Origin of the sequence: Paucibacter sp. KBW04, assembly GCF_003852425.1 — a bacterium.
Lineage (GTDB): Bacteria > Pseudomonadota > Gammaproteobacteria > Burkholderiales > Burkholderiaceae_C > Paucibacter_A.
Genome location: NZ_QAJN01000010.1, coordinates 282,400 through 390,293 on the forward strand (window position 1 = coordinate 282,400; position 107,894 = coordinate 390,293).

A 107,894-nucleotide genomic window follows, 5' to 3' on the forward strand; every position below is an offset into this window, starting at 1 on the left:
CGCGGCTTCGGCCAAGGCCACGCTACTGGGCTCGAAGCCAGCGATCTGCTCGCGCGCCACGCGCTGGCCCTGGCGCTTTTCGATCAGGCGGAAATGCGCCTCGCCATTGCTCAGATGGCCGCTGATAAAGCTGACTGCCAGGCCCGACTCACCGGCGCGGCCGGTGCGGCCGATGCGGTGGGTGTAGTCCGTGGCCGAGCGCGGCAGATCGTAGTTCAGCACCACGGGCAGATCGGGGATATCCAGGCCGCGCGCCGCCACATCGGTGGCCACCAGCACCTGCACCTCGGAGTTCTTCAGTGCGTCCAACACTCGGGTGCGGCCGCCCTGGCTCAACTCGCCATGCAGGGCCGCGGCCTTGATGCCGGCCTTCCAGAGCTTGTCGGACACATGCTCGGTGGCGTATTTGGTTGCCACAAACACCAGCACGCGGGACCAGCCCTCCTGCTCCAGCAGATGGCGCAGCAGTGGCGTGCGGCGGCTCTCGTCCACCACCAGGGCGCGCTGGGCGATGGCGGCCGTGCGCTGCGGCTCCGGCGCGATCTCAACTCGCTCAGGATTGCGCAGCAAGCCCGCCGCCAAGCTTTCCACCGCCGCCGGGAAGGTGGCCGAGAAAAACAGGTTTTGCCGCCGCGCGGGCAGCTTGGCCAGCAAGGCTTGCAATTCCTCGCTAAAGCCCAGATCCAGCAGGCGGTCGGCCTCGTCCAGCACTAGGCAGCCAATGGCGCCCAGGCTGAGGGCGCGGTGCTCTAACAAATCAAGCAGGCGGCCGGGCGTGGCCACCACCACATCGGTGCCACCGCGCAGTGCCATCATCTGCGGGTTGATGGAGACGCCGCCAAAGGCGACGGAAATCTTCAAGGGCTGGGCCAGGGCGCGGGCCAAGTCGTTCAGGCTCGCCCCCACCTGCACCGCCAGCTCGCGCGTGGGCACCAAAATCAGGGCCAAGGCCAGCCGTTGCGGCGCTTTTTGCTCAAAGCGTTGACGCAAGACGTTTTGCAGCAGGGGCAAGGTGTAGGCCGCCGTCTTGCCCGAACCGGTTTGGGCCAGGCCCAGCACATCGCGCCCCTCAAGAATCAGCGGAATGGCGGCGCTTTGAATGGCGGTGGGGGCGTGAAAGCCCTGTTCGCGCACGGCGCGCAGCAAGGCGGGCGACAGGCCCAGGGTAGCGAATGACATGCAAGGCCTAAAAGTGAGGGGGCGATTTTACGGCCCCGGCAGCCCCTGGCGGCGTTTTCAGTCGAACAAGCCCTGCTGCTCGGCCACCGCCTGGCCGCTGGCGCGGGCCTCAATCGTCAGCAGGCGCTGCTTGGTCGCCACCCCGCCAAAGGCCGAGAAACCGCCCTGCCCTGCGTTGAAACCACCTTTGGCGGCCAGCACTCGGTGGCAAGGCACGATGGGCGCGAAGGGGTTGTGCCCCTCGGCGCGGCCAACCGCACGGGCCGCACCCGGCCGACCCAAACGGCTGGCGATCTCACCATAGCTCAGGGTCTGGCCCACGGGGATGCGGCGTGTCAGTGCCAGCACCTGAGCATCAAACTCGGCCAGGCCGCGCTCGTCCAACACCAGGCTCAGCAACTCGCCCGCATCCGCCGTCTCGCCCGCCAGCAGGCGGCGCACGCCGCGAATGGCATGTTCGATGTCCGCCGGCAACTGATCGCTTTCACGCGCCGAGGGGAAGCGCACACGCATGCGGTCGCGCGTCGCCCCTTCGTTCTCTTCAGGCAGCTGGGAGCCGCATATGCCACCCGGCCCCCAGGCAATCGCGCACATGCCCAAGGCCGTGCTGTAGCAGTGAAAGTAGATCGCTTCGGTGCTGCGCTTCATGGCGAATCAGGGCGCTTAACTCAGATGGGCTTCGGCTTGGTGCCTGGCCTCATGCGCCTCCACCTGGGCCGCAATACCGCTGCGCGACTGGCTCGCCAGCTGAGCCACCGCCCGCACGTCCATGGCCTTGTACTGGTGGTCGGACCAAATCTGCCGCCAGCGTCGCGAGCCCGCCTGGCCATTCCACAAGCCCAGGGCATGGCGCATGGCCTGGGTCCAGGGCCGGCCCGAGGCGACCTGCTGCTCCAGATACTGCAGCCAGTCGGCCTCCACCTGTTCCCGGCTTTGCGCCGGCCCGGCCTGGCCGAAAAAGCGCTGGTCCCAGCCCGCCATCTGCCAGGGCTCGTGATAGGCCTGGCGGCCCACCATCACCCCGTCCACATGCTGGAGCTGCTCGGCAATTTCGTCGTCGCTCTTGATACCACCGTTGAGCACGATGGTCAGCTGCGGGAACTCGCGCTTGAGCTGGTGCACCAGCTCATAGCGCAGCGGCGGCACCTCCCGATTCTCCTTGGGCGAGAGCCCTTGCAACCAGGCGTTACGGGCATGAACGATGAAGACCTCGCAGCCGGCATCGGCGATCTGGCCCACAAAGTCCCGCACGAATTCGTAGCTTTCAATCTTGTCGATGCCGATGCGGTGCTTGACCGTGACGGGTAAGCTCACCGCATCCCGCATGGCCTTGACGCCATCGGCCACCAGGCCAGGCTCGGCCATCAGACAGGCGCCAAACGCGCCGCGCTGCACCCGCTCACTGGGGCAGCCGCAATTGAGATTGACCTCGTCATAGCCCCATTGCTCCGCGAGCTTGGCGCAGGCCGCCAGATCGGCCGGCTCCGAGCCCCCCAGCTGCAAAGCGACCGGGTGCTCCACCTCGTTGAAATCCAGATGCCGAGGCTTGTCACCATGCAGCAAGGCCCCGGTCGTCACCATCTCGGTATAGAGCAGGGTTCTGCGAGTCAGCAGGCGATGGAAGGTCCGACAGTGCTTGTCTGTCCAATCGAGCATGGGGGCAACACTCAAACGCCAAGGTGAGAACGTTTCGCTAATTTGTTGACTGACTTCGTTCTTCATCTTCTCGTTTTTACGCAAATCTACTTTGAAAGTCTTACCGGCCGTATCTGTTCGCCCCATCTGCCACCCAAGGTGCAGGCGAAACGCCCCCCGCGCCGAAAGTTGCTGCCACCGCGTCCAAGCAAGGCGCCGCCCTCATTTTCTCAGACTTGGATTCATTCGGCTCGCGAGCCCAGTTAGGCCCATGAGGCGAATAAGAGTGGCCAAGCCAAGACCCTTCGCTTGAGGGCGAACGCCAAGGCTGACACACTGCCTGGCACCAGCCACTCACACAAGCGAGCCCCTTATGAGTAGCACACGCCGCGAAACAGACAGCTTTGGTGAGGTGGAGGTGCCCGGCGATGCGCTATGGGGTGCCCAGAACGCGCGGAGTTTGGAGTTTTTCAAGATCGGCCAAGCGAGTGGCGATGGCCATCGCATGCCCTTGGCGCTGATCCATTCGCTGGCCTGGATCAAATGGGCTGCGGCCCGAGTCAATGCCGACTTGGGTCTGCTGGACCCGGTCAAGGCCCAAGCGATCGCGGCGGCAGCGCGAGAAGTCGCCAAAGCAGGCTTTGATGCGCAGTTCCCCCTGTCCGTGTGGCAAACCGGTTCGGGCACGCAGAGCCATATGAATGTCAACGAGGTCGTGGCCAGCCTGGCCTCCCAGGCCCTGGGGGGCGGCCTGGGCTCGCAACGCTCGGTTCACCCCAATGACCATGTCAATCTGGGTCAATCCTCCAACGATGTGTTCCCCAGCGCCATGCACCTCGCCGTGGCCCTGCAATGCAAACAAGACTTGCTGCCCGCACTGCAGGAGTTGCGCGAGGCCTGCTCGCAGAAGGCTCGGGCATGGGCCGACCTGATCAAGATCGGCCGCACCCATGGCCAGGACGCCACCCCGGTCACCCTGGGGCAAGAGTTTGGCGGCTTTGCTGCGCAGCTGGATTTGTGCCGCGAGCAGATCGAGTTTTCACTCCATGCCGTGCACCGCCTGGCCCTGGGCGGGACGGCAGTCGGAACGGGTCTGAACACCCACGCCGAGTTCGGCGCAAGGGCGACGGCCCTGCTCGCCCAGGAACTCGATCTGCCGCTGAGCCAGGCCGACAATTTATTCGCCGCCATGGCGGGGCATGAGGCCTTGGTCGGCCTGCACAGCGGATTGAAGATGCTGGCCATCGCCCTGAGCAAAATTGCTTGCGACATTCGCCTGATGGGCAGCGGCCCGCGTGCCGGCCTGGGGGAGTTGCAACTGCCCGCCAATGAACCCGGCAGCTCCATCATGCCGGGCAAGGTCAACCCGACCCAGGTGGAGGCCTTGACCATGGTGTGCGCCCAGGTGATGGGCCATGACACGGCCCTGGGCTTTGCCGCCTCGCAAGGCCAGTTCGAGCTGAATGTCTACAAGCCCTTGATCATTCTGAACTGCCTGGACAGCCTGAGCCTGCTTGCCGACGCGATGCGTAGCTTCAATCGTCATTGCCTGCAAGGCATGCAAGCGAATCCCGCGCGTATCGAAGCCTTGATGCAGTCATCGCTGATGCTGGTGACCGCCCTGGTGCCCCATATTGGCTATGACCGCGCGGCAGCCATCGCCAAGCGAGCGCATGAAAGTGGCAGCACCCTGCGCGCCGCGGCCCTGGAGCTGGGCACGGTCAGCGCCGCGGACTTCGACGCCTGGGTCGACCCGAGTCAGATGCTGGGCCCTAATCGCTAGACTCTGCGGCACAGCGCCCTCAACAGCCGCTTTCCCGGACTCGGCCAGATGGCGGGTTCGGGCCGGCTCGCCTTGGGTCCGCGGCCTTGCGAGGGGCTGCTTGCAGCGGCCAAGGCGGTTCACAAGAAATAATGCATCGCCATGAAGAGCAAGCCCCCATCGACCTCCGCAAGCTCCCCCGCCCCCTTCAGAGGCAATAAGCAAAACCTGCCCAGCAAGCCCTGCCTTGCCTGTTGCAGGCCCATGAGTTGGCGCAAGCGCTGGGCACGGGATTGGGCGCAGGTGAAGTACTGCTCCGAGCGTTGCCGCAAAGCCGGCCCGGCGGCGGCGTCGGGCGTATGAGTTCGCTGCGCCGCCTCGTCATCGTCCTGGGTGACCAACTCGATCTGCAGGCCCAGGTCTTCGATGACTTCGACCCCACACAGGACGCCGTGTGGATGGCCGAAGTGCGCGAAGAAAGCACGCATGTGTGGTCTAGCAAGCAACGCAGCGCACTCTTTCTTTCGGCCATGCGCCATTTTGCGCAGACGCTGCAAGCGGCCGGTTGGCCCCTGCACTACACCCGCATCGACGAGCCTGAAAACCGAGGCAGCCTGGCGGCCGAGTTGGCGGCAGCCATCGAGGCGCTTGCCCCAACACAGGTGCTGATGACCGCGCCCGGTGACTGGCGTGTCTGGCGAGCGCTCAAGGCCGTGGTGGCCGAGGCAGGTTTGAAGCTGGAGGTCCAGGACGATCGCCACTTCTACACCACGGTGCGTGAGTTTGCGGCCCACGCCAAGGGCCGCAAGCCCTTGCGGCTGGAGTACTTTTATCGAGAACTGCGTCAGCGCCACCAAATTCTGATGCAGGACGGCAAGCCTCTCGGCGGCCGCTGGAACTTCGACGACGAGAACCGCGAGTCATTTGGCCCCGCGGGCCCCGGCCCGCTGCCACCACGCCTCAGCTTCGCGCCGGACCCCATCACCCGTGAAGTGATGGATTGGGTCAATCAACACTTCGCCCAACACCCCGGTCGGCTGGAGTCCTTCGACTGGCCGGTGACGCGCGAACAAGCTTTGCAGGCCTTGCAGTGCTTTATCGAACAGCGCCTGCCCTTGTTTGGCCGCTACGAAGACGCCATGTGGCCGGGCGAGCCCTGGCTCTACCACTCGCAACTCTCCGCCGCCCTCAACCTCAAACTGCTGAGCGCGCGCGAAGTGGTCAGCAGCGCCGAGCGCGCCTACCGCGACGGCCTTGTGCCCTTGCAAAGCGCCGAGGGTTTCATTCGGCAAATTCTGGGTTGGCGCGAGTATGTGCGCGGGATCTACTGGACGCAGATGCCTCACTACCTCGAACAAAACGCACTCGGCGCCACGCTTGATTTACCCGCCTGGTACTGGACAGGGCAGACTGAGATGGCCTGCCTGCGCGAAGCCATCCAACAGAGCTTGAACCACGGCTATGCCCACCACATCCAGCGCCTGATGGTGACGGGCTTGTTCGCCCTCTTGCTCGGCGTGCAGCCCAAGCAGGTCCATGCCTGGTACCTCGCCGTCTATGTGGACGCGGTGGAATGGGTAGAACTGCCCAACACCCTGGGCATGAGTCAGTTTGGCGACGGCGGCCTGATGGCCAGCAAGCCCTATGTGGCCAGCGGCAAATACATCCAGCGCATGGGCGGCCCCTGCGCCAGCTGCCGCTACGACCCGGCGCAGCGCCTGGGTGAGAACGCCTGCCCCTACACCACCCTGTACTGGGACTTTCTGATGCGTCACCACGCCTCCCTGGCCGCCAACCCACGCATGGTGATGCAGCTGAAGAACTTGGCACGTTTGAGCGCGTCCGATCAGCAGGCGATTCAGGCGCGCGCTCAAGCCATCCGCGCCGACGAGTTGGGCGCGCCTACCTGAGCCACGCTGTCGACCCGAGGACCCTGGCAGTCCAAACCGCTATTCGCACAAGTCAAGCTACATTCGGCGCAAGGAGATCCGCATGCAGCACAAGGAATGGGTGGACAAGGCCAAGGGCGTGGGCATTGTGTGCGTGGTGGCCGGCCATGTCTTGAGCCCAGGGCCAGCGACGCGGGCCATCTACCTCTGGCACATGCCCTTGTTCTTTGTGCTCAGCGGCTATTTGTTCAGCCCCCGGCCCCTGCTGGCCTATGCCCGGCAAAAGGCTTTGCACCTGCTCCTGCCCTACGCCTCTTTCCTGCTCCTGTTCTCACTGCCAGCCTTGCTGCAGGGGCAGTACTGGCAGCTCTGGAAAATGGCCTACGGCGGCCGAGCCTTGACGGGCAGTTGGGGCACGTTCTGGTTCGTACCGATTCTGTTCTTGACCCAGCAAACAGCCAATCTGCTGATTCAAAAATGGACGCAGGCCGGTCTTGCCGTGGCCGCCCTGGCCTGCTTGCTGGTGGCCAACTTTCTACCCCAGGGCCTTGGGCTGCCTTGGGCGCTGGATGTGCTGCTGTTTGCCTTCCCGCTTTTTTGCATGGGCTATCGCTGCAAAGGGCGCGAACCCCAGTCGCTTTGGATTTCGGCCCTGGGGCTGCTGGGTTTGCTGCTCAGCGCAGCCGGGCTCTTGCCCTCGCTGGACCTGAAACAAGGCGACTACGGCTGGCCGCTGCTGAGCCTGGTATTTTCATTGGCCGCCGTGCATCTGGTCTGCCAGTTATGCGGCCTGCGCAGCCTCACGCTGGGTCGCTTCGATGTGCTGGCCAGCCTGGGCCGGGCCTCCATGACCCTGATGTTTGTTCACCCCGCCTTGTTCAGGTACTTGCGGGATGACTTGCATCTGATCAGCAACCAGGGCCTGCTCATGCTCTGTGCCCTGCTCGGCCCTTGGCTGCTGCACCAGCTGCTGTCCCGCTGGGCGTTCACGCGACGGCTGTTTCTGGGCGACTGGCATGGCAAGTCGCGGCCGGCCTAGCGTGGAACAGCACTGGCTCAAAAGAACTCAGGGGCAGGCTTTGCCCTGATGCACACCGCGCAGAAACGCCCTGCGCGATTGCCCGGCCACCAAGGCGGCCGTCACCTCGCCCGAATGCCGCTCGGCGCCGGTCAGCTTGCGCACCCAGCCGCGAAAGGGCAGCAGGTTTTCGCTGGCACTGCGCAGAGCACCAAAGGCTGCATCACCGGCGGCCGCACCGCCCTTGGCCAGCAGGTCCAGCTGCTCCTTGCGTGCGGGCGAATCGATGTCGGGGCCCAAGGCCTGCTCCAGCGCGGCCAGCTCGGTGTTCAGCGCGGCACAAGCGCCGTCACCGGGCAGCCGATAAGGCGCCTCGTGGGCATGTTGGAGTATCTCGGGGATCTTGGTCTTGACCAGATTCAAGTCTTGCAAGGGCGCGGTAACGGCGTCGGTCACACGGGCCTCGGTGCCAGGTTTGGCCCCGCCCGCTTCCGGTGTGGCGCAGCCCGCGATCAGCACGAGCGAGCAGGTGGACAAGAGCAAGACTGAAGGGGAAAGACGCATGGTTCCGGATCTCCTTTGAAGCAAACAATGGCCGAATATGGCGGCGACAAACTCCTCCCAGGAGCCGGTGCGCGGCTTCAGTTTGCCAGAGAAAACGGGGCGCTCAGCGCTGGGCCGCGTCGGTGAAGAGATGCGGGTGTTGATGCCCGTACCAACCTCGCACCTGTTCATGATCTTGCGCAAACATTTCGCGCAGCCCCGGAACCCAGAAGAAACCCAGGCTGCTGAGTGCCGCCGCCAAACCAACACCCATATAGACCTGGCTGACCGAGTACTGGCTCAGGGCCAGGCCGGTTGCGGCCGGGCCCAAGCTGGCGGCGATCTGCAAGCTCATCATGCTGACCGCATTGAGCCGGGAGCGAAACGCCGCCGGAATCGCCAGCATGCGGTGCGACTGCCCCACCAGCACCCCGCAGGAGTTGGCCATGCCCACCAGGGCCAGGGCCGCCACCAGCACGAGGCCCTGCTCCGTCCAGCCCGCCAACATCAGGCCCAGGCCTTGGGCGACCGTGGCCGCCACCCGTATGGCGTAGCGACCGATGTGTTTGCTGACCCATGCCGCCACCCCAAAAGCGCCGAGCAGCATGCCCAGGGCCAGACCGGCCTCCGCCGCCCCCAGCCAGGCACCGGACAAGCCCATGGCCTTGATCTTCAACGGCACCAGCATCGTGATGCCGGGCAAGAGGCAGCAGGTGCTGACCAAGCTCACCAGGGTCCAGCCTCTTTCGGTCGGGATGTGCCAGGCGGCGCGCAAACCCTGGCTCAAATCACCCAGCCATGTCTTGCGCGAAGCGCCATGGCTGCCCACAGGCGCGGCCGGAATGGCCGACACCGCCCAGATGGCCCCGGCGATCAGCCCACATTGCAGCCACATGGCCCAGCCCGTCCCCAGGCTCAGCGCTGCGCCGGCCAGGGCCGGGCCCAGGATGCGGCCCACGCTCTGCGCGCTGCGCTGCAAACTCAGCGCCTGAGGCAGCTCGGCTGCAGGCACCAGCTCGGCGGCAATGCTCATGGAGGCCGGCGCCATCAAGGCCCCGCCCAAGGCCCCCAGCACGCTCACCAACAAGATCCAGTGCAAGTGATAGACCTCGATGCTCACCAACAAGGCCAGGCATAGCGCCAGAACGAGCTGCAGCCCCAGGCCCAGCCGAATCAGCTCGCGCTTGGGCAATCGATCGCCCAGGGGCGAGAGCAAGGGCGTGAAGCACAGCGCCGAGAGCGCGGCAACGACCCCGTACAAGGCCAGATGCGGCGCCCCCCCATGGCTGACGATCCACCAGGGCATGGCCACATGACCCACCATCATGGCCAGGATGGTCATGGCCTCGCTGAGCAGCAGGCCCCGAAAGGCATCGCCCAGGCTGCGGGTCTTGGCATCCAGGCGCTTGATCATTGGGAGGGCTTAGAACAGACCGGTGATGCGGCCTTGCGCGTCCACCGCGATGCGCTCGGCGGCGGGCTGCTTGGGCAGGCCCGGCATGGTCATGATCTCGCCGCAGATGGCCACCACAAACTCGGCGCCCGCCGCCAGGCGAAGCTCGCGCACCTTGAGCACATGGCCGCTGGCCGCGCCGCGCAGGCTGGGATCGCTGCTGAAGGAGTAAGGCGTCTTGGCGATGCAAACCGGCAGATGACCCCAGCCCGCGGCCTGCCAGTCTTGCAGCTGGGTCTGGGCCTTGGCCTCGAACTGCACATCGACGGCGCGATAGATCTTGCTGGCCACGGCGCGAATCTTGTCGGCCAGGGACGCCTCGTCCGGATAGAGCTGGGCGGCCGGCTTGGCTGCGCTGGCCTCGCACAGCGCCGCCACCTGACGCGCCAATTCAGCGGCGCCCGCCCCGCCCTCGGCCCAATGCGTGGCCAGCACGCAGGCCACGCCCAGGGCCTCGCAGGCCTGGCGGATGACGGCGATCTCTTCCGCCGTGTCGCTGTCAAAGCGGTTGATGGAGACCACCACCGGCAGCGCGTAATGTTGCTGGATGTTCTCCACATGGCGGCGCAGATTGGCCAGGCCTTCGTGCAGGCTCTGGATGCCATCGGAGCCGGGCTTCTTGGCATCGGCGCCGCCGTGGAATTTGAGCGCGCGCACGGTGGCGACGAGCACGGCACAAGCCGGCTTGAGCCCGGCCTTGCGGCATTTGATGTCGATGAATTTCTCGGCGCCCAGGTCAGCGCCAAAGCCGGCCTCGGTGACCACATAGTCGGCCAGCTTCAAGGCCGTCTGCGTGGCGATGACCGAGTTGCAACCGTGGGCGATATTGGCGAAGGGGCCGCCGTGAACGAAGGCCAGATTGCCCTCCAGGGTCTGCACCAGATTGGGCGCCAGCGCGTCCTTCAGCAAGGCCGTCATCGCGCCATCGGCCTTGAGCTCGCGGGCCGTGACCGGCTGCTTGGTGGCGGTGAAGCCCACCACGATATTGCCCAGGCGGCGCTGCAGATCGGCCATGCTGGTGGCCAGGCACAGAATCGCCATCACCTCGGAAGCGACCACGATGTCAAAGCCGTCTTGACGCGGATAGCCATTGGCGGGCCCGCCCAAGCCCACGGTGATGTCGCGCAAGGCGCGGTCATTCATGTCCACCACCCGGCGCCAGGTGATGCGGCGAACATCCAGACCCAAGGCGTTGCCGTGATGGATATGGTTGTCGATCAAGGCGGCCAGCAGATTGTTGGCCAGGGCGATGGCGTGGAAGTCACCGGTGAAGTGAAGGTTGATGTCCTCCATGGGCACGACCTGGGCATGGCCGCCGCCGGCCGCCCCGCCCTTCATGCCAAAGCAAGGGCCTAGCGAGGGCTCGCGCAGGCAGATGATGGCTTTTTTGCCGATGTGATTGAGGGCGTCACCCAGGCCCACCGTGGTGGTGGTCTTGCCCTCGCCGGGTGGCGTGGGCGAGATGGCGGTGACCAGCACCAGATGCCCGTTCTTCTCGCCTTGCAAGGCCTCGACCTGGGCCAGGCTGAGCTTGGCCTTGTAGTGCCCGATGGGACTGAGCGCATCCTCGGGCAAGCCCAGTTTTTGATGCGCAAGAGGCAGGATTTTTTGCAGGGTGGCGGCTTGGGCAATCTCGATGTCGGTGGGCATCTTGGCGGGTCCTTGAGGGTATGAACCAGAAAACAAAAAAGGCGAAACCCTGGTGGGGCTTCGCCTGGATTATCTATGCCTGAAGGCCTTACTTCAGATCACGCAAGGGATGCTGATCGGGGCTCCAGGGCGACTCAAAAAAGGCCAGCACGGCGTCGCGACTCAGGTCCTCGACACGCGCAGGATTCCAGCGCGGGGCATGGTCCTTGTCCACCGCCAGTGCACGAATGCCCTCCACCGTCTCGCTCTGTGCGCCGGGGCGCAGATGGAAGCAGCGATACACCATATCGCGCTCCATGCGCAGGTCCTCGGCCAGGCTCAGGCCCTGGGCACGCTGCAACTGCTCCAAGGTCACGGCCATCATCAAGGGCGAGCGTTTGAGCAAGGCCGCGTGGGTTTGCTGGGCCCAGGCCTCATCGCTGGCAGCCAGCGAGGCCATGATGGCCCCCACATCGGGTTTCGAGAAATGCTGATCCACACGCGCGCGCAGGGCCGGCAAATCGGCGGCAGGCGCCAGATCCACCCGCTCCATCACGGTCGCCACCACATGCTCGGCGCTGCTTTGGGCGCCAAATTTGAAGGCCTCGACAATGGCGGGCATGGCGGCGCTTTGCACAAACACATCGCCCAGGCCGAGTTCGATCGCGTCGCCCGCGCCCAAGGCCTGGCCGGTCAAGGCCAGCCACTTGCCCAGCTGGCCCGGGCATTGGTTGAGGAAGTAGCCGCCGCCCACATCGGGGAAGAGGCCGATATTGGTCTCGGGCATGGCCAGACGGCTGTGCTCGGTCAGCACACGCAGCTTGCAACCCTGGCTGATGCCCATGCCGCCGCCCATGACGATGCCGTCCATCAAGGCGATGGAGGGCTTGGGGAATTGGTGGATCAGATGGTTGAGGGCGTACTCTTCGGTGAAGAAGTCTTCCAGGCTGGCATCAGCCTCCAGCGCCGCACGGTGGAAGAAGCGGATATCGCCACCGGCACAAAAGGCCGCGGGCTTGCCCGGGCGGCCGGCGGCCATCATGACCACGGCTTCGATCTCGGGCGCTTGAGCCCAGGCACGGAACAAGGTCGTCAGATCCCGAATCATGGCCAGGGACAAGGCATTCAAAGCCTCGGGACGATTCAAGGTGATCAGCCCCAGGCAGCCATTCACCTCGGCCAAGATCTGGCCCTGGGATTGCAGCGTAGGAATCAAAGCGACGGTCATGCCTCTCTCCGGTTTTCTAGGTTCTCAGGTTTAGGGCTGGTGAGCACGGGGGTCTTGGGCCCCGCGCGCCAGGCCAATAATTCATTGCCGACCAGGGCCAGCAGCACCAAGGCGCCACCAGTCAGGGTGGCCGACGAGGGCGTCTCACCCGCCCAAGCCCAGGCCCATAGCACGCCCAAAATCACTTCCAGCTGGCCCAGCAAGGCGATCTCGGGCCCGACCAGATAGCGGCTCAGATGCACGACCAGCATGCAGGGCACGGCCAGTTGGAACACCCCAAGGCCCGCCAGCAAACCGAGGTCATGTGCCGAAGCCTGCAAAGGCCAGGCCAGGGGCAAGACGGCCAAGGCCGAAAGGCCGGCGCCTATCAGCAGGGACAGCAGCATATCGGGCCGCTCGGAGGCTTTGTGCGCGGAGTGGCTCACATGTTGCAGCACACACCAATTGACCGCTGCGGCGACCGGCACGCCCAAGGCCACCAAGCTGCCCAACAAGGCCTGGCCGCCCGCTCCGCCCTGCTCTGCCCCGCCTGCCCCCAACAGCTCATGGCCGAACATCCAGGCAATGCCCAGGCTGGCCAGCACAATGGCGAACCAGGTTCGGGTAGGCAGTTTTTGTTGCAGGAAAATGCGGGCGAACAAGCCCGTCAGCAAGGGGCCCAAGGCCATGATGACCAGCACATGGGCGACGCGGGTCAGGCTGATGGCCAGCATGAAGGCAGTGAACATCACCGCCCAGCAAACCCCCGACAGCCAGACCAGGCGCGGCGCCTGAGTCAGCTGTGCCCACAGGGCCGGGCCACGCAACCAGCGCAGGCCCACGATCAAGGCCAGGCCATTGAAAGCACTGCGCCAAAACGTCAGCTCAAAGCTACGCGCTGCTTCCAGCTGCCGCGTGACCACCCCCGCCGTGCTCCACAGCAGGGTGACCAGCAACATCAGGACAACAGCGCGTCGATGAGTCATCAGTAACGAAGAGCGCCGCCAAAGGCGGCGCGGGCAATTAACTAGCTAGAGCCTCCCTCATGGAGGGAGGCTGAGCCCGGACTGAAACAGTCCTGAGGACTGTTTCTGCCTGGCGAAGGCCAGGGCCTCTGGCCCTGGCTGGGGGAGCCCAACGCGCCGCGTCAGCGCAGCGCGCAAGGCTTCAGCCGCGCGCGTTGCGCTTACGCTCGTTCTCGGTCAAGAAACGCTTGCGCAGGCGCACGCTCTTGGGCGTGATCTCGACCAGCTCGTCGTCATCGATGAAGTCCACGCCGTACTCCAGCGTCAGGTCGATGGGAGGCGTGATCTTGATCGCGTCTTCCTTGCCGCTGACGCGGAAGTTGGTCAGCTGCTTGGTACGGGTGGCGTTCACGACCAGATCGTTGTCGCGGCTGTGGATGCCGACGATCATGCCTTCGTACACCGGATCGTTGGGCTTGACGAACATGCGACCACGGTCGTCCAGCTTGCCCAGCGCGTAGGTGAAGATTTCGCCTTCGTCCATGGAGATCAGCACGCCGTTCTTGCGGCCGCCGATTTCACCCTTGTGGGCTTCGTAACCGTCGAAGATGGAGGAGATCAGGCCCGAACCACGGGTCAAGTTCATGAACTCGTTGGAGAAACCGATCAGGCCGCGAGCCGGGATGCGGTATTCCAGGCGCACGCGGCCATGGCCGTCCGGCTCCATATTCAGCATCTCGCCCTTGCGCAGACCCAGGGCCTGCATGACGCCGCCTTGGTGGGTTTCTTCCACGTCAGCGGTCACCAATTCCATGGGCTCGGACTTGACGCCGTCGATGTCCTTGAACATCACGCGGGGCTTGGACACGGCCAGCTCATAGCCTTCACGGCGCATGTTTTCCAGCAGGATGGTCAGGTGCAGTTCGCCGCGGCCGCAAACTTCAAAGATACCGTCTTCGTCGGTTTCCTTCACGCGCAGAGCGACGTTGTGCTGCAGTTCCTTTTGCAGGCGGTCCCAGATCTGACGGCTGGTGACGAACTTGCCTTCGCGACCTGCCAGGGGCGAGGTGTTGACGCAGAAGTTCATGGTCAGCGTGGGCTCGTCCACCTTCAGCATGGGCAGCGGGCTGGGGTTGGCTTGGTCGGTCACGGTCACGCCGATGCCGATGTCTTCAATGCCGTTGATCAGCACGATATTGCCGGGGCCGGCTTCGGTCACTTGCACGCGGTCCAGACCTTGGAAGGTCAGCACCTGGTTGATACGGCCGTTGACGGACTTGCCGCCAGGGCCTTCCATCACAGCGACTTGCATGCCGGGCTTGATCGTGCCTTGGCTGATGCGACCAACGCCGATGCGGCCAACAAAGGTCGAGAAGTCCAGAGCCGAGATCTGAAGCTGCAGCGGCGCGGATGCGTCACCGCTTTGCGCCGGCACATGCTTGAGCACGGTGTTGAACAGGGCGGACATGTCCGGGCCCCACTGCTCGCCGGGCTTGCCTTCTTCCAGCGAGGTCCAGCCATTGATGCCCGAGGCGTAGACCACGGGGAAGTCCAGCTGCTCGTCGGTCGCGCCCAGCTTGTCGAACAGGTCGAAAGCGGCGTTGATGACGGCGTCGGGCTTGGCACCGGGCTTGTCCACCTTGTTGACCACGACGATGGGCTTGAGGCCCAGGGCCAAGGCCTTCTTGGTCACGAAACGGGTCTGGGGCATCGGGCCTTCTTGGGCGTCGATCAGCAGCACCACACCGTCCACCATGGACAGCGCGCGCTCCACTTCACCGCCGAAGTCCGCGTGTCCGGGGGTGTCCACGATATTGATGTGGGTGCCTTCCCAGGACACGGCGCAGTTCTTGGCCAAGATCGTGATGCCACGCTCACGTTCGATGGCGTTGTTGTCCATCACGGTGTCGACGACTTTTTCGTGGTCGGCGAAGGTGCCGCTTTGACGCAGCAATTGGTCCACCATGGTGGTTTTGCCATGGTCAACGTGGGCGATGATGGCGATGTTGCGAATCTGCTTACTCATACGACGCTTTCAAAAAATTCTGATTTCTGCTCAGTGCTCTGAGAGGCTTGCGACCTCTTGAGGACTCAATAACCGGTCTGGGATCAATTCGCCGCCCTGGATATGGGCGCCTCCGAGAAAGGCTTGCGGCTCCGGCCCATAGACCCGCACATGCGGCTGGTCCGGGGCATTCACGCGGCGACGTAGACCGGTGAGGAAGCGGGTGGCCTCGTCTTGGCTAAGCCGGACTTCGGGCCAATCCGCCAACAAGGAGTCGGGGGGTCGCAGCAGCGCTTCGCGCTCTGCTTCGGTCAAGGCCGCCAAGGCGTCCAGGCTGATGGCGTTCTCCACCGACACCGGGCCCGAGGCCGTGCGGCGCAGGGCCGTCAGATGCGCGCCGCAGCCCAGCGCCCGGCCGAGGTCTTCGGCCAGAGTACGGACATAAGTGCCCTTGCTGCAGCGCACCGACAGGGTGAGCTTGTCATCCTGCCAGTCCATGATTTCAAGCGCGTGAATCGTGACCCGGCGCGAGGGGCGCTCGATGGCAATGCCCGCGCGGGCATATTCGTACAGGGGACGGCCCTCAAACTTCAGCGCCGAATACATCGGTGGCACCTGGCTGATCTCGCCGCGCAGAGCGGCCACGGCGGTGTCCAGCTGTTCGCGGCTGAAGTTCACCGGCAGACGCTCCAGCACCTCGCCTTCCAGATCGCCGGTGGTCGTCGTCACGCCCATTTGCAGGGTGGCGGTATAGGCCTTGTCGGCGTCCAGGCTGATCTGGCTGAACTTGGTACCCGCACCAAAGCACAGGGGCAGCAAGCCGGTAGCCAAGGGGTCGAGCGTGCCGGTATGGCCGGCTTTTTCGGCGCGCAGCAGCCACTTCGCCTTTTGCAAGGCGTCGTTGCTGGACCAGCCCAAGGGCTTGTCCAAGAGCAGCACGCCGTGGATGGCACGGCGCACAGTCTTGATGCGTTGAGGACGTTCGCTCATGCGTGTTCTATTCCAGGGGGCTCAGTCGCCCGCCTTTTCGTTCGGCGCTTCGCTCGGGGCTGCCGGAGGCTCATCATCCAGCGCACGGCTGGCATTGGCCTTGCTGATCAGTGCGCTCATCTCGGCCGCACGTTCAATGGTGCGGTCGAAGTGGAAGTGCAGGCTGGGCACGGTATGGATCTGCAGACGCTTGAACAGGCCGTTACGCAAAAAGCCGGCGGCCTCGTTCAGGGCTTCGCCGGTCTCGGTCGGATCACCGACCAGCACCGAAAAGAAAATCTTGGCGTGGGCGTAGTCGGGCGTGACCTCGACGGCATTGACCGTGGCCATGCCGATGCGCGGATCCTTCAGCTCACGGATCAGCTCGGCCAGATCGCGTTGGATCTGGTCGGCCACACGGAAGCTGCGGTTAGGGATGACTCGTTTATGTCGCATATCTTCTTGCCTCAATATTCGGATGAGTGACCCTCAAGAACAAACCCCGCCACTCGTTGAGGGCGGGGTTTGCTGTTGCTCGGGGCAGCTCCGCCAAAGGCTTTAGAGGGTCCGAGCCACTTCCTTGACCTCGAAGAATTCGAGCTGATCGCCCTCGGCGATGTCGCTGTAGTTCTTCAGCTTGATACCGCACTCGAAGCCTTCGCGGACTTCGCGCACATCGTCCTTCATGCGCTTCAGAGTGTCGATCTCGCCGGTGTAGATCACCACGTTCTCGCGCAGCAGGCGGAAGCGAGCCGAGCGGTTGACCACACCCGAGGTAACCATACAGCCTGCAATGGTGCCGATCTTGGTCGCCACGAACACGGTGCGGATCTCGGCCATACCGATGACTTCTTCGCGCTGCTCGGGAGCCAGCATGCCGGTCATCGCTGCCTTCACCTCATCCACGGCGTCGTAAATGATGTTGTAGTAGCGCAGATCAACCGCATTGCCTTCGGCCAGCTTGCGAGCGCCAGCGTCAGCACGGACATTGAAGCCGATGATGACCGCCTTGGAGGCGATCGCCAAATTGACGTCCGACTCGCTGATGCCACCGACGGCAGCGTGCACGATCTGCACCTTGACTTCGGCCGTCGACAACTTGAGCAGGGACGAAGCCAGGGCTTCTTGCGAACCTTGCACATCGCTCTTGATGATGATGCCCAGGGTCTGCACATCGCCGGCGCCCATGTTCTCGAACATGTTCTCCAGCTTGGCGGCCTGTTGACGCGAGAGCTTGACGTCACGGTACTTGCCCGAACGGAAGGTGGCGATTTCACGAGCGCGGCGTTCATCGCCCAGCACCATGAATTCATCACCGGCTTGCGGCACTTCGGTCAGGCCCTGGATTTCCACCGGGATGGAAGGACCGGCCTCGGTACAAGCCTTGCCGTCTTCGTCCAACATGGCACGCACGCGGCCATAGGTGGAACCCGCCAGCACGACGTCGCCGCGCTTCAGGGTGCCCGACTGCACCAGCACCGTGGCCACAGGGCCGCGGCCCTTGTCCAGCTTGGCTTCGATCACCAGGCCCTTGGCCATGGAGGCGGCAGGTGCCTTCAGCTCCAGCACTTCGGCTTGCAGCAACACTTGCTCCAGCAGGCTGTCCATGCCCTCGCCCGTCTTGGCCGAGACCGGCACAAACGGGGTGTCGCCGCCGAAGTCTTCCGGCACGACGCCTTCAGCCACCAGCTCGCCCTTCAGGCGTTCGATATTGGCGCCCTGCTTGTCGATCTTGTTCATCGCCACAACGATGGGCACGCCGGCCGCCTTCGCGTGGTGGATGGCTTCCTTGGTCTGGGGCATCACGCCGTCGTCCGCCGCCACCACCAGGATGACGATGTCGGTGGCCGTGGCGCCACGAGCACGCATGGCCGTGAAGGCTGCGTGACCCGGGGTGTCCAGGAAGGTGATCATGCCGCGCGGCGTTTCGACGTGATAAGCGCCGATATGCTGCGTAATGCCACCGGCTTCGCCAGCGGCCACACGGGCACGGCGAACATAGTCCAGCAGCGAGGTCTTGCCGTGGTCGACGTGACCCATGACGGTGACCACGGGCGCACGGGGCAAGGCCTCGTGCTGCTCGGCACCGGCGCCCTCTTCCTCGAGGAAGGCGTCGGGATCATCCAGTTTGGCGGCAAAGGCCTTGTGGCCCATTTCTTCCACCAAAATCATGGCGGTTTCTTGGTCCAGCTGCTGGTTGATGGTGACCATCTGACCCAGCTTCATCAAATGCTTGATGACTTCGGAAGCCTTGACCGACATCTTGTGGGCCAGATCCGCCACCGAGATGGTCTCAGGGACGTGCACTTCCTGCACCACCTGCTCCACCGGAGCGACGAAGTTGGACTGGCTATTGCCACGGTCGTTGCGGTCATTGCCACGACGGCCACCCGCGCCACCGCGGCTAGGCGCACGCCAGCCACCGGCAGCAGGACGTGCACCACCAGGCGCAGCCGTCGCGCCCGGCTTGACGCCGCGCTTCTTGTCATCGGCCCAGCTCGACGACAGCTTCTCGGACTTGACCGATTTCTTGTCGCCGGGCTTGGCGGCCGTAGTCGTGCCCGGTGCTGCGGGAGCACCCGGTGTACCCGGCTTCTTGTGAATCGTGCCCTTAATGCCTTCCTTGGCGGCTTCGACCGGCTTGGGCTCTTCCTTCTTGGCGATCATGACCTTTTTAGGGGCATTCATCATCGCGCGGATGGCCGCAGCTTCGGCCTCGGCGGCCTTGCGGCGGCGCTCCAGGTCCACTTGTTTTTGCTTCTCTTCGGCGCCCACGTCCACGGCCTTGACCACGCGCAATGCGGGCTTGGCGGCTTCTGCAGGAGCGGCAGGTGCAGCTGCGGCGGCGGCCACAGGGGCAGCGGCTTCCACGGGAGCGGCGACCACAGCAGGCGCGGCAACCACAGGTGCGGGCGCAGCCACGGGAGCCGGTGCCGGAGCACGGGCAGCGGCGGCGGCCTTGTTGATGGCGGCAGCTTCGCGGGCGGCGGCTTCAGCGGTTTGACGCGGAGGCTTCTTGGCGGCCTTGGCCGCAGCGGCTTCTTCAGCAGCGCGGGCAGCAGCCTCATGCGCAGCCTTGGCTTCCGCAGCCAGCTTTTCTTGGCGGCGCAGCTCTTCTGCGGCGCGGGCAGCCTTCTCGGCTTCCTCACGCTCACGCACACGCTCGGCCAACTCGGCTTCCTGGCGACGCAGGGCTTCGGCCTGGGCATGGGCCTCGACCTCGCGGCGCTGCAAGTCGGCTTCTTCGGCCGCGGCGGCAGCTGCCACCGTGGCTTCGTCGGCACCGCTGTTTTCGTCCATCTTGACGAAGGTGCGCTTCTTACGCACTTCGACCTGGATGGTGCGAGCCTTGCCGCTGGCATCGGCTTGCTTGATTTCGCTGGTCGACTTGCGGGTCAGCGTGATCTTCTTGCGATCGGCGCCGCCGGTACCGTGCGCGGTGCGCAGGTAGTCGAGCAGACGTTCTTTGTCGGCTTCGTTGAGAGCGTCTTCGGGAGACGCCGTTTTGACGCCCGCAGCTTGAAGCTGCTCAAGCAGCGTGCTCGCAGGCCTTTGTAGCTCTGCGGCAAACTGGGCGACGGTGGTCACAGCCATTGTTGGATCCTTAACTTATGCGTACTTTGCTGGGCGATTCTTGGTACTTGACTGACGGCGGCGCGGCTGCGCTGCCTCAAGCCGTGAACCAATGTTCGCGAGCCTTCATGATCATGGTGCGGGCCGCGGCCTCGTCCATGCCAGACAGTTCAACGAGTTCGTCGACGGCCAGATCGGCCAGGTCGTCGCGGGTATGGATATCGCCATCGGAAAGCTTGGCCACCAGGTCGGGCGTCATGCCCTCCAGGTCGCGCAGGTCTTGGGACACTTCCTCAACCTTTTCTTCCCGTGCGATTTCCATGGTCAACAGCGCATCCTTGGCTCGGGTACGCAATTCATTGACCGTGTCTTCGTCGAAGGCCTCAACTTCCAGCATTTCCTGCATAGGCACGTAGGCCACTTCTTCCAAGCTGGTGAACCCTTCAGCGATCAGGATGTCGGCGACTTCGGCATCCACATCGAGTTTCTCGATGAAGAGCTTGCGCACCGTTTCCGATTCCTGCTCATGTTTAACCGCCGATTCCTCGGCCGACATGATATTGATACGCCAGCCGGTCAGCTCGGAAGCGAGCCTCACGTTCTGGCCGCCGCGACCGATGGCGATGGCGAGGTTTTCCTCATCCACCACAACATCCATCGCATGACGCTCTTCGTCCACAACAATGGACTGGACATTGGCCGGAGCCAATGCGCCGATAACGAATTGAGCCGGGTCTTCCGACCACAGCACGATGTCCACGCGCTCACCGGCCAACTCATTGGTCACGCCGTTGACACGCGAGCCACGCACGCCGACGCAGGTGCCGATCGGGTCGACACGCTTGTCGTGCGAGAGCACGGCCAGCTTGGCACGCGAGCCGGCGTCACGCGCGCAGCTCTTGATCTCCAACAGGCCTTGCTCGATCTCGGGCACTTCCTGAGCGAACAGCTCGGTCATGAACTGAGGCGCGCTGCGCGACAGCATGATTTGCGGGCCACGCTGGGTCGGGTCGACACCCAGGATCACGGCACGCACGCGGTCGCCGGTGCGCAGATTTTCCTTGGGGATCATTTCCGAGCGCTTCAGGCGGCCTTCGATGCGACCCGACTCGGCGATGATGTCGCCCTTGTCCAGACGCTTGACGGTGCCGACGAAGATCTGCTCGCCGCGAGCCAGGAAGTCGTTGAGCAGCTGCTCACGCTCGGCATCGCGGATCTTCTGCAGAATGACCTGCTTGGCCGCTTGCGCACCGATGCGGCCGATGGGCACCGACTCGATGGGCTCTTCGATATGGTCTTCCACCTCGATGTCAGGAATTTGCTCCTGGGCTTCGAAGAGCAGAATTTCCGCATCCGGGTTTTGCAGACCGGCCTCGTTGGGCACGACGTGCCAACGACGGAATGTCTCATAGGCTCCGGAGTCGCGATCCACGGACACGCGAATATCAGCCTCGCCACCACACAACTTCTTGGTGGCCGAAGCCAACGCTGCCTCGACAGCGCCAAACACCACATCGAGCTCCACGCTCTTTTCGCGCGAAATCGCGTCCACCAGCATCAACAGTTCGCGGTTCATTGATCAGGACCTCCGTCAACCTTGTCATCTGTTTTCGCAGCCTTAGCCCCGCCCGGCTTCTTGCCGGTCGCAGGCTTCACGCCACGGCCCTTGAAGTTGACCACGGGGACCAAACGGGCCTCGCGAACCTCTTCAAGAGAAAAATCTAGGGCCTGGTCGGCCTTGCCATCGTTGAACACCACACGCCAGGCGGGCGCAGGAGTCGCGTCAGCGGGCAGAGCAGCCGCCACAGCAGGAGCCACAGGCTCAACCGCCACCGACGAGTCCGCCGCCACTTCTAGCGCCGACAAAATACCTTTGTACTTCTTGCGCCCCTGGAAGGGCATACGCAAGGTGATCTCAATTTCTTCGCCAACAAAACGCTGGTAGTCGGACGTCTTCTTCAGCGGCCGATCCAGGCCAGGCGAGGAAACTTCCAGACGCTCGTAAGCGCAGTTCTCGACTTCCAGCAGATATTGCAACTGCCGCGTCACGCGCTCGCAGTCTTCCACATTGATCAGCGCGCCGGCCAGGGCTTCTTCGGGCAGTTTATCGATGTACACGCGCAGCAAGCCAGCCGGACTGCGCTCGCAGTCCACCAAGTCGTAACCCAGTCCGGTCACAGTTTTTTCAACAGCTTCTTGCCAATTCATGCGTGGTGCAATTCAACTTTTCTAAATTTCGATAAGCAGCCCGGGCTTTTCAGTCCAGCGCAAACCAAGGGTGGCCAAATTTTATGCAAAGAGCGATCGAGCAAAAAAAATGGGCTGGATGAATCCGCCCAAATCCAAACCCAAGATCACCCTCAGGCTTCAAACAAACTGCGCAACTCGAAAGCTTCTCTGCCTTCAGGCATCGCGCAACCTGCCAAATGTGCATTCATGCTGATGAACCCGGCGACGAGCCCAAAAACTAGGCCTGACCGCGTTGATGCGGGCCATTTCGAAAGCTTTTCGAAATTACACCCGCCTCATCTCTTCAGCGAAGCCGGGATTGTACTATGCAAGCACCGCACCGGCAAGCCAGGAGCTCGTCATTCCACTCAAGCCATGCGAAAATCTCGGGTTGATTCAATACAAAGGAGCCACCATGGGATTTCTCGCAGGCAAGCGATTGCTGATCACGGGCGTTTTGTCCAATCGATCCATCGCGTATGGCATTGCAAAAGCCTGCCACCGGGAAGGTGCGGAACTGGCCTTCAGCTATCAAGGCGAACGATTCAAGGAGCGCATCACCGAGTTTGCGGCCGAGTTCGATTCCAAGCTGGTGTTTGACTGCGATGTCTCGGACGACGCACAGATGGAAGCCCTGTTCAAGGACCTGGGCGATGCCTGGCCCGAGTTCGACGGCTTTGTGCATTCCATTGGTTTCGCCCCGCGTGAAGCCATTGCCGGCGACTTCCTCGACGGCCTGACGCGCGAGAACTTCCGCATCGCTCACGACATCTCGGCCTACAGCTTCCCGGCCATGGCCAAGCTGGCCGCGCCCCGCCTGCGCCCCGGCGCCGCGCTGCTGACCCTGTCCTATCTGGGTGCCGCGCGCTATGTGCCTAACTACAACACCATGGGCTTGGCCAAGGCCTCGCTGGAAGCCAGCGTGCGTTACCTGGCTCAATCCATGGGCGCCAAGGGTGTGCGGGTGAACGGTATTTCAGCCGGCCCGATCAAGACTCTGGCTGCCTCGGGCATCAAGGACTTCGGCAAGCTGCTGAGCCAGTTCGCCGCCTCGACCCCGATTCGCCGCAATGTGACGATCGAGGACGTGGGCAATGTGGCGGCCTTCTTGTTGTCTGATCTGGCCGGTGGCGTCAGCGCCGAAATCACCTATGTGGACGGCGGCTTCAGCCATGTGGCACTGAGCGAAGGCTAAGCAAGACGATTTGCCTTCCAGCAAACAAAAGGGGTTCGCATCATGCGAACCCCTTTTTTATCGACTCAACTTAGCGACCGAGACTTACGCCGCCACGCAATCCACAAAGTAGCGCGAACGGCCGTCCTCACCCTTCTCTTCCACCAGGCCATGCACATCGGTGGCGAAGCCGGGGTACAGGGCATTGAAATCGCGGGTGAACTTGAGGTAATCCACGATCTTCTTGTTGAAGCGCTCACCCGGGATCAGCAAAGGAATGCCCGGAGGATAAGGCGTCAGCAGCACGGTGGTGACACGACCTTCCAGATCGTCGATAGGCACCCGCTGGGTACGGCGCTGGGCGATATGTGCGTAGGCGTCGCTGGGCTTCATGGCGGGATGCAGATCCGACAGATAAACATCCGTGGTCAAGCGCGCAATATCACCCTTGGCATACATGCCGTGGATGCTTTGGCACAAGTCCTTCAGCCCCATGCGCTCATAACGGGGATGTGCAGCGCAGAACTCCGGCAGGATGCGCCACAGCGGCGCATTCTTGTCGTAGTCGTCCTTGAACTGCTGCAAGGCGGTCAGCAGCGTGTTCCAGCGACCCTTGGTGATGCCGATGGTGAACAGGATGAAGAAGGAGTAGAGCCCGGTCTTCTCCACCACCACACCGTGCTCAGCCAGGAACTTGGTGACGATGGAGGCGGGAATGCCGGTCTCGGCAAACTTGCCGCTCATGTCCAGACCTGGGGTGATGACGGTGCACTTGATCGGGTCCAGCATATTGAAGCCGGGGGCGATCTTGCCAAAGCCATGCCATTGCTCGTCCGCGCCCAGCATCCAATCGGCCGGTTTGCCATAACCCTCTTGGGTCAACTCATCCGGGCCCCAGACCTTGAACCACCAGTCTTCGTCGTACTCGGCGTCCACCTTGCGCATGGCGCGTCGGAAGTCCATGGCTTCGGAGATGCTCTCCTCCACCAGGGCCGTGCCACCGGGAGGCTCCATCATGGCCGCGGCCACATCACAGCTGGCGATGATGGAGTATTGCGGGCTGGTGGAGGTGTGCATCAGATAGGCCTCATTGAACAAATGCTTGTCCAATTTGACGTCTTGCGAGTCCTGCACCAAGACCTGCGAAGCCTGGCTCAGGCCCGCCAGCAGCTTGTGGGTGGACTGGGTGGCGTAGACCACGGCCGTCTTGGGGCGCGGGCGATTCTTGCCCATGGCGTGGTAGGAGCCATAGAAGGGATGGAAGGCCGCATGCGGCAACCAGGCCTCGTCGAAATGCAAGGTGTCGATCCAGCCATCCAGCTTGGCCTTGATGGTCTCGGTGTTATAGAGCACGCCGTCGTAAGTGCTCTGGGTCAGCGTCATGATGCGCGGCTTGACGGTGTCCACATCCACGCCTTGCAGCAGCGGATTGGCGGCAATCTTTTTGCGAATCGCCTCGGGCGAGAACTCGCTCTCGGGGATGGGGCCGATGATGCCGTAGTGATTGCGCGTTGGCGTCATGAAGACCGGCACAGCGCCGGTCATGATGATGCTGTGCAGAATGCTCTTGTGGCAGTTGCGATCCACCACCACCACATCACCAGGCGCCACCGTGTGGTGCCAGACCATCTTGTTCGAGGTCGAGGTGCCATTGGTGACGAAGAAGCAGTGGTCGGCGTTGAAGATGCGGGCAGCATTCTTCTCGGACGCGGCCACCGGGCCGGTGTGGTCCAGCAGTTGACCCAACTCCTCCACCGCATTGCAGACGTCGGCGCGCAGCATGTTCTCGCCAAAGAACTGGTGGAACATCTGACCAACCGGGCTCTTTAGAAATGCGACACCTCCCGAGTGGCCGGGGCAGTGCCAGCTGTAGGAACCGTCCTGCGCATAGTCCATCAGCGCCTTGAAGAAAGGCGGCGCCAGGCCGTCGAGATAACTCTTGGCCTCGCGAATGATGTGACGAGCGACGAACTCCGGCGTGTCCTCGAACATATGAATGAAGCCGTGCAGCTCACGCAAGATGTCATTGGGCAGATGCTGGGAGGTGCGCGTCTCGCCGTAGATATAGATGGGAATGTCGGCGTTCTTGAAGCGGATCTCTTCAATGAATTTGCGCAGATTCACCACCGCCGGATCCAACTCCGGGCCGGAGGTGAACTCCTCATCGTCGATGGACAGAATGAAGGCGCTGGCACGGCTTTGCTGCTGAGCGAACTGACTCAGATCGCCGTAGCTGGTGGCGCCGAGCACCTCGAAGCCCTCTTTCTGAATCGCGTCAGCCAAGGCACGGATACCCAAACCCGAGGTGTTCTCGGAGCGATAGTCCTCGTCGATGATGACGATGGGAAAACGAAAGCGAAGCATCTTTGGGCCTCCAGCGGGCGGGTCAGAAAAACAAGAGGCGCGAAGTGTAGGGCCAAGCATCGGTTTTAACCCGAAGCCATGGGGCCTTTTTACAAAAACGACACAGCAAAGGCACAGATAGGCCCGCCTTACACTCGGCCCCATGAAGATGCGATGGGAGCATGCGAGATGGAGATGAATCACGCCACCACTTGGTGGATTGTCTGCGGCCTGCTGGTCGCTGTCGAATTGGGCACCGGCACCTTTTATTTGCTGATGCTGGCCCTGGGCTGCGCAGCCGGGGCGCTGGCCGCCCACCTAGGCCTGAGCGGCAACGCCCAAGTCGTGACGGCTGCCCTGCTGAGTGGCGCCGCGGTCACCGCCTGGCACTTCAAACGCGAACGCAGCGGCTCCGCCAAACCAGCCCAAGCCAATCCCGACGTCAATTTGGACATCGGCCAAACCGTGCAGGTCGAGCATTGGCAAGCCGATGGCAGCACCCAAGTGCGCTACCGCGGCGCCGAATGGCAGGCTCGCTTCCAGGGCAGCGACACGCCCGCTCCCGGGCCCCATGTGATTCGCGCCATCGAAGGCAGCCGCCTGCTGCTGGAGCGCTGACTCGTCAGGGCCCAGCGGCCGCAGCACCGACAACAAGCAACAAACACCACTCAAGAGGGATAGGAAATCGTCATGGAAATCGCACTGGTCTTGCTGGTCATCGCCATCGTCTTCATCGTTCAATCGATCAAGGTCGTGCCGCAACAAAACGCCTGGGTGGTGGAACGCCTGGGCAAATACCACGCCACCCTCACCCCGGGCCTCAACATCCTGGTGCCTTTTGTGGACCGCCTGGCCTACAAGCATTCGCTGAAAGAAATCCCGCTCGACGTGCCCAGCCAGGTCTGCATCACCAAGGACAACACCCAGCTGACGGTGGACGGCATTCTGTACTTTCAGGTGACCGATGCCATGCGCGCCAGCTATGGCTCCAGCAACTACATCGTCGCCATCACCCAGCTGGCCCAGACCACGCTGCGCAGCGTGATCGGCCGCATGGAGCTGGACCGCACTTTTGAGGAGCGCGCCGTCATCAACACCTCGGTGGTCGAGGCTCTGGACGAGGCGGCGCTGAACTGGGGCGTCAAGGTGCTGCGTTATGAAATCAAAGATCTGACGCCGCCGCCGGCCATCCTGCACTCCATGCAAGCTCAGATCACTGCAGAACGCGAGAAACGCGCCCTGATCGCCGCCTCGGAAGGCCGCCGTCAGGAGCAGATCAATATCGCCACCGGCGAGCGCGAAGCCGCCATTGCCCGCTCCGAAGGCGAGAAGCAAGCCGAAATCAACAAGGCTGCCGGTGAAGCCGCCGCCATCACCGCCGTGGCCGACGCCACCGCCGATGCCATCGGCAAAATTGCCGCCGCCATCCAACTCCCCGGTGGCGACCAGGCGGTGCAGCTGAAGGTAGCCGAGAAAGCCGTGGACGCCTACGCCCAACTCGCCCAGAAGAACAACACCATGATCGTGCCAGGCAATATGAGCGAGGTCTCGGGCCTGATCGGCACGGCCATGGCCATGATGCGAGCCGGCGGCAAGACCAGCTGAGCGTAGCGCAGCCAAAGGAATCGGCCGAGCCTGCTCGGCCGCGCCGATTCAAACTCTGGACTCAAGCCCCGAAATAGAAAAAGCCCCAGAACCTTTCGACTCTGGGGCTTTGCTAGTTTTGGCGGAGAGGGCGGGATTCGAACCCGCGGTGGGGATTAGCCCACACACGCTTTCCAGGCGTGCGACTTAAACCGCTCATCCACCTCTCCGAAGCCCGCTATGATAGCGTACTTTTTCAGGGCGTCAGAGAAGTTCGGCAAGATTTCTTCAAATCTTTTGTTTTTCTCATGCGAGCCCGGCCCTAGCAAGCTGCAGACCCGGCCTGCCCTGGCCTTGCCCCGCCCAAACAAGGCCTGGCTGCAAGCCTTCAAGCGCAAGCCTCGCTTGCATAAGGCGCGCGAGAATGCCGCATCTCGTTCATCGGCCGTCGGCCAACGCCTCTGTCATGCCCCACGCCTCGTCCCCTGCTAACCCCGTTTTGCTGCGGGCTGACGATTTGCATCTGAGCTATGGCGGTCAAGCCTTGTTTGCGGGCCTGAGTTTTACGATCCACCCGGGTCTGAACTTGCTCCAGGGCGGTGAGGGTCGCGGCAAAACCAGTTTGCTGCGCATGCTCAGCGGCAGCCTGCAGCCCCAGCGGGGTCGGCTGGACTTTGGCGCCAGGGCCGCCCCGATTCAGGTCTACTACGAATGCCCGGAGGCCGCGGCGCATGACGCTTGCCCTGCCCAGGACTGGCTGGCCGAGCGCCGCCCACGCTTCCCTGCCTGGCAGGCCGCTCTGGAGGCCGAGCTGATCCTGAGCTTGGGGCTGGAAGAACACCTGGGCAAGCCGATGTTCATGCTCTCCACCGGCAGCCGCCGCAAAATCGGCTTGGTGGCTGCAGCCGCCTGCGGTGCTGAGCTGACCCTGCTGGACCAGCCCTACTCGGCCCTGGACGCCCGCTCCAGCCGGGTGCTGAGCGACTTGCTACTGGCGGCGTCCCAACAGCAAGCGCGGGCCTGGTTGCTGGCCGACTATGGCATGCCTCCGGCCTTGACCACGGTTCGACTGCAAAGCCTGATCGATTTGGGCGATTGAGTTTCGCCAAGAGCCAAGCCCGCAAGGGCACCGCGGCATCCCGCCCACACCCAGGTATACCCGCAGGGGGATTTGGCGCAAACTGCGTCGAAACAAGGGGTTAACACGGAGGCGACAGGGCGGCTCAAGCAAAGACACCAGAAACCCGAACCCCCGGGGTGGTGCGCGCCCCATTTCACGCCAGCGCAAGCCTGGGCAAAGTGCAAATCAGACGGTGGCTTTAGAAACACCGCAGCGGAAGTTCCCCCAGCTTGCCCCAAGGTTCCCAAACCAGGCCGCAAGCGGCTCGCTTACAAGCCAATCACGGAAGAGACAATGAAACACTTCAAGCCCTCCCCTCTTGCCCTGGTCCTTTCTCTGGCAATTCTTGGTCTGGCCAAGCCAGCCCTGGCCGCAGAAGGCTTCAAGGTCCGCTATCCCACGGTGGGCCTGCTAGGCCCCGAGTTGGCAGCCTTTCAGGTCAAGCCTGGCTGGGTCAACAGCTTGGCCTTGAACAACACCAATATCACCGGCCTCAATGGTGACGATGGCAAGCAGGCCTGGACAGCTGCTGTTGTCACCGCCAAAGGCGTGACCCAGCGCGCCCTGGTGGATTATCAGCAGCACCAGACCGTGGCCCAGATGTTTCTAGGCCATGTCAGCCAAGAGACTTTTGGCGGCGGGCATCTGGCTTTTGGTATCAACGTTCCCTACACCTTCCGAGCCAGCCGTTCGCTAGCCTTCCCCACCGTCACCGCCACTGCCGCCAACGGCAGCGCGGTGACGCCGGGCGCCGCCTATCTGGCCAGCCTGGACGCCCAGTCCAAGGCCAATAATGTGGCAACCTCCGGCCTGGGCGATACCGATGTGGCGGCGCTCTGGATTCTTGCCAAGGATCGCTACAAGTTTGCCGCCGGTGTCTCCCTAGTGCTGCCGACCGGCGATTTCCACAGCCAGCCCTCGGGTGCCGCTGGCACACCCGCCATCAATATTGGCGCGGGCCGCTTCTTCACCCTCAGACCCAATGCCAGCCTGGGCTACCAGCTCAGCGACAGCGTCACCTTGGGCGCACGCCTGGCCCTTGGCATCAACACGACCAACTCGGTCGACCAATGGCATAGCGGCAACTTCGTCGCCTATGACTTGGCGGCCAATTACAAAACCTCGATCGGGGTTTTCGGGGCGCAACTCATCGGCGTGAATCAGTTCGAGGACGATACCGGCGGCATGTCCGGCAACCAGGCCGGTGGCTATGGCGCCAACCGCTTCAAGACCCTCAACGCCGGCTTGTTCTATGCCACCAAGATCGACGTCGTCGGCGTCACCCTGGCCTACACCAGCACGGTCAAGGCCAGCAATGCCTTGGTCAGCAATGTGCTGCAGCTGCGCCTGAGCCGCGCGCTCTAAGGCTCGCCCCTCACAGGGGCGCAAGCCCCTTCTTGAACACACGACGCAGGATGAACCATGCGGAGTTGGCTGACGCACGCCTATATCGCCCTGGCCATCGATGACGGGGCCATTCTGTTCAACCCCGTCGAAGCCGATCGCAGCGAACTGCAGCCTCTGCTGAAAGGAGCTTGGCAATGATGCCCGACCACGCAAGTCTCAGCCAAGCCAAGCTACAGGCCTGCCTCGGCGCCCAGCGCCACGCCTATCTGCAAGCGCCTGTCCCCACGCTGGAGGAACGTCGCACCGACCTGCGCACCCTGCAACGCTTCATCCGCGATCACAAAGACGCCCTGTGCGAGGCCATCAGCGCCGACTACGGCCATCGCTCCAAGCATGAAACCTTGCTGGCCGAGATCTTCCCCGCCATCGACGGCATCGACCAAGTCCTCAAACACCTCAAGCGCTGGATGCGCCCGCAGCGTCGCTCGGTCGACATCCGCAACTTCCTGGGCGCCAGCAACCGCGTCATCCCCCAGCCCCTGGGCGTGGTGGGCGTCATCGTGCCCTGGAACTTCCCCGTCAATCTGAGCCTGATCCCGCTGACCTTTATCTTCGCCGCCGGCAACCGCGCCATGGTCAAGATGAGCGAGAACTCGCGCCATCTGGCCAGGTTGTTGATCGAGCGCATGCCCGCCTACTTCCCGCCCGAGAAGCTGCAGTTCTTTGACGAGACCGGCGGCGTGGGCGTGGAGTTCTCCAAGCTGCCTTTTGACCACCTGCTCTTCACCGGCTCGGGCCAGACCGGCCGCGCCGTGATGGCGGCCGCCGCGCAAAACCTCTGCCCGGTGACCCTGGAGTTAGGCGGCAAGGCCCCGGCCGTGCTCTGCGCCGACTTCCCCCTGCGCCTGGCCACCGAGCGCATCATGTTTGTGAAGTGCCTGAACGCCGGCCAGATCTGCACCACGGTCGATCATCTGTGGATGCCTGCCGATCGCGTCGAAGGCTTTGTCAGCGCCGCGCGCGAGATCGTCTCGGCCCGCTACCCCACACTGGCCTCGCCCGACTACACCGCCATCATCGACGAGCGCAGCTTTGATCGCCTCTTGAACGCGCTGGACGAAGCCCAGGCCGGCGGCGCCCAGCTGATCCCGCTCTTGCCCGGCCCCGTCTTCGACCGCGCCACGCGCAAGATCAACCCCACCATCGTCTTGAACGCGCCCGCAAACAGCCAGCTGGCCCAGCGCGAGATCTTCGGGCCCATCTTGCCCATCCGCCCGTTCAACCAATTGGAAGAAGTGGTCACGGCCATCAACGCCGGCCCGCGCCCCTTGGCGCTCTACCCCTTCAGCTACGACAAGCCGACGGTGCAGATGCTGCTGGACCGGGTGATGTCGGGCGGGGTCTCGGTCAACGACGCGCTCTTCCATGTGGGCCAGCATGATCTGCCTTTTGGCGGCGTGGGTGAATCCGGCATGGGCCATTACCACGGCCGGGAGGGCTTTGACACCTTCTCCAAGCTGCGGCCGGTGTTCTACCAGGCGCGTTTTTCCAGCCTCAAATTCCTGATGCCGCCTTACGGCAAGTTCGCCGATCGGGTGCTGGCGTTTTTGACCAAATAAGTCTTGCCTTCCGACACAACATCGATCCACAAGGAGACATCCATGAAATTCGCATTGAGCCCCGCGGCCCTGGCCTGCAGCGTCACCCTGGCCTTGGGTGGCCAGGTCTTGGCGGCCGATCATCTGCCCATGTCCGGTCCCAAATATGATCAAAGCCTCAACAAACCCGGCGTCCCCGGCGAGCGCACCTGCTTTTGGGCCAAGGGCCCCTACAGCGGCGACCCCTACCTCAATGTCGCCTGGCCCGATACCAACACCTATTACTGGGGTGCCCGCTTCACCATGCCCGAGGGCTCCAAGCTGCGCATCGAAGGCCAGTTCGCCCATTCGCGCTACACCTCCTACACCAGTTATGACGACCGCGGCCAGCCGGTGGAAAGCCTGGCCGACTATCTGATCGAACCCCTACCCGGCCATAGCAACCCGGCCCTGCATGGCGCCGACCGCAGCGCAAGCAAGCGCTCCTACGCCATCGAGGTGCTCAATGGCGGCCAGCGCGACACGAACCGGGTGGAAGGCTTTTACAACGAAGGCGCGAAGTCCAAGACCATTGCCGCACCCAAGAACGGCGGCAGCCAACAGGTGCTGATTCTGCGCATCTACACCCCCGACAAAGGCCGCGGCATCACCGGCGGTGTGCCCCTGCCCGCCCCCGTCTTGACCCTGGCCGATGGCAAGGAATTGCGCGGCGCGGCCGCCTGCGCAGCCCTGGACGCCAACCAGCTGCTGCGCACCCAGCCCGACGCCTTCGGCATGCCCATCCCGCGCTACCGCGAGTTGCTAAGCCTTCCGGGCAAGCCCGACACCCATCCCGCAACCCGCCCCTCCACCTGGTACGCACAGTTCGACCGCAAGCAGTTCGAGGGCATCTTCACCGGCGAGGTGGGCAATTTCGAGCGCAAGAGCGAGGGCTTCTATCCGACGGTAGACAACCAGTACATCCGCACTTTCATCAACCGCAAGTTCGGCCCGGTTTATGTGCTGCGCGGCAAGCTGCCGGTGACGCCCAAGACCATGAATGGCGAGCCCCGTATGGACGTCAAGGACGCCGATATGCGCTATTGGTCGCTGTGCTCGCAACGCGGGGCCTCCAACACCACGGTGCTGAAGTGTTTGAACGATGAAGAGATGGTCATCAACAAGAACCGCGACTACATCGTCGCCTTCAGCCGCTCCGCCGATCGCCCCCGCACCGCCTACCCCGAATGCGGCATCAACTGGCTGCCCATCCCCGATGACGGCGACGGCATGTTCGACCCCGACCAGGGAAACATGATGATCCGCAATATGCTGGCCCGCCCCGACTTTGCCCATTCCATCCAGAAGATCAAAAAAACCGGCGAGGAGCGTGAGGTGATGGGCCCCTATCTGCCCAGCGGCACCTATATGACCAAGGATATGTTCGAGTCCGGCTTCTCCTGCAATTCCGCGGCTGAGAACGCCAGCTTGGCCAAGCAGGCCGATGAGGTGGACGCCGCGCAACAGGCCGCCGCCAAGGCCCGCTAAGCACCCTCGGACAGCCGCCGCCCTGGCCAAATGCTAGCGCCAGGGCGCGTTGCGCGAACACGCATGACGTCCCTGCAGATTTCTCGCCGTTATCCGGGTGTAGGCCCGGATTGCCAGCCCAAGATCCCGGAGTAGACTGACCCGCAAGCGGACCGCGATGGCAGTCGCCGACGGGCGAGAACGGGAACTTGAGGCTTCAGGACAGCGATGGGAAACGGGGAGAACTCAGAGCTTGGCGCGGTCGCCACGGGCCAGGCCCAGAGGGCCGAGACCCGCGTGGCCAGGCCCAAAGCCCTGAGGGTGCTGATCGCCGACGACAGCTTTCTGATCCGCGAGGGCTTGCAGCAGGTGCTGGCCCTGGCACCCGAGTTGCAGGTGATGGGCCTGTGCGCCGACGAACCCAGCTTGCTGGCGGCGGTGGACGCCGACCCGCCCGATGTGGTGATCACCGACATCCGCATGCCGCCCACCCAGACCGACGAGGGCATGCGCATCGCCGAGCGCCTGCGCCGCAGCCACCCCAAGGTCGGCGTGGTGGTGCTGAGCCAGCATGAGAGTGCCCAGTACGCCGCCGAGTTGCTGGCCACCGGGGCGGCGGGCCGGGGCTATCTGGCCAAGGACCGCATCCATGATTTGGATCACATCGTCTCCACCATCACGGCGGTAGCGGCGGGCGAATGCCGCATCGACCCGCGCATCATCGACGAGATGGTGGTGCGCCGAAATCAAAGAGTGCAGTCCCCGCTCAAAAGCCTGACGCCGCGCCAGCGCGAGATCCTGGCCGATGTGGCCGAAGGCAAGAGCAATCAAGCCATCGCCCAGGACCGCAGCCTGACGCAAAGAGCGGTTGAGAAGCATGTGAGCGAAATCTTTGGACGCCTAGGCCTGGCCACCGATGAAAACATCAGCCGGCGGGTGCATGCCACCTTGCTCTACCTCGCCGCCCGCGGGGCATGAAGCACAGCCGTCTGCGCACCGAGATTTTGCTGGGCACACCGGGCCTGGTGCTAGGCTGTGTGCTGGCGCTTGCCCTCGCCGCCAGCCAGGAGCTGAGTCACTCCATCATCAGCCTGCAAGCCGGTCTGGGCCTGATCCTGGTCTGGAGCGTGGCCGTGGCCGTGCAGCAGCGCTATCCGCAAAGACCGATGGGCCTGCTCTTGTTCGGCGTGGCCCTGCTCTACATCCCCTTGGCCCTGCAGTCCTCCAGCCACCCCCTGCTGTTCAGCCTGGCGCGGATGAGTCGGCCCATGATGGAGGTGATGTTGGTTTGGCTGATGCTGGCCTTCCCGAGCGGCCGGCTACAGACCCGGGTGGAGCGCGGGCTCTTGCTGAGCGCCTGGCTGGCCCTGGCCCTGCTGTGGCTGCCCAGCGTGCTGCTCAGCTCCGAGATCCCCATGCCTGGCCCCATGGTTCTGTGCCAACCCGACTGCCCACGCAATGTGCTGGCCTTGGTGGAAAAGCCCGACCTGGCCCAGGGCCTGAATCTGGCCTTCCGCTTCGTCGGCTGCCTGGTGATGGTGGGTGCGGCGGGCGTGCTGTTCAACCGCTTGCGCGTCGCCACGCCGCTAATGCGGCGCGCACTGGCGCCGGTCTTGATCGTGTCCATCCTGCGTGCCGGGGTCGATCTAATGTTTCTCATCGGCACGGGCAGCGGCAATCGCATCGCCTTCACCCTGACTTTTTTCGCCGTGCCCCTGGCGATTGCGCTGGGCTTGCTGCGCGGCCGCATCTACACCGCGCGGGCCTTGCAGATGCTGGTGAGCGGCCTGCGCAGCCGGCCCGATATGCAAGGCCTGCGCCAGCTGCTGGCCAAGGCCTTGGGCGACCCCTCGCTCAGCCTGGCCTTCTGGATCCATGAAAAAGACTGCTGGGTGGACGAGCAAGGCCGGCATGTGGCCCTGCCCTACCCCTCGTCCGAACGCGGCCGCGCCGCCACCCTGGTCAACGATGACCAGGGTCGCCCCGTCGCCGCCCTGGTGCATGACAGCGCCTTGCAGGAGGAGCCCCATCTGGTCGAATCCCTGGCCAGCAGCGTCCAGGTCGCGCTAGAAAGCCATCGCCTGGAGGCCGAGCTGGCCAGCTCCAGCGCCCGCGCCGCCTCGGCCGTGGAGGAAGAGCGTCAGCGCATTGAGCGCGATCTGCACGACGGCGCCCAGCAACGCCTGATCGCCCTGCGCATGAAGCTCAGCGTGACGGCCCGCTTGCTGGAGCAGGACCTGGGCCGCGCCCGCAGCCTGGTGGGCGAGATGGGCAGCGATGTGGAGGCCGCCATCGCCGAGCTGCGCAGCTATGCCCACGGCGTCGTGCCCCCGCTATTGCTGGAGCGCGGCCTGAGCTTTGCCCTGGCCGAGGCGGCCCAGCGCAGCCCGATCAGAACCCAGCTGGCGCTGGAGGATATTGGCCGCTGCGAGCCCGGCATCGAGCGCGCCGTCTATTTTTGCTGCCTGGAGGCGCTACAAAACGCGGCCAAGCATGGTGGGCCGGAGGCTAGCGCCCGCCTGAGCCTGCACCGGGCCGGCGAGGTCCTGGGCTTTGGCGTCGAGGACGACGGCCAGGCCAGCACGGTCGGCAGCGGCCGGCCCTCGGGCGGCCAAGGCCTGGTCAATATGCGGGAGCGCATCGCTGCCGTGGGCGGGCATTTGACGATTGAGCGTCGCCCCGAGGGCGGCTACCGCGTGGCCGGCTCGGTGCTGGCCCCGGCGCTCAAACCCAGATCGCTCGCCTAAACCAACACTTCCACGCAGTTGGGATGGCTCAGAAAGCCGGCCGGGCTGGCCGAAGCGCCGTAGGCGCCCGACTGGAAAATCACCACCAAATCGTTCTCGGCTCCCACCGGCAGCTCCATGCGGTCGGCCAGCAGATCCAGCGGCGTGCACAAAGGCCCCACCACCGTGGCCTGCTCGGTCGCCCCGCCCTGCGGGCCACTAGCCTTGACCAGGGCGACCGGATAGTTCTTGCGCAAGACCTGGCCGAAATTGCCGGAGGCCGAGAGGTGGTGATTGAGGCCGCCATCCGTCACCAGATAGACCTGACCGCGCGAGACCTTGCGGTCCACCACCCGCGTCACATAGACCCCGGCTTCACCAACCAGATAACGCCCCAGTTCGATCACCAAGGAGGCCTGCGGCAGCTCGCGCGCTGCGCGGTCGGCCAGCTGCAAAAGATTGGTCGCGATAGGGCCCAGATCCAGCAAGCCCTCGCCAGGGAAATAGGGGATGCCAAAACCGCCGCCCAGATTCAGGAACTTGACCGGCGACGGTGCATGAGCGGCCAAGCTCAGGGCCAGCTCATAAGACTTTTGCTGGGCTTCGCAAATGGACTCGGCACGCAGATTTTGCGAACCGGCAAAGAGATGAAAGCCCTCAAAGGCCAGGCCCAAGCGGCCGATTTCGCCCAGCAGCGCCGGCACGGCCTCGGCATCTACCCCGAACTGCTTGGGGCCGCCGCCCATGCGCATGCCCGAACCTTTCAGCTCGAAGTCCGGATTGACCCGCACGGCCACCCGCGCGGGCAGACCCAGCCGGGCACTGGCCGCCGCCAGCGGCGCCAACTCACGCGCCGACTCCACATTGATCAGCACCCCCGCCGCCACCGCCTGCGCCAGCTCGATATCGCGCTTGCCCGGGCCGGCAAAGCTGATTTCCGCCGGGTCGGCACCGGCGTCCAAGGCCACCTTGAGCTCGCCCGCCGAGGCCACGTCGATGCCGTCCACCAGGCCCGCCATCCAGGCCACCACCGCGGGCATGGGGTTGGCCTTCATCGCGTAATGCAGCTTGACGCTGGTCGGCAAGGCGGCGCGCAGCTGCGCCACGCGGGCTTTCAGGAGCTGGCGGTCATAGGCATAGAACGGCGTCCGGCCCACGCGCGCGGCCAGGCGCGTCAAGGGCTGGCCGCCGATCAGCAGTTCGCCGTCTTGGCTGGCGAACTGACTCATGGGCACATGCTGGGGGGCGCGCTTGGGCAATGCGGCGGCGGGCTGCGAAGGCGAATCGGACATGGCTGGTGTTCTCAGAAAAAGGCTCAAAGCTGGGACTGGCGTTCCAGCCAGGCGGTGGACAGCAGCTTGCGATCGATCTTGCCGTTCGGGTTGCGCGGCAGCGGCCCGGCCTGGATCTCAAAACCGGCCGGCACCATATAGGCCGGCATGCGCTGGCGGCACTGAGCTTGCAAGGCCGCCAGATCGACGTCCTGCGCCCCTGCCGGCGGCGTGGCGATGATTTGGATGGCCTGGCCCAGCGTGGCATGTTCGACCCCAAAGGCCACGCATTCGCCGACCAGCTGGGTGGCGTAAAGAATCTCTTCGACCTCGGTCGGGCTGACGCGGTAGCCCGAGGTTTTCATCATCTCGTCGCGCCGCCCGATGAAGTACAAAAAACCCTCGGCATCGCGGCGCACATTGTCCCCAGAGAACACCGCGTACTCGGGCAGTTGCAAGCCCCCCTCGCGGCCGGGCGCGCCGGCGGGCAGCAGCTTGTAGCGCTCGGCCGTTTTCTCGGCATCATTCCAATAGCCCAGGCCCACCAGGGCACCGCGATGCACCAGCTCACCCGGCTCGTCGGGCTCACAGGGGCTGCCGTCTTCGCGCAACACCAGGATCTCGGCGTTAGGAATGGCCTTGCCGATGGAGTCGGGCCGACGGTCCACCTCCTCGGGCGGCAAATAGGTGGAGCGGAAGGCCTCGGTCAGGCCGTACATCAGAAAAGGCCGGGCCGCAGGCACTTTTTGGCGCAAAAGCCCCAAGGTTTCGCGCGGCATCCGCCCCCCGGTATTGGCGAAGTAGCGCAGGGTCTGCCCGATGGCGGCGGGCCATTCCAGCTGGCTGAGCTGGATGTAAAGCGGCGGCACAGCGGTCAGACCGGTGACGCCCTCCTTCTCCATCGCACGCAAGACGTCGCGCGGCAAAAGATAGTTCAGGAGCACCACCCGCGCGCCGACATGGAAGGCCGTGGTCAGCTGGCTGAAGCCCGCATCAAAAGACAGGGGCAAGGCCGCCAGCAAGGTGTCTTGCGCCGTGTTTTCCAGATAGGAGGCCACGCTCTTGGCGCCTGCCACCATATTGCGGTGCGACAGCACCACCCCCTTGGGCCGGCCGGTGCTGCCCGAGGTGTAGAGGATGGCCACCATATCGCTGTCGATGACCCTGTGCCCCACCTGCGGCGGCGCGGCCAGAAAGCGATCCCATAGCTGCAAGCTCAGGGACGCGGGCGGCACTATGGGCGCTTTGTCGCCCGTGATCAGCAGATGGCGCAAGGCCGGGCTTTGCGCCAGGCTGTTTTGCAGCGCGGCGAGGCGATCGGGCGAGGTCAGCAAGAGCTGCACATCGCAGTCGCGCAAGATGAAGCCGACCTGCTCCGGCTTGAGCAAGGGGTTGATGGGCACAAAGACACAGCCCGCCGCCGGCGCGCCAAAGCTGGCGATCACCGTCTCGAAGCGCTTCTCCAGATAGATGGCGACGCGCGCGCCACGCGGCAGGCCCAAGGCCATCAGGCCGGCGGCAAACCCTTGGATCGCGGCACCCAGCTGACCATAGCTCAGGCCCTGGGCGCCATAAGTCAGGGCCAGGGCTTCGGGCCGCAGCCGCGCCTGGCGCAGGGGCAGCTCGTGGAGAAGGGCTGAGTCGCTGAGGGCTTGCGTCGAGTTGGCTGTCATGCGGCGGGTTTCTATCGGCTGGCTTCTTAGGTTTGAGGGCGCGGAGGCGCTCGCGGCGAGCCCCATGGAAAAGCGCCAAAAAGTATCGCATAGGGCGCCCGCGCCCCAGGCGCTTTGTAGCCAGGAGGGAAGGCCTGCGCACCGGGGGCCATTTGAGCGTTAAAAAATCACCGCCGCAGGCCCCGGATCGGGGGGCTTGCCAGAGGAGAAATGAAAAATGTCGCATGTAAGATGCGGCGTCGTTCAACAAGCCCTTCCACCCGATATTTAGCCCATGTCCCCGGGCCTCTTTGCATCCATGACTACCGAAAAGCACGTTCTGCGCATTCTTGAAGAAGTTCTCAGCCTGGGCGGACGCAGCGCATCTTTCGACCGTGACACCCAATTGCTGGGCGCCCTGCCCGAGTTGGATTCGATGGCCGTGGTCAGCCTGCTGACCGCCTTGGAGGAGCAGCTGGGCATTGTGGTGGCCGACGATGAGATCGAGGGCGCGACCTTCGCCACCGTGGGCTCGCTGAGCGACTTTGTCGCGGCCAAACTGGCCTGACCCAAGGCCTACCCGCCCAGCGCGCCCGGCATGAGCGAACCCCAGGTCTTCTTTCTCGACTCCAGCCAGGGCCCGGGCCAGCGTTTTTGCATTTTTCACCCGGCCGATCCGCGCTCCGGGCCTGAGCGCGGCCGGGTCTTGCACATCCATCCCTTCGCCGAAGAGATGAACAAGTCCCGCCGCATGGCCGCCTTGCAAGCACGCCAGATGGCGGCAGCGGGTTTTGCCGTGTTGCAGATCGACCTGTTTGGCTGTGGCGACAGCGCCGGCGATTTTGGCGAGGCGGGCTGGCAGGATTGGCTGGCCGATCTGCGGCAAGCCAAGTCCTGTTTGGACAGCAAATGCGGCGGCGCCTCCCCGCTCTGGCTCTGGGGCCAAAGGGTCGGCTGCCTGCTCGCCAGCGAGTTGGCGCAGCAGATGGGTGACGAAGCCTGCAACTTTCTGTTCTGGCAGCCCCCCGCCAATGGGCGCCTGCTTTTGCAGCAATTCCTGCGCCTCAAGCTCGCCGGCAGCCTGCTGGAAGGCAATGCCGCCGCCGCCATGGAGGCCTTGAAGGCCCAGATGGCGGCCGGCGAGGTGGTGGAAATTGCCGGTTATGGCCTCTCACCCGCCTTGGCCGCTGGCCTTGAAAAAGCCACGCTGACGCCGCCCGCTGGTGGCAGTGGCCGAGCCTTGTTCTTCGAGTTGGCCAGCCAAGCGGGCGATGAAGTCTCGCCCGCTTTGGCAAGCAGCGCCCAGCGCTGGCAGGCCGCCGGCCTGCGGGTGCAGACCCAAAGAATTCAGGGCCCCTCGTTTTGGCAGACCAGCGAGATCGAGGATGCGCCCGCCCTGCTGAGCGCCAGCTTGCAAGCCCTGCTCATGGAAGGCGCGCCCGCATGAGCCAGCCCTGCGCCTACCGCGACCGCGCCTTGCTGATCCCTTGCCAGGGCGAGCGCATGCTGGCCGTACTCAGTGAACCGGCAGAGCTAACTGCCGGAAACATCGGGATTCTGGTTATCGTGGGTGGGCCGCAGTACCGTGCAGGCAGCCACCGCCAGTTCACGCTGCTGGGCCGGGCCCTGGCCAGCCAAGGCGTGCCCAGCTTGCGGCTGGACTATCGCGGCATGGGCGACGCCGAGGGTGACAAACGCGATTTCGAGGCAGTGAGCGAGGATGTGGGCGCGGCCATCGACGCCTTCGTCCAGGCCGCGGGTGTCGAGGGCGTGGTGCTGTGGGGCCTGTGCGATGGCGCCTCGGCCGCCCTGCTCTACTGCGAGGCGCGCCAAGACCCGCGGGTGCGCGGTCTATGCCTGCTCAACCCCTGGGCGCGCTCCGACAACAGCCTTGCCAAAACCCAGCTTAAGCACTATTACTGGCAACGCCTGAGCCAGCCCGAGTTCTGGAAAAAGCTGCTGGGCGGCGGTGTCGGCCGCAAGGCCATCCAGGACTTGCTGGCCAATGCCCGGGCGGCCTTGGGCGTGGGCCGGCCCGCGCCAGAGCAAGCCCAAGCCGCCCCCCAAAGGGACAAGCGCCCCTACCAGCAGCACATGGCCAAGGCCTGGCGCGAATTCGCCGGACCCATCCAGCTGATCATCAGCGGCAATGATTTGACGGCCAAAGAATTCCTGGATCACGCGGGCTCAGACCCGCATTGGCGTGGCCTGTTGGGCCAGAGCAAGGTACAAAGAGTGGACCTGCCGACGGCCGACCACACTTTTTCCCATCGAGCGGCCAGCGTGGCGGTGCAAGAGCACACCCTGGCCTTTGTTCGTCGCACCCATTCCTTTGAGCGAGGCAAGTGAATTGAAAAGCATGCGAACTTTGTCCTCGGCCCTGCCACTGCTGCTGGGTCTGTGCGCCGCCCTGCCTGCGGCCGCACAGTCCCGTGAAAACAATGCCTGTGGGCCGCTCAAAGGCAGCCACTACGGTCCCTACGACTATCGCTCCGACCACCAGAAGCAGTCCTCCTCCGACCCCATGCCGCATGCGGAGAAGCGTGAACTGGTGGAGCATGCCCACTTCACCGCGCGGGTCGAAAACCTGATCGGCGCGCAATCGGGCGGCATGATAGGCCCGCCGGGGCCGGATCTGTCCTACACCTTGCGCGCCTTCCCCAACAACCATCGTGCCCTGGTGTCGGTGATCCGTTACGGCGAGAAGTTCAAGACCGAAACCCCGCCCGGCCTGCAGTACCCGGTGGAATGCTATTTCGAGCGCGCCATCCGCTTTGCGTCCGACGACGTAATCGTGCGCATCATCTACTCGACCTATTTGACGAAGAAGGGCCGCAACGCCGATGCCGTCAAGCAGTTGCAGGTGTCCAGCGATCTGGCGGGGGACAACCCCTTCACCCATTTCAATATTGGCCTGGCCTACTTTGATCTGAAAGAGTATGCGGCCGCCTTGCAAAGCGCCCACCGCGCCCTGGCCCTGGGCTTTGAGCGCGCCGATCTGAAGGAGAAACTCAAAAGCGCGGGTCAGTGGCAAGAGCCGCAGCCGGTGGATCCTGCGGCATCTGCAGCATCTGCTGCTTCAGTGGACCCCGCGGCTTCAGCGGCATCCGCAAATTCGGCCAGCCCTGCAGCCTCAGCAACAAGCCAGGACAAGCCTTGAGTCGTCCCGCCACCGCCGCCATCCCACGCCTGCCGGTTCTGGACTGGCGCACTTTCACGGGCGCCAAGCATTCCAGCACGCCCTGCCTGCTGGACCTGCCCCGGGCTCAGCTGACGCATAGCGGCCGTGCCAGCATCTTGCTGGCGCTGGAAATGCTGGGCGTCGGCCAGGGCGACCGGGTGCTGGTGCCCACCTATCACTGCCCCACCATGATCGCGCCGGTGACGCAGCGCGGGGCACAAGCCCTGTTCTACCCCTTGCGCGCCGACGGCTCGCCGGATCTGGACTGGATCGCCAGCCAGAACCTCGATGGTGTGCGCGCCATCTTGGCCGCGCATTTCTTCGGCATCCCCCAGCATCTGGCGCCGCTGCGCGCCTGGTGCGATCAGCGCGGCATCCGCTTGATCGAAGATTGCGCTCACGCCTTGTTCGGCGTCTCGGACGGCAAGCCCGTGGGCAGCTGGGGTGATCTGGCCATCGCCAGCCTGACCAAATTTTTGCCCGTGCCCGAGGGCGGCTGCCTGATCAATAACCGCCTGCCCGGCCAGGCCTTCCCCAGCCTCAGCAGCCCCGGCATCAAGAGCCAGCTCAAAGCGGCGTTTGACATCATCCACGTCGGTGTCAACCACGGCCGGCTCAAGGGTCTGAACCGCCCTTTCAGCGGCCTGCTCAGCCTTTTGCAGCGCTTCAAGCGTCGCGGTGAGGCGGTGGCTCTGCAGCCATCTCAGGCCCAAATCGCCGCGAACGAAGCAGACGTACCGGACGACTACGCCGAGAGCTTTGACATCGATCTGGGCCAATCCCACCGCGCCCTTACCGCGGCCAGCCGCTGCATGGCGCAATACGCGCCGCGCGAACGCATCGTCGAAGGGCGGCGCCAGCAATACCGATTCTTCGCCCAGGCCTTTGCGAGCAGCCCAGGCTTCAAGCCGCTGATGCCGCAACTGCCCGAGCATTGCGCGCCCTATGTTTTCCCGCTTTGGGTGGACCATCCCGACCCAGGCTATTTTGAGTTGCGCCGCTTGGGCCTGCCCGTCTCCCGCTGGGACAGGCTGTGGCCTGAGGTCAGCGAGATTGCCGGCGACCACGGCCAGGCATGGTCACACCACATCTTGCAGCTGGCCTGCCACCAGGACCTGAGCCCAACCGAGTTGCAGCGCATGGTCGCCCTGGTCCAGGACGTTTATTCCCCCACCACAAAAACGACAAACAAGGGCGCAGCATGACTTGGTCTGTTCATCCCATCCAGGCTTTTGCGGAACACAGCAAGGCCTGGGACACCCTGGCCCAGGGCCGTGTCGGTGCACCTTTTTTGCAGTCGGCTTTTCTTCAGCCAGCCCTCACCGCCTTTGGCCGCGGCGACGAGTTGCTCTGCCTCTACCAGAGCCAAGGTCAGCTGCGAATGGCCATGATTGTGGGCAAGCAAGCCAAGGGCATGTGGCAGACCTTTCAGCCCTCGCAGCTGCCCCTGGGCGCCTTCATCAGCGATGGCACGGTCGATATCGCCGCCGCCAGCGCAAGCCTTTGGGCCAAGCTGCCCGGCCTGACGCTGGGCCTGGGCCTGACTCAGCTAGACCCCAATTTCGACGGCCGCCCGGCCGACTCGGGCCTGCTGCAAAGCAAGGACTACATCCAGACCGCCTGGGTCGATATCGCCGGCCCCTTCGATGCCTACTGGGAAGCGCGCGGCAAGAACCTCAAGCAAAACACCCGCAAGCAACGCAACAAGCTGCAGAGCGAGGGCATTGAGCCGCGCCTGGAATGCCTGCAGGCCATGGCCGAGATGGGGCCAGCGATCGAGCAATACGGCCGGCTGGAGAGCGCCGGCTGGAAAACCGCCGACGGCACGGCCATCCACCCCGACAACGAGCAAGGGCGCTTCTACCGCCAGATGCTGGAGAACTTCGCGGCCCAGGGTCGGGCGAGGGTGTACCAATACTGGTTCGGCGACAAGGTCGTGGCCATGGACCTGTGCATCGAAGACGAGAGCGTCATCGTCATCCTCAAGACCACCTACGATGAGTCCTACAAAGCGGTGTCCCCCTCGACCCTGATGCGGCAAACCGAGTTTCAGCAATTGTTCGAGGAGCAAAAACTCAGCCGCATCGAGTTCTACGGCAAGGTGATGGAGTGGCACACACGCTGGACCGACACCCAGCGCGGGCTCTACCACGCCAATCTGTTCCGCTTTGGCCTGATCCCAAAGCTCTTGGCGCTCAAGGCCCAACTCAACAAGAAAAGTTGATCTCAGTCCATGAACACAAGTCCCAAGATCGCCGTCATCATCCCCTTCTTCCAAAGGGAGGCTGGCATTCTCGATCGCTCGCTGAGCTCCATCCTGGCGCAGGGCTATCCGGCTGATTCGATCTATGTGCTGGTGGTGGATGACGGCTCACCCATACCGGCCGAGCAGGAGCTGGCCAACAACCCCATCAGCCAAAAGCTGCGGGTTCGGGTGATCAAGCAGGCCAATGCCGGCCCGAATGAGGCGCGCAACACCGGCCTGGCCCATCTGGAGCCCGGCACCGATCTGGTGGCTTACCTTGACTCCGACGACGAGTGGATAGGCTCGCATCTGCAGCGCGCCGTGCTGGCCCTGGGCTCGGGCGGCGGCAATGCCTATTTCGCCAATCTCTACCATCTGGGCGATACCACCAACGAGTTCGACAAGGCCAAACGCGTCAAGCACGCGGATCACAGCCCCTTGAACGGCGACCCCAGCCTGCGCGTCTACCAAGGCGATATGGTGCATCAGATCGCCACGGCCAACATCATCTTCATGCCCTCGCTGGTGATCTCGGTGGCGCAGCTGGGCAAGGCGCGCTTTCCGCAGGCGCACCGGCATGGTGGCGGCGACTATCTCTACTGGATGGACCTGATCAGCCACGGCGCCAGCTTTGTCTACTCCACCGAGGCCGAGGTCCGCTGCGGCCGCGGCATCAATATGTGGTACGGCAGCGGCTGGGGCACGGACGGCTTGGCCATGCGCATCGTGGACGAGGCGCGGTTTCGCCGCAAGGTGCTGCAGAACTACGCCCGTGCCGAGCGCACCAAAGAAAGTCTGCGCGCCCGGCTTGCGGAGTTGCAAGCCAGCATGGTCCAGGACGTGCTGCACCGCTTGCGCGCCCGCAAGCCAGTGAACTGGCAGACGGTCAAGATGTTCTTCCGTGAGAACCCGCCCAATGGCGCCATGCTGAGTCATTTGTTCAGCGCCCTCAAGGCCAAGTTCGGCGGAGCTCGATGAGCGTCCGCAAGGCTCTGCTCTGGTCTTTTGCCGAGCGCTATTTCAGCCTCGGCATCACGGTGGTCAGCACCATGGTGCTGGCCCGCTTGCTCACGCCGGCCCAGGTAGGCGTGTTCTCGGTGTGCGCGGCCTTCACCGCGATTGCCGGCATCTTGCGCGACTTCGGCGTCAGCGAATTCCTGATCCAGGAGAAGGAGCTGACGCAGGACAAAATCAAGGCCGCCTTTGGCATCGCCATCGTCGTGGCCTGGTCGATTGGCCTGATTGTTTTTTGCTCCCGCTCCTTTGTTGCCAGCTACTTCGCCGAGCCCGGCGTGGCCAAGGTCTTGGCGGTGATGAGCCTGAACTTCTTCATCCTGCCCTTTGCTTCGCCGGCCTTCGCCCTGCTCAATCGCGAGATGGCGTTTCGCAAAATCTTCATCGTCCAGACCGTGGCCAACACGGTGCAGACGGTATCGGCCATCACCCTGGCGCTGAACGGCTTCAGCTATATGAGCCTGGCCTGGGCACCGGTGATCAGCATCGCTTGCCAGACCCTGCTGCTGAGCTATTTGCGGCCGCGCGATTCCTTTTTATGGCCCAGCTTGAAGAACGCCCGCAGCGTGCTAGGCTTTGGCTCCATGTTCGTCAGCTCGCGCGTCATCGAGACCCTGACCAACAACACCCACGAATTCTTCATCGCCAAGCAATTCGGTTTTGCCTCGGTCGGCATCTTCAGCAAGGCCGCCGGCCTGATGGATTTGTTTCACCACAATGTGGCCTCGGCCATCATGCGGGTGGCCACGCCCGCTTTCGCCAAGGACCACCGCGCCGGCAACTCCCTGGTCGAGTCCTATTCGCGCGGCACGGCCATCCTGACCTCCCTGTCCTGGCCCTTCTTCGGTTTTGTGGCGATTGCCTCCGGCCCCATCATTCGCGTTTTGTTCGGACCCAAATGGGATGCGGCGGCCGGCGTGGCCACCATACTGGCCGTCACCATCATGCCCAATGCGATGATGAATCTGGCGCCCAATCTGCTGGCCGCCACCGGCAATATCAAACGCCGGCTCAAGGTCACCTTGGTCTACGCGCCCATCCACATCGTCTTGATCGCCCTGGCTTCGACCATCAGCCTCAAGGCCATGGCGGCGGTGTTTGGCCTCAGCAATGCCATCATGGTGTTCTTGTATCTGCGCCAAGTCAGCACGATTTTGCAGACCCGCATCCGCGACATCCTGCGCCCCTGCCTGGCCAGCTTGTGGGTGGCCCTGGCCTCGATAGGCATGCAGGCCCTGGCCTTTGAGGCTTGCTTGCTGCTGGACCTGCCCAGCCTGATCAGCCTGATCGCGACCGGCGTTGCCGCCGTGCTGGGCTGGGTGGCTTGCGCCCGGCTGATCAATCATCCGGCTTATGCCGAAGTCAGCCGCTTGGTGGTGGATGCCTGGAACAAGAGACAAGCTCGCAAAAAAGCAATGCCATGAAGATTGGAATCGTCACCACCTGGTTTGAGCGCGGCGCCGCCTACGTCTCGCGCCAGTACCGCGATGTGCTGGTCAAGGAACACGAGGTCTTCATCTACGCCCGCGGTGGCGAGTCCTATGCCCAGGGCGACCCGAACTGGGACACGCCCGAAGTCACCTGGGGCCGCCAGCTGCCGTCCAAGGTTCCGACCGAGATGTGCTTGAGGGACTTCGAGCAATGGATCCGCACCAACGCGATCGAATTACTGATCTTCAACGAACAATGGTGGTGGCCGGCCGTGGCCCATGCCAATGCGCTGGGCGTGATCACCTGCGCCTATATCGACTATTACACCGAGACCACGGTGCCCTTCTTCGGCCTCTACGACCGGCTGATCTGCAATACCCAGCGCCACCTGAGCGCCTTTGACTGGCACCCCGGCGCCGTCTTCGTGCCCTGGGGCACGGACATCTCGGTCTTCAAGCCGCAAGCCCGGCCCGCTTCAGCGAACAGCCAAGAGATCGTCTTCTTCCACTCGGCCGGCATCAGCCCCGGCCGCAAGGGCACGGACCTGCTCTTGAGCGCTTTTGCCCAGGTCAGCGGCCCGGCCAAGCTGCTGGTCCACATCCAGCGCGAGCTCAAGAAAGCCCTGCCCGAGCAGGCCGCCTTGATTGATCGGTTGCGCGCCGAGGGCCGCTTGCTGACCGAGGAGCGCACCGTCACTGCGCCCGGCCTCTTCCATCTGGGCGATGTCTACGTCTACCCCACCCGGCTGGAAGGCATAGGCCTGACCATCATGGAAGCGGCGGCCTGCGGCCTGCCCGTCATCGTCACCGATGCGCCGCCCATGAATGAGTTCATCCGGCATGAGCAGAACGGCCGCCTGGTCAAGGTGGCCAAGCAGATCGCGCGGGCCGATGGCTATCTCTGGCCCCAGGCCATTGTGGACGTCGCCAGTCTGCGGGACGCCTTGCAATGGTATGTCGACCACCCCGAGCAGCTCAGCGCGTGCAAGGCCCAGGCCCGCAGCCACGCCAAACAGCATTTCGATTGGCAGCGCGCCGGCGAGAGCCTGCTGCAAGCCCTGACCACAGCCAAAAAGCAGCCGGCCGCCGATGCCAGCGCACTGCAAGCCCGCATCGCCGAGTACACCGAACAACAGCGCCTGCAGAACCGCATCAGCCGCGATCTATGGCTGCGCATGTGGCTGAGCTATCGCATGCCTGGCCTGCTGGCCTTGCTGAAAAGCGTTCGGAATCTATTGACGGGCAAGCCCTCCAAGAAAGCAGCTGCAGCATGAGCAAACTCAAAGTCCTGGCCATCTTCGGCACCCGCCCCGAGGCCATCAAGATGGCGCCGGTGGTGCTGGAGTTGCAGCGCCACCCGGCGCAGTTTGAGGTGCAGACCTGCGTCACGGCCCAACACCGCCAGATGCTGGATCAGGCCTTGTTGCATTTCAACCTGCGGCCCGACTTCGATCTGGACATCATGCAGGCCGGCCAAGACCTCTTCGACGTCACCTCGCGCTGCCTGCTGGGCTTGCGCGCCGTGCTGCGCCAAGCCAAACCCGATATCTGCCTGGTGCATGGCGATACGACAACCAGTTTTGCTGCGGCCCTGGCGGCCTTTTACGAGCAGATTCAGGTCGGCCATGTGGAGGCGGGCCTGCGCACGTATGAGCGCTACTCGCCCTTCCCGGAGGAGCTGAACCGCAGCCTCACCGGCCGTCTGGCCAGCCTGCACTTCGCCCCCACGGCCAGCAGCCGGGACAATCTGCTGCGTGAAGGCATTCCCGCCGCCAACATCTTTGTGACCGGCAACACCGTTATCGACGCCTTGCTGTGGACCGTGGCGCGTTTCCAGAACCAGCCCGAAGTGCGCGAACACCTGCATCAGCAGGTGGTTCAAAATGGCTACACGGTGGGCAAGCGGCCTTTTGTGCTGATCACCGGCCACCGCCGTGAGAACTTTGGCGAGGGCTTCAAGAACGTCTGCCAGGCCTTGCTGCAAATTGCCCGCGAGCGCCCCGACATCGATCTGGTCTACCCCCTGCATCTCAACCCCAATGTGAAATTGGTGGTGGAGGAAATGACGGCGGGCCAGGCCAATATCCACCTGATCCCGCCGCTGGAGTACGAGAGTTTTGCCTATCTGATGCTGCAGTCCACCCTGATCCTGACCGACAGCGGCGGCATCCAGGAAGAAGGCCCCAGCCTGGGCAAGCCGGTGCTGGTGATGCGGGATGTGACCGAAAGGCCCGAGGCCGTGGTCGCAGGCTCGGTGCGCCTGGTGGGCACCTCCGCCGAGAAAATCGTCGCCCATGTGCTGGAGTTGCTCAACGAGCCCCGGGCCTACCAAGCCATGAGCCAGGCCAAGAATCCCTATGGCGACGGCACGGCCGCGCGTCAAATCGTCGAGATCTTGGGCCGACTCAAGCCCTGAAGCCGGTGCTGTCCCGGGTGCCCTGCCGCTACACTTGAGCCCATTCCGAGCAGGCCCAGCCCAGGGCGGGCCTGCCGCCAAGAACTCAAGGACGCCGCGCTCATGCAGATCACCATCAATCCCCAAATCACCGTCGCCAATGACAAGCCCTTCGTCTTGTTTGGCGGCATCAATGTGCTGGAGTCCAAGGAGCTGGCCCTGCGCGCCGCCGCCGAGTATGTGCGTGTGACTCAGAAGTTAGGCATTCCCTATGTCTTCAAGGCCAGCTTCGACAAGGCCAATCGCTCCTCCATCCATTCCTACCGTGGCCCCGGCCTGGAGGAAGGGCTGAAGATCTTCGAAGCCGTCAAGGCCGAGTTCGGCGTGCCCCTGCTCACCGATGTGCATGAGCCCTGGCAAGCCAAGCCTGTGGCCGAGGTGGTGGACGTCTTGCAGCTACCCGCATTTTTGGCGCGCCAGACCGATTTGGTCGTGGCCCTGGCCCAGACCGGCCGCGTCATCAATATCAAGAAGCCGCAGTTTCTGAGCCCATCGCAGATGCTCAATATCGTCGAGAAGTTCCGCGAGGCCGGCAATGAACAGCTCCTGCTGTGCGAGCGTGGTGCCTGCCTGGGCTATGACAATCTGGTGGTGGACATGCTGGGCTTCGGCGTGATGAAGAAGACCTGCCAGGACCTGCCGCTGATCTTCGACGTCACCCACGCCTTGCAGCAGCGCGACCCGGGCGGCGCCGCCTCCGGTGGCCGCCGCCAGCAGGTGGCCGATCTGGCCCGTGCTGGCCTGGCCGTGGGCCTGGCCGGTCTGTTCCTGGAAGCCCATCCGGATCCGGATCAGGCCAAGTGCGACGGCCCCAGCGCCCTGCCCTTGGACCAATTGGAGCCCTTCCTGAGCCAACTCAAGGCCCTGGACGATCTGGTCAAGAGCTTGCCAGCGCTGGACATTCGCTGAGCCGCTCAAACAGCGCCGCCAGCGCCGCCGTGCGCTGGCTTCTTGAGGCGGCGGCCACGACGCCAGCATCCGCCAACGCAAGCCCGCCCGCAGCCAGTTTGCGCAAGTACGTCGGCAAGGCCGCTGCGATCGCCTCGGCAGAGTCCAGCGGCAAGATGTCTTGCAAACCAGCGGCTCGCAAGGTGGTGGCCGTATCGCCTGCCGAGTCCGTGAGCGCCAGAATGGGCCGACCGGCGCGCAGGTATTCGTAGAGCTTGGCGGGCACCTGGGTATTGCAATTGGCCGCCTGCAGGAGCAGCAAGGCATCGGCCGACAGCATCTCGGCCAATGCCTCCTCATAAGGCAGGGCTGGGCAGAGTTCGACAAAGCCGCTCACGCCCGCAGCCTGCGCCATCTGAGCCAATTCTTGATCGTGTGCCGAACCTCGAAAGCGCAGGCGCAACTGGCTAGGGCTCAGCGTTCCTTCGACGGCCAGGCGGCCTAGCGCCTCGAACAAGGGCCGGGGATCACGCTCCCATGGGTAAACGATGCCGCTGTGCAGCAAGACCAAGGGCCCCTGCGCCCGTGTTGCCGGGCTGGCTGCAACGAGTTTCTTCTCTGCCGCCAGAAAACTCGCCTCGTCATAGCCATTTTCCAGCAAAGAAATATCGGCCGCGCGCCGGGGATACCGCTGGCGGTAATAAGCCAGGGCGCCGGGCGTGGTGAATGTGCAATGGCGGGCACGATCAAAAACTATTTGCTCGACACGCCGGTATGAAGCCCAGATTTTCGGATCGCGGGGATATTCATCATGCGCCATCGGGTCACGAAAATCCGCCACCCAGGGCAGGCCTGACAGACGCTGCAAATCCGCCCCAATCAAATGCGCGCTCGCAATCGGGAAGGTGGACCAGATCAGTGCCGGCCGGTAACGCTTGATCATCTGCAGCCCCCGGCGCAGCGCATCCAAGCGCCATGTCAGCCAGCGATCGGGCCGTGCCAACCAGCCGGGATAGCGGCCAAAGATAGAGAGATCGCGCGCCGTATCCAGGGCGTAAGCACGCTGCACCACCAAATCAGGAGGGATCTCGCCCAGCAAATCGCTGCTGGTACTGGGATAGGCTCTGGGATGGGCGCTCAAGACCAGAGGCCGCCAGCCAAGCGCTGGCAGGTTTTGAGCAAAACGCAGAGTTCTCTGGATGCCGCTGCTTCCCGCCAGTGGGGGGAAATGGTAGGCAATCATGAGAACTCGACGATTCAATGGGGCTCCACGCAAATTTGCAGCCATGATACTTGACTGAAACCCTGGGCTTAGCCCCCGTAAACAGAGGGCGGCGCGGGTTCCATGGGCCCATATCCTGGCCACGCCCATCGGGTATATTCGCTCGGCATTTCCGATACTGCCTTGCCTGTGTAAACACTCCCCAGTTTTAGATAAAGACCGCAAATGACCGCCCTCTCCCGCACCTTGTTGACCGGCAGCCCTCGTTTCAGCGCAGCGCAACTGGCACAGATGCAGGACGCCTTGGGCACGGAGGCTGCTTGGCGGCAGGCGTTTGCGAAGGGCGAACCCGCCCAGGCCTTGGCGGGCATACAGGGCAGCTTCGCCCTTGGCCTGGATTTGGAAGATGGGCAGACCGTGCTGGCGGTGGACCGTTTTTCCATCGAAACCCTGTGCTACCGAGTGGTGGGCAATGAGCTGCGCTTTGCCAGCCGGGCCGATGAGTTGGCGGACGGTACGACCATAGACCCGCAGGCGATTTACGACTACCTCTACTTCCACGTCATCCCGGCACCGCGCACCATCTTTAAGGATGTGTTCCGTCTGCCGGCTGGCCATTTCGCTGTCTTCTCTGCAGGCAAGCTGAGCGTTCAGCCCTATTGGACCGCGGACTTCCAGCCCCTCAGCAAGCCGGACTTTACGACGCTCAAGACCGAATTCCTGCAGACCCTGGCGGACTCGGTGCAGTCTCAACTCGACGGCAGCAAGGCGGCCTGCTTTTTGAGTGGCGGTACCGACAGCTCCACCATCGCCGGCATGCTCAGCCGCGTTAGCGGTCAAAAACCTGCCAGCTATTCCATCGGCTTTGAAGCCGAGGGCTATGACGAGATGGAATACGCCCGCCTGGCAGCCAAGCATTTCAATACCGAGCATCACGAATACTATGTGACGCCTCAAGACCTGGTGCAGAGCATCCCCCTGGTGGCCGGTTTCTACGATCAGCCCTTTGGCAACTCCTCCGCCCTGCCCGCCTACTACTGCGCCAAGATGGCCAAGCAGGATGGGGTCACGAAAATTTTGGCGGGTGACGGTGGCGACGAGCTCTTCGGTGGCAATACCCGTTATGCCAAGCAAAAAGTCTTTGGCGTCTACGAAGACATCCCTGGCGGCCTGCGCTCGGCCCTGGTCGATCCCCTGCTGCTGAACGGTGTGGCCGAAGCCACACCGCTGCTGCGCAAGGCCAGCAGCTATGTGCGCCAGGCCAAGGTGCCCATGCCCGAGCGCCTGCAGACCTACAACCTGCTGGAGCGCCTGGGCGTCGCCGAGGTGCTGTCGCCCGCCCTTCTGGCCCAGGTCAACCAAGCCGGGCCGCAGGCCCAGCAAGCGCAAGTCTGGGCCGCGCCCAAGGCCACCCATTTGGTGGACCGCATGCTGGCATTTGACTGGCGCTACACCTTGGCCGAGGCCGATCTGCCCAAGGTGCGTGGCACCACGCAGTTAGCGGGCTTGAACGTGGGTTTCCCCATGCTGGATGAGCGCATGCTGGCCATTGCACTGAAGCTGCCAGGCGACTACAAGCTCAAGGGCCTGAAGCTGCGCTGGTTCTTCAAAGAGGCGCTGCGCGGCTTCTTGCCAGACGAGATCATCACCAAAAAGAAGCAGGGCTTTGGCCTGCCCTTCGGCGTCTGGGCCACCCGCCATGCGGACCTCAAGGCCTTGGCCGCCGCCTCGCTGGAAAGCCTGGTCTCACGCGGCCTGGTTAACCAGCGCTTTGTGCGCCAGCTGCTGGATCAGCGCCTGGCCGAACACCCCGGCTACTACGGCGAGATGTTGTGGATCTTGATGATGCTGGAGCAGTGGCTGCAAAAGCACGCGCCCGGCTACAAGATCTAAGCGATCAAATTGCGCATCAGGCGCAGGCCAAAAGCGCTCTTGGATGCGTCCCAGGGCGTGAAGCGCTGCAGCTGCAGCGGGTCGGCGCCGGGGCCGGATGCCCCCCAGGCGGTGGACACGGCGGTCTTGAAGCCCAGCTCGCGCACCATGGCCACATGCTCGGGCGCGTAGTCCCGGCCGGGCTTGCCGTTAGGGTAAGCAAACAGCGTGCATTCCTGGCCCAGCAAATCCTCCAGATAGCGCTTGCTGCTGAGAATTTCCTCGCGGGCCGAGTCGGGCGCCGTCTTGGCCAGGATGGGGTGTGAGACGGTGTGAGCGCCGATCTGCATGCCGGCCTCGAACAAGTGGCGCACGCCGTCCGGGCCCATCATCAATTGTTCGTTCAAGACCGCGCCGCTGCGGGCCAACAAGTCTTGGGTCGCAGCCAAGCGTTGGTCTAGTGGCAAGTACTTGATCTTGCCGATGATGGCCTCGATGGCCGCGCGACGGGAGGCGGCGTCACTCAAATGAAAGCAGCCGTGCTCGCCAAAATCCAGCTCGGCCTGGCGGCAATGGCGCACCGACTCGATCACCGTGTCATTCCACATGCGCCCGCCCTGCAAGAAACCGGTGGCGATGAAGAAGGTGGCGGGCAGGCCGTGCTTTTGCAGAATCGGCAAGGCAATCTGGGCGTTGTCGGCATAGCCATCATCGAAGGTGATGCAGCAGGCGCGCGTGGGCAGGCGGCCTTCGGCCAATAATTGCCCAGCCTGATCCAGGGGCAAGACCTGGAACCAGGCTTTCAGCCAAGTGCAGATCTCATCAAAGCGCCGAGCATGGACCTCGTCGGGAAATATCTCGTCCGGCTGCGGCAGCACCCGGTGAAAGATCAGAATCGACAAACGACCACGAGCGGCGGTGGCCGAAAGCAGCTTGAACCCCAGACGCATGAAATCCATTGGCGAGCGAGAAAAGTTTTTTGTGGAGAGGAATCGCTCAGGCCGGCTTTCGCAGGCGGCTGAGATCCAGGCCTGGCTTGGGCGCGGTGGGCGGTGGCTCCTTGACCTTGCCGTCCATCAAACGGCAGGCCAGCACCACCAGAATCATGATGTTGTAGGGCAAGTCGTAATAGGACAGGCTCAGGAATGCACCGCCGACCAGATAGCCCACCAGACTCACCTGGCACATGGCGCCCAGGTCCGAGAACCACTGGGTCTCGGGCTTTTTGCGCCCCTCCCGGTACAGCCGCCCGGCCGAGCGCCAGACGAAGAACCAGAGCAATAAAAAGATGAACAAGCCCACAAAGCCATGTTCACCCAAGACCATGAAATAGATGCTGTGGGCCGCATGCACATCCAGCGGGTCGGGGGCATAGAGCGCAAACAGCGTCCCTGCGCTGACCATAAAGCCACCACCAAAGAAGTTGTGCGAGGCCAGATTGAAAGCCATCCACCAGGCATTGATGCGGCCACCGGCCGAGGTGTCCTGTTCATAGGTTTTGATGGTGGACATGCGTTCGGTCCAGCTGTCCGGCATGAAGGCGATCAGGGCGATGCCCAAGACCAAGAGCACCAGGCCCATCTGCGCCTTGTTCTTGCCCCGCCACCACAGCAACAAGGTCATCGCCGCAATCGCCAGCAAAGCAACGCGCGACTGGCTGCCCAGGGCCGAGGCCGCGCACAAAAGCATGGAGATACCCAGGCCGCGGCGTATCCATTTATTGTCTGAATTGAGCTGCAGAAAACGCATCAAAGGGATGGTCATCACCAAGGCCAGGGCGACCTCGTTATTGCCCTCGATATAGCTGCCCTCGGGGCCCCAGACGCGGTAACTGCCGCCGGTGGCAAAGGTGAACAAGCCGCCCTTGACGCCGTAAAAACCCAGCGAGCCCACCAGCACCCAGGCCAGGGTGAAGATGTGCTGGCGGGTGTAGAGCACGGCCAAGGCCACCAGAATCATGAAGTCGATCTTCATCACCCGCACCCAAAGATCAAAGCTGCGGTCAAAGAAGAAGGAAAAGGGCAAGGTGATGCACATCCACAGCATGAACACCATCAGAACCCCGGTCTCACGCGAGACGAAGTAATGGATCTTGTCCTTGGTAGCGAAGATGCCAATCAGGGTCGAGCCGGCCATGGCTGCAGCCACCGGCAGCGAATTGAGCACCCAGCTATAGGTGTGCGGGTTCATGATGCTGACCCAGGTCCAGCCCATGATGCCTATCCAGGGCTGGCGCAAGGCCTTGATCATCAGCCACAGCAGCACCCCGCCCAGAATCAGGTCACGCATCAGGCCCCCTACCCTGCGTCTTGGCCCCGCTCAGCCGATTGAACAAGTCCAGCTGCGCCTGGGTGGTGGCGGCCCAGCTGAAGCCTTCGGCGAAACGGCGCACCGCAGCGCGATCGGGCATGGCGGCCAAGAGTTGCGCCAGCTCATGCGCGAAAGCCAGGCCAGTGCGTTCTTTAACCAAGCGACCGGCCACCGGGTCCGACACCACCTCGGGCGTGCCCCAGATATCGGTGGCGACCACGGGCGTGCCGCAGGCCATGGACTCTAGCAAGACATTCGCCCAGCCTTCGCGACTGGAGGCCAGGATGAAGATTTCGGCCGCGCTATACCAGCGATACAGCTCGGCATTGGGCTGGGCACCCGGCATGCTCAAGTGCTGGGCCACGCCCAGCCTCTCGGCCAGTTCCTGCAGATTCTTGCGCTCCGGCCCCTCGCCCACGATCACCAGCCTTGCATTGGGAAATCGCGGCAGCAGATGGGCCAGGGCCTCGATGGCCAGATGGTGGCCTTTGCGTTCAATCAGATAGCCGACCGACATCAGCAGAGGCGAGCCCTGCAAGCCCAGCTCCTCACGGACCTGAGCCGGCGGCGCGGGCCGGAAGCGCTGCAGATCCACGCCGTTGCGCATCACATGCAGGCGCTCCTCCGGGATGTTCCAGCCGCGCAGCACATCGACCAGGGCCGAACACACGCCGATAGAGCCCTGCGCCCTGCGCGCCGCCCACTGCATCATCTTGCGCGGCAAGCTGTACTGGGGGATCAGGTTCAGATCGGTACCGCGAGCGGTGATGGTGAGCGGCTTCTTGAAATGCCGGGCCAGCATGGCGGCGGCAACGCCATCGGGGTAGTAGTAATGGGCGTCAATGACGTCGAAGTCGAAGCCCTCGTCCAGCAATTGCTGCACCGCCGCCTTGGCGCCCAGGAAGAGCCCCAGGGGTGCCAGATTCATGCCTATCTTGGGCAGCAGGCCGTAGCGAGGATGTAAGACCTCGATGCCGTTGCGATGCTCGCGCGCGGGGGTCTTGGCCATCAGGGCGTACTCGCCCCAGCGGCCGTCGGTGGAGGGGAACCAGGGCACGGGCGCCACCACGCGGGATTCGATTTGCCCGCTGGCGATCAACTCGCGCAAACGGGTTTCGACAAAGATGCCATGGCCCGGACGCACGCTGCTGGGATAGAGCGTGGAAAAGGTCAGGACACGCAGTTTTCGGGGCTCGGTCACGGCAGCAGGCTCACTTCTTCTTGCTTTGCAAAGTTTGGAACAAGCCCAAGACCCGGCCCGCATGCTGCACCCAGGTCAGCTGCTTGGCGGCGATCACGCCAGCCGCGGCCGCCGCCACCCGCTCACGCAGGGCCGCGTCTTCACACAGCCGATCTAGGGCCTTCTCGATGCCTTGGGCATCCAGCGGGTCGTAGAGCACAGCGTCCACACCGGCCGTCAAGATCTCGTGGTGATTGGGTTGATCGGGTGCCACGATGGCCTTGCCCAGGGCCAGGTACTCGAACAGGCACAGGGGCGAGGCATAGGGCACCAGGGCGGTTTGCAGGGCGATATCAAAAGCCATGGACAGGGCCGGCACCTGCTCGCGCGGCACGGCGCCGGTAAAGCTCAGGCGATCGGCCACACCCAGCTGTCGGGCACAGGCCTCGATCTCGGCGCGCGCCGGGCCGTCACCGATCACCATCAGATGCACGGGATAGCGCGGCGCCTGCTTGGCCACCCAGGCCATGATGCGATCCAGCCGGTCCCACTCGCGCACAAAACCGGTGAAGCCCACGACCAACTTGCCTTGCAGGCCTTGGCCGGCCTTGGCCTGCTCCACACTGGGTAGATGCTGGTAATGCGCCAGATTGATGGCATTGGGAATGACGTGGATGCGGGCCGGATCCAAGCCTTTGCCGACCATATAGTCGGCCAGCACCTGGGTCACAGGCAAGAGCAGATCGGCCTGTTTCCAAACATAGAGCTCGGCCCAGTCGGCCAAGCGTGGCCAGGACAGACCGCCGTACTCACGCCGCTCCACCGCCATCGGTGCGTTATCTTCCAAAATCAGCGGCAGCTTGAAGCGCTTTTTGGCCCAGATGCCGGCCAGCAGATAGAGGTTGTAGCGCTCGTAAATGCCTGCCGGCCGGTGCTGGCGGATGGCCGCACTCAAACGGCGGTAGGCAACCCAGGAATAAGCCAGCTCGGCCAATTCGTAGAGCTGACGCGGCAGCAAGGCCTTGAGTCGCCCCACCCATCCGGGGCTGCCGCCACCGGCCTCAGAAGGGCTGTCAGACCCAACCGAGGGCGCGCATTCGATCACCTCGGTGCCCAGGGCACGCAGACCCAGAATCATCTCGGTGATATGGGTGGACTGACCGTCTTTGGAGGCCGTGCGGTGATGGTAAAGAATCTTCATCCTGCGTTCAGACCCCGGCCATCTCATTCACCGGCGCGGCCTTGGGCAGGCCGCTGGCGGCGCTGCCGTCCATCACATTGCGCAGGAAGGCGTCATACATCAGCAAGCTCCACAAAGGCGTGCTGTGGTCGCGCGAGCCGCCCTCATGCTGCTCGACCATCTGCGCAATCGCGGCTTGATCGAACATGCCGGACTCGGCCAAGGGCCCAGCCAACAAGGCCTCGCGCACCCGCTGACGCAAGGGCCCACGGAACCAGCGCGCCAGCGGCACAGCAAAACCCATCTTGGGCCGGTACATGATGTCGTTCGGCAGATAAGGCTCCATCGCCTTCTTCAACAGGAATTTGCTTTCGCCATTGCGGATCTTCAGTGAGGAAGGCAAGGTGCCCAGCCATTCGACGATCTCGTGATCCATCAGGGGTTCACGCACCTCCAGGGAATGGGCCATGCTGGCGCGGTCCACCTTGGTGTTGATATCGCCGACCAGATAGGTCTGGGTGTCGATGTACTGGATCAGGGCCAGCGGATCCTCCGTGCCGGCATTGGCGGCGTGGCGGGTGAAGACCTCGCGGGCGGTGTAGCCGCCCAGCTCGGCCTTGAAGGACTTGCTGTAGAGCTTTGATCGGTCCGCATCGCGCAGCAAACTCATGCTGTGGAAATAGGCCTGAACCGAGTCGCGGGCCAGGGCCTCAAACGTGGTCTTGGCGCGGAACACGCGCGGCGCCCAATCGGCCTTGGGATAAAGCTGGCCCAAGGTTCCGAACAAAGGCCGCCGCAAGCCTAATGGCAGGGCCGAGCGCATGCGCTCTTCCATCAGATGCAGCTTGTAACGGCGATAGCCGCCAAAGGTTTCGTCGCCGCCGTCACCCGACAAGGCCACGGTCACATGTTTGCGTGCCAGCTGGCAGACCCGGTAGGTGGGGATGGCCGAGCTGTCGGCATAAGGCTCGTCGTAAAGCCGCGCCAGGGTGTCGATCAGATCGAAGTCATCGCTCTGCACCGTCTCGACGCGGTGGTTGGTGTGATATCGATCAGCCACCGTCTGCGCGAAGGCGGCTTCGTTAAAGGCCGGGTCTTCAAAGGCGATGGAGCAGGTGTTGACCGGGCCCTTGGACTGCTGGGCCATCATGGCCACGACGGCGCTGGAGTCCACCCCGCCGGAGAGAAAAGCTCCCAGCGGCACCTCGGCAATCATGCGCAGGCGGATGGACTCTTGCAGGCGGCGGGTCAGCTCTTCGCAGGCCTCGGCGTCACCGATTTTGGCGTCCAGCGAGAAGCGCACATCCCAGAAGCGGCGCGGCTCGCCGACCGGCTCACCGCGTCGAATGAGCAAGGTATGGGCCGGCGGCAGCTTTTTGGCCTGTTTGAAAATGGTGCGCGGCTCGGCCACATAGCCCAGGGCGAAATACTCTTCCACCGCCAGCGGGTCGATGTCGCGGCGCAGGCCGCCGTGGGCCACCAGGGACTTCAGCTCGGAGCCGAAGAGCAGCGTGCCGTCGTCCAGCAAGGCGTAGTAAAAGGGCTTGACGCCCAGGCGGTCGCGCGCCATGAAGAGCGTCTGCTTGTTGCGGTCCCACAGGGCGAAGGCGAACATGCCGCGAAAGCGCTGCACGCAATCCACACCCCAGGATTCCCAGGCGTGCACGATGACCTCGGTATCGCTCTTGGTCTTGAAGACATGGCCCAAGGCTTGCAGCTCGGGGATCAGGGACTGGTAGTTGTAGATCTCGCCGTTGAAGACCACCACCACCGACTCGTCCTCATTGAACAAGGGTTGCTGGCCGGTGGCGATGTCGATGATGGACAGGCGACGGTGGCCAAAGCCCAGACCGGGCTCCAGATGCAAGCTGCCTTCGTCGGGGCCACGGTGATGCTGCGAATCGTTCATGCGCTGCAAAACCGCCGCGCTCATATCACGCTTGCCGCGGGTGTCAAAAAAGCCGGTGATGCCGCACATAGTCTGCTTCGCTTGCGAAATGAATTTCAAACATCAAAGGTCTTTGCACCGGCCACGCCCTGCTGCTGACACAGCTGGTCGTACACCGAGGCATAGGTCTTCATCATGGCCTTCATGCTGAAGTGCTCCAGCACCCGCGCCCGGCCCGCCTGCCCCAGGGTCTGGGCCCGGGCCGGGTCCAAGGCCAGGGCTTGCAAGGCGGCCGCCATGCCTTGCTCTTGCGCGGGCGGCACCAGCAGGCCGGTCTGGCCTTCCAGCACCAGGTCTGCGCTGCCTCCCACCCGCGTCGCCACCACAGGCAGGCCGCAGGCCATGGCCTCAAGAATCGTATTCGATATGCCCTCGGCCAGGGAGGGCAAGGCAAAGCAATGCAGGCCGCGCATCACGGCGGGCACATCGCTGCGTTCGCCCGGTAACCAGGCTAGGTCGTCCACGCCTGCCTCATCAAGCAGGGCCTGAGCCTGGGCGCGCAAAGGCCCCTCACCCACCATGACCAGGCGCAGGCGCTCGCGCTGCTCAGGTCTTTGCTGCAAGACCTGCACAAAGGCGCGGGCCAACATCAGCTGATCCTTCACCGGCGCCATGCGGCCCACGGTGCCCACCAGCCAATGCCGGCCGGGCTCAAACGGGCAGCCAGGAATAGGCTGGGGGCCAGCCGCTGCCGGGGCAAAGCGCTCGGTATCCACGCCGTTATAGGCCTGGGTGATGCGAGCCGGCTCCACATGGATGGCGCGCTGCAGATAGTCCGCCAGATCGCGAGACAAGGCGATATAGCGCTGCACCAGCGGGCGGTAAAAGCGCCGCACCCTTTGATGGCTGATATTGCTGCCGTCCAGATCGCTCACATCACGCCCATGCTCGCCATGCACGCGCACCGGCACCCCGGCGGCCCAGGCCGGCAGCTGTACCTCGAGCGCGGCCAGATTGCGGCTGTGCACGATGGTAGGCCGCAGGCGGCGGAACAGGCGGAAGAGCTGGGGGAAAAGCCAGAAACCATGACCCGGCTTTTTGTGCAGGGAGATGAACTCCACATCCGAGCGATGGATGCGTCGCTTGAAGTCGGTCACCTCGGTCAGGGCCAGCACGGCATGGCGGTAGGCATGGGCCGGCATATGGTTGATCAGATTGACCACGCCGTTCTCCAGGCCGCCGGTGTCAAAGCGATACATCACATGCAGCACCAAGGGGCGCGTGTCCTTTGCAGGCGGGCTCATCGCGCCCCCTGGGCCAGGCCCGCATCGCGCTCGGCCCGCAAGCTGGCCTCGATCTGCGCCCAGTTGTCCTGCACAAAACGCTGCAGCAAGGCGTCGTCCTTGCCGGCCTGCGCCTTGTTGGCATACAGAATGATCACGGCCGCATCATCGCCCTGGCCCAGCAAGCGGTAGACGGCCCCGTACAGCTTGGCCTGCCAGTCCTGGCTCAGCACCCGGCCGTTGACCCAGTAAAGCTGCCAGACCCGCAAACGGGACTGCAGATCGGCCTCGCTCGATCCATGGCCCAGAGCGCTGCCGCGCAGCTCGGCCGTGCGCAGAGGCAGCACGGCTGCGTTGACCGGCAACTCCTGGCGGCCACTGGCGACCTGGGCCCAGTCATGATCCTTTGAGCGCACCAGCACATTGTTGGAGCTGATCAGCTTGCTCTCAAAACCCTGATGGCGGTAGTAGCCCAGATAGAGCCCGACCTCGGCGCCATCGCCACGGGCATAGCTGGCCTGCAAATCGGCAGCCGGCTGCTCAAAGGCCGGTTTGAATTGAGGCAACGCCTCAGCGCGCAACTGCCAGTCTGGGCCGACCAGCTTCGCTGCGCTGAGTTGTGGCGGCAGCGTCGTGGCACTGTGCTCCAAACGGGCCACCATCAGCTGCGGCAAGGCCAAAAGGCCAAGTAAAAGCAAGGCACTGACCCAGGGCAGCCAGGCAGGCAGGGGCTTGGCTTGCTGGGGCGAGGCACCGTCTTTCAGTACCGCTGCAGCCGGTTGAGGATCGGGCTCGGACCAACGCGAGCCAATCATGAACATGGCGAACATCACGATGCCGAAAAAAGCCCAGCCATAGATCAGATGATCGGCCCCCGCGGCCAGCTTATTGCCCGAGAGATGGCCCAGCATCACGATCAGATAGGCCCGCATCCAATTGGCGGCCAGAGGCAGGACGGCGGCCACGACGACGAAGATCCAGCGCCGTTTGAGCGAGCGGTAGTTCAGGTAGGCAAACAAGGTGCCCACCATCACCGAGGCCATCAGATAGCGGATGCCGCTGCAGGCCTCCACCACCGACCAACTGCCCGAGGGGATGACAAACTGCAAACCCTCGCGGAACACCGGCACGCCCGTTAGGCGCAGGGCGGCAACGGTGAAGTCCGCCGTCCACTCCATCAGCTGGGGCATGATGAATTCGCCGAAGGGCACGGCGAAGAACAGAAAGCCCAGCGGAAAAGCCAGGCTACGCGCCACCGCCCAGCCCAAGGTCACCGGCACGACCAAGATCAGCATGGCGGTGAAGGCAAACTGGGTGGCGGCATTGACGGCGGCCAACTCACCCAACAACCAGAGCAAGCCCACCAAGGCCAGGGGGAGCAAGGCGCTCAAAGCAGGCCGTGGCTCAAGCCCGGCCAAGACCGCACGCTGCCGCCAGATCAGCCATAGCGAGAGCGGCGGCACGACAAAGGCATGGGCAAAGGTTTCGGAGCGATTCCAGATCTCCACCATGGCCAGGCCCGTGCCGCGGAACAGCAGGAGCACGCCCATCAAGGCCAGGACAAAGCCCGGCAAGGCCTGGCGCCAAGCAGCTGACAAGCTCGGGGGCGCGGGTTGCAGCGCTGCGCTCATGCCGCCACCTGTTCTTGCTGCGGGATCAAACGGGCCAGATGTCTATCAATGCCGGAGAGGTGGGCCTCCCAGCTATAGCTGGCCAGCACACGGGCGCGGCCTGCAGCGCCGATGCGAGCCGCCTTGGCTGAGTCCTGCAACAAGTCGTCAAGCTGACGCACATAGTCCTCAACTTCGACGGCCGCCAACAGCTCCTGCCCCTCGGTCGCCGCAATGGCTTGCACGCAGCTGCCTGCGGCGACCACCGGCCGGCCCATGGCCATGGCTTCCAGAATCTTGTTTTGAATGCCACGCGCCAAACGCAGGGGCGCCACCACGGCGCCCGCATGCTGCAGATAGGGCCGCACATCGGGCACGGTGCCGGTGACGCTGACCGCCGCACCCGCCAAGGCTTGCACGGCGGGCGTGGGGCTACGGCCGACGATGTGGAAGTGCAGCGTCGGCCAGCGCTCGCGCAGGCGGGGCAAGACCTCGGCCACAAACCAGATCACCGCGTCGGCATTGGGCCAATAGTCCATGGCGCCGGTGAAGACCAGGGGGATCTGGCCTTCGGCGAAAGGGCTAAGGCAGTCTGCGCGCGGGCTGAAGAACTCGGCATCGACGCCATTGCACAGGGGCTCGACGGTCGCCTGCATGCCGGGTGTGAGATCGCGGAAGAGCTGCACTTCCTTGTCGGTGACGAAGAAGGAACAGGCCGCGCGCTCGGCGCTGCGGCGCTCAAAAGCCAGCAACTCCCGCCCTTCCCGGCCATAGAGCCAGGACATGGGCCAGGCATGGGCGCGGCCGTAGTCGGTCCATTTGGCGGAGTCCACATCGACGAAATCGACCAGCATGGGCAGATGACGCAAGCTTTCGGCGTACTGGGCCATGGGCGAGGAAAACACGATCACCGCATCGATCTTCTGCGTGGCCACCAATTGGGCAATCCAGGCGCTGAGGCCCGCGTCGCGGTAAAAAGGCAGGCTCAAAGCCTCGCCGCTGATCAAACCGCGCAAAGACTTGAGCTTGGCCAGACGCGGGTTCAGCGCGCTGGCATGGACCTCGGCGCACAGGCCGCGCAACTTGTCCAGGTATTGCCAATCCTGCTCGTCGTCGACAAAAGTGCCGAGGAAGACGCGATGCTGGGCCGCCAGATGCTTGAGCAGATGAAAGGAGCGCACCTTATCGCCCTTGTTGGGCGGGTAAGGCAGGCGGTGCACCAGGTAAAGGATATTGGCCATGAAAGGTGCGCGCTCCGTTCAGGCGAGATTGCGCACGATGTGCGGCCCCAGCCAATTCACAAAACCCAGGGGCAGACGGCGCCAGGTCTTGATCAGCAGCTGGTATTTGGCGTTAGACGGGTTGTTTTGCGGCACGGCGTCGCGCTTGTACAAGCAATACTCGTAGTGCAGCGGCGTGGGCTCGAAACCCCAGTTCTTCTTGAAGGCATAGGAGCCCGTGCCCTGTTTGGAGCGGCCGTAGTCAAACACCTTCAGCCCCCGCGCGCAGGCACGGCGCATCAGCTCCCAGTACTTGAAGTCGTTGGCGGCGAGATCGCGGGCCGACTCGTCGTCCCCGGCGTAATAGGGCAGCACCTCGTCGCGGAAGTAAAAGCTCAGCACCGAACTCAGCGCCCTGCCCTGGGCATCGCTGACGGTCAGCACCTCGGCATCGGCGCCGAACTCATCCAGCAGGGCCGCGAAATAGCGCTTGGGCATGGCGGGCGTGCCGTGGCGATGGACGTTGTCGGCGTAGAGCGCGAAGAAACGGTCGACATTGCCGTCCAACTGACTGCTCAGACCGTTCTTGATGCCTTTGCGCACCATGGCTCTTTGCTTACGCGGTATGGCCAGCATATTGGCCTCCTCTTCCGCCAGGATTTCCTTGCGGAAGGTGACGTAGAGATCCTGCTTGGGCCAGTCGGCGTGGCGGGGAGCCAGATTGCGAAACTCGAGATGTTCAACATCCTGGCGGTGGGCAATGGCCTGCGCCTCCTGCTCCAAGGCCAGGGCGGCATCCTCATCGCTGGCCGCCACGCCGCCGTAAACCGCAAAGGGCAAGGCGACCAGGGAATGGCCGAACAAGCGGCTCTTCACCTCGCCCAGGGGCAGCACCCCGACGATCTCACCCGCGCGTTCGGCATAAAGAAAAAAGGCTTGGTGACGGAACACCTCTTCGACCATGCGCAACCAACCCGCGCGATGGAAGAAAGTGGCTTGGGGACAGGCCAACACGAAGGCATCCCAGCGCTGCGCGGTGGCACGGTCGCCGGCCTTCAGGCGGTGGATCTGAAGCGCATGACTCATGCGGCGCGGGCCTTTTGCTCGGCGGCAAGCTGGGGCAGGAAAATCTCGTCCATGCGGCCCCAGGAGAAGTCGCTCAACAACTGCGCGATGCGGTCGTGGGTGCGTGGAATATTGACGTAATGGCGGAAGCGGGTCTTGGCATCAATGCCTGCGATGCGCGGCTGCTCGGCATCGATCTCCCAGGGGTGGAAGTAGAAGACGGCGGACTGCTGATCCTGGGCGTTGACCTGGCGAATCATCCAGCGCGACAAGGCATAGGGCAGCAGGCGGAAATAGCCGCCGCCGCTGGAAGGAAAGTTCTTGTTCATCACCCGCAGCGTGGTGACGGGCACTTCCAGCAGGCCCTCACGCACCGGGTAAGCAAAGCGCGGCGAGTCGGGCATGCCGTAGTGGTCGTGCTGAATGGGGTAGACGCTGGAGCTGTAGCGATAGCCCTGCTCCAGCAACACATCAAAAGCCCAGAGATTGTTCTCGCCGATGGAAAAGCTCGGCGCGCGATAGCCCAAGACGGCTTGGCCGCCCAGGTCTTCCAGCAGCTTCTTGGCCCGGCCGATGTCCTCGGCAAAAGCGCCGGGTGTCAGATCGCTGACCCGCTCATGGCCCCAACCATGGCTGGCCAACTCATGGCCTTGCTCGACGATGGCCCGCAGCATCTGCGGGTAACGCTGGGCGATCCAGCCCAAGGTGAAGAAGGTGGCTTTGCATTGCTTGGCGGCCAGCAAGGCCAGAATGCGCTCAATATTGCGCTCAACCCGACACTCGCGGCCGTCCCAATCACTGCGGGCGATATAGGGCGCAAAGGCCGAGACCTGGAAGTAGTCTTCCACATCGATGGTCATGGCATTGCGTATCACCAGGGGGCGGGTCGCCATCAGCATAGAGCCCTCGTCTTCATAGCGCAGTGAATTCCTATTCTTGCGGCCCCAGGATTGGCGCCTGCGGCCTTGTGAGGGGTGGATCGGGTACGCAGCCTGGGCCGGTCGCGCCACCCTGCCCACTCTCAAACGACCTTGACCGACTCCAGCAACTTTTGCAGGAGGCTGAGAGTTTGCAAATTGATGCGCTCCAGCCGGGCCAGGCTGTTCTCGAAACGCTGCAGCCTCTCCTCCTGTGCCTGCGCACCCAGGCTGGCAAACTGAGCTGTCAGGCCCGCCACCTCACCCGCATCCAAGCGCAAACGCGAGGCATCAACGGCAGCCCCCAGCAGCGCATCCAGATCCGTGGGCTTGATCGCCGAGCCTTCACCGGCCGCCGGCTTGTTAACCTCCTGCTCCTGCGAGATATCGCGCAGCGCCTCTTCCACATCGGCCAATGCCAGATGGGTTTTACCGGCCATAAAGCCCAGCAGCAGCAATCGGTCACACAAGGAGTTGATTCGGCGCGGAATGCCGCCGCTGGCCTTGAAGATGGCCGGGAAGGCATCGGCCTCGAAACTGGGTTTGCCGGTGCTGCCAGCGCATTTCAGGCGGTGCTCGATATAGCGCTGGGTCTCATCCTCGTCCAGCGGGCCGATATGGCAGGTGGCCGCCACGCGCTGGCGAAACTGCTCCATCTCCGGCCTTTGCAGGATGCCGCGAAACTCGGGCTGACCCACCAAAAAAGTCTGCAACAAAGACTGGTTGCCGAATTGAAAGTTCGACAGCATGCGCAACTCTTCCACTGCCTTGGCAGTCAAGTTCTGTGCCTCGTCGACGATCAGCAGGCAGCGCTTGCCTTGGCTGGCCTGGTTGACGAAAAAGGCCTCCAAACTCATCAAAAGCTCGGACTTGGGCAGATCCTTGACCCGCACGCCAAAGGCCGCGCCGACCAGGCGCAAAGTATCCTCGGCATCCAGCTGGGTGGTGACCAGATTGCCGATCACCACATTGCTGCGATTGAGGCTGTCCAGCAGGCCGCGCAAAAGCGTGGTCTTGCCCGCACCGATCTCGCCGGTGATGACGATAAAGCCGTCGTTGCGCAGCACGCCGTAGTCCAGATAGGCCTTGGCGCGCCGGTGCTGCTTGCTACCGAAATAGAAGTTCGGGTCCGGGCTCAGCTGGAAAGGCTTGCTGCTCAGCCCATAAAAAGACTCATACATGGGCTAGAACTGCTGAAGAATGTTGGCGAATACGGCGGACTCGCGGTAGGGGAAGCTAACGCTGCTGAATCGCGAATGCCTGGCCCCCAACTGCCCCGAGAGGCGTGGACCCAAACGCCAGGTCCAGTTGGCCGTGGCGGAGCGAAGCGTGCTGGCCAAGCCGGCTTGATCGCTCATGCCATCGGACTGGGTCAGGGTCAGGCTGAGGCCGGAGATGGGGGTGAGTTGGTGAGTCGTGGTCAGGGAGTAGCTGCGCTGCACGACATTGCTGGTCAGACTCAGATCACCGCTGCTGGGCGTGCTATTGCCCAAACGCTTGGTGGAGGTCTGCGAGATGGATCCCGTCAAGCTGCTGCGCACGCCCTGGGTGGTGAAGGAAATAATCTGGCTGCGGCTTAGCGTCGGGCCACCGGTCAGGAAGCTCGCCGTGGCGATGGCGTCCGGGCTCAGGCCGCGGCTGCGCAAGATCTCGCGCACCAGGGCGTCGCGCTTGATCGGGTCGGGCTCGATGGAGCTGTACTGGGCCGAGAGCAGATCGTAGTTGGTGTTCTGGCCAGCGGGATTCGTGCCGCCACCGGTGGAGGCCGTTTGGCTGTCGGAAATCCGCAGGCTGGAACGTGGCCAGCGATGATCAAAGCTGATCAGATGGGAATCGCCGTAGGCATGGTGCTGCCAGTCCAGGGCCAGATTGGTAATCGGCGATGGCGTCCAGGTCGCATTCAAGCCGTAGTTCTTGCTGTTCTGCAACTGACCCGTCAGATAGTCACTGCGCTCCAGGCCGCCATTGATGCCCAAGAGCAGGTCCACATCGGGCCGGTACTTGAGGCCAAAACTGGCTGAGGACAATTTGCTATCGGCCCCTGCACGGTAATGCGATTTGAGGCTGGAGGCGCTGGCCCACCACCCCAGCTTGGCCATGCCTTCGCTGTCCAGGCGCAGGCTGGCGCTGAGGCTGCTGCTGTCGCCCACGATGGAGTCCTTGGTATTGCTCTCGGCTGCATTGCCGCGCAACTCGAAATTGGCAAAGCTGCCCAGGCGCCCTCGCACATAGGGCGACAGATTTGCCGTGGCGACCTCGGTCCGGTTGGGGTTGCTCAGATTGCTAGCGGAGGTCTGCTGCGCAAAGGCCGAGGCCACCTGCTGGGAAATCGAGGCATTGCCGTCGACGTAGAACAGGTTCTCGATCAACTCGGCCACGCCACGCGCCGTCAGGGCCTGCTGGGTCCGGTTCTTCTCTTCACTCTTGGTGTAAAGCACGCCGCTGAGCGAGTAGTCCAGCGAGCCCTTGAGCCGGCCGGTATTGCTGACGATATTGATGCCCGGCGTCACCATGGTGATCAGGGCGGCGTCAGCTGCGGTCGAGCTCAGGGTGTTGTTGTCCGTCCAGGTCTGGCTGATATTGAGGCTGGGCGTGAATCGGAAACCCTGGCGGCCGGATGGGTCGGCCTGATCCAGGCTTTGCGCTTGCAAGGAGGCCGAGGCCAGGGTCATCAACACGAGGCATAGCAGATGGGGGCGCAAGCCCTGAGCCGAGCTCGGGTCGAGGGCGGGCAGCAGATCAGCACAGCGATGACGCATGGACTCAGCTCTTCGGCGCTTCATTCGCATACCCATAGCCATAGCCATAGCCGTAGCCATATCCACCCATGGCGTTATTGCTGGACTGATTCAGCAGCATCATCTTCAGCGGGCAGGCCTCGATGGCGGACAAGGCTTGCAGCACCGCGCTTTGCGGCGTGCGCTCCGCCTGCACCACGACGACGATCTGACCCATATGCGAAGCCAGCACGCGCGACTCGGTGGTCAGCAACAAGGGCGGCGAATCAAAAATGATGATGCGATCGGGATAACGATTGGCCATATCGTCCAGCAGATGGCTCATCGCATCGCTGGCCAAGAGTTCGGTGGCGCGGGGATGCGGTGTGCCGCTGGGAAGGAGCGTTAGCTTGTCGATATTGGTGCGCAGCATCACACTGGCCATGTCCACCGAATCTTCCAGCACGTCCAGCAAACCCGGGCCTTGCGGCAGGCCCAGCATGCGCAGCACCGAGGGGCGCGCCACGTCGGCATCCACCAACATCACGGTGTTGTCCATCTCGGCCGCAATACTCAGGGCCAGATTCAGGGAGGTGAAACTCTTGCCCTCACCGGGCAAGGCACTGGTCACCATGATCAGATTGGCATGGTTGAGCGTGGCCGCGCCCTTGCCCATGGCGTTCTTGATCAGCGGGCGCTTGATCACCCGGTACTGGTCGGCAATATGGGAGCGTCCGGCATTGGGTGTCAAAAAGCCCTGCGCAGCCAGCGCGCTGAAGTCCAACTCCACCCGCTTGCTGGCCGGATGATGACCGGGGCTTTGCAAGGAGGGCAGCGGCGTGTCCGCCACGCGCTGGGGCGCGTTGCCGAAATGAGTAGGCGCAGGCGCCGGGTTTGTGCCCGCACTCGGGTTTGACGCAGGCGCATCCGAAGGGCTGGCCCCCTCGACCTCGGGCATGCTGGCTCCGGCCTGGCGCAACTGCTCCAGGCGCTGGGTGGCTTGTTCGATCAGGCTACTCATATCAACCCACCTGCCTGTTTATCAAAATTGCCATGACGGCCAGACCGATCGCAAACAAGGCCACGAAACTCGCCGACGCTGCGGCGAAACGCAAGAGGTCCACACGCTGACGGCGTCGATCGCCATCGCTCACCAAACGGGTGACCACTCCCAGAATGGGCAGGTCGACCTTGGCACGCAACTCGTTGACATCGTGAAACACCGGGCGCAACTGACTGGCCGCAAACGCTGCGAACAAGCCCAGCAGAATCGAAGCCGCCATCACACCGGCCAGCAAAAGCAGGCGATTGGGTGCCACTGGCTTGGGCGAGACGCGCGGGGGATCAATCAAGCGGAAGTCCGCCACGCCCGAAGCCACATCCAGCTCGCCGGAGATATTGGCCGACTCACGGCGCGACACCAGATCTTCGTAATTCTTCTTGTGGATGGCGTAGTCGCGGTTGAGCTGAGCACCTTCGGCTTCCAGCTGAGGCGCCGTCTTGACCGCAGCCATGGCCTGGGCATAACGGCTGGAATACTCGTCAACCCGGGCCCTCAGGCTGGCCACCTGAACCTCGGCATTGGCCAGCAAACGCGCCATTTCCTGCGCGGCCATGCTGCCATTGCCACCCACACCCCCAACGGTGGGCGCGTTCATGGCCTGCTTGCGCAGCTCCTGCACTTCCTTGCGCTTTTGCGCCTCCAGATCCTTGATCAGCTTGCGGGTACTGATGATGTCGGGGTGCTGTTCGGTATAGCGCTGGAGCAGCGCATCGAGATTGCGATTCTGGGCATCCAGGCGCGCATCGATCTCGGGCGTCGAGACCGCCGTGGCCGATTCCTGCAAGACGCTCTGCACCGTGCCATTGCTGCCGCTGCGCGAGCGCTCGCCTTCCAACTGCTGCCGGGCCGCGTCACGGGCGTTCACAGCCTCGCGGTATTCCAGGCGCGCACGATCCAGCTGGGTGCTCATCTCGCTCAGGCGCGCAGCCGAGTCCTTGCCATCGCCCGACATGGTTTGGATATTGCGCAGGCGGAACTCCTTCAGCCTGGACTCGGCCTCTTCCAGCTTGGCCTCGTAGGTCTTGATCTGCTCATTGATGAAGGTGGTCGCCGTCGCCGTGTCTTTGCGGCTGGAGCCCACGCTGGAATCCAAAAAGATAGACACAAAGGCCTGAACCGCGCGCTTGGCGCTGTCTTGGTCGGTATCCCGGTAGGTCAAGGTGTAGAGGTTGTCGCGCGCCGTGCTCTGGATCGACAGATTCTTGGTGACGGTATCTATCGTCGCCTCTTGCTGCGCCTTGGACTGATTCTTCAGGTCCAGATCCGCCATGCGAACCAGCTTCTCCACATTGGGCCGGCTGATCAAGGTCCGGCTGAGCATCATCACCTGCTGCTCGACATTGGGCGTGACGGCCACGCCCGACATCAGCGGCTTGAGGATGGACTGCGTATCCACATAGATACGCGCACTGGCTTCGTAGCGGTCGGGCAGGATCAACACGACCACCGCACCGATAGCGCCAGCCACCCAGGCCACCGCAACGCCGGTCCAGCGATGCTTCCACATCGACTTGGCGATGGAAAGCAATTGAGCGATCAACAAATCCATTGAGACAGGTTCTCGAGTTCAGTGCGAGTGAGCTCGCACCGTCTGGAAAATCGGAGCCCTGGCACGGCACAAGACCGCAGCCTGAGCAAATGCAATCCGCGGGATCAGAAGAAGCTCTGCGGGATGATCAGAATGTCACCCGGCCGCATTTCAACATTGGCCGACACGTCGCCGCGTTTGATCAGATCCTTGAGACGGACGGAGTACTGCTTGTTGCCGTCTGAGGAACGAACAATGGTGGCCTCATTACCGGCCGCAAAGTCGGTCAAGCCACCCACAGCGATCATCACATCCAACACAGTCATCTTCTGCTTGTAAGGCAAGGCCTGGGGCTTGGAGGCCTCTCCAACCACGCGAATCTGTTCGCTATAGGGGCCAACAAAGCTAGTCACGATCACGGTCACCACCGGATCGCGCACATACTTGCTCAGCTGCTTCTCAATATCTCTTGCAATTTCGACGGAATTTTTGCCCTGCGCCACCAGCTCGTCAATCAAGGGCGTCGATATCTTGCCGTCTGGCCGCACGGGCACAGCCATGGAAAGCTCTGGATTACGCCAGGCAATGACATTCAAGGTGTCGCCCGGCCCCACGATATAGCTATAAGCATCATTGGAGGCAATTGCCGGGGCTGGCTGCAAACGCCCGGAACTCGTCGAGCACGCAGCCAAACCCAGGGCCAACAACGCAAACAGGCAGGAGAAAACTCCGCGCAGTTGAAAGTTTGATTTAGTTTCCAAGACAGTTCCTCTCGTCAATAGGCGGGCCTGGGCTGCGATGCCGCCACCCGATGCTGCGCCATTGAACCACAGGCGCAGGCGCTAAAAACGTCTCCGAGACGGCTGGACAACAAGTCTTCCGTGATCCAATGCCTAGATCGCTTCCAGCCCCCCTAAACCCGGGGGCTAAGGGGAAAAGTTACGCCACCTATTTTGCCTATTTTTTAAGCAAATCCGAAGCAACAAAGACTGTGCCGGTTCCGTCGGCAGCAGGCCGGAAAGTCAGACGGTCTGCTCAAGCAATGTTGTAATGCCCCGGCGAAATAATATGGTCAGGGTCGAGGGCAGCTTTAAGCCCGTGAACCGTTTTCCAATACTCACTGTCGGGCGACACAATCTTGTCCATCATGTCGACACGGGCCCTATAGACTTCCAACTTGAGACTTTTGATCAGTTCATGCAAGGCATTCGCGCAGGCTTTTGCATTCGCACTTGCTACCGAATCTGAACGATCAAACAAGAGATTGGTAACGGCTACCATCGAGTTCTCCGTTTCGATATTGATCGTCACAAAGAGTTGATGACCAAAATCCTTGGCTCGGGCGCTCATTTTCTCGACAGTCCGCGCGACAAAGTTGCCATTCATAGGCAAGGCCGGGCTGATAAACAAGATCCCACATTTTGTTTTATCTAACTCTTTCGCGGATAGGTCTGGTCGACCAAACTTCCAGAGCAAATTGTCAATCGCGACGTCGGTGGGCGTACCGGACGCCAAGCCATGCAGAGGCCGAATGGCGGAGATCGCAGCAGCATTCGCTCTCGCCCAAGGAATGACCCGGAACGCATCGAGAAGTTTGTACCCAAGATCAAGCTTGGCGTCATCGATGTCCATAACCCGGGCAATGCCGCGTAGGCGCGAACGTACTTCGGCAAAAGCCGCCCTCACCTGAGCATGCGTCCCAGAAATTCCGCCCAAGCTTGTCCATTGATCTGGTGCAACGATTTCGAGTACGCCTTCAGCCTCGCGCGCCACATCTTCAGGCCTTACCGAGCATCGCGTTTCCAAGTAATTGACGATACCGTGCATCAAGCTGGCTCGCGTTCGGGCTCGATTGCCAATATGGGTCACGGTACCCATGATGCGTTCCCTTTTCAACGCCGCCAAAGTCTCGATGAATTGTGGCAGGTCTCGCTCATTCCGCAGCGCAAGAGATACCGCAATTTGCCGCGGCGGCCTTGGAAGCAACTTGAAACAGGCGCTGGTCACAATGCCAAAGTTGGCCTGAAAGAACAGACCATCCAGCATTGGCCCAAGACCAAAGGGATGGCAGTGGGCGAGAGGCGATTCCTCACCCAAACGTCGGAAACCGGTCTTCACGACAGTGCCAGCACCCGTGACCACCTCAAGACCAAACAAATCATCTCGACGCGGACCGAGATACCCAACTCCTCGATCAAGCGCATTGCCGATCAAGCTGGTATTACGAGCTGAGCCCGTTACATTGAACATCAAATCCGGGTGATGAAGCCGAAGAAATTCAGCCAACTGCCCCTGGGTCACCCCCGGCTCCACCACAGCCACAGGATTGCTTCGGGAAATCTCCTCCGCATTGAGGATTCGACTCATAGTACTGAGATCGACAAGCTCCACATTCCCAGGGAGGTCTAAGGCTGTTCCATAACCCCAATTCATCCCGGTCGAAAGTGGGTGAAGTGGCGTCTTCTTGGCTCTCGCCTCCTGAACCAGCGCCTGAACCTCCAATGTAGAGCTTGGCCTATGGATCACGCGCGATCGCAATTCCCGAACAGTCGAAGCTTCTGAATGACTGACTAATGATGCCATTTACCACCTCTGAATTTGAGCCGACTCCACCCGAAAGACCTTCGTTCCGTGGCTAGGGATTACACCATCAATTGATGGCTCAGACCCTGTCGAAATTCTTTACAACCCATCGCCCATCGAATGCCGACGCGACTTCAACCATTTGATTTACAACGACTTTTTTGACATGGCATCTTTCCTGCTTAGTCCAAGCTGCCTCTTTATCTCAACCGGGGATTGCACATGAAACTCAAACTGTCATCTATCGCCGCCGTGGCTGCACTCGCTGCAGCTTCGTTTGGCGCTCAAGCCAGCGTCATCGCCATGGCGGATCTGTCCATCGGCACCTTGGCTGTTCGGAATGTAACTGACCCGAACAATATCGTCTTCTTGACAAACTCAGACATCACCGTGGTTTCCGGCTCCCGCGTCAGCAATGCCAAGGCAGTGCTGAATGGCGTGCAAGCTGACTCGAGCGCGAACGCTACGGCAACTGGCACGGCCGATGCCGCCATGCAATGCCTTGGCGCCTGCGGCGATGTGAATTTGTTGGCAGCTTACGGCGGTGTCCTCTCTGAAAATCACACCACGCACATTTCTAGCCCCATCGCCCCGGCAATCAACTACTCCCTCGGAGACAGTTCGATTTCAGGTAGTGCGCTTTCAGGTGGCTCCGCTGGCTTCACGCGCGCCAATAGCCAAATTGCTGGCGCCACGAACTCGGCTAACGCCAACGGAAACTTGCAGAACGAAGTCTCTGCATTGACGACCTTCTCCGTCAACACGACGATGACGGCGGACTTCTTTGGCGTTTACGACGCCTTCGTACGGACTTTCATTGATGCGGCGCACTACGGCGGCAATGGAAGCGCCTCTGCTACAGCGACCAATCAATTCAATTTGTCGGTTTTCGATGAAACTGCCGGTGTCTTTTTGGACTTCGGTGGTTCTGACATTTGGCGTCCATCGCAGTGGAATCGCAATATTTCCACGAGCACTGCCAATAATGGCTCCGCGAAACTGTTCCATGACACTGGTGCTTTGGACTCTCCCGACGTTATCTTGATTGGCGGCCACAGCTACCAGCTCACCATCTCTCAAAACAGCACGACCAACGTGAACGCAATTCCTGAGCCCGCCAGTTTGGCCCTGGTTGGCTTGGCATTGACGGCTTTGGGCTTCGCCCGTCGTCAGAAATCGGCACGTTAATAGTCTCCCTCCAGACTTAAAAGGCCTCGCAATTGCGAGGCCTTTTTTCTTTGCCGATTCGACTAGTCTGGACTTACTCGTGTGCTTGATATTTTGAGCCAGATCATTCTGCCGGCAACAAGCGACGCACGGATTCAATTGGAATGGCATAGCTAATACCGCTAGGATTGGTCAACGCGGACTCTCTTGAACCCTTGATCAACACCATATTGATGACACCCACCACCTTCCCGGTGGCGATGTCGAACACAGGTCCACCACTATTGCCTGGATAGGCAGTAGCATCCAGCTGCAGAATATTGAAGCTTCCCTCTCGAATCTTTCGGATCGATTTTTCGCTAAGAACTTGAGCGCCCGCCTGTGGCAGAGCAATTGGTGCTATCGAAGAAACAATACCCCGATGGGTCACTAATGAAAACCCGAGAGCCCCGCCAATCGGGAAACCCAAGAATGCAATAGATGCACCTTCTTGTACCTCGCCGTCACGAGCCAAAGCCAATGGGGGCAAAGCCTCCCCTTCAACTCTGAGTAGAGCCAAATCTCTTGCCCTATCAAGTTGTACAAGGGACGCATCTCTCAATGACCAGGTTCCGTCCTGCGATCGCACCTGCATAGCCAAGCGTCGTGTGGACCCAATGTCAGCAACATCTGGCAGCACGTGCGCATTGGTCACGACCAGGTTATTCGAGGCTACAACAAATCCTGTCCCTCTGAACAAGAACCGAGGACTGTCTGTCTCTCCATAGGTTCCCACCAGCAAGACAGATCGTTTTACTCGGCGAATAAGCTTGGGCAAATCAGCCGGCGCCGATTCCGCCTGTACTTCCAAATTCAAATCCGCAGCCACAGCATGGAAATGGCAGCCAAGCCCAACTGCTGCAGAGATCGCTGCAAAAAGGGCGGCATTCTTCACGCGACCGCCAAATCCGAGTGGGTTTGCCCCATCTCTAGCGCAGTCACACAAGATCGCCAAATCACATCTGGCTCATCAATTTTGAAACCGTAAAAATGCCCCTCTTTTGTATCTTTTCGGCGCAACGCTGAGGCGCGTACGACTGAGGTTTCTGTTTTGCCCAAAACAATACTTGCCTGGCCCCACGCCTCCAGTGGCAACTCCAAACTGCACTCCGCTTGAAAGCCCGACAAAGACATCTCAATGATGTTCAAGACAAAGTCACGGACCCCACCATCGACTGGCAGGCTTATCTGCGCAGGGCAGCGAATCGAATAGCGTTGATGCTTGCGCAATGGATGTTGTGCCAAGGCCGTCCCTCCTAGCATTGGCAAAATCGGCCGGTATTCGACCAAATCATAGATAGACCAAAGCAAAGATTTTTTTCTATCATCCAGGCGCGCAAACACATTGCTTTTCACATTGAAGAAATGATCAAGCAAGGTCGGCGTCATGACCGGATCATTGGTAGTGAAATAGCGGCGCTGCGGCAGTTGAATATTTGCCAGCTGCATGCAAAAGAAATAATGATGCAAACTCTTTCGAATCGGACGCCCTTTGTAGCCGGCCTTAAAGATTTCAGCCGCGAACTTCAAATCAAGAGTCGCGCCCACCGCAGGTGCACCATTCGCAAAATCATACTTGTCTACGGCATTTTGCTGTAGCCGCTCGAAGAATAACAATGCCTCGTACAATTCAATCTTTTCCGGATTGACCGCAATCACCAAGTGCCGAGTATCAAAGTACTCGGTGCAATACTGGTGCATAAACTTCATCAACGGAAAAAGTATGGCGCCGCCTGTCTTTCTAAAGTCCGGATGCACGGCCAAGGCGGAGATTTCAGCGATGTTCCCGCCCTTTGCGCGCACCGCCTCTAAATTAAAGACCGATTGCAAGGGAAAGCCAAAAACGCCCTCGCGAATCATCGAAATTGTCCCAACCACCTTTCCGTCGTACTTGGCGCACAAGGTAGTTGTAGTCGGCAGAGCGTGATAGATCGTGACCCGCAAGCCCGCGGGGTCCGGCTGCATGAAGCCACTCGACACGTAGGCGTCGTGTAGCAACTTAAAGCACGCCGTCAATTCCTCTTCTGTATCGGCAATTTTAAGCTGCAGGCGTTGATCGGGCGCTGGATCGCACTCAACCATCCGTCTGTAGACCGAAAATTTCAGCCTCGAAGGCATGATTGCAAACAGGCTTCGCAAAGCTTGATGGAATCTCTTCTTTAGACTAGATCCGCGAATTTTTGACATGCTTTACTGCCCAATCTTTAAACAACAAGCTCACATTCCAGCGCAGGCAACCCAAGCCAAAGGGTTCACCACGCCGATGCCGCGCTCTATTTCGCCATGAGTGCCCGAACTTCATCCTGCGCAGGGAAAGCATTTCCAAGATCGGCCAATTTTTGCAACTCCGTCTTTGCTTCTTGCTTCCGACCTGCCGCCAGATAAAACTTCGCTAAGTGCAAGCGATGCAAATGGGCAGAAGGTTCCAACTCAAGTGCCTTTCGTTGCACATCAATAGCCTGATCGAATTTACCCTGAGTCGCGTAAATTTCAGCAAGGGTATCCTGCAGCGCAGCTTGTTTCGGCTGCAACTGCACTGCCTTTTGGGAATACTCCAGTGCCTCTGGTTTCTTTGCCCGATTGAGTAACCAAGCAACATTGTTCAAGGCAGCAGCATTGCTCGGCTGAATTTTCAAAACAGCCCGATAAAGTTCCTCCGCCGCTTCATAGTTCTTTTGCGACAGCGCTACATCACCCAAGTAGTAGGTGAACGCCATATCATTCGGAAATTTTTTGAGCAAGCCAGTCGCCAGGGACTGGGCTTCCGAGCTCTTCTGACTGAGTAACAAGGCATGATGCAGTTTAATTGCCAGGTCGGTCGTGGGGCTCAGGGCATAGGCCGCGCGGTAGGCTGCAGTGGCTGCGGCCCAATTTTTTTGACTTTCTTCCAATTCACCTTCAAGGACCAATCCCACAGAATCCTTTGAATGCTGTTTCTGGATGACTCGGACGGTCTGCCGCGCTGAATCAATCCGCCCAGCGGCCAAGTCCAATGAGATCGACAGGCGCTGCGCGGGCAAATACTGTTCATTGATAGTCAATGCCCGTTTAACACTTTGCATTGCGGCGGCATTGTCTTTGTCTGCGATATAGAGCTCGGCCAGTTTCGTGTATGGCACAGGGGAATTGGGCTGCAAAACCGCCCATTTATTCAAGGTTGCAGCAGCCTGCGTTGACAAGCCGTTGAGTTGTTCGACTTGGGCCAACTGCGCCAACATTTCGGCTTGGTCTGGCAATGCGGTCGAACCATCGCGGGCTGCCGAGAGGGCAAGTTTCAACTCCCCGCGATCCAACTGCTTCCTGATCAAACCCAGGCGCGGCGTTAATTCACTTGGATTTTCTTTTATCAATTGGTTCAGAGCTTCGATCGTATCTAGGTCGCTACTTCCCAGCCTCGCCTTCAACTCTATGACGCTCAATTGCGCAGGAATATTTTTCGGATCGTTCTGCAGAAACGACTGGAATCGCTTAAGCGCAAATTCGGCTTTCTTGTCGGCCAAGTCCAGGGCTGCCAGGCTAGAAACTGCGGGATAGAACTTCGGATCCTTCTTGAGCGCCCGTTCAAACGCCTCAACCGCAGCTTGACGATTACCGCGACCCAACTCCACTCGCGCTCTTAAATTATCAGCCGTAGGCAAGTTTGGCTTTTTCTTTTCAATCACATCGATTGCAGACAAAGACTCATCCCATTGCCTACGCCCAGCAAAGGCACTGACCAAGGCCAAATCAGCAGTGATTTCATTTTCAGAGCTTGAAATTGCCCGCAACTCGTCAAATCCTCGATTGTCGCCCTTCGCAACTTGGGCCAAAGCCAATGCAGTGCGGCTTCGCGAATCTTTTGGATTTAGCTTGATCGCTTTCCCAAAGTAGGATTCTGCGGCTTTGCCTTCGCCACGCTGAAGTTCAGCCTCTGCTGCCAATGCGAATGCAGCCGGAGTTTGAGATTTTTCTTCCAGGAGCGGCTGCAACGCCGCCAGTGCTTTGACCGGATCGCCTCCCCGCAAATAGATCTGCGCCAGCATCATGCGACTTTGAGCCTGCATGGCAGGCGGCGCACCCTTCACAAACTTCGTCAAATAGTTCTCTGCCTGAGGCAAGGAGTCCCTACGAAACTCTACCGCGCCAGCCAATTGCAGCGTTCGCAAATTATCCGGGGCAACCTTGAGCAAATATTGAGCTTGTTCTTGCGCCGTCTTCAAGTCGCCGCTCTCAAGCGCCATCAATCCGATGAAGAACTTGGTTTGCGGATGTGCAGGCAGGGCCTTCTTCATCTCCTCTAATTGTTGCTTCGCTCCTGCTTCATCTTTCTTGCTCAGCAAGGTCCAAATTATCGCAACATAAGAAAGAACGCTTGTGTTGTCGCGCTTGATTGACTCTCGATAGGCCGCCAGCGCTTCGTTTGTGGCACTGCTGCTTTCCAACAAATAGTCGCCTTTAAGCTGCCAGGCCTCTGCATTTCCGGGAGCTTGTACCAACAGCTTGTCAATTGAAGACTTTACATTTTCAAAATCTCGCTGACGCATCAGCATCTTTATTTTGAGAATTTGCGCAGTGACACTGTTTGGATCCGATTCAAATGCCTTGGCAAGTGCAACACTGGCGTCCTCAGGCTTACCCAACTGAGCATACGCATAAGCAAGATTGGCACGAAGCTCTGCATTGGCCGCCGGGCTGCTCAACTTAATTTCGGCAAACTTTGCGATCAAAGGGTCCAGCTTGTTCTGTGCCAACATGGCTTGTGCCAGCAATGGCACGACTTCGTCGTTCGGGCGGCCCTGTTCCAAGGCTTTGCTCAACTCCACCTCGGCGCCAACGAAATCACCTGTATCCAGCAGCAATTTACCGAGCAAGAAACGCGCCTCGGCGTTGGATGGCGCTTTTTGGAGAACGTTTTTCAGCTGGATGACAGCCGCCTTTGAATCCTTTTGTGCAATATGCTGCTTGGCCGAACTCAAAAGCTTTTCGGGCGAATCCCCTGAGCACGCTGCCAACAGCAAGGGCAATGCCAGCAGCAAAGGTGTCAAAGCGCGGTTTTTTGTTTTCATGCCCGTCATCCCTGTCTCTCAAACGTTAAATCAAGCGATTTGCAATTTATTCATCAAGTCGTAGAGCGTCGGACGGCTCACGCCCAACAAGCCCGCAGCCTTGCCAATATTTCCATTCGTTCTCGCCAAAGCGGTCACCAAGGCTTCGCGTTCGGCACGCTCTCGCACCGCACGCAAACTCAAACTGTCCGAGGGTTCACCTTCGGCGCTGAGTTCCACGGGCAAGTCCAGATCATCGAGACTGACTCGGTCGCCGTCCGCCATGATGGAGGCACGCTTGATGACGTTCTGCAGTTCCCGCACATTACCCGGCCAGTTATGAGCTTCAATCGCTCGCACCGCATCCTCGGAGAAACTCATGCTGGGACGCCGGCGCTCCGCGGCAAAGCGTCGCAAAAAAACATTGGCCAGGAGGACCGCGTCTCCAACCCGGTCTCGCAGCGGAGGAATGTCCACCACGATTTCAGCCAACCGGTAGTACAGGTCCTCACGAAAGCGCCCTTCTGCGATCTGAGCCTTCAGGTTTTGATGGGTGGCGCCCAGGACCCGCACATCGATGGCGATTTCCTGGCGCCCGCCCACGCGCTCAATCGTGCGCTCTTGCAAGAACCTCAGCAGCTTGGCTTGCAAGGACATGGGCAAATCGCCAACCTCGTCCAGCATCAAGGTCCCCCCGTTGGCGGTTTCAATCTTGCCAACAGTGGTCTTGGACGCGCCGGTAAAAGCACCCTTTTCATACCCGAACAACTCGCTCTCCAGCAAATTCTCCGGAATCGCCGCGCAGTTGATGGCGACAAATCGGCCCTTGCGCTTGGAAGCGTCATGCAAGCCTTGCGCCAGTAGTTCCTTGCCCGTGCCGCTTTCACCCAGCAACAAAACCGTGGCGTCGCTGCTGGCGACCTTTTCAATCGTTCGGCTGACTCGCAGCATGCCCGCATCGCGTGTGACCAGGCCGCTCAGCACGTCCGCGTGCTGCAGGCTTTGCAAACGCCGGTTTTCCTGCTGCAACTCATACAGGCGATAGGCGCGCTCGACGCTCAAGCTCAAAACTTCCGGCTCGACCGGCTTGGCCAGGAAGTCATACGCGCCCATGCGAATGGCACGCAAGGCGTTCTCTTGATCGTTCTGCCCGGTCAAGACAATGACCTTGACCATGGGGTCTAGCTCCAGCAACTTCTCCAGGCATTTGAATCCCTCCGAAACCGAATCCCGGTCTGGCGGCAGGCCCAAATCCATGGTGACAACCGCGGGATTGCTGCGGCGGAACTGCAAGACGGCAGAGGCCACGTCGTCGGCCAACACCGAGTCAAAGCGATCCAAGGACCATTTGAGTTGTTTTTGCAGCGCCAAATCATCTTCGACGATCAGTAGCGGCTGCTGGGGGCGTTCTGAGCTCATTGGGCGAGGGTTTCGGTCATGCTGGAGGAGGAAGAGGTATGGAAAAGCGGCAACAAAATCGTCACCAAAGTGCCTTGCCCCAATTTGCTTTCGACTTCGATTTTCCCACCCAGTTCCTGTAAGTATTGATAGCTCTCATACGCCCCGATACCCATGCCGGTTTCCTTGGTCGTCTGAAAAGGTTTGAAAAGCTTGTTCTGAACAAACTCATCGCTCATGCCACAACCATCGTCCCGCACCCGTACCCGGGCTTGGCTGCCGGTCTTGTCCAGTGCGATCCTGACTTCACCGCTGACTGGTGTGGCATCCAGGGCGTTCTGCACCACGTGACCCAGCACCCGCTCGATTCGTTCATCATGCCCGCGCGTACTGACCCCAGAGCTCAGCTGCAAATCTAGCTTACGCCCTTTGGCCGCTGCCGACTGAGCCAGGCGATTGAGAATTTGCTCCAAGTCCACGCCACTGACCACGCCATGGGGCTTGTCACCCTCACGCAGCTGAAGCATGAGTTGGCGCATTTTCTCCAGCGAGTTTTCCACGGTATCCAACATATCCTGTTGAAATTCTGGGTTGTCACGCAAGCGCTTGGCGTTCTTCATCATCAAGGACAGCTGGGTCACGATGTTTTTCAAATCGTGAACCACAAAGGCCGACATGCGGTTGAAGGCGTCGAACTTCTTGGATTCAAGCAAGGCTTCGGCCGCCTGCATCTGGGCCAGATAGCTGGATGCTTGGCGACTGGCCGTTTTCAGCAGATCGCGCACCTCCCAGTTCACCTCGACATTGGCGCGAGCCCGCCCCAGCAGCACGAAACCAATCAAGTCCTGGCCGACCAGCAAGGGGATCACTAGCCAGTACTTGGCATCGGCCAGCAGCCAGCTTGGCGTGGCCAGTGTTTCGTACTCGGGTAGGCTCTTGCGCGCCTGATCGAGATCCACAATCCAGGCCCGCTCGCGCAAAAAGCCACAGAACGGTGAATGCGCGGATTCACTCAGGGTCTGAGGGGGAAGATTCCAGCGAGCCGTTTGGACAATCGTGTCGCCGGGGCCACGCTGCAACCACAAGGCGCCCGAGGGGCTTTCAACCAGGTTGGCGAGGGCTTTCACCACCGTCTCGCCAACTTCCTGGGGTGCGCCGCTGGAAGAAAGCGTCGCGGTAAAGCGCAACCACTCCTCCCGGTAGTCGTAGCGGTAGTTGAAGAAGTTTTTGGAGATATAGACCTTGAGCTGTGAACGCAAGGAGCCTGACAGCACCAGCAATGCCAAGCCGAGCAAGGCGCAAGAAACCAGCGCCAGCTGCAGCGCACGCCCCCATTCGCCGCCTGTGTAGCGCACGTAATAGCCCACGGCCGAAACTAGCAGCAGATAGGCCCCCACCAGCAACAGACTGGCGGAATGGAACACCGCAGCCCGTGAGACATGTAGCTTGTCCAACCAATCCACATGCCGGCGCGAGGCGACGAAGAGCAGGGGCACAGCCGAGGCATGCACCGCCGCTCGCACGCTCAAGGCATCACCGTCAAACTCACGGAACAAGGCCGCCTGAGAAAAGACAAATAGATCAAACACAAAAATAGTCGCCAGACCCAGGCACGCCGGTTTGGCGTTCCAACGCGCGTCTTCGGTGGCATTGCGAAGCAACTGCTCCACCAGCAACAAACCGACGACCGCCAGCGCCAGCGCCGCGAAAGCGGCAGGCCGGGCCAAATCACTCGACCACGAGCGATCCAAGCCACGCCCGATGATGAGCAGCATGACCAGGCCGAGGCAGAGCAAAAGCAAGGGCAAGAATTGGGAGGATTTGGCGCGCTCGGGCCGTGTGCCCGCTGGTTGCAGCAGCAAAAGCAGGAACAAAAACCACAGGGCGTAGCGAGCCCAGTCCGCCAGAGGAATTGCCCATTGATCGAGCCACCAGGGCGCCCGAGACAATTGCCCTGCCAGGCTCAAGCCAGCCCAAACAGCGCTGCAACTCAGCGCGGCAATGAAGACGAAGGAGACGGGGTTGGCGGCGGCACTCTTCTTCCACCAGATGCGGGAGCCAAAGCTCAGCGCGAAACTTGCGTAGGCGAGCACCGCCAGCAAATCACCGATCAGTCCGAGGTCAACCAATCCATTGAGCATGCGAGATTGAATCATGCAATCCGGGTCCCGGAATTGGCGCAAACGCCAACTCGGGTCCGGGATTAGCGAGCGCCTTTGCCCGTCAGAACAACAGCGACCGTCTCAAGCATGATCAGGAGGTCAAGAAACAAGGTGTGGTTCTTGACGTAGTAAAGGTCGTACTGAAGCTTTTCCACCGAGTCCTCAACCGTGGAGCCGTACTCGTAACGAACCTGGGCCCAGCCTGTGACGCCGGGCTTGACGCTTTGACGCACGGCAAAGTAGGGAATCTTGCTGACCAACTCGTCCACAAAATACTGGCGCTCGGGGCGGGGGCCCACCATGCTCATATCACCTTGCAGCACATTGATCAACTGGGGCAGCTCATCGATGCGCACCTTGCGGATGAAACGACCGACACGGGTCACACGGTCGTCGTTGACGGTCGCCCAGCGCGGCTTGCCGTCTTTCTCGGCGTCGGTACGCATGCTGCGGAACTTGATGACGTTGAAGGGCTTGCCATTCAGGCCCACACGCTCCTGTCGGTAAAACACCGGGCCCGCGGATTCCAGCTTGATCAAAACCGCCGTCACCAGCATCACGGGCAAGGCCGCGACGAAGATTGCGGCTGCGCAAATCACATCAAACACGCGCTTGATGGCGGTGCGAACCACCCCTTGATTGAATCCATCGCCAAAAATCAGCCAACCCGCATTCACATGGCTGATCTTGATTTGAGCCAGGGTCTTCTCGAAGTGAGTGGCGATGTCCACCACGCGGATCCCGTAAATCTTGCAATCTAGCAATTGACGCAGAGGCATGCTGCCACCGCGGCGCTCAGACAATGCCACCACGATCTCGTTGACCTGCAATTGCCTAGCAGTTTCGGTGAGGCTGCCACGCATTTCCAGAATCTCGCTGCTGGGAATGCAGGAGCTTTCTTCATTGGGGCCAGGCAGATAACCGACGATTTGCGCATGCGGATCAGAAGCCTTGAGGGTTTGGCCCACAGAGCGGGCGGCTTGCCCGGACCCAAAAATCAAGATCCGAGTGCGCAGACGCGATTGCGCGCCGGAGTGCGCTGCGTAAACCCGGTGCACCATCACGGCCGCCACAGCCGCCATGGCCACCAGCGTCACCAAATCACGATGGCTGGAATTAGCCGGCAGAAAACTGAAAATGGCGTATGCCAGGGGCAGGCCGAACATCAGGCCCAGCAAGGCGCGGGCGCAGGACTCGGTAACCGAGCGGTTATGCACATGCTGGTAGAGACCGCTAGCGGAATTGATGACGAACATGCAACCGGCCAGGGACAGGCCATGCGAAGCCACAAAAGGAATGGCGGAGGACGCGGCATCCCCCTGGCTCAGCACAACAGCGACCACCGCGAACAGAATCAAGCCCAAGTCGAAGAAGACTTGTAGCAGGGTCTGCCTATGCAGGTAATGACTGAATATCCGGACCATGACTTTCCCCTGTACATCAAGATCAATTGCGTTCAATCGCGTGATCAACTGAACCCCAAAGCAGCAGTGTTCTGCGGCATGGTTGTCACGCTTGCGTGGCTGACGACTCCAAGCGGATCGAACTAGAACCTAGCTAAAGTCTTTCGCTGAGACTTGCTTGACTCGCGGGGCGATGATGCCTGTACAAGCCCCCGTTGAAAGCCCCCCGTTTGAAGGGGGCCCCACGGTATAAATTCTCAGTTTTTTGACAATCTATGAACATCGGCGCGGCGAAGCACTTCCGACGCCCAAAGTAGAGCGCAGGAATGTTGCGGTTTCCCTCTGACACCCTCTTGTGAGCGTGCGTTTTGCACAGGGTTTTGCGTCTTGCTAAACAGTGTCGGATTCAGGCCCAAACAAACCCAATGCCAGGCATGAAAAAGGCCGAGCCAAAACGAGTTTCGGCCCGGCCTATCAAATGAGGAATTAGTGCCAGAAATCAGGTATCGCCTTGAAGCAAGGCCAATAAGCCGGCTTCGTCGATCACCACAAGACCCAATTCCTCGGCCTTCACGAGTTTGCTACCCGCTTCTTCACCGGCCACCACAAAATGAGTCTTCTTCGACACCGAGCCACTGACCTTGCCGCCGGCCGCTTCGATCATGTCCTTGGCCTGGTCGCGCGATAGATTTGGCAGGCTACCGGTCAACACCAAGGTCTTGCCAAGCAAGACCTGAGGCCCTCGTGCAGCGGCAGCGCCCTCCCCTTCTTCCCAACTCAGCCCCGCCGCGCGGAGTTGCTCGACCACCTCGCGGTTGTGAGGCTGGGCGAAGAAGGTGTGGATGCTGCGCGCCACGATGGGGCCCACATCCTTGACCTCCAGCAATTGCTCGCTGCTGGCATCCATCAATTTATCGAGGCTGCCGAAATGGCGAGCCAGGTCCTTGGCCGTGGTCTCGCCCACCTGGCGTATGCCCAAACCGAACAGAAAGCGCGCCAGAGTCGTGTGCTTGCTCTTCTCCAGCGCATCCACAATGTTTTGAGCGCTTTTGTCCGCCATGCGCTCCAAGGCCGCCAGCTTGGCCACACCCAGCTTGTAGAGCCCGGGCAGGCTGGCGACGATGCCAGCGTCCACCAGTTGATCGACCAATTTGTCACCCAGGCCCTCGATGTCCAGGGCCCGCCGACCGGCGAAATGCAAAATCGCCTGTTTGCGCTGGGCCGGGCAGAACAAGCCGCCGGTGCAGCGCCAATCCACCGAAACACGGGCTTCGTTTTCTTCTTTGGCGATCTCGCTCTGGCAGACCGGGCATTGCCCACCCAGGCGCTTGTACAGATCGAAGGGCTCGCCCACATCGGCCGGGCGGCGCTCCAAGACCACCCCCACCACCTCGGGAATCACGTCCCCGGCCCGGCGCACGATCACGGTGTCGCCGATGCGTACATCCTTGCGTCGGGCTTCTTCCTCGTTGTGCAGGGTCGCGTTGCTGACGGTCGTGCCACCGACGAAGACCGGATCCAACTTGGCCACGGGTGTCAGCTTGCCGGTGCGACCGACCTGGATATCGATGTCCAGCAAGGTGGTCAGCTGCTCTTGCGCCGGGTATTTATGCGCCACGGCCCAGCGCGGCTCGCGGCTGACAAAACCCAGGCGCTGTTGCAGCGCCCGCTCGTTGACCTTGTAGACCACACCATCGATATCAAAGGGCAGACTGTCCCGCTTGGCGCCCATGCGCTGATGGAACTCGACCAAACCGGCCGAGCCCTGCACCACGGCACGGTCCGCGCAAACCGGCACGCCCATGCCCGCCAGGGCATCCAGCAGGGCGCTGTGCGTCGCCGGAACCTCCCAGCCCTGCACCTCGCCCAGGCCGTAGGCGAAAAAGCTCAGGGGCCGCTTGGCGGCGATACCAGGGTCAAGCTGGCGCACCGCGCCAGCCGCCGCATTGCGCGGATTGACAAAGGTCTTCTCGCCCGCCTCTCGTTGGCGTTCGTTAAGTCGCTCAAAGTCATCGCGACGCATATACACCTCGCCGCGCACCTCAATCACCGGCGCACTGACGCCCAGCAAACGCAAGGGGATCTGTCCTATGGTGCGAATGTTCTGGGTCACATCCTCACCGGACTCACCATCCCCACGCGTGGCGGCCTGCACCAGCTGACCGGCTTCATAGCGCAGATTGATGGCCAGGCCATCGAACTTCAGCTCGGCCGCATATTCCAAAGCGGCAGCCTCGGGCGGCAACTCCAGTTCACGACGCACACGCGCGTCGAAGTTCTCGGCCCCGCTGGCCTCGGTATCGGTCTCGGTGCGGATGCTCAGCATGGGCACGGCGTGGCGCACCGAGGCGAAGCCATCCAGCACCTTGCCGATCACCCGCTGGGTCGGCGAGTCCGGCGTCAGCAGCTCAGGATGGGCGGCCTCCAAGGCCTGCAACTCCTGGAACAGGCGGTCGTACTCGGCATCGGGCAGCGTGGGCGCATCCAGCACGTAGTAGAGATGGGCATGGTGATTCAAGCTCGCGCGCAAGGCGGCGGCACGATCGGAAGGGGCGATGGAACTCTGACTCATGGCCCGAATTGTGGCCGACTCCGCCGGGGCGATTGGCGGTTCAAAGGCTGCCCTGTAAAAAAGGCCTTGGCCCGCCCACCGACAATGCAGGGATGACCACAAAATTCTTCAAGATGGCCCTGCTGCTGGGCCTGATTTCCGCCATTGGCCCCTTCGCCATCGATATGTACCTGCCGGCCCTGCCCGCCATTGGGCAAAGCTTGGGGGCCAGCACGGCTGAGGTGCAGATGAGCTTGACTGCCTTCTTCATCGCCCTCGCCCTGGGCCAGCCGATTTATGGGCCGCTGGCCGATATGTGGGGACGCAAGCCGCCGCTGTACTTCGGCCTGGGTCTGTTCACGCTGGCTAGCGTGGGCTGCGCCCTGACGCAGGATGTGACGACCCTCAACCTGCTGCGCTTCGCACAAGGCCTGGGTGCCGCGGCCGGCATGGCCATTCCCCGCGCCGTGGTGCGTGACCTCCATACCGGCACCGACGCTGCCCGCCTGATGTCCTTGCTGATGCTGGTGTTCAGCGTCTCGCCAATTCTGGCGCCCTTGGCCGGCAGCGCACTGATCGCGCTGACCGGCTGGCGTGGCGTGTTTTGGATGGTCACGGCAGCAGCCATTCTGGGTCTGGCGATGACAGCCTTGTTTCTGCAGGAAACCCGCCCCGCCCACCAACGGCAAGCCAGCGGCCTGGGCAGCGCCCTGCGGGCCTACGCCATGTTGATGCGGGACCGGCATTTCATGGGCCTGGTCTTGATCGGCAGCTTCGCCATGGGCGGCTTTTTCATCTATCTGGCCAACTCACCGTTTGTGTTGATCAATCACTACGGCCTCACGCCCGGCCAGTACAGCCTGGCTTTTTCGCTCAATGCCGTGTCCTTCATCGCCGCTTCGCAGTTCACCGGCCGGCTGGGCGAGCGCTTCGGCCTCGTGGCCTTGGTAAAGAGGGCCGGCTACGCCGCCACCAGCGTGATGCTGCTGATGTTGGCCTACTACCTGCTGGGTGGGGACAATTTATGGGTGCTGATAGTCCTGTACTTTGTGGCCAGCGCCTTCATGGGTCTGGTCATTCCCACCAGCTCGGTGCTGGCACTTGAAGAGCATGGTGCCAACGCAGGCACGGCCTCGGCCTTGCTGGGCACGCTGCAAATGCTGGTCGGCGCATTGATGATGGGCGTCACCGGCACATTGACCGACGGCACGCCTCTGCCGATGGTGATTGGCATGACGGCCGGCCCGGTCGTGGCCCTGCTGCTGATCTGGGGCACCTTGGGGCAGCGGGCCATGGCGGGCCGGCAGGCACTGAGCTAGTCTTTCGGCGGCGGCAGCCGGGTGATGATGACCTGGTCCACCCGGTGGCTGTCCACGTCCACCACCTCGAAGCGCCAGCCCTCCCACACCACCTGATCGGTGCGCTTGGGGATGCGGCGCAGCATCACCATCAGAAAACCGGCCAGGGTGTCGTACTGGCCCGCATGGGGCCAGGCTTCCAGCTCCAGCGCACGCTGCACATCGGGGATGGGGGTAATGCCATCGGCCAGGAAGGAGCCGTCCTCGCGGCGCACGATCTGCTCCTCGTCGTGTGAAGCCACCAGGCTACCCATCACCGTGCTCATCACATCGTTGAGGGTGATGATGCCCACCACCAGGCTGTACTCGTTGACGATGACGGCAAAGTCTTCATGCGCTTGGCGGAACTGGCCCAGCACTTCGGACAGGGTCAGACGATCCGGCACGATCAAGACTTTTTTGAGCAGGCCGGCCGACTGGCTGCTGCGCAGATTGATGGCCTCCTCACGCAAGACGCGCTGGAACAGGTCCGTCGAGTCCACATAACCCATCACCTGATCGATCTCGCCATCGCAGACCAGATAGGTGGAATGGGGGTCCTCGGCGATGCGGTTGCGAATCAAGGTGTCGTCGTCGTCCAGCGAGAAAAAGACGATGCGCTCCCGCGTCGTCATCGCGCTCTCCACCCGGCGAGTGTCCAGCTCGAACACGTTTTCAATCATCTGCTGCTCGGCATCGGCCACCACACCGGCCAGATTGCCGGCTTCGGCCAGGGCCAGGATGTCGGCGTGGGTGATGCTGTTGTCGCGTGTGGAGGGCAGGCCCATCAGGCGGATCAAGGCCTCGCTGATCTTGCTGAACATCCAAGACAAGGGCTTGAGCAAGGTGCATAGCAAGAGCATGGGGCCGATCAAGGCCAAGGCGACCCGCTCGGGCTCGTTCATCGACAAGCGCTTGGGCACCAAATCAGCCAGCACGATGAAGAGCGCCGTGATGCTGATGAAGGACAGGGCAAAGCCCAGACTTTGCGATTGCTCGGGGCCCAAAAAGTAGGACAGGGCCGCCGAGTAATGCGGCGTCAAAGCCCCCTCACCCACGATACCGCCCAAGATGGCCACCGTGTTGACGCCGATCTGCACCACGGTGAAGTAGTGTCCGGGTTGCTCCTGAACCTCCAGCACACGCTCGGCACGGCCATCGCCCTCATCGGCCATCTGCCTGAGCTTGAGGCGGCGCGAGGCTGCGACCGAGAGCTCGGCCATCGAAAAGAAGGCGCTGCCCGCAATCAGGAGCGCAATCAACAAGAAACTGGTGCTCAATTCAGCTCCGATGGATGGTGCATTCATAGAGCAGTGTAAGCGGCGAAGACCGCAGCCCCCTCGTGTCCAGCCGCCCGCAACTTGTCAGCTGAACAGGCGCCGCGCCGCCAGCGAGCCGGCCGCCAAGTCCCGCGAGGCCAGCGCCCGGTACAAGGTGCCGAGTTCCTGGCCGATGGAGGCAAAGGCCTGCAGGGGCAAGATCTGACCCCGGTCATCGCAAACATCGGCGTCGATATCACGCGCCAGACCGCGCGCCGCCTCTTGCCAGGAGGCAAAAGGCTCCAGCGACTCGGGGGTTTGCGGCACATCCAACGACAAGGCCAGCTCGCGCAGAGACGACTGCTGCGGGTTCTCGGCCAAGGCGGCCTGGGCCTCAAAGCTGAGCGTCAAAATAGGCGGCGCGCCCTCGTCGGCCGAGGCCATCACCAGGCGGCCCGGCATGGCGCCAGGCACAAAGCCATGGCGCACGGCCATCTGCTGCACATAGCCCAGGGTCCAGGCAGCATTGCGCGCCCGCAGCACCACAGCCAGTTGCGCGTCGTGGTCACCCGCGAAGTGGTCCAGCTCGCGGGCCCGGGCCACCACGTCCAGCATGTCCGGGAACTGCACAAAAGCGCCGATGCCTTCGGCAAAGGCCTGCAGTTTTTGCACAAATTCCGAGTACTCGATCTCGTTCATCGCACCGCTGCGATTGGCCATCTGCACACCGGACTGAAATTCACCGTAGCGCTGACCCGCCATGGGCAGCTCCCACTCGCCGGTCTCGGCATTGAGGCCTTCGATATGGAAGGGCTTGGTGCCGGCGCGGCGGCTGCCGGGCAGATGGGAGAGTGCCATCTCGCCGCTGATCGGCGCGTCCAGCGTGAGCGTCGCAATGGCGTCGATCAGAGCGTCGATACGGGCCGAGGGCTTGCGCATGGGCCGCGCGATCACAGGCACGGTTTCGTCGTGGCCTGCAGCGGAGTCCCCCAGGCCTCCCGCGGCGTCCAGGCCCGCGCCCTCGGCGGCCGGATTGAGGCCGGGTTCTTGCCTTTGCTGCCCATCCATCAGGGGTTCCAGCTGCTCGGCGCGGCGCGGGCCGGCCTTGCGCGCGGTCCAGGCGCCATGGGCCACCACGGCCACCAGCACCAGGCCACCCAGAATGGCCAGCAAGGTGGTCAGATTCATCGTCATACCGCCTCCGCCATGGCCAAGGCCTTTTCCATGTCCACCGCCACGATGCGCGACACGCCCTGCTCCTGCATGGTCACCCCAATCAGTTGTTCAGCCATTTCCATTGCGATCTTGTTGTGCGAGATGAAGAGGAATTGCGTGCCACTGCTCATCTCGGCCACCAGCTTGGCATAACGCTCGGTATTGGCGTCATCCAAGGGCGCGTCCACCTCGTCCAGCAGGCAGAAGGGCGCGGGGTTGAGCTGGAAGATGGCGAACACCAGGGCAATCGCCGTCAGCGCTTTTTCGCCGCCCGAGAGCAGGTGGATGGTGCTGTTCTTCTTGCCCGGCGGCTGGGCCATCACCTGCACGCCGGCGTCCAGAATTTCATCACCGGTCATCACCAGCTTGGCTTGGCCGCCGCCGAACAGGGTCGGGAACATGCGGCCGAAATGGTGGTTGACCTGGTCAAAGGTGGCACTGAGCAGATCGCGGGTTTCCAGATCGATCTTGTGGATCGCATCTTCCAGCGTCTTCATCGCACTCATCAAGTCGGCACACTGCGAATCCAGAAAGGTCTTGCGCTCGCGCGCCGCCGTCAGCTCATCCAGAGCGGCCAGATTGACGGCCCCAAGAGCGGCGATCTCGCGGTTGATGCGGTCGATCTCGCCTTGCAGGCCGTAGAGCTTGACCTGACCCTCTTCCACCGACTTGGCCAAAGCCTCCAGATCGACGGCGGCCGCCACCAGCTGCTCCATGTACTGAGCACCGCCCAGCTGGGCCGCCTGCTCCTCCAGCTGCAGCTTGGTGATGCGCTCGCGCAGCGGGTCCAGGCTGCGCTCAAAGCTCAGGCGCTGCTCATCGGCCTGGCGCAGGCGCAGGCTCAGATCGTCGTAGCCGCTGCGCACGGCGGCCAAGGCCTGCTCGCGTTCCATCTTCAGAGCCAGGGCGTCTTGCAGACCGGCTTGGGCCGCCGCATCGTTGAGCGTGCCCAGCTCGCGCTGCAAGCTCTCGGCCGAGGCCGCATTGGTTTTTTGCTGTTCCACCGCGGTTTCAATCGAGCGCTGCAGCTCGCCACGCCGTGAGGCCAGGGAGCGGGCGCTGAACTGCGCCTCCTGGGCCCGGCGCTCCAGCGCCCGCAGCTGCTCGCGAGCCTCGCCCAGCTTGCGTTCGGCGGCGATGACGCCATCGTCCAGCTCGGCATGGCGCTCCTGCGTCGTGGCCAGCTGCATGTCCAGCTCTTCAAAGCGGGCCTCGCCGGTGATGCGGCGCTCCTGCAGCTCCTCCATCTGGGCATCGATCTCGAACAGCTCGTCTTCCAGCTGCGTGCGACGCGAGCTGGCGGCCTCGGCTTGTTGCGAGAGGCGCAGCAGCTCCACATGCAACTGGTGGGCACGGTTCTGTGCCTCGCCGGCCTCGCGGCGCAAGATGAGCAAGCGTTGCGAACCTTCGGTGTAAGCGGCTTCGGCCCGCACCAGGGCGCTCTTGGCCTCTTCGGCGATCAGCACCTGGGCACGCAACTCCAGCACCAGATGCTCGATCTCCTGCGCACGCGCCAGCATGCCGGCCTGCTCGGAGTCCGGCGCATAAAAACTCACCGCGAACTGGCTGACCGCATGGCCGGCCGCGGTCATGATCAGCTCGCCATGGGCCAGCTTGTCGCGCTGGGCCAGGGCTTCTTCCAGATTGGCGGCGGTGTAAATGCCTTCCAGCCAGTCGTTCAGCAAGGCCTTCAGTCCGGCATCGTCCAGGCGCAGCAAATCACTGAGCCTGGGCAAGGTTTGATGGGTGTTGGCGATAGCCGCTGTGGGCGGCGAGTAAAAGGCCAGGCGGGCGGGCGGCGCGTCTTGCGCGAAGGCGCGCACCGTCTCCAGCCGCCCCACTTCCAGCGCGCCCATGCGTTCGCGCAGGGCCGCTTCCAGGGCGTTTTCCCAACCCGCTTGAATATGCAGTTTGGTCCACAGGCCGGCCAAGCCGTCCAGGCCATGCTTGGCCAACCAGGGCTTGAGCTTGCCCTCGGTCTGCACTTTTTCCTGCAAGGCGCGCAAGGCGTCCAGGCGGGCAGACAAATCGCCCTGCCGGCCTTGCTGCTGATTGGCGTCTTGCTGGGCCGTGCGGCGCGCCTCGTCCAGGGCCGGGACCAGATCCTGCAGCTCCTGCAGGCGGGCATCAGCCATATCCCGGGTTTCGTCGGCAGCTTCGCTTTGGCGCTTGAGCTCGGCCAGGCGATCGGCATCCGGCGCGGCCAGGCCCTGCCTCTCGGTCGCCAAACGCTCGCGGCGGGTGCGCAGCTGGCGCGACTGTTCCTCGATATTGCGGCTTTCGGCCGCCAAGACCTGGATCTGCTGCTGCACCTGCACCACGGCCGTGCGCTGTTCATTCGCCTTGGCCTGGGCTGCGCGCACCGCATCCTCGCTATTGGGCAGATTGGCCTGCTGCTCCTCGGCCTGGGCGGCTAGGATCTCGCTTTGCTCCTCGGCCGTCGCGATCTGCTCGGCAATCGTCTCCAATTCCTCCTGGGCCTGTTGCGAGCGTTCCAGCCACTGATTCGTCTGCAGCTGCAACTCGATCAGACGCGCTTCCACCCGCTGGCGGCCTTCGACCACGTATCGGATGCGCTCTTCCAGCCGGCTCACCTCCAGCTGGGCCTCGGCAAAACGGCCTTGGCTGGCATGCAATTCATCACCGGCCGCGTAATGGGCCTGGCGCACGGTTTCCAGCTCGGCTTCGACATGGCGCAACTCGGCCACCCGGGCTTCCAAGGCGTTGACGGCTTCGAGATGCTCTGACTTGACCCGGCCCTGCTCCGAGGTGGCGTCGCGATGTTTGAGGAACCAGAGCTGATGCAGCTTGAGCGTGCCGCTGTCTTGCAGGCCACGGTAGGTGGCGGCCACCTCGGCCTGCTTTTCCAGCTTCTCGAGGTTGTTGTTCAGCTCGCGCAGAATGTCGTCCACCCGGGTCAGGTTCTCGCGCGTGTCCTTGAGCCGGTTCTCGGTCTCACGGCGGCGTTCCTTGTACTTGGAAACCCCCGCCGCTTCCTCCAGGAACATGCGCATCTCTTCCGGCTTGGATTCGATGATGCGGCTGATGGTGCCCTGGCCGATGATGGCGTAGGCGCGCGGCCCCAGACCCGTGCCCAGGAACACGTCCTGCACATCGCGACGGCGCACCGGCTGGTTGTTGATGAAATAGCTGGAGGTGCCGTCACGGGTCAGCACCCGCTTGACCGCAATCTCGGCGAATTGGTTCCACTGGCCGCCGGCGCGCCCGTCCTCATTGGCGAACACCAGCTCCACGCTGGAGCGGCTGGCCGGCTTGCGATTGCCCGAGCCATTGAAGATCACGTCCTGCATGGACTCGCCGCGCAGCTCCGAGGCCTTGCTCTCCCCCAGCACCCAGCGCACCGCGTCCATGATGTTGGACTTGCCGCAGCCATTGGGGCCAACCACACCCACCAGCTGACCTGGGAGCTGAAACACCGTCGGATCGGCAAAGGACTTGAAGCCCGAGAGCTTGATCGAATTCAGACGCATGGGCGCGGGTTTTGGGTGATCCTGCTAACGACAAAAAAGGGTCGGCCAGAGCGTGCTAAGCCGTTGATTTACCGAAAAAAAAGCGCCTTCTACTGACGCTTTCGCGGGCGCTTTGTCGGGGCCGAATGATACCATCGGGGCCTACCTCTTCTTTTTTTGCAGCGGCTCTTGCGGGCCGCTGCGCGACGCAGCGACTCATGGCCACGAAAAACAGCAGCCCCGCCAAGCCGGCAAACCCCTTTGCAGCCCCTCAAACCGGCAAGACCGGCAAGACCGCAACCACAGCCGTGGCAAGCAAGACGGCCAAGCCCGCCGCCAAGCCCAGCAAAAAGACCGCCGCTGAGCCCAAGATGCGCGAGATGCCGCCCAACCCGCCTTCGCGCCCCAGCAAAGAGCTGCACGTCTTCCCTAACCCTGCCCCCGAGCGTGACTACGTCATCCAGTTCCAGGTGCCCGAGTTCACCTGCCACTGCCCGCTGACCGGCCAGCCCGATTTCGCCCACTTCACCATCGACATGATTGCCGACAAGCATTGCGTCGAGCTGAAGAGCCTGAAGATGTATTTCTGGAGCTACCGCGACGAAGGTGCTTTCCACGAGAAGGTCACCAACACGATTCTGGAAGACATCGTCAAGGTCACCAACCCCCGCTTCATCCGCATCACCGCCAAGTGGTATGTGCGCGGCGGCATCTACACCAATGTGGTCGTCGAGCACCAGAAAAAGGGCTGGAAGCCGGCGCCCCGCGTGGACCTGCCCACGCACGGCTTCGAGTCCGGCCTGCTGCGCTGAACCGAGCTGATTCGCTCCAGCCCCACAGCCTGCTGCGGCCCAAGACCCTGGGCCGCAGCCGCCTACTTTTTTCTGCCCTGCACCTGCCCTGCTCTTGCCCATGCCTACGGTGTCCACCCCCAGCAATCCCCTGCTTGCCCGGCTCAAGCCCTATCCCTTTGAGCGCCTGCGCGCGCTGAACAAAGCGATCACGCCCAACCCGGCCCTACGCCCCATCAGCCTGGGGATTGGTGAGCCCAAGCACCCGGCGCCGCAGCTGGTTGAAGACGCGATCATGGCCAGCCTGAAGGGCTTGTCGGTTTACCCGGCCACCGCCGGTGAGCCCGCCCTGCGCGAAGCCATCAGCGCCTGGATTGCCCGCCGCTACGGCCTGCAGCTGGATGCGGCCACCCAGGTGCTGCCGGTCAATGGCTCGCGCGAGGCCTTGTTTGCTCTTGCGCAAACAGTCATCGACCCCACAAGGCCCGGCGCCACCGTGGTCTGCCCCAACCCCTTCTATCAAATCTACGAAGGCGCCGCGCTCTTGGCTGGCGCCGACACCGCCTTCGCCAATAGCGACCCGGCCCGCAACTTTGCCGCCGACTGGTCCCAGATCGATGAGGCCACCTGGGCCCGCACCCAACTGCTCTACGTCTGCTCGCCCGGCAACCCCACTGGCGCGGTGATGCCGCTGGACGAGTGGAAAACCTTGTTCACCCTGAGCGATAAGTACGGCTTTGTGATTGCTTCGGACGAGTGCTACTCGGAGATCTATTTCCGCGACGAGGCGCCGCTGAGCGGCCTGGAAGCCGCAGTCAAGCTGGGCCGCAGCGACTTCCGCAATCTGATTGCCTTCACTAGCCTGTCCAAGCGCAGCAATGTGCCGGGTCTGCGCTCGGGCTTTGTGGCGGGCGATGCGGCCATCCTGAAGAACTTCCTGCTCTACCGCACCTATCACGGCAGCGCCATGAACCCGGTGGTGCAGGCGGCCAGCATCGCGGCCTGGAACGACGAAGCCCATGTGATCGCCAACCGCGAGCAGTACCGCGCCAAGTTCGCCCAAGTCACACCCTTGCTGCAGCAGGAGTTCCGGGTCGAGCTGCCGGACGCTGGCTTCTATCTCTGGATGGAGGTGCCCAAGCACTTCCAGAACGGCGACGACATCGCCTTCGCCCAGGCCTTGCTGGCTCAATACAATGTGGCCGTGCTGCCCGGCAGCCTGCTGGCGCGCGAGGCGCATGGGATCAACCCCGGCGCCGGGCGCATCCGCCTGGCCTTGGTGGCCGAGACCACAGAATGCCTGGAGGCCGCCGAACGCATGGTGGCGTTTGCCCGCTCCCTGCGCTGATTCACCCCGCTTCTTCTTCGGGCCGATGCCTCGCCGCCGACCCGGTGTTTGACACGTTTTCTCCTATTCGAACGAACCCTGTCCGAGACCTCCTCATGACCCAACAACTGCAATCCATCATCGACCTGGCTTGGGAAAACCGCGCCTCCATCAATGCCGGCAACTCGCCCGAGGTGCGCGAGGCCGTGGAACATGTGATCGCCGAGCTGGACGCGGGCCGCCTGCGCGTGGCCGAGCGCCAAGCCGTGGGCCAATGGACCGTGCACCAGTGGATCAAGAAGGCCGTGCTGCTGTCCTTCCGCCTGAATGACAACAAGCTGATGGGCGAAGGCGATATGAGCTTCTTCGACAAGGTGCCGACCAAGTACGGCAATCTGAGCGAAGAGGCCATCCGTGCCATGGGCGTGCGCGTGGTGCCGCCCGCTGTCGCACGCCGCGGCAGCTACCAGGCCAAGAACGTGATCCTGATGCCTTCCTACGTGAACATCGGCGCCTATGTGGACGAAGGCACGATGGTGGACACCTGGGCCACCGTCGGCTCCTGCGCCCAGATCGGCAAGAACGTGCATCTGAGCGGCGGCGTGGGCATCGGCGGCGTGCTGGAGCCGCTGCAGGCCAACCCCACCATCATCGAAGACAACTGCTTCATCGGCGCTCGCTCGGAAGTGGTGGAAGGTGTGATCGTGGAGGAAAACTCGGTCATCTCCATGGGCGTCTACATCGGCCAAAGCACCAAGATCTATGACCGCGCCACCGGTGAGGTGACGTATGGCCGCATCCCCTCGGGCTCGGTGGTGGTGAGCGGCAATCTGCCCTCGGCCGACGGCAAGTACAGCCTGTATTGCGCCGTCATCGTCAAGCGCGTGGACGCCCAGACCCGCGCCAAGACCAGCATCAACGACCTGCTGCGCGCCTGATCGTTTTTCAGCAGAATCAGCGGGCAATTTAAAAAAGTGCGCGAGGAGAGAGCATGAGCGGAAACATGGAGCGCATCCTGCGCCTGATGGCGGACAAGGGGGCGTCCGACGTTTATCTGTCGGCCAATATGCCGGTACTGATTCGCCTGAACGGGCAGATCGTGCAGCTGTCCGACCAGCTCTTGCAGCCCTCGCAACCTCGCCAGCTGATCGCCGAGGTGCTGTCTCCCGAGCATCTGGCCGAGCTAGACCAGTCCGGCGAGCTGAATATGGCGGTGTCCATCAACAAGGTGGGCAGCTTTCGGCTCTCGGGCTTTCGCCAGCGCGGCACGATTGCCGGCGTGTTCCGCCACATCCCCCATGTGATCCCCTCGCTGGAGCAGCTCAATCTGCCCCCGGTGCTGGGCAAGCTGGTGCAGGAAAAGCGCGGCCTGATCCTGATGGTAGGCGCCACCGGCACCGGCAAGAGCACCACCCTGGCCTCCATGCTGGAGGAGCGCAATCTGAATATGGCCGGGCACATCCTGACCATCGAAGACCCGCTGGAGTATCTGTTCTCCAACAAGCGCTCGGTGGTCAACCAGCGCGAAGTCGGCCGCGACACCGCCTCGCTGCAGGTGGCGCTGAAGAACGCGCTGCGCCAGTCGCCGGACTGCATTCTGATCGGCGAGATTCGCGACCGCGAAACCATGACGGCGGCGATTTCTTACGCGCTTTCCGGCCATCTGGTGCTGGCGACCTTGCACGGCAATAACAGCTATCACGCGCTGAACCGCATCCTGTCCTTCTACACGCCGGAGTCTCGCCCAGCCCTGCTGAATGACCTGGCCGCAGGCCTGAAGTCCATCATCTCCCAACGTCTGGTGCGGGCCACCGCGGGCGGCCGCATTCCCGTCATCGAGATCTTGCTCAACACCAAGCTGATCGCCGAGTTCATCGAACAGGGCGACTTCGCCTCGGTGAAGGAAGCGATGGAGAAGTCGATTGCCGAGGGCTCGCAAACCTATGAAGAGCATTTTGCCCGGCTGATCAAGGACGGCACCATCACCCGTGAGGAAGGCCTGGCCTTCGCCGATTCGCCCACCAATCTCTTGTGGCGCTTGCAAAACGATGGCCCCTCGCAGGGCCGCGCTGCCGGCGGCAACGCCAGCAGCAAAAAAGAAGAAGCGGCCAGCGACGAGGCCAGCTTCACCGAGATCACGCTGGACGTGCGCAACGACTGAATCCGCTCTAGCCGCGCAAGCCCCACACAAGCCCATGAGCCCAACAATTTCCCTGCTGGAAGCGCTGATCGCGCGCCCCTCCGTCACGCCGCTGGATGCCGGCTGCCAAGAGCTGATCGGCCAGCGCCTCGCCGCCCTGGGCTTTAGCCTGCGCGCCATGGACAGCGGCCCCGAAACCTTTCGGGTACAAAACCTCTGGGCCATCAAACCCGGCAGCAAAGGCGCCGACAGCCCAGTGCTGATGTTTGCCGGCCACACCGATGTGGTGCCGCCCGGCCGCCTGGACGCCTGGGCCTCCGACCCCTTTGTGCCCAGCTATCGCGAGGGCCGCATCTACGGCCGCGGTGCCGCCGATATGAAGGGTTCGCTGGCCGCCATGGTCGTGGCGGTGGAAGAGTTTGTGCAAGCCCACCCGAAGCACGCCGGCAGCATCGCCTTCTTGCTGACCAGTGATGAGGAAGGCCCCTCGGTCGATGGCAGCAAGGTCTGCTGCGAAATCCTCAAGGCCGAGGGCCAGCGCCTGGACTTCTGCATCGTCGGCGAGCCCACCTCGGTCGAAAAAGTGGGCGATATGGTCAAGAACGGCCGCCGCGGCACGCTCAGCGGCAAGCTGCGCGTCAAGGGCGTGCAAGGCCATGTGGCCTACCCGCAGCTGGCCCGCAATCCGGTGCACCAGGCGGCTGCGGCCATTGCCGAACTCGTGTCCACCCATTGGGACGATGGCAATAGCTACTTCCCCGCCACCACCTTCCAGATCTCCAATATCCATGCGGGTACCGGCGCCACCAACGTCATCCCCGGCGAGATGGTGGTGGATTTCAATTTCCGTTTCTGCACCGAATCCACCCCCGAAGGCCTGAAGACCAAGGTGCAAGCCCTGCTGGCCCGCCACGGCCTGGAGTACGCGCTGGATTGGACCCTGGGCGGCGAGCCCTTTCTGACCCCGATCGGCACCCTGAGCGAGGCCGTCAGCGCCGCCATCCTGGCCGAGACCGGCCTGCAAACCCAGCTCTCAACGACGGGTGGCACCTCAGACGGCCGCTTCATCGCCAAGATCTGCCCCCAGGTGCTGGAACTGGGCCCCATCAACGCCAGCATCCACAAGGTCGACGAGTACCTGCCGGTAGACAGCCTCGAACCCTTGAAGAATATTTATCGACGCACACTGGAGAACCTGCTGCTGTGAAACTGATCTCCTGCATCGAGATGCACGCCGCCCGCCTGACCGAAGCGGGCGTTTCTTTTGGGCACGGCACCACCAATGCCTTCGACGAAGCCGCCTGGCTGGTCCTGTGGCGCTGCGGCCTGCCGCTGGACAGCCTGGACGAGAACGCCGAGGAAGAGCTGGACGCCGAAGACTTGGCCAATGTCGCCAGCCTGATCGAAGAACGCATCAGCAGCCGCAAGCCCGCGGCCTATCTGACCCAAGAAGCCTGGCTGCAAGGCGTGCCCTTTTACGTCGACGAGCGCAGCATCGTGCCGCGCAGCTTTATTGCCGAGCTGATTGCCGATGCCAGCATCGACGCATGGTTGAGCGATGAAACGCAAGACGTGCTGGACCTCTGCACCGGCAACGGCAGCCTGGCCGTACTGGCCGCCCTGGCCTGGCCCGAGGTGCGGGTGGACGCCATCGACCTCAGCGCCGACGCCTTGGCCGTGGCCCGCATCAATGTGGACACCCATGGCCTGCCCGACCGCATCACCTTGCTGCAAGGCGATGGCTTGGCCCCCGCCGTGGGCCGGGTCTACGACCTGATTTTGTGCAACCCGCCCTACGTCAACAGCCAGTCCATGGCCAATCTGCCGGCCGAGTACCGGGCGGAGCCCGAGCTGGCCCTGGCCGGCGGCCATGACGGCATGGACTTTGTGCGCGGCCTGCTGGCCAGCGCGCCCGAGCACTTGAGCGAGCATGGTGTGCTGGTGCTGGAAATCGGCAACGAGCGCGAATTTTTTGAAGCGGCATTCCCGCAATTGGAAGTGGCCTGGATGGAGACATCGGCCGGCGAGGATGTCGTGTTACTGGTCACCCGTGAAGCTCTTTTGAAAGACTCTTTGAAGAACTCCCTGAAAGCGCAGGCTCAATGATTACCCTGCGCAATATCACCCTGCGTCGTGGCTCCAAGATTGTTTTGGACGACGCCTCCGTAGTCCTGCAACCGGGCGAAAAAATCGGCCTGGTGGGCCGCAACGGCGCCGGCAAATCCAGCCTCTTCGCCCTGCTGACCGACCGCCTGCAAAGCGATAAGGGCGAGGTCGACATCCCCCGCCAATGGGCCGTGGGCGAAGTCGCGCAGAACATGCCCGAAACCGAGATGCCCGCCACCGAGTACGTGCTTGAGGGCGATGTGCGCCTGATGGCTGCTCGCAAGGCGCTGGAAGAGGCGGAGGCCGCCGAAGACGGCCACGCCATGGCCGACGCCCACGCGCTGCTGATGGACGCAGGTGCCTTCGACGCCAGGCCGCGTGCCCAAGCCCTGCTGATGGGCCTGGGCTTCAAGGGCGAGCAGGTGGATGCGCCGGTGAACAGCTTTTCCGGTGGCTGGCGTATGCGCTTGCAACTGGCCCGCGCCCTGATGTGCCCGGCCGAGCTGATGCTGCTGGACGAGCCCACCAACCACTTGGACTTGGACGCCCTGGTTTGGCTGGAAGCCTGGCTGCAGCGCTACGACGGCACCTTGATCGTCATCAGCCATGACCGCGAGTTCCTCGACGCCATCACCAAGGTCACGCTGCATCTGGACGAAACCAAGCTGCACCGTTACGGCGGCAACTACACCGCCTTTGAAGCCATGCGTGCCGAGCGCATGGAGCAGCAACAAGCCGCGTTTGGCAAGCAGCAAGATCGCATTGCCCATTTGCAGAAGTTCATCGACCGCTTCAAGGCCAAGGCCAGCAAGGCCAAGCAGGCGCAAAGCCGGGTCAAGGCTCTGGAGCGGATGGAGCGCTTGGCGCCGGTGTTGGCTTCCGCCGACTTCAACTTCGAATTCCGCGAGCCGCTCAATCTGCCCAACCCCATGCTGATGTTTGACGAAGTGGCCTGCGGCTACGAAGTCGACGGCGTGGAGAACATCATCGTGCGCGGCATCAATCGCTCGGTGCTAGCGGGCCAACGCATCGGCATTCTGGGCGCCAACGGCCAGGGCAAATCCACCGTGGTCAAGACGGTGGCCCGCATGCACCGCGCCTTGGGCGGCAAGATCACCGAGGGCAAGGGCCTGACCATTGGCTACTTCGCCCAGCAGGAAATGGACGTGCTGCGGCCGGACGAAGGCCCGCTCTCGCATATGGTGCGCCTGGCCAAGGAAGTCAGCCCGAATGCCCGCGAGCAAGAGTTGCGCGACTTCCTGGGTCAGTTCCGCTTTGTCGGCGAGATGGTCAATCAGCAGGTCGGCAGCCTTTCGGGCGGCGAGAAAGCTCGCCTGGTGCTGGCCATGCTGGTTTGGCAGCGACCCAACCTCCTGCTCTTGGACGAGCCCACCAACCACCTGGACCTGAACACCCGCGAAGCGCTTTCGATGGCGCTGAACGAGTTCGAAGGCACGGTCATGTTGGTCAGCCACGATCGCGCCCTGCTGCGTGAGACCTGCGATGAATTCTGGCTGGTCACCAAGGGCGAAGTCACGCCCTTCGACGGCGACCTGGACGACTATCAACGCTGGTTGCTGGAGCAGTCCAAGGAAGCGGCCAAGGCCGCCAAGGAAGCCGCCAAACAGGCAGCCAAAAACGGTGGCAAGGCCGGCGCGGCCGTGGTCGCAGCAGCAGCGCCCGTTGTTGCCGCAGCGACGCCGGCCCCAAAGCCTGCCCAACGCGAGGATCGCAAACTCAGCGGCCAAGCACGCCAGAAACTGGCGGAGCAGACCAAGCCCCTGCGCCGCGAGATGGAAGGCATTGACGCCAAGCTGAACAAGCTGGCGGACGAGCGCACAAGCATCGAGGCCGAGCTGGCCTCGGGCAAGGCCACACCCGCACAGATCGCGGAGTTGGGCAAACGGCTGAAGAGCATTCACGACGAGCTGGAAGCCGCCGAGCTGCGCTGGCTGGAAGTGAGCGCCGAGGTGGACGCCATCTACGCGGCCAACTGAAGCCACTCCCTCTGGCGGCCAAGCTTGGCCGCCACGACGAACAAGGGCCTGCTACATGCAGGCCCTTTTTCTTTGCCGGCACGGGCCGCCGCGCCCGCTTCAGCAATAACCACTTCAATTGTGCGCAATTGAATTGCGTTCTACATTTACCGCCATGGCAAGCCGAAGCACTCAATCCAAAGCCCAGACCGAGCAGAGCCCCGACTGGCTCTTGCTGGATCAGCAGCTGTGTTTTGCACTCTATGCCAGCTCCCTGGCCATGACCAAACTCTACAAACCGCTGCTCGCCCCCTTGGGTCTGACCTATCCCCAGTACCTGGTGATGCTGGCGCTGTGGGAGACCGATGGCCCCAGCGTTTCCGCCCTGGGTCAACGCTTGCAACTGGACTCCGGCACCTTAACGCCCTTGCTCAAGCGCCTGGAGATCAGCGGCCTGATCCAGCGCCGCCGCTCAAGCGAAGACGAACGCCGCGTCGAAGTTTTTCTCAGCTCCGAGGGCCGCAGCCTGAAGCGACGCGCCAAACCCATCCCCGCTCAGCTGGCCTGTGCCAGCGCCTGTTCGCTCCAGGAGCTGAGCGAGCTAACGCAGCGCCTGCACCGCTTACGCAGCGACTTGAAAGCCAATGAAGGCAGTTGCTAACAAGCTCTCCATCCCCGCAATCACTGATTGCATCCACGCAAGCCGAAAGGACGATTCATCATGGCACTCGATAAAGTTCTCTACACCGCCACCGCCACCGCCAACGGCGGCCGTCAAGGTACGGCCTCTTCCAGCGACGGCGCACTCAAGATCGATCTGAGCACCCCGCGCGAATTGGGCGGCGCTGGCGGCCCGGGCACCAACCCCGAGCAGTTGTTTGCAGCCGGCTACTCCGCCTGCTTCATCGGTGCGATGAAGGCCGTTGCCGCCGGACAAAAGCTGAGCGTGCCGGCCGGTGTCTCCATCACCTCGGACGTGGGCATCGGCCCCATCACCGGTGGCTTTGGCATTCAGGTGGCCATGCGCATCAGCCTGCCGGGCATGGACCGCGCCGTCGCCGAGGCCTTGATCGCCGCCGCTCATCAGGTCTGCCCCTACTCGAATGCCACCCGCGGCAATATCGATGTGAGCCTGACGCTGGTCTAACAAGAAGCTGCTCACCCCTTGAACATGGGGTGGGCCCCGCCTTGTCACGGCGCGGTCATGCAGCGAGCAGAAGCTCCAGCTTTTGCCACGACTTCGTCCCGAAGCGCGGCCGAACCTGGAGCCTTTTTCTATGCTGCGTCCCCGCCTTTTGCCCACCCTGATCGCCACCGCTTTCGCCTGCGCAGCCCCACAGGCTTTTGCCGCCTTGGAGTTGATTGCCACGGGCTCTTTGTCCGGCGCAGCCCTCGACAAGTCCGGCCTCGGCTATCAGCTTGAAAACGGCACGGCCGCCAATCTGCTCGGCGGCATGGGCTCGGGCTTGGCCTGGGCGGGCGGCAATACATTCCTGGCCCTGCCCGATCGCGGCCCCAACGCCCTCGCCTTCAATCCCCTGATCGACGACACCACCTCCTACATTCCCCGCTTTCACACGGTGGCGATGGAGTTGAAAGCCAATAGCAGCGGCTCCGGACTGCCTTTTGTGCTGACGCCCAGCCTGCAGTCCACCACCTTGCTTTACAGCAATACGGCGCTCAACTACGGCAGCGGCGCCCTGGGCACGGGCAGCGTGGCAGGCAACAGCTACACCCTGGGCAGCGGCGCACCCGTCGTCAACAGCGCCAACAAGTTCTACTTCAGCGGTCGATCAGACAATTTTGGCAGCGGCAGCTCCAGCAATGCGCTCAACGCGCGCCTGGACCCAGAGGCCATCCGTGTCTCCAACGACGGCAAGAGCGTCTTCATCAGCGATGAATACGGCCCTTACGTCTATCAATTTGATCGCGCTAGCGGCCAGCGCACACGTGTTTTCGAGTTGCCAGCCAGCTTTGCCATCAACAATCTGAGCGCTCAAGGTGCCGTTGAGATAGCCAGTAATGCGAGCAGCGGCCGCATCACCAACAAGGGCATGGAAGGCCTGGCCATCACGCCCGACGGCAAGACCTTGGTGGGCTTTATGCAAAGCCCCTTGGCCCAGGACGGTGGGGACGGCGGCCGCTACAACCGCATCGTCAAGATCGACATCGCCAGCGGAGCCACCAGCCAATACGCTTACGACAACCAGATTGGCGGCAAGAACTTCAATAGCAGCGAGATCCTGGCCTTGAACGAGCACCAATTCCTGGTCTTGGAGCGCGACGGCAAGGGGTTGGGTGCAGACAATAATGCCGCAACCAAGCAGCTGCGCTTGGTCGACCTGAACGGGGCCACCGAGGTTTCCGGCATTGCCGATCTGCGCAAGCAAAGCGGTGTGGCCCTGAAGACCAGCCAGTTTTTAGACATCCGCGCCATGCTCAACGCGGCCGGCATCAGCGATGCCAACATCCCGTCCAAGCTCGAAGGCATCAGCTTTGGCGCCGATGTGATGGTGAACGGCGTGCTCAAGCACACCTTGTATCTGGCTAACGACAATGACTTCCTGGGTGCCGTCACACCTGCTGGTGGCAGCACAGCCAGCCAGTACAACAATCAGTTCTATGTCTTCAGCTACGACGGCAATGATTTTGTGCCCCAGGCCATCACCGCCAGCGTGCCGGAACCGACAAGCTATGCCTTGATGCTGGCGGGCCTCGCTTTTTTCGCGGGTTTGGGCGCGCGGGCGCGCAAACAGCCCGGTCGCTAAAGCGGCAAAGCCGGGGCACTGGCCCCGGTTTTTTTAGCTCTTGGACTCGTTCAAGAGCTGCAAGATCAGCTCAACACGCGCCTTCACCGGGCTTAGCGCGCCAGCGCTGGGCAGGGCGTCCGCCGAGGCCGTGACTGGCCCCGCATCGCAACGGGTGCTGCGCAAGACACGCACGCCCTGGGCTTGCGCCTCACGCAAGGCCGCCTCCAAGTCTTGCGACAGGCTGCCATTGCCGGTCCCCGCCACGACCAAGCCGCCTGGCTTGTCATCGGTCGATTGAGCCAACAAAGCGCGAACCAAACGACCATCAGAGGCCACATGGTTCAGCAAGATCTCGACGCGGGGCCAATCCTTGGCTGCCGTGGGCAAGACTTCCAAACCGACGCCGGGCCGAGCTTGGCCCAATCCCTGCACCCATCGCACCTGGCCTTCTTCCACCAGCCCTAGGCGAGCGCCATCGCTAGAAACAAAGGCATCCACCCGGTAGCTATGCGCCTTGCGCACCTGCTCCGCCGCATGGATCACGCCAGCGAAGACCACCAACACGCCAGAAGCTTGTGGATCCTGCGCCACCGCCACCGCGTCCAACAGGTTCTGGGGCCCGTCGGTCTGCAGGGCTGTCGCGGGTCGCATCGCCGCGGTCAAGATCACCGGCTTCTTCGGCGCCAGAACGCGCTGCAAAAAGTAGGCCGTTTCCTCCAAGGTGTCGGTGCCATGCGTGATCACCACGCCGGCCACGTCCTCGCGGGCCAAATGAGCGGCCACCCGAATCGCCAACTGCCGCCAAGTGGCGAAATCCATGTCCTTGCTATCCAACTGGGCAACTTGCTCACAGGCCAAGGAAACAGCCGCCAGTGCCGGCACGGCCGACACCAGTTGCGCCACCCCAAGCTGGGCGGCCTGGTAACCCACGTTGTCGCCCGGATCGGCGGCCGTGCCCGCAATCGTCCCGCCGGTGCCCAGAACCACCACCTGATTTGCTTCGGCCTCATGCGTTTCCACTGAACTTCCTTCTTTCTAATTTCATAAGAGTTTTGCAATTTCTCTTCAACTGGATGAAAATACAGCTACTGGATATATATTCAGGCAACCCTGCAGAGGAAGCCCGTGGACGACAGCCCCAAACTCACCCCCCGCCAGCAACAAATTCTCGACTTGGTCCGTCTCGCCATTGAGCGCACCGGCGCACCACCCACCCGGGCAGAAATCGCCGCTGAGCTTGGTTTTCGCTCCGCCAATGCGGCAGAAGAACACCTTCAGGCCCTGGCCCGCAAGGGCGCCATCGAATTGGTGGGCGGTACCTCGCGAGGCATACGGCTGAAGTCTGGCACATTGCGCGCTCTGCACGTGGCTAGAGAGGCACGCGAAGCGCAAGAGACTCAAAATTCTCTGCGCGGAAGGAAGTCTTCCAGCGGCGGCGAGCAGTTTTCGCTACCGCTCGCCAGCCTGGCCCAACTCACCTTGCCCCTGATCGGCCGGGTTGCGGCAGGTCACCCTATCCTGGCACAAGAGCATATCGAGCAAAGCTACTCGGTGGACCCCAGCTTTTTCGCCCGCAAGCCCGACTTTCTCTTGAAGGTCAGCGGCATGAGCATGAAGGACGTGGGCATCATGGACGGCGACCTTTTGGCCGTGCAGAAAACCAACGAAGCCAAGAACGGACAGATCGTCGTGGCCCGCCTAGGCGATGAAGTGACCGTCAAGCGATTCAAGCGCGGCCGCCAAGGCATTGAACTCTTGCCTGAGAACACTGATTTCGAGCCCATTCAAGTCAGCAATGGCGACGAGAGCTTCTCGATTGAAGGCTTGGCCGTTGGCTTGATCCGCAAGCAGATGTTCAGCTGAACGTCTGTTTGTTCAAAAAGATCCCCCGCTCGCTTGGCCGACCGGGGGATTTTTTTGGCTGCATCATGTCCTTGAACGCCTTGCCAGCAAAGGCAATACAGGGCGAATTCCGAACAACCATGAATACCCCTTAAAATTACTCGGGAAATACTTTGTTCTTACCTGAGATAAACAAGGAACTGCAGTTGAAGGAGCATTGGCTGAGCATTTGCTCGGAGCTTTATTAAATCTCTTGCTGCTCGGACGGAGCAAGAGTTTGAGAGTATCAAAAGGCAGAACATCAATCACCGCGGCGATTAACTTCGTCGTCACTGCATCAGTATGATGCTGAACTTGAGATACTCAAATCTTTGAGGCAAAGAAAAAGCCCCGACAGCTTTCGCTATCAGGGCTTTTGAAATGTTGGCGGAGTGGACGGGACTCGAACCCGCGACCCCCGGCGTGACAGGCCGGTATTCTAACCAACTGAACTACCACTCCAGATGTGCAAACTTTCGCTCGCAACACCGACAAGTTTTGTAGCTACTAGCGCAGCTACCAAGCCTCATCAAACTTGGCGTCCCCTAGGGGATTCGAACCCCTGTAGTCACCGTGAAAGGGTGGTGTCCTAGGCCTCTAGACGAAGGGGACTAAACCTTCTTATTCTTGAACCGCGCGCCACGCTGAATTTCAATCAGTCCAGCGACTG

At 62.3% G+C, this 107,894-nt stretch carries 84 protein-coding genes and 3 tRNA genes (1 of these 87 running past the window's edge); 39 read left to right on the forward strand and 48 right to left on the reverse strand.

The window, feature by feature from the left end; translation table 11 throughout:
* The 3 genes in view from DBR47_RS13275 to dusA are tightly spaced (at most 57 nt apart) and all read right to left on the reverse strand, a layout consistent with a single transcriptional unit that may run on beyond the window.
* A protein-coding gene (locus DBR47_RS13275) for a DEAD/DEAH box helicase (RefSeq protein ID WP_124450758.1) crosses the window boundary here: on the reverse strand, nucleotides 1-1,179 show its 5' portion. It extends 102 nt beyond the left edge of the window; the window shows 1,179 of its 1,281 coding nt (coding positions 1-1,179); its start codon is at nucleotides 1,177-1,179; its stop codon lies beyond the left edge, outside the window.
* 57 nt (nucleotides 1,180-1,236) lie between these two features.
* Complete coding sequence (locus tag DBR47_RS13280) at nucleotides 1,237-1,827, reverse strand: methylated-DNA--[protein]-cysteine S-methyltransferase (protein WP_124450760.1); 591 nt, start codon at nucleotides 1,825-1,827, stop codon at nucleotides 1,237-1,239.
* 15 nt (nucleotides 1,828-1,842) lie between these two features.
* Complete coding sequence (dusA, locus tag DBR47_RS13285) at nucleotides 1,843-2,835, reverse strand: tRNA dihydrouridine(20/20a) synthase DusA (RefSeq protein WP_370454916.1); 993 nt, start codon at nucleotides 2,833-2,835, stop codon at nucleotides 1,843-1,845.
* Nucleotides 2,836-3,187: 352 nt separating this feature from the next.
* Here dusA and fumC point away from each other — a divergent pair, with 352 nt between their 5' ends.
* The 4 genes from fumC to DBR47_RS13305 all read left to right on the forward strand — a co-directional run bounded on the left by fumC (nucleotide 3,188) and on the right by DBR47_RS13305 (nucleotide 7,504).
* Nucleotides 3,188-4,597, forward strand: coding sequence for a class II fumarate hydratase (fumC, locus tag DBR47_RS13290; RefSeq protein ID WP_124450764.1), 1,410 nt, complete (start codon nucleotides 3,188-3,190; stop codon nucleotides 4,595-4,597).
* Nucleotides 4,598-4,738: 141 nt separating this feature from the next.
* Nucleotides 4,739-4,939, forward strand: coding sequence for a DUF2256 domain-containing protein (locus DBR47_RS13295; RefSeq protein WP_124450766.1), 201 nt, complete (start codon nucleotides 4,739-4,741; stop codon nucleotides 4,937-4,939).
* Nucleotides 4,936-6,486: a cryptochrome/photolyase family protein gene (locus tag DBR47_RS13300; protein ID WP_124450768.1), complete on the forward strand. Its 1,551-nt coding sequence runs from the start codon at nucleotides 4,936-4,938 to the stop codon at nucleotides 6,484-6,486. The genes DBR47_RS13295 and DBR47_RS13300 overlap by 4 nt, the downstream gene beginning before the upstream one ends.
* 82 nt (nucleotides 6,487-6,568) lie before the next feature.
* Nucleotides 6,569-7,504, forward strand: a complete 936-nt coding sequence (locus tag DBR47_RS13305; RefSeq protein WP_124450770.1) for an acyltransferase family protein — start codon at nucleotides 6,569-6,571, stop codon at nucleotides 7,502-7,504.
* A gap of 27 nt (nucleotides 7,505-7,531) precedes the next feature.
* Here DBR47_RS13305 and DBR47_RS13310 read toward each other — a convergent pair whose 3' ends face one another.
* From DBR47_RS13310 to rimP, 11 genes are all read right to left on the reverse strand, one after another.
* A complete protein-coding gene (locus tag DBR47_RS13310) occupies nucleotides 7,532-8,047 on the reverse strand; it encodes a hypothetical protein (RefSeq protein WP_231512293.1) in 516 nt (171 codons plus the stop codon).
* Nucleotides 8,048-8,150: 103 nt separating this feature from the next.
* Nucleotides 8,151-9,440, reverse strand: a complete 1,290-nt coding sequence (locus DBR47_RS13315; protein ID WP_124450772.1) for an MFS transporter — start codon at nucleotides 9,438-9,440, stop codon at nucleotides 8,151-8,153.
* Nucleotides 9,441-9,449: 9 nt separating this feature from the next.
* A complete protein-coding gene (locus DBR47_RS13320) occupies nucleotides 9,450-11,129 on the reverse strand; it encodes a formate--tetrahydrofolate ligase (RefSeq protein WP_124450774.1) in 1,680 nt (559 codons plus the stop codon).
* Nucleotides 11,130-11,217: 88 nt separating this feature from the next.
* The gene (locus DBR47_RS13325) at nucleotides 11,218-12,336 is read right to left on the reverse strand and encodes an enoyl-CoA hydratase/isomerase family protein (protein WP_124450776.1); all 1,119 of its coding nucleotides are present in this window, start codon (nucleotides 12,334-12,336) and stop codon (nucleotides 11,218-11,220) included.
* Nucleotides 12,333-13,301, reverse strand: a complete 969-nt coding sequence (locus DBR47_RS13330) for a DMT family transporter (RefSeq protein ID WP_124450778.1) — start codon at nucleotides 13,299-13,301, stop codon at nucleotides 12,333-12,335. Before DBR47_RS13330 ends, DBR47_RS13325 begins: the two co-directional genes overlap by 4 nt.
* A 181-nt stretch (nucleotides 13,302-13,482) precedes the next feature.
* Nucleotides 13,483-15,306: a translational GTPase TypA gene (gene typA / locus DBR47_RS13335; RefSeq protein ID WP_124450780.1), complete on the reverse strand. Its 1,824-nt coding sequence runs from the start codon at nucleotides 15,304-15,306 to the stop codon at nucleotides 13,483-13,485.
* A gap of 30 nt (nucleotides 15,307-15,336) precedes the next feature.
* Nucleotides 15,337-16,275 (reverse strand): tRNA pseudouridine(55) synthase TruB, encoded by a 939-nt coding sequence (gene truB / locus DBR47_RS13340; RefSeq protein ID WP_124450782.1) that lies wholly within the window; start codon nucleotides 16,273-16,275, stop codon nucleotides 15,337-15,339.
* A 21-nt stretch (nucleotides 16,276-16,296) separates the two neighbouring features.
* Complete coding sequence (gene rbfA / locus DBR47_RS13345) at nucleotides 16,297-16,710, reverse strand: 30S ribosome-binding factor RbfA (protein WP_124450784.1); 414 nt, start codon at nucleotides 16,708-16,710, stop codon at nucleotides 16,297-16,299.
* A 102-nt stretch (nucleotides 16,711-16,812) separates the two neighbouring features.
* Nucleotides 16,813-19,848, reverse strand: a complete 3,036-nt coding sequence (gene infB / locus DBR47_RS13350) for a translation initiation factor IF-2 (RefSeq protein WP_124450786.1) — start codon at nucleotides 19,846-19,848, stop codon at nucleotides 16,813-16,815.
* A 76-nt stretch (nucleotides 19,849-19,924) separates the two neighbouring features.
* A complete protein-coding gene (nusA, locus tag DBR47_RS13355; protein ID WP_124450788.1) occupies nucleotides 19,925-21,403 on the reverse strand; it encodes a transcription termination factor NusA in 1,479 nt (492 codons plus the stop codon).
* A complete protein-coding gene (gene rimP, locus DBR47_RS13360; RefSeq protein WP_124450790.1) occupies nucleotides 21,400-22,035 on the reverse strand; it encodes a ribosome maturation factor RimP in 636 nt (211 codons plus the stop codon). The genes nusA and rimP overlap by 4 nt, the downstream gene beginning before the upstream one ends.
* 436 nt (nucleotides 22,036-22,471) lie before the next feature.
* On the opposite strand from rimP, the gene fabI reads away from it, so the two are divergent.
* A complete protein-coding gene (fabI, locus tag DBR47_RS13365; RefSeq protein ID WP_124450791.1) occupies nucleotides 22,472-23,251 on the forward strand; it encodes an enoyl-ACP reductase FabI in 780 nt (259 codons plus the stop codon).
* Between the two features lie 84 nt (nucleotides 23,252-23,335).
* Here fabI and DBR47_RS13370 read toward each other — a convergent pair whose 3' ends face one another.
* Nucleotides 23,336-25,594, reverse strand: a complete 2,259-nt coding sequence (locus DBR47_RS13370) for an arginine/lysine/ornithine decarboxylase (RefSeq protein WP_124450793.1) — start codon at nucleotides 25,592-25,594, stop codon at nucleotides 23,336-23,338.
* Nucleotides 25,595-25,762: 168 nt separating this feature from the next.
* On the opposite strand from DBR47_RS13370, the gene DBR47_RS13375 reads away from it, so the two are divergent.
* Together DBR47_RS13375 and DBR47_RS13380 are read left to right on the forward strand one after the other, a co-directional pair.
* Nucleotides 25,763-26,191: an NfeD family protein gene (locus DBR47_RS13375; protein WP_370454917.1), complete on the forward strand. Its 429-nt coding sequence runs from the start codon at nucleotides 25,763-25,765 to the stop codon at nucleotides 26,189-26,191.
* 72 nt (nucleotides 26,192-26,263) lie between these two features.
* On the forward strand, nucleotides 26,264-27,178 hold the full coding sequence (locus DBR47_RS13380) for an SPFH domain-containing protein (RefSeq protein WP_124450795.1): 915 nt from the start codon (nucleotides 26,264-26,266) through the stop codon (nucleotides 27,176-27,178).
* Nucleotides 27,179-27,297: 119 nt separating this feature from the next.
* Here DBR47_RS13380 and DBR47_RS13385 read toward each other — a convergent pair.
* Nucleotides 27,298-27,387 (reverse strand) — tRNA-Ser (locus DBR47_RS13385).
* Between the two features lie 236 nt (nucleotides 27,388-27,623).
* Between DBR47_RS13385 and DBR47_RS13390 the strand changes: the two genes are divergently transcribed.
* From DBR47_RS13390 to DBR47_RS13415, 7 genes are all read left to right on the forward strand, one after another.
* Nucleotides 27,624-28,256, forward strand: coding sequence for an ATP-binding cassette domain-containing protein (locus DBR47_RS13390; RefSeq protein ID WP_197047054.1), 633 nt, complete (start codon nucleotides 27,624-27,626; stop codon nucleotides 28,254-28,256).
* A gap of 315 nt (nucleotides 28,257-28,571) precedes the next feature.
* Nucleotides 28,572-29,642, forward strand: coding sequence for a transporter (locus DBR47_RS13395; protein ID WP_124450799.1), 1,071 nt, complete (start codon nucleotides 28,572-28,574; stop codon nucleotides 29,640-29,642).
* Nucleotides 29,643-29,699: 57 nt separating this feature from the next.
* Complete coding sequence (locus DBR47_RS25265; RefSeq protein WP_148090424.1) at nucleotides 29,700-29,822, forward strand: iron-containing alcohol dehydrogenase; 123 nt, start codon at nucleotides 29,700-29,702, stop codon at nucleotides 29,820-29,822.
* Nucleotides 29,822-31,243 (forward strand): coniferyl aldehyde dehydrogenase, encoded by a 1,422-nt coding sequence (locus DBR47_RS13400; protein WP_231512295.1) that lies wholly within the window; start codon nucleotides 29,822-29,824, stop codon nucleotides 31,241-31,243. Before DBR47_RS25265 ends, DBR47_RS13400 begins: the two co-directional genes overlap by 1 nt.
* Nucleotides 31,244-31,285: 42 nt before the next feature.
* Complete coding sequence (locus DBR47_RS13405) at nucleotides 31,286-32,749, forward strand: hypothetical protein (RefSeq protein ID WP_124450803.1); 1,464 nt, start codon at nucleotides 31,286-31,288, stop codon at nucleotides 32,747-32,749.
* 276 nt (nucleotides 32,750-33,025) lie between these two features.
* On the forward strand, nucleotides 33,026-33,706 hold the full coding sequence (locus DBR47_RS13410; RefSeq protein ID WP_197047055.1) for a response regulator transcription factor: 681 nt from the start codon (nucleotides 33,026-33,028) through the stop codon (nucleotides 33,704-33,706).
* Nucleotides 33,703-35,475, forward strand: a complete 1,773-nt coding sequence (locus tag DBR47_RS13415; protein ID WP_124450807.1) for a sensor histidine kinase — start codon at nucleotides 33,703-33,705, stop codon at nucleotides 35,473-35,475. Before DBR47_RS13410 ends, DBR47_RS13415 begins: the two co-directional genes overlap by 4 nt.
* Here the strand turns inward: DBR47_RS13415 and DBR47_RS13420 are convergent.
* Entirely contained in the window at nucleotides 35,472-36,683 is a 1,212-nt protein-coding gene (locus tag DBR47_RS13420) for a pyridoxal-dependent decarboxylase, exosortase A system-associated (protein ID WP_197047071.1), read from the reverse strand. The genes DBR47_RS13415 and DBR47_RS13420 overlap by 4 nt on opposite strands.
* Nucleotides 36,684-36,769: 86 nt before the next feature.
* Nucleotides 36,770-38,398 carry an acyl-CoA ligase (AMP-forming), exosortase A system-associated gene (locus DBR47_RS13425; RefSeq protein WP_124450811.1) on the reverse strand — a complete coding sequence of 543 codons (1,629 nt, stop codon included), beginning with the start codon at nucleotides 38,396-38,398 and terminating at the stop codon, nucleotides 36,770-36,772.
* Nucleotides 38,399-38,696: 298 nt separating this feature from the next.
* Between DBR47_RS13425 and DBR47_RS13430 the strand changes: the two genes are divergently transcribed.
* The 11 genes from DBR47_RS13430 to kdsA all read left to right on the forward strand — a co-directional run bounded on the left by DBR47_RS13430 (nucleotide 38,697) and on the right by kdsA (nucleotide 49,611).
* Nucleotides 38,697-38,945 (forward strand): acyl carrier protein, encoded by a 249-nt coding sequence (locus DBR47_RS13430; RefSeq protein ID WP_124450813.1) that lies wholly within the window; start codon nucleotides 38,697-38,699, stop codon nucleotides 38,943-38,945.
* Nucleotides 38,946-38,975: 30 nt separating this feature from the next.
* The gene (locus tag DBR47_RS13435) at nucleotides 38,976-39,824 is read left to right on the forward strand and encodes a hydrolase 2, exosortase A system-associated (protein WP_124450815.1); all 849 of its coding nucleotides are present in this window, start codon (nucleotides 38,976-38,978) and stop codon (nucleotides 39,822-39,824) included.
* Nucleotides 39,821-40,726: a hydrolase 1, exosortase A system-associated gene (locus DBR47_RS13440; protein ID WP_124450817.1), complete on the forward strand. Its 906-nt coding sequence runs from the start codon at nucleotides 39,821-39,823 to the stop codon at nucleotides 40,724-40,726. The genes DBR47_RS13435 and DBR47_RS13440 overlap by 4 nt, the downstream gene beginning before the upstream one ends.
* Nucleotides 40,727-40,736: 10 nt before the next feature.
* Nucleotides 40,737-41,537 (forward strand): tetratricopeptide repeat protein, encoded by an 801-nt coding sequence (locus DBR47_RS13445; protein WP_124450819.1) that lies wholly within the window; start codon nucleotides 40,737-40,739, stop codon nucleotides 41,535-41,537.
* Complete coding sequence (locus DBR47_RS13450; RefSeq protein ID WP_124450821.1) at nucleotides 41,534-42,763, forward strand: DegT/DnrJ/EryC1/StrS family aminotransferase; 1,230 nt, start codon at nucleotides 41,534-41,536, stop codon at nucleotides 42,761-42,763. The genes DBR47_RS13445 and DBR47_RS13450 overlap by 4 nt, the downstream gene beginning before the upstream one ends.
* Nucleotides 42,760-43,782 carry a GNAT family N-acetyltransferase gene (locus DBR47_RS13455; RefSeq protein ID WP_197047056.1) on the forward strand — a complete coding sequence of 341 codons (1,023 nt, stop codon included), beginning with the start codon at nucleotides 42,760-42,762 and terminating at the stop codon, nucleotides 43,780-43,782. The genes DBR47_RS13450 and DBR47_RS13455 overlap by 4 nt, the downstream gene beginning before the upstream one ends.
* A 9-nt stretch (nucleotides 43,783-43,791) precedes the next feature.
* The gene (locus DBR47_RS13460; RefSeq protein WP_124450825.1) at nucleotides 43,792-44,781 is read left to right on the forward strand and encodes a glycosyltransferase family 2 protein; all 990 of its coding nucleotides are present in this window, start codon (nucleotides 43,792-43,794) and stop codon (nucleotides 44,779-44,781) included.
* The gene (locus tag DBR47_RS13465; protein WP_124450827.1) at nucleotides 44,778-46,241 is read left to right on the forward strand and encodes a lipopolysaccharide biosynthesis protein; all 1,464 of its coding nucleotides are present in this window, start codon (nucleotides 44,778-44,780) and stop codon (nucleotides 46,239-46,241) included. Before DBR47_RS13460 ends, DBR47_RS13465 begins: the two co-directional genes overlap by 4 nt.
* The gene (locus tag DBR47_RS13470; protein ID WP_124450829.1) at nucleotides 46,238-47,521 is read left to right on the forward strand and encodes a glycosyltransferase family 4 protein; all 1,284 of its coding nucleotides are present in this window, start codon (nucleotides 46,238-46,240) and stop codon (nucleotides 47,519-47,521) included. The genes DBR47_RS13465 and DBR47_RS13470 overlap by 4 nt, the downstream gene beginning before the upstream one ends.
* On the forward strand, nucleotides 47,518-48,663 hold the full coding sequence (gene wecB, locus DBR47_RS13475; RefSeq protein ID WP_124450831.1) for a non-hydrolyzing UDP-N-acetylglucosamine 2-epimerase: 1,146 nt from the start codon (nucleotides 47,518-47,520) through the stop codon (nucleotides 48,661-48,663). Before DBR47_RS13470 ends, wecB begins: the two co-directional genes overlap by 4 nt.
* A gap of 102 nt (nucleotides 48,664-48,765) precedes the next feature.
* On the forward strand, nucleotides 48,766-49,611 hold the full coding sequence (kdsA, locus tag DBR47_RS13480; RefSeq protein ID WP_124450833.1) for a 3-deoxy-8-phosphooctulonate synthase: 846 nt from the start codon (nucleotides 48,766-48,768) through the stop codon (nucleotides 49,609-49,611).
* Here the strand turns inward: kdsA and DBR47_RS13485 are convergent.
* Nucleotides 49,580-50,833, reverse strand: a complete 1,254-nt coding sequence (locus DBR47_RS13485; protein WP_124450835.1) for a glycosyltransferase — start codon at nucleotides 50,831-50,833, stop codon at nucleotides 49,580-49,582. The genes kdsA and DBR47_RS13485 overlap by 32 nt on opposite strands.
* A 204-nt stretch (nucleotides 50,834-51,037) precedes the next feature.
* Between DBR47_RS13485 and DBR47_RS13490 the strand changes: the two genes are divergently transcribed.
* The gene (locus DBR47_RS13490; RefSeq protein WP_124450837.1) at nucleotides 51,038-52,705 is read left to right on the forward strand and encodes an asparagine synthetase B; all 1,668 of its coding nucleotides are present in this window, start codon (nucleotides 51,038-51,040) and stop codon (nucleotides 52,703-52,705) included.
* Here DBR47_RS13490 and DBR47_RS13495 read toward each other — a convergent pair.
* The 16 genes from DBR47_RS13495 to DBR47_RS13570 form a co-directional block, all read right to left on the reverse strand.
* Nucleotides 52,702-53,643 (reverse strand): polysaccharide deacetylase family protein, encoded by a 942-nt coding sequence (locus DBR47_RS13495; protein WP_231512296.1) that lies wholly within the window; start codon nucleotides 53,641-53,643, stop codon nucleotides 52,702-52,704. The two genes, DBR47_RS13490 and DBR47_RS13495, sit on opposite strands and share 4 nt — an antisense overlap.
* A gap of 37 nt (nucleotides 53,644-53,680) precedes the next feature.
* Nucleotides 53,681-54,973 carry a putative O-glycosylation ligase, exosortase A system-associated gene (locus DBR47_RS13500; protein ID WP_124450841.1) on the reverse strand — a complete coding sequence of 431 codons (1,293 nt, stop codon included), beginning with the start codon at nucleotides 54,971-54,973 and terminating at the stop codon, nucleotides 53,681-53,683.
* Complete coding sequence (locus tag DBR47_RS13505) at nucleotides 54,966-56,195, reverse strand: glycosyltransferase family 4 protein (RefSeq protein WP_231512297.1); 1,230 nt, start codon at nucleotides 56,193-56,195, stop codon at nucleotides 54,966-54,968. The genes DBR47_RS13500 and DBR47_RS13505 overlap by 8 nt, the downstream gene beginning before the upstream one ends.
* A gap of 10 nt (nucleotides 56,196-56,205) precedes the next feature.
* Nucleotides 56,206-57,375, reverse strand: a complete 1,170-nt coding sequence (locus tag DBR47_RS13510) for a glycosyltransferase family 4 protein (RefSeq protein ID WP_124450845.1) — start codon at nucleotides 57,373-57,375, stop codon at nucleotides 56,206-56,208.
* 7 nt (nucleotides 57,376-57,382) lie between these two features.
* On the reverse strand, nucleotides 57,383-59,332 hold the full coding sequence (locus tag DBR47_RS13515) for an XrtA/PEP-CTERM system amidotransferase (RefSeq protein ID WP_124450847.1): 1,950 nt from the start codon (nucleotides 59,330-59,332) through the stop codon (nucleotides 57,383-57,385).
* Between the two features lie 26 nt (nucleotides 59,333-59,358).
* Entirely contained in the window at nucleotides 59,359-60,546 is a 1,188-nt protein-coding gene (locus DBR47_RS13520) for a TIGR03088 family PEP-CTERM/XrtA system glycosyltransferase (protein WP_124450849.1), read from the reverse strand.
* Nucleotides 60,543-62,156 (reverse strand): exosortase A, encoded by a 1,614-nt coding sequence (gene xrtA, locus DBR47_RS13525; RefSeq protein ID WP_124450851.1) that lies wholly within the window; start codon nucleotides 62,154-62,156, stop codon nucleotides 60,543-60,545. Before xrtA ends, DBR47_RS13520 begins: the two co-directional genes overlap by 4 nt.
* Entirely contained in the window at nucleotides 62,153-63,376 is a 1,224-nt protein-coding gene (locus DBR47_RS13530; RefSeq protein ID WP_124450853.1) for a TIGR03087 family PEP-CTERM/XrtA system glycosyltransferase, read from the reverse strand. Before DBR47_RS13530 ends, xrtA begins: the two co-directional genes overlap by 4 nt.
* Nucleotides 63,377-63,394: 18 nt before the next feature.
* Nucleotides 63,395-64,441, reverse strand: coding sequence for a FemAB family XrtA/PEP-CTERM system-associated protein (locus DBR47_RS13535; protein ID WP_124450855.1), 1,047 nt, complete (start codon nucleotides 64,439-64,441; stop codon nucleotides 63,395-63,397).
* Nucleotides 64,438-65,319, reverse strand: a complete 882-nt coding sequence (locus DBR47_RS13540) for an XrtA system polysaccharide deacetylase (protein WP_124450857.1) — start codon at nucleotides 65,317-65,319, stop codon at nucleotides 64,438-64,440. Before DBR47_RS13540 ends, DBR47_RS13535 begins: the two co-directional genes overlap by 4 nt.
* 122 nt (nucleotides 65,320-65,441) lie before the next feature.
* Nucleotides 65,442-66,518 carry an XrtA/PEP-CTERM system-associated ATPase gene (locus tag DBR47_RS13545; RefSeq protein WP_124450859.1) on the reverse strand — a complete coding sequence of 359 codons (1,077 nt, stop codon included), beginning with the start codon at nucleotides 66,516-66,518 and terminating at the stop codon, nucleotides 65,442-65,444.
* A 3-nt stretch (nucleotides 66,519-66,521) separates the two neighbouring features.
* Nucleotides 66,522-68,096 carry a TIGR03016 family PEP-CTERM system-associated outer membrane protein gene (locus DBR47_RS13550; RefSeq protein ID WP_197047057.1) on the reverse strand — a complete coding sequence of 525 codons (1,575 nt, stop codon included), beginning with the start codon at nucleotides 68,094-68,096 and terminating at the stop codon, nucleotides 66,522-66,524.
* Between the two features lie 4 nt (nucleotides 68,097-68,100).
* Nucleotides 68,101-69,075, reverse strand: a complete 975-nt coding sequence (locus DBR47_RS13555) for an XrtA-associated tyrosine autokinase (protein ID WP_124450863.1) — start codon at nucleotides 69,073-69,075, stop codon at nucleotides 68,101-68,103.
* A 1-nt stretch (nucleotide 69,076) separates the two neighbouring features.
* The gene (locus DBR47_RS13560; RefSeq protein ID WP_124450865.1) at nucleotides 69,077-70,666 is read right to left on the reverse strand and encodes an XrtA system polysaccharide chain length determinant; all 1,590 of its coding nucleotides are present in this window, start codon (nucleotides 70,664-70,666) and stop codon (nucleotides 69,077-69,079) included.
* A 104-nt stretch (nucleotides 70,667-70,770) separates the two neighbouring features.
* Nucleotides 70,771-71,361: an XrtA/PEP-CTERM system exopolysaccharide export protein gene (locus tag DBR47_RS13565; protein WP_231512310.1), complete on the reverse strand. Its 591-nt coding sequence runs from the start codon at nucleotides 71,359-71,361 to the stop codon at nucleotides 70,771-70,773.
* Between the two features lie 319 nt (nucleotides 71,362-71,680).
* On the reverse strand, nucleotides 71,681-73,228 hold the full coding sequence (locus tag DBR47_RS13570; protein ID WP_124450869.1) for an FAD-binding oxidoreductase: 1,548 nt from the start codon (nucleotides 73,226-73,228) through the stop codon (nucleotides 71,681-71,683).
* A 222-nt stretch (nucleotides 73,229-73,450) separates the two neighbouring features.
* Here DBR47_RS13570 and DBR47_RS13575 point away from each other — a divergent pair, with 222 nt between their 5' ends.
* Nucleotides 73,451-74,416: a PEP-CTERM sorting domain-containing protein gene (locus tag DBR47_RS13575; RefSeq protein WP_124450871.1), complete on the forward strand. Its 966-nt coding sequence runs from the start codon at nucleotides 73,451-73,453 to the stop codon at nucleotides 74,414-74,416.
* Nucleotides 74,417-74,519: 103 nt separating this feature from the next.
* On the opposite strand, the gene DBR47_RS13580 is transcribed toward DBR47_RS13575, so the two are convergent.
* The 7 genes from DBR47_RS13580 to ligA form a co-directional block, all read right to left on the reverse strand.
* Complete coding sequence (locus DBR47_RS13580) at nucleotides 74,520-75,329, reverse strand: S1C family serine protease (protein WP_231512298.1); 810 nt, start codon at nucleotides 75,327-75,329, stop codon at nucleotides 74,520-74,522.
* The gene (locus DBR47_RS13585) at nucleotides 75,326-76,621 is read right to left on the reverse strand and encodes a GNAT family N-acetyltransferase (protein WP_124450873.1); all 1,296 of its coding nucleotides are present in this window, start codon (nucleotides 76,619-76,621) and stop codon (nucleotides 75,326-75,328) included. The genes DBR47_RS13580 and DBR47_RS13585 overlap by 4 nt, the downstream gene beginning before the upstream one ends.
* 86 nt (nucleotides 76,622-76,707) lie before the next feature.
* Nucleotides 76,708-79,479, reverse strand: coding sequence for an XrtA/PEP-CTERM system TPR-repeat protein PrsT (gene prsT / locus DBR47_RS13590; RefSeq protein ID WP_197047058.1), 2,772 nt, complete (start codon nucleotides 79,477-79,479; stop codon nucleotides 76,708-76,710).
* 30 nt (nucleotides 79,480-79,509) lie between these two features.
* Nucleotides 79,510-80,877, reverse strand: coding sequence for a PEP-CTERM-box response regulator transcription factor (gene prsR, locus DBR47_RS13595; RefSeq protein WP_124450877.1), 1,368 nt, complete (start codon nucleotides 80,875-80,877; stop codon nucleotides 79,510-79,512).
* Nucleotides 80,874-83,012, reverse strand: coding sequence for an XrtA/PEP-CTERM system histidine kinase PrsK (prsK, locus tag DBR47_RS13600; protein WP_231512299.1), 2,139 nt, complete (start codon nucleotides 83,010-83,012; stop codon nucleotides 80,874-80,876). Before prsK ends, prsR begins: the two co-directional genes overlap by 4 nt.
* A gap of 47 nt (nucleotides 83,013-83,059) precedes the next feature.
* Nucleotides 83,060-84,442, reverse strand: coding sequence for a TIGR03013 family XrtA/PEP-CTERM system glycosyltransferase (locus tag DBR47_RS13605; protein ID WP_124450879.1), 1,383 nt, complete (start codon nucleotides 84,440-84,442; stop codon nucleotides 83,060-83,062).
* A gap of 478 nt (nucleotides 84,443-84,920) precedes the next feature.
* A complete protein-coding gene (gene ligA / locus DBR47_RS13610) occupies nucleotides 84,921-86,993 on the reverse strand; it encodes an NAD-dependent DNA ligase LigA (RefSeq protein ID WP_124450881.1) in 2,073 nt (690 codons plus the stop codon).
* Between the two features lie 92 nt (nucleotides 86,994-87,085).
* Between ligA and DBR47_RS13615 the strand changes: the two genes are divergently transcribed.
* Complete coding sequence (locus DBR47_RS13615) at nucleotides 87,086-88,291, forward strand: multidrug effflux MFS transporter (protein ID WP_231512300.1); 1,206 nt, start codon at nucleotides 87,086-87,088, stop codon at nucleotides 88,289-88,291.
* Here DBR47_RS13615 and DBR47_RS13620 read toward each other — a convergent pair.
* Genes DBR47_RS13620 through smc form a run of 3 tightly spaced genes read right to left on the reverse strand, consistent with a single transcriptional unit; the run spans nucleotide 88,288 to nucleotide 94,274 of the window.
* Nucleotides 88,288-89,616, reverse strand: a complete 1,329-nt coding sequence (locus DBR47_RS13620) for a hemolysin family protein (protein WP_124450883.1) — start codon at nucleotides 89,614-89,616, stop codon at nucleotides 88,288-88,290. The genes DBR47_RS13615 and DBR47_RS13620 overlap by 4 nt on opposite strands.
* A 57-nt stretch (nucleotides 89,617-89,673) precedes the next feature.
* Nucleotides 89,674-90,762: a cell division protein ZipA C-terminal FtsZ-binding domain-containing protein gene (locus DBR47_RS13625; RefSeq protein ID WP_370454918.1), complete on the reverse strand. Its 1,089-nt coding sequence runs from the start codon at nucleotides 90,760-90,762 to the stop codon at nucleotides 89,674-89,676.
* Nucleotides 90,759-94,274 carry a chromosome segregation protein SMC gene (smc, locus tag DBR47_RS13630; RefSeq protein ID WP_124450885.1) on the reverse strand — a complete coding sequence of 1,172 codons (3,516 nt, stop codon included), beginning with the start codon at nucleotides 94,272-94,274 and terminating at the stop codon, nucleotides 90,759-90,761. The genes DBR47_RS13625 and smc overlap by 4 nt, the downstream gene beginning before the upstream one ends.
* A 359-nt stretch (nucleotides 94,275-94,633) precedes the next feature.
* Between smc and queF the strand changes: the two genes are divergently transcribed.
* The 10 genes from queF (at nucleotide 94,634) to DBR47_RS13680 (ending at nucleotide 105,361) form a co-directional block, all read left to right on the forward strand.
* Nucleotides 94,634-95,065 carry a preQ(1) synthase gene (gene queF / locus DBR47_RS13635; RefSeq protein WP_124451091.1) on the forward strand — a complete coding sequence of 144 codons (432 nt, stop codon included), beginning with the start codon at nucleotides 94,634-94,636 and terminating at the stop codon, nucleotides 95,063-95,065.
* Between the two features lie 100 nt (nucleotides 95,066-95,165).
* Nucleotides 95,166-96,392, forward strand: a complete 1,227-nt coding sequence (gene dapC / locus DBR47_RS13640) for a succinyldiaminopimelate transaminase (protein WP_124450887.1) — start codon at nucleotides 95,166-95,168, stop codon at nucleotides 96,390-96,392.
* Nucleotides 96,393-96,487: 95 nt separating this feature from the next.
* A complete protein-coding gene (gene dapD, locus DBR47_RS13645; RefSeq protein ID WP_124450889.1) occupies nucleotides 96,488-97,309 on the forward strand; it encodes a 2,3,4,5-tetrahydropyridine-2,6-dicarboxylate N-succinyltransferase in 822 nt (273 codons plus the stop codon).
* A gap of 53 nt (nucleotides 97,310-97,362) precedes the next feature.
* Entirely contained in the window at nucleotides 97,363-98,532 is a 1,170-nt protein-coding gene (locus tag DBR47_RS13650; RefSeq protein ID WP_124450891.1) for a PilT/PilU family type 4a pilus ATPase, read from the forward strand.
* Between the two features lie 34 nt (nucleotides 98,533-98,566).
* Complete coding sequence (dapE, locus tag DBR47_RS13655; protein ID WP_124450893.1) at nucleotides 98,567-99,718, forward strand: succinyl-diaminopimelate desuccinylase; 1,152 nt, start codon at nucleotides 98,567-98,569, stop codon at nucleotides 99,716-99,718.
* Between the two features lie 20 nt (nucleotides 99,719-99,738).
* Nucleotides 99,739-100,617 (forward strand): 50S ribosomal protein L3 N(5)-glutamine methyltransferase, encoded by an 879-nt coding sequence (gene prmB, locus DBR47_RS13660; protein ID WP_231512311.1) that lies wholly within the window; start codon nucleotides 99,739-99,741, stop codon nucleotides 100,615-100,617.
* Nucleotides 100,614-102,614, forward strand: a complete 2,001-nt coding sequence (locus DBR47_RS13665) for an ABC-F family ATP-binding cassette domain-containing protein (protein WP_124450897.1) — start codon at nucleotides 100,614-100,616, stop codon at nucleotides 102,612-102,614. The genes prmB and DBR47_RS13665 overlap by 4 nt, the downstream gene beginning before the upstream one ends.
* A 154-nt stretch (nucleotides 102,615-102,768) precedes the next feature.
* The gene (locus tag DBR47_RS13670; RefSeq protein WP_124450899.1) at nucleotides 102,769-103,254 is read left to right on the forward strand and encodes a MarR family winged helix-turn-helix transcriptional regulator; all 486 of its coding nucleotides are present in this window, start codon (nucleotides 102,769-102,771) and stop codon (nucleotides 103,252-103,254) included.
* A gap of 60 nt (nucleotides 103,255-103,314) precedes the next feature.
* Nucleotides 103,315-103,740, forward strand: a complete 426-nt coding sequence (locus DBR47_RS13675) for an organic hydroperoxide resistance protein (RefSeq protein WP_124450901.1) — start codon at nucleotides 103,315-103,317, stop codon at nucleotides 103,738-103,740.
* Between the two features lie 130 nt (nucleotides 103,741-103,870).
* Nucleotides 103,871-105,361 carry an esterase-like activity of phytase family protein gene (locus DBR47_RS13680; protein ID WP_124450903.1) on the forward strand — a complete coding sequence of 497 codons (1,491 nt, stop codon included), beginning with the start codon at nucleotides 103,871-103,873 and terminating at the stop codon, nucleotides 105,359-105,361.
* Nucleotides 105,362-105,394: 33 nt separating this feature from the next.
* Here the strand turns inward: DBR47_RS13680 and DBR47_RS13685 are convergent, their stop codons facing one another.
* On the reverse strand, nucleotides 105,395-106,363 hold the full coding sequence (locus tag DBR47_RS13685; protein WP_124450905.1) for an asparaginase: 969 nt from the start codon (nucleotides 106,361-106,363) through the stop codon (nucleotides 105,395-105,397).
* Between the two features lie 105 nt (nucleotides 106,364-106,468).
* Between DBR47_RS13685 and lexA the strand changes: the two genes are divergently transcribed.
* Nucleotides 106,469-107,206 (forward strand): transcriptional repressor LexA, encoded by a 738-nt coding sequence (gene lexA, locus DBR47_RS13690; RefSeq protein ID WP_124450908.1) that lies wholly within the window; start codon nucleotides 106,469-106,471, stop codon nucleotides 107,204-107,206.
* 403 nt (nucleotides 107,207-107,609) lie between these two features.
* Here lexA and DBR47_RS13695 read toward each other — a convergent pair.
* A tRNA-Asp gene (locus DBR47_RS13695) sits at nucleotides 107,610-107,686 on the reverse strand.
* Nucleotides 107,687-107,760: 74 nt separating this feature from the next.
* Nucleotides 107,761-107,836 (reverse strand) — tRNA-Glu (locus DBR47_RS13700).
* Between the last annotated feature and the right edge of the window lie 58 nt (nucleotides 107,837-107,894).

Bases quoted from the DNA above. Each gene is read 5' to 3' on its own strand.
- queF (WP_124451091.1), top strand. From the start codon at position 94,634: ATGCCGCCCAACCCGCCTTCGCGCCCCAGCAAAGAGCTGCACGTCTTC.
- DBR47_RS13425 (WP_124450811.1), bottom strand. From the start codon at position 38,398: ATGACAGCCAACTCGACGCAAGCCCTCAGCGACTCAGCCCTTCTCCAC.
- rimP (WP_124450790.1), bottom strand. From the start codon at position 22,035: ATGAATTGGCAAGAAGCTGTTGAAAAAACTGTGACCGGACTGGGTTAC.
- DBR47_RS13585 (WP_124450873.1), bottom strand. From the start codon at position 76,621: ATGTCAAAAATTCGCGGATCTAGTCTAAAGAAGAGATTCCATCAAGCT.
- prsK (WP_231512299.1), bottom strand. From the start codon at position 83,012: ATGATTCAATCTCGCATGCTCAATGGATTGGTTGACCTCGGACTGATC.
- DBR47_RS13665 (WP_124450897.1), top strand. From the start codon at position 100,614: ATGATTACCCTGCGCAATATCACCCTGCGTCGTGGCTCCAAGATTGTT.
- DBR47_RS25265 (WP_148090424.1), top strand. From the start codon at position 29,700: ATGCGGAGTTGGCTGACGCACGCCTATATCGCCCTGGCCATCGATGAC.
- DBR47_RS13390 (WP_197047054.1), top strand. From the start codon at position 27,624: ATGCCCCACGCCTCGTCCCCTGCTAACCCCGTTTTGCTGCGGGCTGAC.
- DBR47_RS13530 (WP_124450853.1), bottom strand. From the start codon at position 63,376: ATGGCCAATATCCTTTACCTGGTGCACCGCCTGCCTTACCCGCCCAAC.
- DBR47_RS13400 (WP_231512295.1), top strand. From the start codon at position 29,822: ATGCCCGACCACGCAAGTCTCAGCCAAGCCAAGCTACAGGCCTGCCTC.
- DBR47_RS13550 (WP_197047057.1), bottom strand. From the start codon at position 68,096: ATGCGTCATCGCTGTGCTGATCTGCTGCCCGCCCTCGACCCGAGCTCG.
- DBR47_RS13670 (WP_124450899.1), top strand. From the start codon at position 102,769: ATGGCAAGCCGAAGCACTCAATCCAAAGCCCAGACCGAGCAGAGCCCC.
- DBR47_RS13650 (WP_124450891.1), top strand. From the start codon at position 97,363: ATGAGCGGAAACATGGAGCGCATCCTGCGCCTGATGGCGGACAAGGGG.
- DBR47_RS13560 (WP_124450865.1), bottom strand. From the start codon at position 70,666: ATGGATTTGTTGATCGCTCAATTGCTTTCCATCGCCAAGTCGATGTGG.
- DBR47_RS13300 (WP_124450768.1), top strand. From the start codon at position 4,936: ATGAGTTCGCTGCGCCGCCTCGTCATCGTCCTGGGTGACCAACTCGAT.
- nusA (WP_124450788.1), bottom strand. From the start codon at position 21,403: ATGAACCGCGAACTGTTGATGCTGGTGGACGCGATTTCGCGCGAAAAG.
- DBR47_RS13620 (WP_124450883.1), bottom strand. From the start codon at position 89,616: ATGAATGCACCATCCATCGGAGCTGAATTGAGCACCAGTTTCTTGTTG.
- DBR47_RS13415 (WP_124450807.1), top strand. From the start codon at position 33,703: ATGAAGCACAGCCGTCTGCGCACCGAGATTTTGCTGGGCACACCGGGC.
- DBR47_RS13605 (WP_124450879.1), bottom strand. From the start codon at position 84,442: ATGGTCCGGATATTCAGTCATTACCTGCATAGGCAGACCCTGCTACAA.
- DBR47_RS13375 (WP_370454917.1), top strand. From the start codon at position 25,763: ATGGAGATGAATCACGCCACCACTTGGTGGATTGTCTGCGGCCTGCTG.
- DBR47_RS13370 (WP_124450793.1), bottom strand. From the start codon at position 25,594: ATGCTTCGCTTTCGTTTTCCCATCGTCATCATCGACGAGGACTATCGC.
- DBR47_RS13330 (WP_124450778.1), bottom strand. From the start codon at position 13,301: ATGACTCATCGACGCGCTGTTGTCCTGATGTTGCTGGTCACCCTGCTG.
- DBR47_RS13510 (WP_124450845.1), bottom strand. From the start codon at position 57,375: ATGAAGATTCTTTACCATCACCGCACGGCCTCCAAAGACGGTCAGTCC.
- DBR47_RS13490 (WP_124450837.1), top strand. From the start codon at position 51,038: ATGACCGCCCTCTCCCGCACCTTGTTGACCGGCAGCCCTCGTTTCAGC.
- DBR47_RS13435 (WP_124450815.1), top strand. From the start codon at position 38,976: ATGAGCGAACCCCAGGTCTTCTTTCTCGACTCCAGCCAGGGCCCGGGC.
- DBR47_RS13675 (WP_124450901.1), top strand. From the start codon at position 103,315: ATGGCACTCGATAAAGTTCTCTACACCGCCACCGCCACCGCCAACGGC.
- prsR (WP_124450877.1), bottom strand. From the start codon at position 80,877: ATGAGCTCAGAACGCCCCCAGCAGCCGCTACTGATCGTCGAAGATGAT.
- dapC (WP_124450887.1), top strand. From the start codon at position 95,166: ATGCCTACGGTGTCCACCCCCAGCAATCCCCTGCTTGCCCGGCTCAAG.
- DBR47_RS13430 (WP_124450813.1), top strand. From the start codon at position 38,697: ATGACTACCGAAAAGCACGTTCTGCGCATTCTTGAAGAAGTTCTCAGC.
- DBR47_RS13575 (WP_124450871.1), top strand. From the start codon at position 73,451: ATGAAACTCAAACTGTCATCTATCGCCGCCGTGGCTGCACTCGCTGCA.
- DBR47_RS13495 (WP_231512296.1), bottom strand. From the start codon at position 53,643: ATGGATTTCATGCGTCTGGGGTTCAAGCTGCTTTCGGCCACCGCCGCT.
- DBR47_RS13405 (WP_124450803.1), top strand. From the start codon at position 31,286: ATGAAATTCGCATTGAGCCCCGCGGCCCTGGCCTGCAGCGTCACCCTG.
- DBR47_RS13625 (WP_370454918.1), bottom strand. From the start codon at position 90,762: ATGACGATGAATCTGACCACCTTGCTGGCCATTCTGGGTGGCCTGGTG.
- DBR47_RS13395 (WP_124450799.1), top strand. From the start codon at position 28,572: ATGAAACACTTCAAGCCCTCCCCTCTTGCCCTGGTCCTTTCTCTGGCA.
- rbfA (WP_124450784.1), bottom strand. From the start codon at position 16,710: ATGCGACATAAACGAGTCATCCCTAACCGCAGCTTCCGTGTGGCCGAC.
- kdsA (WP_124450833.1), top strand. From the start codon at position 48,766: ATGCAGATCACCATCAATCCCCAAATCACCGTCGCCAATGACAAGCCC.
- DBR47_RS13545 (WP_124450859.1), bottom strand. From the start codon at position 66,518: ATGTATGAGTCTTTTTATGGGCTGAGCAGCAAGCCTTTCCAGCTGAGC.
- DBR47_RS13540 (WP_124450857.1), bottom strand. From the start codon at position 65,319: ATGCTGATGGCGACCCGCCCCCTGGTGATACGCAATGCCATGACCATC.
- DBR47_RS13460 (WP_124450825.1), top strand. From the start codon at position 43,792: ATGAACACAAGTCCCAAGATCGCCGTCATCATCCCCTTCTTCCAAAGG.
- dapD (WP_124450889.1), top strand. From the start codon at position 96,488: ATGACCCAACAACTGCAATCCATCATCGACCTGGCTTGGGAAAACCGC.
- prmB (WP_231512311.1), top strand. From the start codon at position 99,739: ATGCACGCCGCCCGCCTGACCGAAGCGGGCGTTTCTTTTGGGCACGGC.
- DBR47_RS13315 (WP_124450772.1), bottom strand. From the start codon at position 9,440: ATGATCAAGCGCCTGGATGCCAAGACCCGCAGCCTGGGCGATGCCTTT.
- prsT (WP_197047058.1), bottom strand. From the start codon at position 79,479: ATGAAAACAAAAAACCGCGCTTTGACACCTTTGCTGCTGGCATTGCCC.
- DBR47_RS13485 (WP_124450835.1), bottom strand. From the start codon at position 50,833: ATGATTGCCTACCATTTCCCCCCACTGGCGGGAAGCAGCGGCATCCAG.
- DBR47_RS13555 (WP_124450863.1), bottom strand. From the start codon at position 69,075: ATGAGTAGCCTGATCGAACAAGCCACCCAGCGCCTGGAGCAGTTGCGC.
- DBR47_RS13470 (WP_124450829.1), top strand. From the start codon at position 46,238: ATGAAGATTGGAATCGTCACCACCTGGTTTGAGCGCGGCGCCGCCTAC.
- DBR47_RS13570 (WP_124450869.1), bottom strand. From the start codon at position 73,228: ATGGCATCATTAGTCAGTCATTCAGAAGCTTCGACTGTTCGGGAATTG.
- truB (WP_124450782.1), bottom strand. From the start codon at position 16,275: ATGAGCGAACGTCCTCAACGCATCAAGACTGTGCGCCGTGCCATCCAC.
- DBR47_RS13440 (WP_124450817.1), top strand. From the start codon at position 39,821: ATGAGCCAGCCCTGCGCCTACCGCGACCGCGCCTTGCTGATCCCTTGC.
- fumC (WP_124450764.1), top strand. From the start codon at position 3,188: ATGAGTAGCACACGCCGCGAAACAGACAGCTTTGGTGAGGTGGAGGTG.
- DBR47_RS13445 (WP_124450819.1), top strand. From the start codon at position 40,737: ATGCGAACTTTGTCCTCGGCCCTGCCACTGCTGCTGGGTCTGTGCGCC.
- DBR47_RS13455 (WP_197047056.1), top strand. From the start codon at position 42,760: ATGACTTGGTCTGTTCATCCCATCCAGGCTTTTGCGGAACACAGCAAG.
- xrtA (WP_124450851.1), bottom strand. From the start codon at position 62,156: ATGAGCGCAGCGCTGCAACCCGCGCCCCCGAGCTTGTCAGCTGCTTGG.
- DBR47_RS13380 (WP_124450795.1), top strand. From the start codon at position 26,264: ATGGAAATCGCACTGGTCTTGCTGGTCATCGCCATCGTCTTCATCGTT.
- DBR47_RS13680 (WP_124450903.1), top strand. From the start codon at position 103,871: ATGCTGCGTCCCCGCCTTTTGCCCACCCTGATCGCCACCGCTTTCGCC.
- DBR47_RS13520 (WP_124450849.1), bottom strand. From the start codon at position 60,546: ATGAGCCCGCCTGCAAAGGACACGCGCCCCTTGGTGCTGCATGTGATG.
- DBR47_RS13320 (WP_124450774.1), bottom strand. From the start codon at position 11,129: ATGCCCACCGACATCGAGATTGCCCAAGCCGCCACCCTGCAAAAAATC.
- typA (WP_124450780.1), bottom strand. From the start codon at position 15,306: ATGAGTAAGCAGATTCGCAACATCGCCATCATCGCCCACGTTGACCAT.
- DBR47_RS13465 (WP_124450827.1), top strand. From the start codon at position 44,778: ATGAGCGTCCGCAAGGCTCTGCTCTGGTCTTTTGCCGAGCGCTATTTC.
- fabI (WP_124450791.1), top strand. From the start codon at position 22,472: ATGGGATTTCTCGCAGGCAAGCGATTGCTGATCACGGGCGTTTTGTCC.
- DBR47_RS13295 (WP_124450766.1), top strand. From the start codon at position 4,739: ATGAAGAGCAAGCCCCCATCGACCTCCGCAAGCTCCCCCGCCCCCTTC.
- DBR47_RS13280 (WP_124450760.1), bottom strand. From the start codon at position 1,827: ATGAAGCGCAGCACCGAAGCGATCTACTTTCACTGCTACAGCACGGCC.
- DBR47_RS13535 (WP_124450855.1), bottom strand. From the start codon at position 64,441: ATGAGTCATGCGCTTCAGATCCACCGCCTGAAGGCCGGCGACCGTGCC.
- DBR47_RS13500 (WP_124450841.1), bottom strand. From the start codon at position 54,973: ATGCGTGACCTGATTCTGGGCGGGGTGCTGCTGTGGCTGATGATCAAG.
- DBR47_RS13615 (WP_231512300.1), top strand. From the start codon at position 87,086: ATGACCACAAAATTCTTCAAGATGGCCCTGCTGCTGGGCCTGATTTCC.
- DBR47_RS13305 (WP_124450770.1), top strand. From the start codon at position 6,569: ATGCAGCACAAGGAATGGGTGGACAAGGCCAAGGGCGTGGGCATTGTG.
- ligA (WP_124450881.1), bottom strand. From the start codon at position 86,993: ATGAGTCAGAGTTCCATCGCCCCTTCCGATCGTGCCGCCGCCTTGCGC.
- DBR47_RS13310 (WP_231512293.1), bottom strand. From the start codon at position 8,047: ATGCGTCTTTCCCCTTCAGTCTTGCTCTTGTCCACCTGCTCGCTCGTG.
- DBR47_RS13515 (WP_124450847.1), bottom strand. From the start codon at position 59,332: ATGTGCGGCATCACCGGCTTTTTTGACACCCGCGGCAAGCGTGATATG.
- DBR47_RS13420 (WP_197047071.1), bottom strand. From the start codon at position 36,683: ATGAGTCAGTTCGCCAGCCAAGACGGCGAACTGCTGATCGGCGGCCAG.
- dusA (WP_370454916.1), bottom strand. From the start codon at position 2,835: ATGCTCGATTGGACAGACAAGCACTGTCGGACCTTCCATCGCCTGCTG.
- wecB (WP_124450831.1), top strand. From the start codon at position 47,518: ATGAGCAAACTCAAAGTCCTGGCCATCTTCGGCACCCGCCCCGAGGCC.
- smc (WP_124450885.1), bottom strand. From the start codon at position 94,274: ATGCGTCTGAATTCGATCAAGCTCTCGGGCTTCAAGTCCTTTGCCGAT.
- infB (WP_124450786.1), bottom strand. From the start codon at position 19,848: ATGGCTGTGACCACCGTCGCCCAGTTTGCCGCAGAGCTACAAAGGCCT.
- dapE (WP_124450893.1), top strand. From the start codon at position 98,567: ATGAGCCCAACAATTTCCCTGCTGGAAGCGCTGATCGCGCGCCCCTCC.
- DBR47_RS13325 (WP_124450776.1), bottom strand. From the start codon at position 12,336: ATGACCGTCGCTTTGATTCCTACGCTGCAATCCCAGGGCCAGATCTTG.